Origin of the sequence: Mesorhizobium sp. M0615, assembly GCF_040320805.1 — a bacterium.
Lineage (GTDB): Bacteria > Pseudomonadota > Alphaproteobacteria > Rhizobiales > Rhizobiaceae > Mesorhizobium.
This window is the reverse complement of the sequence record NZ_JAMYQI010000004.1, coordinates 56,393-168,256: the sequence shown is the minus strand read 5'-3', so window position 1 is coordinate 168,256 and position 111,864 is coordinate 56,393. Positions and strand designations below refer to the sequence as shown.

General features: G+C 62.7%; 111 protein-coding genes, 1 tRNA gene and 1 riboswitch (1 of these 113 running past the window's edge). Of the genes, 56 read left to right on the top strand and 56 right to left on the bottom strand.

Annotated features, from left to right (window positions below):
* Nucleotides 1–215: 215 nt before the first annotated feature.
* On the top strand, nt 216–1,376 hold the full coding sequence (locus tag NKI46_RS08180; protein WP_352459062.1) for a helix-turn-helix transcriptional regulator: 1,161 nt from the start codon (nt 216–218) through the stop codon (nt 1,374–1,376).
* 182 nt (nt 1,377–1,558) lie between these two features.
* Nucleotides 1,559–2,962 (top strand): ArnT family glycosyltransferase, encoded by a 1,404-nt coding sequence (locus NKI46_RS08175; RefSeq protein ID WP_352459063.1) that lies wholly within the window; start codon nt 1,559–1,561, stop codon nt 2,960–2,962.
* Between the two features lie 16 nt (nt 2,963–2,978).
* Here NKI46_RS08175 and NKI46_RS08170 read toward each other — a convergent pair whose 3' ends face one another.
* From NKI46_RS08170 to NKI46_RS08155, 4 genes are all read right to left on the bottom strand, one after another.
* Nucleotides 2,979–3,467: a GNAT family N-acetyltransferase gene (locus NKI46_RS08170; RefSeq protein WP_023729808.1), complete on the bottom strand. Its 489-nt coding sequence runs from the start codon at nt 3,465–3,467 to the stop codon at nt 2,979–2,981.
* A gap of 4 nt (nt 3,468–3,471) precedes the next feature.
* A complete protein-coding gene (gene gatB, locus NKI46_RS08165; RefSeq protein WP_352459065.1) occupies nt 3,472–4,971 on the bottom strand; it encodes an Asp-tRNA(Asn)/Glu-tRNA(Gln) amidotransferase subunit GatB in 1,500 nt (499 codons plus the stop codon).
* A 201-nt stretch (nt 4,972–5,172) separates the two neighbouring features.
* On the bottom strand, nt 5,173–5,604 hold the full coding sequence (locus NKI46_RS08160) for a CBS domain-containing protein (protein ID WP_352459066.1): 432 nt from the start codon (nt 5,602–5,604) through the stop codon (nt 5,173–5,175).
* A 138-nt stretch (nt 5,605–5,742) separates the two neighbouring features.
* Nucleotides 5,743–6,510, bottom strand: coding sequence for a rhomboid family intramembrane serine protease (locus tag NKI46_RS08155; protein WP_352459067.1), 768 nt, complete (start codon nt 6,508–6,510; stop codon nt 5,743–5,745).
* A gap of 400 nt (nt 6,511–6,910) precedes the next feature.
* Here NKI46_RS08155 and NKI46_RS08150 point away from each other — a divergent pair, with 400 nt between their 5' ends.
* The 3 genes from NKI46_RS08150 (at nt 6,911) to NKI46_RS08140 (ending at nt 9,185) form a co-directional block, all read left to right on the top strand.
* Nucleotides 6,911–7,546, top strand: a complete 636-nt coding sequence (locus NKI46_RS08150; protein ID WP_023734413.1) for a PAS domain-containing protein — start codon at nt 6,911–6,913, stop codon at nt 7,544–7,546.
* 124 nt (nt 7,547–7,670) lie between these two features.
* A complete protein-coding gene (locus NKI46_RS08145) occupies nt 7,671–8,288 on the top strand; it encodes a PilZ domain-containing protein (RefSeq protein ID WP_023667501.1) in 618 nt (205 codons plus the stop codon).
* A gap of 288 nt (nt 8,289–8,576) precedes the next feature.
* On the top strand, nt 8,577–9,185 hold the full coding sequence (locus NKI46_RS08140) for a transglutaminase-like cysteine peptidase (protein WP_023691212.1): 609 nt from the start codon (nt 8,577–8,579) through the stop codon (nt 9,183–9,185).
* 245 nt (nt 9,186–9,430) lie between these two features.
* On the opposite strand, the gene NKI46_RS08135 is transcribed toward NKI46_RS08140, so the two are convergent.
* Complete coding sequence (locus NKI46_RS08135) at nt 9,431–9,958, bottom strand: gamma carbonic anhydrase family protein (RefSeq protein ID WP_023667503.1); 528 nt, start codon at nt 9,956–9,958, stop codon at nt 9,431–9,433.
* Between the two features lie 85 nt (nt 9,959–10,043).
* Nucleotides 10,044–10,412: a DUF6949 family protein gene (locus NKI46_RS08130; RefSeq protein ID WP_352745695.1), complete on the bottom strand. Its 369-nt coding sequence runs from the start codon at nt 10,410–10,412 to the stop codon at nt 10,044–10,046.
* A gap of 110 nt (nt 10,413–10,522) precedes the next feature.
* On the opposite strand from NKI46_RS08130, the gene NKI46_RS08125 reads away from it, so the two are divergent.
* The gene (locus NKI46_RS08125; protein ID WP_023710585.1) at nt 10,523–11,248 is read left to right on the top strand and encodes a hypothetical protein; all 726 of its coding nucleotides are present in this window, start codon (nt 10,523–10,525) and stop codon (nt 11,246–11,248) included.
* Nucleotides 11,249–11,503: 255 nt separating this feature from the next.
* Here NKI46_RS08125 and NKI46_RS08120 read toward each other — a convergent pair whose 3' ends face one another.
* On the bottom strand, nt 11,504–11,707 hold the full coding sequence (locus tag NKI46_RS08120) for a DUF3126 family protein (protein WP_006200852.1): 204 nt from the start codon (nt 11,705–11,707) through the stop codon (nt 11,504–11,506).
* 253 nt (nt 11,708–11,960) lie between these two features.
* The gene (cysE, locus tag NKI46_RS08115; RefSeq protein ID WP_023691209.1) at nt 11,961–12,809 is read right to left on the bottom strand and encodes a serine O-acetyltransferase; all 849 of its coding nucleotides are present in this window, start codon (nt 12,807–12,809) and stop codon (nt 11,961–11,963) included.
* Nucleotides 12,810–12,942: 133 nt separating this feature from the next.
* Here cysE and NKI46_RS08110 point away from each other — a divergent pair, with 133 nt between their 5' ends.
* Complete coding sequence (locus tag NKI46_RS08110; RefSeq protein WP_027050421.1) at nt 12,943–13,557, top strand: HD domain-containing protein; 615 nt, start codon at nt 12,943–12,945, stop codon at nt 13,555–13,557.
* On the opposite strand, the gene NKI46_RS08105 is transcribed toward NKI46_RS08110, so the two are convergent.
* From NKI46_RS08105 to NKI46_RS08080, 6 genes are all read right to left on the bottom strand, one after another.
* Nucleotides 13,547–14,053 carry a GNAT family N-acetyltransferase gene (locus NKI46_RS08105; RefSeq protein WP_352745692.1) on the bottom strand — a complete coding sequence of 169 codons (507 nt, stop codon included), beginning with the start codon at nt 14,051–14,053 and terminating at the stop codon, nt 13,547–13,549. The two genes, NKI46_RS08110 and NKI46_RS08105, sit on opposite strands and share 11 nt — an antisense overlap.
* 39 nt (nt 14,054–14,092) lie before the next feature.
* Nucleotides 14,093–14,407: a hypothetical protein gene (locus tag NKI46_RS08100; RefSeq protein WP_023667509.1), complete on the bottom strand. Its 315-nt coding sequence runs from the start codon at nt 14,405–14,407 to the stop codon at nt 14,093–14,095.
* 70 nt (nt 14,408–14,477) lie between these two features.
* Nucleotides 14,478–14,804 carry a hypothetical protein gene (locus NKI46_RS08095; RefSeq protein ID WP_156933922.1) on the bottom strand — a complete coding sequence of 109 codons (327 nt, stop codon included), beginning with the start codon at nt 14,802–14,804 and terminating at the stop codon, nt 14,478–14,480.
* 100 nt (nt 14,805–14,904) lie between these two features.
* Nucleotides 14,905–15,672 (bottom strand): alpha/beta fold hydrolase, encoded by a 768-nt coding sequence (locus tag NKI46_RS08090; protein ID WP_352745688.1) that lies wholly within the window; start codon nt 15,670–15,672, stop codon nt 14,905–14,907.
* Nucleotides 15,673–15,682: 10 nt separating this feature from the next.
* Nucleotides 15,683–16,255: a DUF192 domain-containing protein gene (locus NKI46_RS08085; protein WP_023681518.1), complete on the bottom strand. Its 573-nt coding sequence runs from the start codon at nt 16,253–16,255 to the stop codon at nt 15,683–15,685.
* A 113-nt stretch (nt 16,256–16,368) separates the two neighbouring features.
* Nucleotides 16,369–16,965 carry a cold-shock protein gene (locus NKI46_RS08080; RefSeq protein WP_027050415.1) on the bottom strand — a complete coding sequence of 199 codons (597 nt, stop codon included), beginning with the start codon at nt 16,963–16,965 and terminating at the stop codon, nt 16,369–16,371.
* Nucleotides 16,966–17,324: 359 nt separating this feature from the next.
* On the opposite strand from NKI46_RS08080, the gene NKI46_RS08075 reads away from it, so the two are divergent.
* Entirely contained in the window at nt 17,325–17,765 is a 441-nt protein-coding gene (locus tag NKI46_RS08075; RefSeq protein WP_023667513.1) for a VOC family protein, read from the top strand.
* 133 nt (nt 17,766–17,898) lie between these two features.
* Nucleotides 17,899–18,192 carry a DUF2218 domain-containing protein gene (locus NKI46_RS08070; protein WP_023681521.1) on the top strand — a complete coding sequence of 98 codons (294 nt, stop codon included), beginning with the start codon at nt 17,899–17,901 and terminating at the stop codon, nt 18,190–18,192.
* Nucleotides 18,193–18,297: 105 nt separating this feature from the next.
* On the opposite strand, the gene NKI46_RS08065 is transcribed toward NKI46_RS08070, so the two are convergent.
* The 3 genes from NKI46_RS08065 to ilvA form a co-directional block, all read right to left on the bottom strand.
* Entirely contained in the window at nt 18,298–19,002 is a 705-nt protein-coding gene (locus NKI46_RS08065; protein WP_023734420.1) for an outer membrane protein, read from the bottom strand.
* Between the two features lie 145 nt (nt 19,003–19,147).
* Complete coding sequence (locus NKI46_RS08060; protein WP_352459069.1) at nt 19,148–19,726, bottom strand: DUF1697 domain-containing protein; 579 nt, start codon at nt 19,724–19,726, stop codon at nt 19,148–19,150.
* Nucleotides 19,723–20,979: a threonine ammonia-lyase IlvA gene (gene ilvA / locus NKI46_RS08055; protein ID WP_023734422.1), complete on the bottom strand. Its 1,257-nt coding sequence runs from the start codon at nt 20,977–20,979 to the stop codon at nt 19,723–19,725. The genes NKI46_RS08060 and ilvA overlap by 4 nt, the downstream gene beginning before the upstream one ends.
* Before the next feature lie 124 nt (nt 20,980–21,103).
* On the opposite strand from ilvA, the gene NKI46_RS08050 reads away from it, so the two are divergent.
* The 3 genes from NKI46_RS08050 (at nt 21,104) to NKI46_RS08040 (ending at nt 25,024) form a co-directional block, all read left to right on the top strand.
* Nucleotides 21,104–22,507 (top strand): aminopeptidase P family N-terminal domain-containing protein, encoded by a 1,404-nt coding sequence (locus tag NKI46_RS08050; RefSeq protein ID WP_352459070.1) that lies wholly within the window; start codon nt 21,104–21,106, stop codon nt 22,505–22,507.
* Nucleotides 22,508–22,653: 146 nt separating this feature from the next.
* Nucleotides 22,654–23,727 (top strand): alpha/beta hydrolase, encoded by a 1,074-nt coding sequence (locus tag NKI46_RS08045; protein ID WP_352459071.1) that lies wholly within the window; start codon nt 22,654–22,656, stop codon nt 23,725–23,727.
* A gap of 133 nt (nt 23,728–23,860) precedes the next feature.
* Nucleotides 23,861–25,024, top strand: coding sequence for an alpha/beta hydrolase (locus tag NKI46_RS08040; protein ID WP_352459072.1), 1,164 nt, complete (start codon nt 23,861–23,863; stop codon nt 25,022–25,024).
* A 21-nt stretch (nt 25,025–25,045) separates the two neighbouring features.
* On the opposite strand, the gene ade is transcribed toward NKI46_RS08040, so the two are convergent.
* A complete protein-coding gene (gene ade / locus NKI46_RS08035) occupies nt 25,046–26,857 on the bottom strand; it encodes an adenine deaminase (protein WP_352745682.1) in 1,812 nt (603 codons plus the stop codon).
* Between the two features lie 261 nt (nt 26,858–27,118).
* On the opposite strand from ade, the gene NKI46_RS08030 reads away from it, so the two are divergent.
* The 5 genes from NKI46_RS08030 to NKI46_RS08010 all read left to right on the top strand — a co-directional run bounded on the left by NKI46_RS08030 (nt 27,119) and on the right by NKI46_RS08010 (nt 31,664).
* A complete protein-coding gene (locus NKI46_RS08030; protein ID WP_352459074.1) occupies nt 27,119–27,970 on the top strand; it encodes an alpha/beta fold hydrolase in 852 nt (283 codons plus the stop codon).
* A 129-nt stretch (nt 27,971–28,099) separates the two neighbouring features.
* Complete coding sequence (locus NKI46_RS08025; protein ID WP_027050407.1) at nt 28,100–28,762, top strand: outer membrane protein; 663 nt, start codon at nt 28,100–28,102, stop codon at nt 28,760–28,762.
* 128 nt (nt 28,763–28,890) lie between these two features.
* Nucleotides 28,891–28,976, top strand: a tRNA-Leu gene (locus NKI46_RS08020).
* A gap of 1,303 nt (nt 28,977–30,279) precedes the next feature.
* A complete protein-coding gene (locus tag NKI46_RS08015; RefSeq protein ID WP_023667524.1) occupies nt 30,280–30,471 on the top strand; it encodes a hypothetical protein in 192 nt (63 codons plus the stop codon).
* A gap of 944 nt (nt 30,472–31,415) precedes the next feature.
* Complete coding sequence (locus tag NKI46_RS08010; protein ID WP_023695401.1) at nt 31,416–31,664, top strand: hypothetical protein; 249 nt, start codon at nt 31,416–31,418, stop codon at nt 31,662–31,664.
* Here the strand turns inward: NKI46_RS08010 and NKI46_RS08005 are convergent.
* The gene (locus NKI46_RS08005) at nt 31,661–32,524 is read right to left on the bottom strand and encodes an ATP-dependent DNA ligase (protein ID WP_023738947.1); all 864 of its coding nucleotides are present in this window, start codon (nt 32,522–32,524) and stop codon (nt 31,661–31,663) included. The genes NKI46_RS08010 and NKI46_RS08005 overlap by 4 nt on opposite strands.
* Before the next feature lie 86 nt (nt 32,525–32,610).
* Between NKI46_RS08005 and NKI46_RS08000 the strand changes: the two genes are divergently transcribed.
* Nucleotides 32,611–32,832, top strand: coding sequence for a hypothetical protein (locus NKI46_RS08000; RefSeq protein ID WP_023681532.1), 222 nt, complete (start codon nt 32,611–32,613; stop codon nt 32,830–32,832).
* 1,285 nt (nt 32,833–34,117) lie between these two features.
* On the opposite strand, the gene NKI46_RS07995 is transcribed toward NKI46_RS08000, so the two are convergent.
* Both NKI46_RS07995 and NKI46_RS07990 read right to left on the bottom strand, forming a co-directional pair.
* Nucleotides 34,118–35,089: an ATP-grasp fold amidoligase family protein gene (locus NKI46_RS07995; RefSeq protein WP_023738949.1), complete on the bottom strand. Its 972-nt coding sequence runs from the start codon at nt 35,087–35,089 to the stop codon at nt 34,118–34,120.
* 89 nt (nt 35,090–35,178) lie between these two features.
* Nucleotides 35,179–35,757: an NUDIX domain-containing protein gene (locus NKI46_RS07990; RefSeq protein WP_023667531.1), complete on the bottom strand. Its 579-nt coding sequence runs from the start codon at nt 35,755–35,757 to the stop codon at nt 35,179–35,181.
* 143 nt (nt 35,758–35,900) lie between these two features.
* Here NKI46_RS07990 and NKI46_RS07985 point away from each other — a divergent pair, with 143 nt between their 5' ends.
* From NKI46_RS07985 to NKI46_RS07970, 4 genes are all read left to right on the top strand, one after another.
* A complete protein-coding gene (locus tag NKI46_RS07985; RefSeq protein ID WP_023738950.1) occupies nt 35,901–36,998 on the top strand; it encodes an NADH:flavin oxidoreductase/NADH oxidase in 1,098 nt (365 codons plus the stop codon).
* A gap of 16 nt (nt 36,999–37,014) precedes the next feature.
* Nucleotides 37,015–37,290: an SH3 domain-containing protein gene (locus NKI46_RS07980; protein ID WP_023688344.1), complete on the top strand. Its 276-nt coding sequence runs from the start codon at nt 37,015–37,017 to the stop codon at nt 37,288–37,290.
* 176 nt (nt 37,291–37,466) lie between these two features.
* Complete coding sequence (locus tag NKI46_RS07975) at nt 37,467–37,745, top strand: DUF982 domain-containing protein (RefSeq protein ID WP_032891817.1); 279 nt, start codon at nt 37,467–37,469, stop codon at nt 37,743–37,745.
* 59 nt (nt 37,746–37,804) lie between these two features.
* Nucleotides 37,805–38,044 carry a DUF2188 domain-containing protein gene (locus tag NKI46_RS07970; RefSeq protein ID WP_023667535.1) on the top strand — a complete coding sequence of 80 codons (240 nt, stop codon included), beginning with the start codon at nt 37,805–37,807 and terminating at the stop codon, nt 38,042–38,044.
* A gap of 115 nt (nt 38,045–38,159) precedes the next feature.
* Here NKI46_RS07970 and NKI46_RS07965 read toward each other — a convergent pair whose 3' ends face one another.
* Together NKI46_RS07965 and NKI46_RS07960 are read right to left on the bottom strand one after the other, a co-directional pair.
* Complete coding sequence (locus NKI46_RS07965; RefSeq protein ID WP_023667536.1) at nt 38,160–38,432, bottom strand: hypothetical protein; 273 nt, start codon at nt 38,430–38,432, stop codon at nt 38,160–38,162.
* Nucleotides 38,433–38,496: 64 nt separating this feature from the next.
* On the bottom strand, nt 38,497–39,498 hold the full coding sequence (locus NKI46_RS07960) for an alpha/beta fold hydrolase (protein ID WP_352745676.1): 1,002 nt from the start codon (nt 39,496–39,498) through the stop codon (nt 38,497–38,499).
* Between the two features lie 174 nt (nt 39,499–39,672).
* On the opposite strand from NKI46_RS07960, the gene NKI46_RS07955 reads away from it, so the two are divergent.
* The 7 genes from NKI46_RS07955 (at nt 39,673) to NKI46_RS07925 (ending at nt 44,046) form a co-directional block, all read left to right on the top strand.
* Entirely contained in the window at nt 39,673–40,413 is a 741-nt protein-coding gene (locus NKI46_RS07955) for a competence/damage-inducible protein A (protein ID WP_352745673.1), read from the top strand.
* Between the two features lie 98 nt (nt 40,414–40,511).
* Entirely contained in the window at nt 40,512–41,345 is an 834-nt protein-coding gene (locus NKI46_RS07950) for a universal stress protein (RefSeq protein ID WP_023735339.1), read from the top strand.
* 87 nt (nt 41,346–41,432) lie between these two features.
* Nucleotides 41,433–41,933, top strand: coding sequence for a xanthine phosphoribosyltransferase (gene gpt, locus NKI46_RS07945; protein WP_023667540.1), 501 nt, complete (start codon nt 41,433–41,435; stop codon nt 41,931–41,933).
* Between the two features lie 208 nt (nt 41,934–42,141).
* Nucleotides 42,142–42,639 (top strand): NUDIX hydrolase, encoded by a 498-nt coding sequence (locus tag NKI46_RS07940; RefSeq protein ID WP_023667541.1) that lies wholly within the window; start codon nt 42,142–42,144, stop codon nt 42,637–42,639.
* A 185-nt stretch (nt 42,640–42,824) separates the two neighbouring features.
* Nucleotides 42,825–43,145 carry an ArsR/SmtB family transcription factor gene (locus NKI46_RS07935; RefSeq protein ID WP_023681541.1) on the top strand — a complete coding sequence of 107 codons (321 nt, stop codon included), beginning with the start codon at nt 42,825–42,827 and terminating at the stop codon, nt 43,143–43,145.
* Complete coding sequence (locus NKI46_RS07930; RefSeq protein WP_023681542.1) at nt 43,142–43,606, top strand: SRPBCC family protein; 465 nt, start codon at nt 43,142–43,144, stop codon at nt 43,604–43,606. The genes NKI46_RS07935 and NKI46_RS07930 overlap by 4 nt, the downstream gene beginning before the upstream one ends.
* A 26-nt stretch (nt 43,607–43,632) precedes the next feature.
* Nucleotides 43,633–44,046 (top strand): GFA family protein, encoded by a 414-nt coding sequence (locus NKI46_RS07925; RefSeq protein WP_023681543.1) that lies wholly within the window; start codon nt 43,633–43,635, stop codon nt 44,044–44,046.
* A gap of 43 nt (nt 44,047–44,089) precedes the next feature.
* On the opposite strand, the gene NKI46_RS07920 is transcribed toward NKI46_RS07925, so the two are convergent.
* From NKI46_RS07920 to NKI46_RS07895, 6 genes are all read right to left on the bottom strand, one after another.
* A complete protein-coding gene (locus NKI46_RS07920) occupies nt 44,090–45,895 on the bottom strand; it encodes an ABC transporter ATP-binding protein (protein ID WP_352745669.1) in 1,806 nt (601 codons plus the stop codon).
* A gap of 389 nt (nt 45,896–46,284) precedes the next feature.
* Nucleotides 46,285–46,695, bottom strand: a complete 411-nt coding sequence (locus tag NKI46_RS07915) for a GNAT family N-acetyltransferase (RefSeq protein WP_023825636.1) — start codon at nt 46,693–46,695, stop codon at nt 46,285–46,287.
* Nucleotides 46,696–46,809: 114 nt separating this feature from the next.
* Entirely contained in the window at nt 46,810–47,715 is a 906-nt protein-coding gene (locus NKI46_RS07910; protein WP_352745666.1) for an NAD(+)/NADH kinase, read from the bottom strand.
* Nucleotides 47,716–47,728: 13 nt separating this feature from the next.
* Entirely contained in the window at nt 47,729–48,613 is an 885-nt protein-coding gene (locus NKI46_RS07905) for an SPFH domain-containing protein (RefSeq protein WP_023695413.1), read from the bottom strand.
* Nucleotides 48,614–48,647: 34 nt separating this feature from the next.
* Nucleotides 48,648–50,363 (bottom strand): NAD+ synthase, encoded by a 1,716-nt coding sequence (locus tag NKI46_RS07900; protein ID WP_023681548.1) that lies wholly within the window; start codon nt 50,361–50,363, stop codon nt 48,648–48,650.
* A gap of 62 nt (nt 50,364–50,425) precedes the next feature.
* A complete protein-coding gene (locus NKI46_RS07895) occupies nt 50,426–51,142 on the bottom strand; it encodes a DNA-3-methyladenine glycosylase I (RefSeq protein WP_023681549.1) in 717 nt (238 codons plus the stop codon).
* 91 nt (nt 51,143–51,233) lie between these two features.
* On the opposite strand from NKI46_RS07895, the gene NKI46_RS07890 reads away from it, so the two are divergent.
* Both NKI46_RS07890 and NKI46_RS07885 read left to right on the top strand, forming a co-directional pair.
* Nucleotides 51,234–51,797, top strand: coding sequence for a DUF1003 domain-containing protein (locus tag NKI46_RS07890; RefSeq protein ID WP_023681550.1), 564 nt, complete (start codon nt 51,234–51,236; stop codon nt 51,795–51,797).
* Nucleotides 51,794–52,402, top strand: coding sequence for a DedA family protein (locus NKI46_RS07885; RefSeq protein WP_023710611.1), 609 nt, complete (start codon nt 51,794–51,796; stop codon nt 52,400–52,402). Before NKI46_RS07890 ends, NKI46_RS07885 begins: the two co-directional genes overlap by 4 nt.
* Nucleotides 52,403–52,405: 3 nt before the next feature.
* Here NKI46_RS07885 and NKI46_RS07880 read toward each other — a convergent pair whose 3' ends face one another.
* The 4 genes from NKI46_RS07880 to NKI46_RS07865 form a co-directional block, all read right to left on the bottom strand.
* Entirely contained in the window at nt 52,406–52,813 is a 408-nt protein-coding gene (locus NKI46_RS07880; RefSeq protein ID WP_352745662.1) for a hemerythrin domain-containing protein, read from the bottom strand.
* The gene (locus tag NKI46_RS07875; RefSeq protein WP_352745660.1) at nt 52,803–52,991 is read right to left on the bottom strand and encodes a hypothetical protein; all 189 of its coding nucleotides are present in this window, start codon (nt 52,989–52,991) and stop codon (nt 52,803–52,805) included. The genes NKI46_RS07880 and NKI46_RS07875 overlap by 11 nt, the downstream gene beginning before the upstream one ends.
* Nucleotides 52,992–53,034: 43 nt before the next feature.
* Complete coding sequence (locus NKI46_RS07870) at nt 53,035–53,394, bottom strand: diacylglycerol kinase (RefSeq protein WP_023681553.1); 360 nt, start codon at nt 53,392–53,394, stop codon at nt 53,035–53,037.
* A gap of 75 nt (nt 53,395–53,469) precedes the next feature.
* Complete coding sequence (locus tag NKI46_RS07865; RefSeq protein WP_023681554.1) at nt 53,470–53,889, bottom strand: GFA family protein; 420 nt, start codon at nt 53,887–53,889, stop codon at nt 53,470–53,472.
* 338 nt (nt 53,890–54,227) lie between these two features.
* Between NKI46_RS07865 and NKI46_RS07860 the strand changes: the two genes are divergently transcribed.
* The 3 genes from NKI46_RS07860 to NKI46_RS07850 all read left to right on the top strand — a co-directional run bounded on the left by NKI46_RS07860 (nt 54,228) and on the right by NKI46_RS07850 (nt 56,532).
* Complete coding sequence (locus NKI46_RS07860; RefSeq protein ID WP_023681555.1) at nt 54,228–55,298, top strand: GGDEF domain-containing protein; 1,071 nt, start codon at nt 54,228–54,230, stop codon at nt 55,296–55,298.
* A gap of 105 nt (nt 55,299–55,403) precedes the next feature.
* Nucleotides 55,404–55,802 (top strand): MbcA/ParS/Xre antitoxin family protein, encoded by a 399-nt coding sequence (locus tag NKI46_RS07855; protein WP_023681556.1) that lies wholly within the window; start codon nt 55,404–55,406, stop codon nt 55,800–55,802.
* Entirely contained in the window at nt 55,762–56,532 is a 771-nt protein-coding gene (locus NKI46_RS07850; protein WP_352459084.1) for an RES family NAD+ phosphorylase, read from the top strand. Before NKI46_RS07855 ends, NKI46_RS07850 begins: the two co-directional genes overlap by 41 nt.
* 58 nt (nt 56,533–56,590) lie before the next feature.
* On the opposite strand, the gene NKI46_RS07845 is transcribed toward NKI46_RS07850, so the two are convergent.
* From NKI46_RS07845 to NKI46_RS07835, 3 genes are all read right to left on the bottom strand, one after another.
* Complete coding sequence (locus NKI46_RS07845; RefSeq protein WP_352745657.1) at nt 56,591–57,964, bottom strand: class II 3-deoxy-7-phosphoheptulonate synthase; 1,374 nt, start codon at nt 57,962–57,964, stop codon at nt 56,591–56,593.
* 135 nt (nt 57,965–58,099) lie between these two features.
* The gene (gene mfd, locus NKI46_RS07840) at nt 58,100–61,597 is read right to left on the bottom strand and encodes a transcription-repair coupling factor (protein ID WP_352745654.1); all 3,498 of its coding nucleotides are present in this window, start codon (nt 61,595–61,597) and stop codon (nt 58,100–58,102) included.
* Between the two features lie 10 nt (nt 61,598–61,607).
* On the bottom strand, nt 61,608–61,895 hold the full coding sequence (locus tag NKI46_RS07835) for an FAD assembly factor SdhE (protein ID WP_352745652.1): 288 nt from the start codon (nt 61,893–61,895) through the stop codon (nt 61,608–61,610).
* Between the two features lie 314 nt (nt 61,896–62,209).
* On the opposite strand from NKI46_RS07835, the gene recG reads away from it, so the two are divergent.
* Entirely contained in the window at nt 62,210–64,318 is a 2,109-nt protein-coding gene (gene recG, locus NKI46_RS07830) for an ATP-dependent DNA helicase RecG (protein WP_352745649.1), read from the top strand.
* Here recG and NKI46_RS07825 read toward each other — a convergent pair.
* The 4 genes from NKI46_RS07825 to NKI46_RS07810 form a co-directional block, all read right to left on the bottom strand.
* Complete coding sequence (locus NKI46_RS07825) at nt 64,270–65,028, bottom strand: DUF502 domain-containing protein (RefSeq protein ID WP_027050381.1); 759 nt, start codon at nt 65,026–65,028, stop codon at nt 64,270–64,272. The two genes, recG and NKI46_RS07825, sit on opposite strands and share 49 nt — an antisense overlap.
* Nucleotides 65,029–65,120: 92 nt before the next feature.
* Complete coding sequence (glmS, locus tag NKI46_RS07820) at nt 65,121–66,944, bottom strand: glutamine--fructose-6-phosphate transaminase (isomerizing) (protein WP_352745646.1); 1,824 nt, start codon at nt 66,942–66,944, stop codon at nt 65,121–65,123.
* Between the two features lie 194 nt (nt 66,945–67,138).
* Nucleotides 67,139–68,512, bottom strand: a complete 1,374-nt coding sequence (gene glmU / locus NKI46_RS07815; protein WP_023667564.1) for a bifunctional UDP-N-acetylglucosamine diphosphorylase/glucosamine-1-phosphate N-acetyltransferase GlmU — start codon at nt 68,510–68,512, stop codon at nt 67,139–67,141.
* Between the two features lie 122 nt (nt 68,513–68,634).
* Entirely contained in the window at nt 68,635–69,384 is a 750-nt protein-coding gene (locus NKI46_RS07810) for a cytochrome c biogenesis CcdA family protein (protein WP_023710621.1), read from the bottom strand.
* A 217-nt stretch (nt 69,385–69,601) separates the two neighbouring features.
* Between NKI46_RS07810 and NKI46_RS07805 the strand changes: the two genes are divergently transcribed.
* From NKI46_RS07805 to rpmG, 8 genes are all read left to right on the top strand, one after another.
* Nucleotides 69,602–69,979, top strand: a complete 378-nt coding sequence (locus tag NKI46_RS07805; RefSeq protein ID WP_023725729.1) for a COG4315 family predicted lipoprotein — start codon at nt 69,602–69,604, stop codon at nt 69,977–69,979.
* Between the two features lie 316 nt (nt 69,980–70,295).
* Nucleotides 70,296–72,959 carry a type I DNA topoisomerase gene (gene topA, locus NKI46_RS07800; RefSeq protein WP_352745641.1) on the top strand — a complete coding sequence of 888 codons (2,664 nt, stop codon included), beginning with the start codon at nt 70,296–70,298 and terminating at the stop codon, nt 72,957–72,959.
* Nucleotides 72,960–72,963: 4 nt separating this feature from the next.
* A complete protein-coding gene (rnr, locus tag NKI46_RS07795) occupies nt 72,964–75,270 on the top strand; it encodes a ribonuclease R (protein WP_352745638.1) in 2,307 nt (768 codons plus the stop codon).
* Entirely contained in the window at nt 75,270–75,722 is a 453-nt protein-coding gene (locus NKI46_RS07790; RefSeq protein WP_027050375.1) for a DUF983 domain-containing protein, read from the top strand. Before rnr ends, NKI46_RS07790 begins: the two co-directional genes overlap by 1 nt.
* Before the next feature lie 87 nt (nt 75,723–75,809).
* Entirely contained in the window at nt 75,810–76,550 is a 741-nt protein-coding gene (locus NKI46_RS07785) for an NUDIX hydrolase (protein ID WP_023714243.1), read from the top strand.
* A 79-nt stretch (nt 76,551–76,629) separates the two neighbouring features.
* Nucleotides 76,630–77,805, top strand: coding sequence for an MFS transporter (locus NKI46_RS07780; RefSeq protein WP_352745636.1), 1,176 nt, complete (start codon nt 76,630–76,632; stop codon nt 77,803–77,805).
* A 115-nt stretch (nt 77,806–77,920) separates the two neighbouring features.
* Nucleotides 77,921–78,376, top strand: a complete 456-nt coding sequence (locus tag NKI46_RS07775) for a YqfO family protein (RefSeq protein WP_023667572.1) — start codon at nt 77,921–77,923, stop codon at nt 78,374–78,376.
* Nucleotides 78,377–78,795: 419 nt separating this feature from the next.
* Nucleotides 78,796–78,963 carry a 50S ribosomal protein L33 gene (rpmG, locus tag NKI46_RS07770; RefSeq protein ID WP_006201775.1) on the top strand — a complete coding sequence of 56 codons (168 nt, stop codon included), beginning with the start codon at nt 78,796–78,798 and terminating at the stop codon, nt 78,961–78,963.
* Between the two features lie 408 nt (nt 78,964–79,371).
* Here rpmG and NKI46_RS07765 read toward each other — a convergent pair whose 3' ends face one another.
* Both NKI46_RS07765 and NKI46_RS07760 read right to left on the bottom strand, forming a co-directional pair.
* Nucleotides 79,372–80,745, bottom strand: a complete 1,374-nt coding sequence (locus tag NKI46_RS07765; RefSeq protein ID WP_352745633.1) for a PleD family two-component system response regulator — start codon at nt 80,743–80,745, stop codon at nt 79,372–79,374.
* Between the two features lie 24 nt (nt 80,746–80,769).
* Nucleotides 80,770–81,141 (bottom strand): response regulator, encoded by a 372-nt coding sequence (locus NKI46_RS07760; protein ID WP_023667574.1) that lies wholly within the window; start codon nt 81,139–81,141, stop codon nt 80,770–80,772.
* 239 nt (nt 81,142–81,380) lie between these two features.
* Here NKI46_RS07760 and NKI46_RS07755 point away from each other — a divergent pair, with 239 nt between their 5' ends.
* Together NKI46_RS07755 and NKI46_RS07750 are read left to right on the top strand one after the other, a co-directional pair.
* Entirely contained in the window at nt 81,381–81,680 is a 300-nt protein-coding gene (locus tag NKI46_RS07755) for a DUF3572 domain-containing protein (RefSeq protein WP_352745630.1), read from the top strand.
* The gene (locus tag NKI46_RS07750) at nt 81,677–82,330 is read left to right on the top strand and encodes a hypothetical protein (RefSeq protein WP_023681574.1); all 654 of its coding nucleotides are present in this window, start codon (nt 81,677–81,679) and stop codon (nt 82,328–82,330) included. Before NKI46_RS07755 ends, NKI46_RS07750 begins: the two co-directional genes overlap by 4 nt.
* A 24-nt stretch (nt 82,331–82,354) precedes the next feature.
* Here the strand turns inward: NKI46_RS07750 and NKI46_RS07745 are convergent, their stop codons facing one another.
* Nucleotides 82,355–83,860 carry a hypothetical protein gene (locus tag NKI46_RS07745; RefSeq protein WP_352745628.1) on the bottom strand — a complete coding sequence of 502 codons (1,506 nt, stop codon included), beginning with the start codon at nt 83,858–83,860 and terminating at the stop codon, nt 82,355–82,357.
* Between the two features lie 98 nt (nt 83,861–83,958).
* Nucleotides 83,959–84,534, bottom strand: coding sequence for a GNAT family N-acetyltransferase (locus tag NKI46_RS07740; protein WP_023710630.1), 576 nt, complete (start codon nt 84,532–84,534; stop codon nt 83,959–83,961).
* Nucleotides 84,535–84,601: 67 nt separating this feature from the next.
* Between NKI46_RS07740 and NKI46_RS07735 the strand changes: the two genes are divergently transcribed.
* Nucleotides 84,602–85,930 carry a DNA polymerase IV gene (locus tag NKI46_RS07735; RefSeq protein WP_352745625.1) on the top strand — a complete coding sequence of 443 codons (1,329 nt, stop codon included), beginning with the start codon at nt 84,602–84,604 and terminating at the stop codon, nt 85,928–85,930.
* A gap of 6 nt (nt 85,931–85,936) precedes the next feature.
* Here NKI46_RS07735 and NKI46_RS07730 read toward each other — a convergent pair whose 3' ends face one another.
* Complete coding sequence (locus NKI46_RS07730; RefSeq protein ID WP_352745622.1) at nt 85,937–86,443, bottom strand: hypothetical protein; 507 nt, start codon at nt 86,441–86,443, stop codon at nt 85,937–85,939.
* Between the two features lie 183 nt (nt 86,444–86,626).
* Here NKI46_RS07730 and NKI46_RS07725 point away from each other — a divergent pair, with 183 nt between their 5' ends.
* Nucleotides 86,627–87,508 carry a DMT family transporter gene (locus tag NKI46_RS07725; protein ID WP_023729857.1) on the top strand — a complete coding sequence of 294 codons (882 nt, stop codon included), beginning with the start codon at nt 86,627–86,629 and terminating at the stop codon, nt 87,506–87,508.
* A gap of 7 nt (nt 87,509–87,515) precedes the next feature.
* Here the strand turns inward: NKI46_RS07725 and NKI46_RS07720 are convergent, their stop codons facing one another.
* The 4 genes from NKI46_RS07720 to NKI46_RS07705 all read right to left on the bottom strand — a co-directional run bounded on the left by NKI46_RS07720 (nt 87,516) and on the right by NKI46_RS07705 (nt 94,841).
* Nucleotides 87,516–88,319 (bottom strand): potassium channel family protein, encoded by an 804-nt coding sequence (locus tag NKI46_RS07720; RefSeq protein WP_023688306.1) that lies wholly within the window; start codon nt 88,317–88,319, stop codon nt 87,516–87,518.
* 153 nt (nt 88,320–88,472) lie between these two features.
* On the bottom strand, nt 88,473–88,871 hold the full coding sequence (locus NKI46_RS07715) for a nuclear transport factor 2 family protein (RefSeq protein WP_023667583.1): 399 nt from the start codon (nt 88,869–88,871) through the stop codon (nt 88,473–88,475).
* A gap of 169 nt (nt 88,872–89,040) precedes the next feature.
* Nucleotides 89,041–92,568, bottom strand: coding sequence for a DNA polymerase III subunit alpha (gene dnaE, locus NKI46_RS07710; protein ID WP_352745620.1), 3,528 nt, complete (start codon nt 92,566–92,568; stop codon nt 89,041–89,043).
* Between the two features lie 260 nt (nt 92,569–92,828).
* On the bottom strand, nt 92,829–94,841 hold the full coding sequence (locus NKI46_RS07705) for an acetyl-CoA carboxylase biotin carboxylase subunit (RefSeq protein ID WP_352745617.1): 2,013 nt from the start codon (nt 94,839–94,841) through the stop codon (nt 92,829–92,831).
* 237 nt (nt 94,842–95,078) lie between these two features.
* Here NKI46_RS07705 and NKI46_RS07700 point away from each other — a divergent pair, with 237 nt between their 5' ends.
* The 6 genes from NKI46_RS07700 to NKI46_RS07675 all read left to right on the top strand — a co-directional run bounded on the left by NKI46_RS07700 (nt 95,079) and on the right by NKI46_RS07675 (nt 99,955).
* The gene (locus NKI46_RS07700) at nt 95,079–96,206 is read left to right on the top strand and encodes an S-(hydroxymethyl)glutathione dehydrogenase/class III alcohol dehydrogenase (protein ID WP_023681583.1); all 1,128 of its coding nucleotides are present in this window, start codon (nt 95,079–95,081) and stop codon (nt 96,204–96,206) included.
* Between the two features lie 122 nt (nt 96,207–96,328).
* Complete coding sequence (gene gfa, locus NKI46_RS07695) at nt 96,329–96,898, top strand: S-(hydroxymethyl)glutathione synthase (protein ID WP_023710637.1); 570 nt, start codon at nt 96,329–96,331, stop codon at nt 96,896–96,898.
* 64 nt (nt 96,899–96,962) lie between these two features.
* On the top strand, nt 96,963–97,436 hold the full coding sequence (locus tag NKI46_RS07690; protein WP_023695438.1) for a YaiI/YqxD family protein: 474 nt from the start codon (nt 96,963–96,965) through the stop codon (nt 97,434–97,436).
* 21 nt (nt 97,437–97,457) lie between these two features.
* Entirely contained in the window at nt 97,458–98,150 is a 693-nt protein-coding gene (locus tag NKI46_RS07685; protein ID WP_023688301.1) for a DUF1345 domain-containing protein, read from the top strand.
* 136 nt (nt 98,151–98,286) lie between these two features.
* The gene (locus tag NKI46_RS07680) at nt 98,287–99,162 is read left to right on the top strand and encodes a cytochrome b/b6 domain-containing protein (protein WP_352745614.1); all 876 of its coding nucleotides are present in this window, start codon (nt 98,287–98,289) and stop codon (nt 99,160–99,162) included.
* Nucleotide 99,163: 1 nt separating this feature from the next.
* A complete protein-coding gene (locus tag NKI46_RS07675) occupies nt 99,164–99,955 on the top strand; it encodes a molybdopterin-binding protein (RefSeq protein WP_023681588.1) in 792 nt (263 codons plus the stop codon).
* Nucleotides 99,956–100,106: 151 nt separating this feature from the next.
* Here the strand turns inward: NKI46_RS07675 and NKI46_RS07670 are convergent, their stop codons facing one another.
* Nucleotides 100,107–101,108, bottom strand: coding sequence for a hypothetical protein (locus NKI46_RS07670; protein ID WP_352745611.1), 1,002 nt, complete (start codon nt 101,106–101,108; stop codon nt 100,107–100,109).
* Between the two features lie 199 nt (nt 101,109–101,307).
* A riboswitch (glycine riboswitch) is annotated at nt 101,308–101,394 on the top strand.
* Between the two features lie 149 nt (nt 101,395–101,543).
* Between NKI46_RS07670 and gcvT the strand changes: the two genes are divergently transcribed.
* The 3 genes from gcvT to gcvP are packed head-to-tail and all read left to right on the top strand — an operon-like array spanning nt 101,544 to nt 105,846.
* Nucleotides 101,544–102,644, top strand: coding sequence for a glycine cleavage system aminomethyltransferase GcvT (gene gcvT / locus NKI46_RS07665; protein ID WP_352650287.1), 1,101 nt, complete (start codon nt 101,544–101,546; stop codon nt 102,642–102,644).
* Nucleotides 102,645–102,649: 5 nt separating this feature from the next.
* Complete coding sequence (gene gcvH / locus NKI46_RS07660; protein WP_023681591.1) at nt 102,650–103,018, top strand: glycine cleavage system protein GcvH; 369 nt, start codon at nt 102,650–102,652, stop codon at nt 103,016–103,018.
* 17 nt (nt 103,019–103,035) lie between these two features.
* Nucleotides 103,036–105,846 (top strand): aminomethyl-transferring glycine dehydrogenase, encoded by a 2,811-nt coding sequence (gene gcvP / locus NKI46_RS07655; RefSeq protein ID WP_352745608.1) that lies wholly within the window; start codon nt 103,036–103,038, stop codon nt 105,844–105,846.
* 12 nt (nt 105,847–105,858) lie between these two features.
* On the opposite strand, the gene NKI46_RS07650 is transcribed toward gcvP, so the two are convergent.
* The 6 genes from NKI46_RS07650 to NKI46_RS07625 form a co-directional block, all read right to left on the bottom strand.
* Nucleotides 105,859–107,028, bottom strand: coding sequence for a GGDEF domain-containing protein (locus NKI46_RS07650; RefSeq protein WP_352745605.1), 1,170 nt, complete (start codon nt 107,026–107,028; stop codon nt 105,859–105,861).
* A gap of 142 nt (nt 107,029–107,170) precedes the next feature.
* The gene (locus NKI46_RS07645; RefSeq protein WP_023681594.1) at nt 107,171–107,641 is read right to left on the bottom strand and encodes a hypothetical protein; all 471 of its coding nucleotides are present in this window, start codon (nt 107,639–107,641) and stop codon (nt 107,171–107,173) included.
* A 132-nt stretch (nt 107,642–107,773) separates the two neighbouring features.
* Nucleotides 107,774–108,604: a PA3715 family protein gene (locus NKI46_RS07640; protein WP_031193122.1), complete on the bottom strand. Its 831-nt coding sequence runs from the start codon at nt 108,602–108,604 to the stop codon at nt 107,774–107,776.
* A gap of 131 nt (nt 108,605–108,735) precedes the next feature.
* Nucleotides 108,736–109,701, bottom strand: a complete 966-nt coding sequence (locus NKI46_RS07635; protein ID WP_023681595.1) for a type II secretion system F family protein — start codon at nt 109,699–109,701, stop codon at nt 108,736–108,738.
* Nucleotide 109,702: 1 nt separating this feature from the next.
* Nucleotides 109,703–110,668: a type II secretion system F family protein gene (locus NKI46_RS07630; protein ID WP_352745602.1), complete on the bottom strand. Its 966-nt coding sequence runs from the start codon at nt 110,666–110,668 to the stop codon at nt 109,703–109,705.
* A gap of 4 nt (nt 110,669–110,672) precedes the next feature.
* Nucleotides 110,673–111,864, bottom strand: the 3' portion of a protein-coding gene (locus tag NKI46_RS07625; protein ID WP_023667600.1) for a TadA family conjugal transfer-associated ATPase. It continues 230 nt past the right edge of the window; 1,192 of the gene's 1,422 nt are visible here — the last part of the coding sequence; the start codon falls outside the window, past its right edge — the gene reads right to left on this strand; the stop codon is at nt 110,673–110,675.

Sequence of the window (111,864 nt, the reverse complement as noted above, 5' to 3'; positions counted from 1 at the left end):
ATTCCGTTCACTTTGATTTGTATCGCAGAGCGGCCCGAGTGCTCTTAGACGACGGCTCATCAGGTACGTTCTGGCCAGCCCGTAAGCGCTCACGATACACCGAACGCCGCTGTGAGACGTTTCACAGACGTAACCAAGCCGGCTATGTTGTGTGCGACCCCAGGCAGAGACAGTGTGTGACCTGCCACTACGCTGCAATCCTTACGAGGCTCTACGTGTCTGTCCAGGCCAACATATTCGGTCGCGCCCTGCCGCAGATCGTCGAGGCAATCTACGATTCGATTGTCGATGTCGGCCGTTGGCCATCGACGCTTGAATCAATCTGCAAATTGGCGCTCGGCCGGCTTGCCATGCTGGCGGTCGTCGATACGGCGAGAAACTCGGCCCGGTTTTCGACTTCCTGCGGCGATCCGGTTCTGCTTGAGCCGCTGCAGCGCGACTACGCCTGCGAGGTGCCCTTCTTCAAGGCGGTGCCGAAGATGGAAATCGACATGCCGTTCACCGTCGATAGCGTCTACGCCCTGCAAGGCCCTGACGCTCGCCAGAACTGGCTCGAAAGCCGCATCGTGCGCGAGTGGGTGGAACCCAACCGTCTCGACGATTTTTTCTGGGTGGCGCTGATGAAGCAGCCGGCGCGCACCGGCACGCTGATGGTGGTTACCGACAAGGACAGGCCCCAGATTTCAGCCAGGGATATCGACCTGATGTCCAGGCTGGCCCCCCATGTCCGGCGTGCGGTGACCATCGGCGACCTGTTCGAGGCCGAGCGGCGCAAGGCCGACGTCTTTCGCTCGATCCTTGAGAGCCTCGACCATCCAGTGCTGATCGTCGCCGACGATATGCAGATCATTTTCGCCAATCCGGCAGCCGAAGCCCTGCTCACCGAAACCGCCTCAGTGTCCTCGGTGCGCGGCCAGCTGTCCTTCGCTTATGCCAACGCCAACACCGCCATCGGTCGCGCCGTCCAGCTCGGCACGCGCGACGAATTCGCGCTCGGACCGTCCGGCATCAACATTCCGCTGGTGAAGGCCATGTCTCCGGCGGTGGCGCATGTCATGCCTCTGGCGCGACGCGACATTTCGGCCCGCATATCGCCGCGCGCCGCCGCGGCCATCTTCATTGCCGCCGCCGGCGCCGCATCAGTGCCGGCGCTGGAAGCGATCGCTGCGCTGTTCGGACTGACCGCAGCGGAAAAGCGTGTCGCCGGCCATGTCGCCGCCGGGCTGACACGGCGTGAAATCGCGGCTGCCAGCGGCGTCTCGGACGGCACCGTCAAATCACAGCTGGCAACCATCTTCGACAAGACCGCCACCGGCGACCAGCGAGAGCTGGAACTCCTGATGCGCGAATTGACGCCGCCGCTGCGCTCGGCCTGAAGCCATACTCTGAGCCAATCGTCAAATCTTTCAACTATTTGCCGGTACGCAGGCGTAATCCACAATACCAAGCCGGCATCGTTGCAATTCGGCCAAAATCATGGTGCGGTTCTGCTCCGGTCCGGAGACGGTGCATCGTGCACGACCGGACGTGGAAACCATTTCCTGGGCGGTCCCCGAACTTGATACCGACACGAATTGAACGGCTGCTGCCTTACCTCTTCCTGCTGGCCCTGCTTTGCATCGCGCTCGCTTTTCGTCCGCTACTGCCGGTCGATGAGACGCGCTATCTCAGCGTCGCCTGGGAGATGTATCTCGGTGGACATGTCTTCGTACCGACGATGAACTTTGCGCCCTATCTGCAGAAGCCGCCGCTGTTGTTCTGGCTCATCGATCTCTCTTGGAACATCTTCGGTGTGAGCCGCGCGGCGGCGATGCTCGTCATCTTCGCCGCCTCGTCGCTGGTCATCTGGCTGACGACGCTTCTGGCCAAAACCCTGTTTCCCGAGCGCCAGGACATCGCCAGCCGCATCCCCTGGCTGGTGGCCGGCAGCACCGTCTTTGTCATCTATTCGACCCTGATCCTGTTCGACATGCTTTTGACGGCCTGCGTGGTCGCCGCACTGCTGGCGTTGCTGGGCTTCGCCAGGACCGGCAACCGCCGGCAGGCGGTGCTGGCGGGTCTCTTCATCGGGCTCGGCGTGCTGGCCAAAGGCCCGGTCGTGCTCATTCACATCGGCGCGCCCGTCCTGCTCTATCCCCTCTGGCGTGACCGGCGAGCCGGCCTTGTTGCCCCTTTGCAGTTCTTTGCCGGAGCCGGCCTGGCAATTCTCGCCGCCCTTGTCCCGGTCGCCATATGGCTGGCGCCCGCGACCATCCTGACCAAGGGCAGTTTCGTCTACGACCTCGTCTGGAACCAGTCGGCGGGTCGGGTTACCGGAAGCCTGCACAATTCGCATGGCCGGCCGTTTTACTTTTACCTGATGCTGTTGCCGCTCATGTTCGTGCCCTGGGCCTTTATCCCCCCGGTGTGGCGGCTGAGGCCGGTTGCCCGGATACGCAGCCTGATCGACACCAAATCCCCGGATCTGCGTGCCCTGCGCCTGCTGTCGTTCTCGTTCATTGCGGTGCTGCTGGTCTTCAGCGCCATATCCGGCAAGCAGCCGCACTATGTCGTGCCGGCACTACCATTCGCGACCATTCTGCTGGGCTACTTCATGGCCGAGATTTCAGTCGCCAGGCTGAGGGCGACGGCCTTTGTCATGCTTGCCCTTTTCGCCATCGGCCACGCCGCCGCCTCGGCGACCGTGTTCAAACGCTACGATCTCACGCCGCTGGCGAGCTTCATCGACGAACGAAAGGACGCGGACTGGGCCGTCGCTTACGACTATCAGGGCGAGGTCGGTTTCCTTGGGCGAATAGAGAAGCCATTCGAGAACGCCGACAAGCCCGAGGAATGGCTCAAGTCTCACCCCGGCGGCTACGTCATCGAAAAGCAATCGAAAGATCCGGGCACATCCGAACAGATCGCCTTCCGGCAGCCGGTGGAACGCGGCTATCTGGTCGTGCTGAAAGGACAGCACTGAGCGTTTCGTCGGACGCCTATCCCAGCGGCTTCTCGAAGATCAGCGCCGGCAACCCCGAACCGCCGCCGCAATCGGCGGTGCTGCCGACCGGCAAAAATCCCTTCGAACGGTAGAAGGCGATGGCCGGCACGTTGGCCTCTTCCACCTCGACGCGCAACCTGTTCGCCTCGGGAAAGCTGGCTTCGACCTCGTCCAGCAAGGCCTGGCCGATGCCTTGCCGCTGGCAGGCCGGCAGTACATAGAGCTGGTTCAGCAACACGATCTTCGCATCCGCCGTTGCGGCGGCAAAAGCCATGCCGCCGATACGCTTGCCGTCATCGGCGACCAGGAATTCCGAGTTCGGCCTTGTCAGCCGCGCCTTGAGCGAGGCGATCGAATGCCAGTCGTCGGTAATTTCGATCACCCGCTGGGCGCCATAGATCGCGTCGTAGGTTGCGTGCCAGGTTTCGACCAGCAGCGCGCGGACAGCGGCAAGGTCACGTTCGCTGGCGGTGCGGACGAACATTGTTCTATTCGATACCGAGCTTGGCCTTGACCAGATCGTTGACCGCCTGCGGGTTGGCCTTGCCGCCGGTGGCTTTCATCACCTGGCCGACGAACCAGCCGGCCATGGTCGGCTTGGCGCGAGCCTGCTCGACCTTGTCGGGGTTGGCGGCGATCACTTCGTCGACCGCCTTCTCGATGGCGCCGGTGTCCGTGACCTGCTTCATGCCGCGGCTTTCGACCAGCTGGCGCGGATCGCCGCCCTCGTTCCAAACGATCTCGAACAGATCCTTGGCGATCTTGCCGGAGATGGTGCCTTCCTTGATCAGGTCGATCACGGCACCGAGCTGCTCCGGTGTTACAGGAGCATTTTCAATGTCCTTGCCGGCCTTGTTAAGCTGGCCGAGCAGGTCATTGATGACCCAGTTGGCGGCAAGCTTGCCGTCGCGGCCCGAGGCCACCTGCTCGAAATAGTCGGCGATCGGCTTTTCCGACACCAGGATCGAGGCGTCGTAGGTCGACAGGCCAAGTGAAGAGATCAGCCGCGCCTTCTTGTCGTCGGGCAGTTCCGGCAACTCCTTGGCCAGCGCGTCGACATAGGCCTGATCGAATTCCAGCGGCAAAAGGTCGGGATCGGGGAAGTAGCGGTAGTCATGCGCCTCTTCCTTGCTGCGCATCGAGCGCGTCTCGCCTTTGACGGCGTCGAACAGCCTGGTTTCCTGGTCGATCTTGCCGCCATCCTCGAGGATGGCGATCTGGCGGCGCGCCTCGAACTCGATGGCCTGGCCGATGAAGCGGATCGAGTTGACGTTCTTGATCTCACAGCGCGTACCGAATTCGCCGCCGGGCTTGCGAACGGAGACGTTGACGTCGGCGCGCATCGAGCCTTCGTCCATGTTGCCGTCGCAAGTGCCGAGATAGCGCACGATGGTGCGCAGCTTGGTGACATACGCCTTGGCCTCGTCGGCGGAGCGCATGTCCGGCTTGGAGACAATCTCCATCAGCGCCACGCCGGAGCGGTTGAGATCGACATAGGACATGGTCGGATGCTGGTCGTGCATCGACTTGCCGGCGTCCTGCTCCAGGTGCAGGCGCTCGATGCCGATCTCGATGTCCTCGAACTCGCCCTGCCGGTCGGGACCGACCGAAATGACGATCGTGCCTTCGCCAACGATCGGCTGCTTGAACTGCGATATCTGGTAGCCCTGCGGCAGGTCGGGATAGAAATAGTTTTTCCGGTCGAACACCGACTTGTGGTTGATCTGCGCCTTCAATCCGAGGCCGGTGCGGATCGCCTGCTTGACGCATTCCTCATTGATGACCGGCAGCATGCCGGGCATGGCCGCGTCGACGAGGCTGACATTGGCGTTGGGCGCCGCGCCGAAAGTCGTCGACGCCCCGGAAAACAGCTTTGCTTCCGAGGTCACCTGCGCATGAACCTCGAGGCCGATGATGATCTCCCAATCGCCGGTAGCGCCGGGAATCAAACGTTTGGCATCGGGCGTGCGGGTATCGATAAGGGTCATGGTGGCCTGCGCTTTTGGCTCGCGAAAACTGCGATTTTCGCGAATTTGGGTATCGGTCTTCGCTAGTGCAAACCGCTTCGCGAGACAAGCGCCCAAAGCAGCGCAGAGCAGCGGGCTGGCCTTTTCAGCCCTTTTCGGCCGCTCGGCAACCGATGAATGAACGCCGCCGGCCGGTATTCGGTCGGCGGTCTCTTCGTCAGGTCAGGCCGTTGCGATATAGGCCCTGATCTCGTCGGCCTCGCGCTCGACATCCTCGATGCGGCGCTTGACCACGTCGCCGATCGACACGATACCGTCGAGCAGCCCGTCCTTTTCCACCGGCAGATGGCGGAAACGGCCTTTGGTCATGATCTCCATCACCTCGTTGACCGTGTGGTTCTCGTTGCAGATCTTCACTTTCGGAGTCATCGCCGAGCGTACCGCTATATCAAGTGCGGCAGCGCCTTCCCTGGCAACGACCCGCACGATGTCACGCTCGGAAAGGATGCCGACGATCTTGCGATCGCCATTGGTGATGACCAGTGCACCGATCTTGTGGTCGGCCAGGATTCGAATGGCTTCGCTGAGCTTTACATTCGGCCCGAGCGTGAACACGTCATGGCCTTTTCTCTCGAGAATTGCCTTAACCGTCATGGCGTCCTCCTCCTCCTGCTTGGCTAGCCAGCTCCCGCCCTGACCGGCTTCACATAAGAGTGAACATCGTGCGCCGTGATCGGTTGCTTTTCAAGTGTGCCAGTGGGGTGTGCCAGTGGGGTGCGCCAATAGAGTGCGCTAGTCGGGGGTGCGCTGGTCGTCGGGGATCTCCCATTCAGGCGCCCGCCAGCGCCGGTCGAACCAGCGCAACCCGAAGAAGCCTGCGACGAGGCCGCCAATGTGCGCTTCCCAGGCGATCTGGCCGGGCTCTCCGAGCCCGAGACCGTAAAGGCCGGTGGCGAGATTGATGACCATCCAGGCGCCGAGAAAATTGACGACGCCGCGCATGCGCAAAACGATTGCGATCGGCAGCACGGGACCGGCAAAGGCCGCCCTGCCGGAGGAGCGGTCGGTACGGAACCCGAAGCGAGCCGCCGCACCCATCATGCCCGATATCGCCCCGGAAGCGCCGACCAGCGGTGCTTCGCCGTATGGATGGACCGCCCAGAACAGCACCACCGCGGCCAGCCCGGTGGCGGCGAAAAACAAGGCGAACAAGAACCAGCCGAGACGGTTGGCCAGCGGCGACCCGAAGGCGGCCAGCGCAACCATGTTGATGGCAATGTGGGCAACGCCGCCATGCATGAAGGCATAGGTGAAAGGACGGGTGAAGAGGAACCAGTCGAAACCGTATTGGCCGGTGTAGAGGACCGGAATGAAGGCGCCATCGGTGAGCAATGTTATCTGCTGCTCTTCGGTCAGCACATATTGCTGCAGCAGGAAGACGGCGACGCAGATGCCGATCACCGCCAGCACCACCGGTGGCAGGTTGAACACCGGCTCGCGGCGCGGCGGCGGCGCCTCCGCGGTCTGTTCGGTCTCCAGGGGGCCGGCCGGTTCGCTCATATGCTCTGATCCAGGGATTTGCGTGTCGCGAGCATCTAGGCCATGCCCGGACAAATCACAAACTACGAATCACAAAGCGCGAATCACAAACCGCGAATCAAAAAGAAGCCGTCCAAGGTTTCCCTTGAACGGCTGGTCGAGCCCCCTGCTCCCCTAAAACTATTGACCGAAGTGCTGTTGGTCGTCGCGAAACGACCGCTTCTGGCGTGGTTTTGGTGTGCCATGGCGAGCCTGTGCGCGCAACGTAAACCATTTGTTAACCTTAACGTCCCCGACCCGTGAACAAGTCTTAACGACGCTGGCACGCATCCTGCTCCGGAACGCATGTAGGTCATCGGAGGGCGCCCTTTCTGTTCACCGATGGGACCATCAGACGGCAGAATGCGCGGAGTTTCATAGCATGAACCAGAACGGATCAATCGCGCTGTTCCATTATTGGAATCGCCTGCGTGGTGGACGTCCTGCCCCAAAGCGTTCGGAAGTCGAACCGGCCGATATCAAGGCGCTTTTGGCCGACACCTTCATCCTGGAAAGGGATACGCGCGGCGAAGCGGTGTTCCGGCTTGCCGGCACCAGGCTTTGCGCCGGCTACGGCCGCGAGCTCAAGGGGTTTTCGTTCCCCTCGCTATGGCGCGAGAAGGACCAGCGGCTGGTGTCGCGCCTCATTCACGGCGTTTTCGAGCAGAAATCCGTGGTGCTGATCACTTATGAGGGGTTCAGCCGCAGCGGCCGGTCCAACCACTTCGAGTTGCTTGCGCTGCCGCTCGACGGCGGCGTCGAGAACCCGCGCTGCCTCGGCGTCATCAGCGCCGTGGAAAAGCCGTTCTGGCTGGGCGCCGACCCGATCACCGACGCGCTGATCGACGCCATCCGCGTCATCGATCCCGACAAGGAACCGATGTTCCTGAAAAACCGGCCGGAAATATCCGTTCCGTCGTTGGCTCCCGAACTCGAAGCGCCGGAGACCATCTCGGCGCTCGGTCGGTCGCGCCGTATCCGCCACCTCGTCGTGTTCGACGGCGGGCGCGAGCAATAGTCTCCAAGCCGGCGCTAATCTTAACTATCGGGGGCCTACTTTTCCCCTTTGTTAACCTGCTTGGCTGTAGTTTTTGCCGAGATTCCACGCACGACGCGGGAATGCCAACGGGGTGTAGGCAGTCATGAGGTCAGCGGCGGTCGAATACGCACCGTCCCGCGCCGAAAGGCGTAATTTTCAGCGCGTCCGGGTCAAGATCTACGGGCGCTTCATGCTGGAGGACCGCACCGAGCACCCTTGCCAGGTCGTCGATATGTCGCCGGGCAATGTCGCGTTGCGCACCGAGCGCGTCGGCATGCCGGGCGAAAAAATCATTGCCTATATCGATCATATCGGCCGCATCGAGGGCGTGGTGACGCGCACCTCGCAGGACGGCTTCGCCATGACCGTCATTGCTTCGGATCGCAAGAAGGACAAGCTTGCCGCGCAGTTGACCTGGCTCGCCAACAAGCATGAACTCGACCTGCCGGAAGACCGCCGCCACGAACGCGTGGCGCCGCGCAATCCGACAAGCGTGCTGCAGCTCACCGACGGGCGCCAGTATCAGTGCCGCATCATCGACCTGTCGCTGTCGGGCGCGGCGGTCGAGATCGACGTCAAGCCGGCGCTCGGCATCCAGGTGATGCTGGGCACCATGCGTGGCCAGGTGGTGCGTCATTTCGAGGATGGCGTCGCCATCGAATTCGCCGTCATCCAGCGCCCGGAAACGCTCGATTCCGAGTTCAACGCCCCGCGCGCCTGAACGATCGGCAACAGGCAGCAAAAACGAACCGGCCCTGCGCGGCCGGTTTTTTGTTGCCGGCGTTCCGCCTGCCTCTCCAGCTTGTAGCGGCACGCAGCAAATCCACGGCTCCACCCGGAAATCCGCGCCCCGACACCGCGGTTTTACGCCGAGACCTGAACGATTTTATATTAAAATAGGTCAAATTTTACGCGTATTCTATTGAGGTTTTACTCAATGTCTACTTCGGGTTTTTGCGTCAAATAAATCCAACGCTGTCATTGTCTCCTCAAACGGGGAGACTGACGAATGGCAAAGACGTGGGGCAAGCTGTTGCTCTTGGCAATGGCGATGCAGCTTTCCGCTTGGGGAACGGCGCAAGCAGCAGGACCGGCCTACATGCACACTGGCGGCCGCACGACACAGCCGGTCGGTCACTACGAATTCTGCCAGAAGCTGCCGCAGGAGTGCGCTCAGCGCACGCCGAAGCAGGCACCGGTCGAACTGACCCGCAAGCTGTGGGCGGCGATCGTCGACGTCAACAATTCGGTCAACACCCGGATCGTGCCGCGCACCGACATGGAAATGTGGGGTAAGGAAGAGGTCTGGTCCTATCCCGACAGCGGCTTCGGCGACTGCGAGGACTATGCGCTGGAGAAGCGCCGCGAATTGATGGCGATCGGCGTTCCCGCCGGCAATCTCTTGATGACCGTGGCGCGCCAACAAAATGGCGACGGCCACGCGGTGCTGACCGTGCGCACCAGCCTCGGCGAGTTCATCCTCGACAATCTGGAGTCCAAGGTGCTGTCCTGGACCGACACCGACTATACATACCTGAAGCGCCAGTCCGACCAGAATTCCGGCGTGTGGGTGACGATCAATGACGGTCGCGCCGACGCGGTTGCCAGCGTCCGCTAGGACGCCATCACAGAGGTCAAGCACATCGAATAATGCGACGTGCCTAACGAGAAAGCCCGGTCGAGTCCCCACCCTCCCCGTCCCCAACGACCGGGTTTTAAGGAGCCGGCCCCGTCCCCGGGCCGGCTCCACCATTTCAGACCATGATCCCGAGCCGAAGGACCGCGGCAGCGAAAAGTGAGAACCGGTTTTTTGCTGCGCTGACCTGCCGTTCGGAAAAGATCATCGTCAAACAGGAATAGAGTTCAGGCCTTCTTCAGCCCCGCCTTGAAGCGCTTGCCGTTTGCGACATAGTGCGCGGCCGAGGCGCGCAGCCTGGCGACCGCGGCGTCGTCCAGCGTCCTGATCACCCGCGCGGGCGAGCCGACGATCAGGCAATTGTCGGGGAACTCCTTGCCTTCGGTGACCAGCGCGCCGGCGCCGACCAGGCAATTCTTGCCGATCCTGGCGCCGTTGAGGACTATGACGCCCATGCCGATCAGGCTGTTGTCGCCGATCGTGCAGCCATGCAGCAAGGCGCGGTGGCCGATCGTGCAGCCCTGCCCGATCGTCAGGGAAAAACCGGGATCGGTGTGCATCACCGTGTGTTCCTGGACATTGCTGTCGGCGCCGATGACGATCGCCTCGTTGTCGCCGCGGATGACCACGCCAAACCAGAAGCCGGCATTGCGGCCGACGCTGATGTCGCCGATCAACGTAGCGTCCGGCGCGATCCAGTTGCTGTCGGCATCCTCGAAACGGGGCGCTTTTCCGTCGATTGCGTAGGTCGGCATTTGCAGTCTCCGATTCGTCGCAGGCCGGGACAAACCCTAGAACAATCCGAGGAAAACCGCGTGCCGGTTTTCTCCCGCAATTGCCTCAAGGCAAATACCGCGCCAGCGATTCCACCAAAAGCTGAAGCGCACCAGGAGAGCTGATGCCCCAGGAGGCAATGGCGATCAGCACGATGCCCAGCACCAGCGCCCAGGCGATCACCGTGCAGCCGCAGGACATCAGCATGAGCGTGGAAATGCGGCCTTCGCGCCGCGCATCGAGCGCATCGTTGGCGAGCATGAACGGCCCGGCGCAAGCGGTCGTGGCCAGCGAGCGCAGGATGTACTCCGGCGACACATAAGGCTCGGCAAAGGCAAGCCGGCGGCCCGCCGCCAGTTCCATCACGGACCCGGTAAGCCCGCAGGCGGTGAGCCCGACGGCAAAAGCGAAGAGAACGGGCAGCAGCAGGCTCATCTTTACCTTCCGTTTACCATGAGATCGCACAGTCGCGTCCAGCGCAGCAAGAGCCGTGCCACGGCATGTGTGCCGCCCAGGGACAGACGGCGGCGACTATGGGGATTGCGATGAAGCAGGCAGCGACCGCCGAAGAGTTCAACGTCGTCGATTCCGTGCTGATGAAGCGGGTGTTCTATGCCTTTGCCGCACTGGCGCTGCTGTCGCTGGCGATCAGCCTTGGCGGAAAATGGTTCGGCCGCTCGATCGCCATGGCCGGCTACACCGACGACTCCACGGTCCACCGGGTGGTGATCGGCAACAATGTCATTGCCGTGCCGGCCAACGCCATCCGCTTCCTACAGGCGCGGCGCGACGGCATCGCTTCGCGCCTCGACCTCTATCTGCGCTATCCCCAGATGGACGGTTACAGCGAAGCCGCACGCGACGATTTCAACCACACGGGCACGGCCAAAAACATCATCTTCCTGTCGTTCGAACCGCAGATGATGTCGCGCGACATGAGCGGCCGTTTCGCGCCGATCTACAGCGCGCTCATCAGCCAGCCCGGCGCGCCCGGCCCCGGCGGCACGACGATTTACGGTTTTACGGAAAAATCAGGCTATCTCAACGAGGTGCTCGCGGTCGCCGGCCGGCCCGGCAAGGACCCGTTCGTCGCCCGCTGCCTGAGCGGACCGAGCGCCGAGGAATCGCTGGCGCCCTGCGAGCGGGACATCCAGGTCGGCGACAGCCTCAGCCTGACCTACCGCTTTCCCCGGGAGTTGCTGGGCAACTGGCCGGCGCTTGACGCCGCTATCGTTGCCGAGGCCACGCGCGTCTTAAAGACCGCACGGTAGCGGCCCTCTGCTTTTGTCATACACGGGCGCGAAGCCGCGCGGACCCGAGGATCCGTTCCATGCCCTTAAGGCAGCGAAGCGGTGCAGAATTACTGTTGGGAAGCAGCAGAGGCAGTTCTGGACCGCCACATTCCTGAGCCGAGGCCCGGAATGTATCCCAGGGTCTCAGCGACGCCGCTCTGCGGCTGCTTCTCCCCGGGATGACGATGGCGCAGCTGGCTGCCGCCAATCGCCGAAGTCCGTAGCCGTCTGGGCTCAGGCCAGATCGATGTCGAGGATCGCCATCGAGAAATTATAGTCGCCGTCGTCCTCGTCCTTGAAGACGATGCCGAGGAACTCGTCGCCGACATAGACCTCGGCCGAATCTTCCTTGCGCGGCCGCGCCTTCACCTCGAGTTTGGGATTCTGGAAGACGCGCTTGAAATAGGCGTCCAGCTTTCTGATTTCGTCCGGCTTCAAAAGTCTTCTCCGATCGTCGGGCTTGCTCGTTGGAACGCGCTTCTGGCACGTCGACAATGGCGATGTAAAGGCAAGCCGGCTGGATAGAACGCGAACCCTGGGGCCGGATGATTTCAGGTCGAATCCAAATCCGCCTCTAAATCAAGGAGGTAGAGCATGATGTCGTCCGAAAACCGCCTCACACGTTTCGGCATCATGCTCCAGCTGCAACGGCGCCGGCAACCGGACTCAGTCCGGCACGCCGGGTTGCAAATCAGATGTCGAAGCTGACGACCTGATCCATCGACTGCGACGGCAAAAGCTGGTCCATCTGCCGCGAAGGCTGGTCGCAACCGGTCTCGCCGACGACGCGGGCCGGTACGCCGGCAACCGTCTTGTTGTGCGGCACCGGCGACAGCACGACCGAGCCTGCCGCGATCTTCGAGCAATGGCCGATCTCGATATTGCCGAGAATCTTGGCGCCGGCGCCGATCAGCACGCCGTAACGGATCTTGGGGTGACGGTCGCCGCCGGCTTTGCCGGTGCCGCCCAGCGTCACGCCATGCAGGATCGACACATCGTCCTCGATCACCGCCGTCTCGCCCACGACGAGGCCGGTGGCGTGGTCGATGAAGATGCCCTTGCCGATGCGGGCGGCCGGGTTGATGTCGGTCTGGAACACCGAGGACGAGCGGCTCTGCAGATAGAGCGCGAAATCCTTGCGGCCCTGATTCCACAGCCAATGTGCCAGCCTGTGCGTCTGGATGGCATGGAAACCCTTGAAATAGAGCACCGGCATGATGAAGCGGTCGCAGGCCGGATCGCGGTCGTAATAGGCCTGGATGTCGACACGCACGATCGACGACCATTCCTTGTCGTCGGCCAGCATCGACTTGAACGTCTGGCGGATGAGGTCGGAGCCGATGTCCTGATGCGCGAGCCGCTCGGCGAGCCGATGGATGACAGCTTCCTCCAGGCTCTCCTGGTTGAGGATGGTCGAATAGAGGAACGCCGCCAGAAGCGGGTCGCGGTTGACCGCTTCCATCGCCTCGTCGCGGACCGAACGCCAGATCGGATCGATCGGCTGGACCATTGTGGGGCGGGAAATGCTGATGCTGTTCATCGACGTCTTGTCCTGCGTCCTGGCCGCTTGCCTATTCTCCGGCGGCACATATAAGCCAGATCATAGCACGATTGAACTCAATTTTCCTTAGTGCTCGGTGAAATGGATTTGGTTCACGGAAATTCAAGCCGCCATGGAAAACGAACCCTTGATCGACGCTCCGCTGAAACGCGCGCTCTCCGCGCTCTATCAAGCTCCGGATCGCCACTATCACAACCTCGCCCATATAGAGGCGTTGCTGGCGCTGGCGGACGAATATCGAGCATCGCTGCATGATTCCGGCGCCGTCGAAGCCGCAATCTGGTTCCATGACGCCATCTATGACAGCCGCGCCAAGGACAACGAGGCCAGGAGTGCGGCACTTGCGCAGGACAAACTTGCCGCCCGCACCGATCCGGAGCGCCTCGGCCGCATAGCGGCGATGATCGTCGCCACCGCCACGCATGAACTGCCCAGCCTTCAACCACGGTGCCTTGCCGATGAGAACGCCCTCCGCGACGCAGCGCTTTTCCTCGACATGGACCTGGCGATCCTGGGTGCGTCAGCCGACGCTTTCGACGCCTATGAACAAGCGGTCCGCCGCGAATATGGCTGGGTCGAGGAGCCGATGTGGCGCGCCGGTCGCGGCGCGATTCTCAAGACTTTCCTCGCGCGCCAGCATATTTTTCACACGCAGGAATTCCGCCACAGGTTCGAGCCCCAGGCCAGGCAAAACCTGGCGCGGTCTCTAGAAACGCTCAAATCCTAATCCGGAAATGTCTCCATGCGCTGCGCATAGGCTTTGAAACCGGCGCGCCTGTAGACCGATTGCGCGGCCGGAGGTCGTATGTGTCGGTATGAAGCCAGACCCTTTGCGGCGCCCGCGACCAGATGGCGCGAAGCGCCTGGTCGAGCAGGAATGGCCCAAGCCTGCGGCGGTGGAAGACGGGGATCAGCCCGAAATGAACCAGTTCGACCTCAGGCTGGCCGACGCCGTTGAATTCGCACAGGCCAGCGGCCACGCCCTCGACGCGCAGCACGTGGATATGTGTCGAGGGCAGCGCCAGCAGGCGCTCGAGGTCTTCCGCCGGCATGCGCAGCCGCTGGTCCCATTGCACGGGCTCGCCGACCGCGTGGTAGAGGCTGATATAGTCGGCCACATCAAGTGTTTCACGCGCCACCGTGGCGCCCGATAGCGGGCAGTCGAAAGCCGGCGCCGAATTCGGTTCGCGCATGTCCATATAGGTGACGAGAAGGTCAACCAAAGCGGCACCGCCTCCGGCTGCAAGCCAGACGAAGATCGATCACCTGAAGGCGCCAACGGACTTGGTGGCCGCCCAAACAAAGAACAGGCCGATCACCAACGACAGCCCGTTGAGGATGATACCGACGATGCCGAGGACACGATTGTCGTTTGAACGTCCCAGTGCCATCAAGCCAAAAACCACGCCGGTGATGTGCGCCAGCGGCGCCGCAACGAGAAACACCAGCAGAAAAACCCCGCCGAGGACGTTTTGAGCGGCCAGCGACGCCTCGCCTGGCATCAACGCCAGCGTGACCACCGCCGCAAAATCCATTGCGAACGCCAGCAGGGCCAGGATCACCGAGCGTTTGCCCAAGCTGCTCCGCCCCGCCACGCCGGGCATTGCTATCGTGCTTCTTCCCCATCCGGCCATTACTCGTCCCCGATCAGGTGAAAGCGCCGATCGTCGATGCCATTGCCACAAGCAGCAGGAAGCCAACCGCCAGGGAGCCGCCGTTGAGCAGGATGCCGACGACCCCAAGCACGCGGCTATCGTTCGAACGCACCAGCGCCATCAGCCCGAAAATCAATCCGGCAATATGCGCCAACGGCCCTGCCAGCAGGAAAACCGCCATGAAGAAACCCGTGGCGATGTTCTGGGCACGCTCGGATGCGTGGGTCGGAAGCGCCACCATTGTGGTCAGCGCCATCACACCGGCACCGAAGGCGAGCAGCGCCAGGATGACGGAACGCTTGCCGAACTTGCTTGTCACGACGGCGCCCGGCAGAGCTCGGCGCTTCTTCCCCATTGTGCCATTGTTTGCCACCCCTCGCCGGCCGCCCAATCCATATCGCCCGAAAATCGCTTACCGGTTAAAGCGGATTTTCGGCATAAAACTCCAAAACCCGCTGCTTGAAGGTCTTGTCGCCCACAGCCAGCATATGGTCGCGGCCGTCTATGTGAAACACCTTGGCGTTCGGCATCAGCGCGGCGAGCTCGTCGGGCGAGCCGCCGATATCGTCTGTCGTCCCGACCGCAATCAGCGTTGGTTGGGCGATGCGCGTCATGTCGTCTTCGCTGAGCAGTTCGCGCGACGTGGCGATGCAGGCGGCCAGCGCGCGGCGGTCGCTGCGCGTCTGATCGGCAAAGGCGCGAAACGAGCGACCGCGCGGATGGCTGGTGGCGGCCGGATCGTTGGCCAGCAGCGCCTCGGCGATCCGATCCCAGTCGCCGACGCCGTCGACCATGCCGATCCCGAGCCCGCCGAAGACAAGCGTCGCCACCTTGTCGGGATCCGACAGTGCCAGGAACGCCGCGATGCGCGCGCCCATCGAATAGCCCATGACATGCGCGCGGCCGATGCCAAGATGGTCGAGCAGGGCCGCCGCGTCCGAGCCCATCTTGGCCGGGGTGTAGTCGGCCTCGTCATAGCTTTTCGACGACGAGCCGTGGCCGCGATTGTCGAAGGCGATGGCGCGATAGCCGGCATCGTTCAGCGTCTTGAACCAGCCGGGCGATACCCAGTTGACATAGTGGCTGGAGGCAAAGCCGTGGATCATCAGCACCGGATCGCCCGCCCCCGACGCCGGCTGGCGGTCGAGGAAGGCGAAGTCGAACCCGTCATGGGAGAAGAATTGCATCGGGAGCGGCTCAGCCGGCGCCGGGCGTGGGCGCGTTGCCCTTGTCCGATGGCGGCATGCCGGGGCCGGACACCGTGCCGACGGCCGGATGGCGCAGCAGATCGCCATAGTCGATGCCGTTTTTGGCGGCGGTGCCGGCCTTGAGCTCCAGCACGAAGCGCACTGGCACACCCGGCGAGATGACTGCATCGGACAATGGAGTGCCGTGCTTGACGGCCCGGACCTTGCCGTCCTGTCCAACAAAGATCAGGTCGAGCGGCATCGGCGTGTTGTGCATCCAGAAGCCGACCTGCTTCTGCATCTCGAAGACGAACAGCATGCCATGATTGTCGGCCATATCCTGGCGATACATCAGGCCGGCCTCGCGTTCCGAGTCGGTGTCGGCGACTTCGATCGAAAAGGATTTATCGCCCCCTTTCGTCGCCACGACCAAGGGTGTCGGATCGACGGGAAGGATCATCGCCTGACCGCCGGCGATCGTCTGCTGGGATGCGGTCGGCTGCCCGGAATAGAAGTAAGCGCCTGCGGCTACCGCAACGATGACGCAGAGCGCGCCCGCTGTCAGCCAGTTCCTGTACGCCATTGGAAATCCTCGACCAAAGACCATGATCCCTAAAAGTGGTCTCAGGTATTCGGATAAGATCGTGGTGAAACCAAGAAAAACGCCGTCCTGACTTCCTCAGGAAGGCTCGCGTCCTAATGCGCGACCGGCAAGGTGCCCATATCAGGGTGAATCTCGGCAGCCATGAGGCCCTTGTCACCGCGTCCGAAACGCACCAGCACGACCTGTCCGGGCCTGAGCTCGGTGATGCCATAGCGGCGCAGCGTCTCCATATGGACGAAGATATCCTCGGTGCCCTCGCCGCGCGTCAGAAAGCCGAAGCCCTTGGTGCGGTTGAACCACTTAACCAGCGCCCGCTCGAGCCCGCTTTCCGGCGTCACCGCCACATGGGTGCGCTGTTCCTGCATCTCGGCCGGATGGACCGCGGTCGCGGTGTCCATGGACAGCACCCGGAAAGCCTGCAAACCACGGTCGCCATGCTTGACAAGGCACACGACACGCGCGCCCTCCAATGCCGTCTGAAAACCGTCCTTTCGAAGGCAGGTGACATGGAGGAGGATGTCGCCCGAGGAACCGTCATCGGGTAGTATGAAACCGTAGCCCTTGGCCACGTCGAACCATTTGATGGCGCCGGCGATTTCGACAAGGTCGGCGCTATCGCCGCCACTGTCGCGCTTCAGGGCGTCGTCAAGGTTCTCATCCCGCCTCGTGAAAGAGGCCTTATCCCCCATAAGAACGCCCCCTTTTTTTCAAGAAAACCGCAAGTGATTCTTGACATTAGATTAACACCGCCGCTTCCGGGGTGTGCAAGACCTGCCGTGCCTTTTTTCACGGTTGAATACAGGAATAGCTGACTTGTTGTTTGCCGGCGTCGCTGCCGGCTGCAATGGCGATCCGTCAAGGCCGTCAACCGGTCGGCAATTTGCATCGGATTTTGCCGAAATCGGCAACCACTTGTGGTCGGACGCTTTTGTCAGAGCAACCTGATTTTCCAAAAACCGGTGATCACTTTTCCAGTCCGATGCTCGTTGCCCTCCGGCGGGGTGGACCTTATGTTGCCTCGCAACCCAAACATCCCCGAGGAAATCCCATGCGCTACCTCCACACAATGGTCCGTGTCGCCGACGTCGATGTCTCGCTCGATTTCTACTGCAACAAGCTCGGCCTGAAGGAAGTGCGCCGCTACGAAAACGAGCAGGGCCGCTTCACGCTGATCTTCCTCGCCGCCTCCGAGGATGTAGAAAGCGGCATCACTGAGAAGGCGCCGCTGATCGAACTGACCTACAATTGGGATCCGGAGGAGTACAAGGGCGGCCGCAATTTCGGCCATCTCGCCTATGAGGTCGACGACATCTACGCCACATGTCAGCATCTGATGGACAATGGCGTCATCATCAACCGGCCGCCGCGCGACGGCAACATGGCCTTCGTCAAGTCGCCGGACGGCATCTCCTTCGAACTGCTGCAGAAGGGCCCGGCCAAGCCCAAGGCCGAGCCGTGGGCATCGATGCCGAACACCGGCACCTGGTAGCGATCACGCCATCTTGAGCGAGGCGGCCGCGCCGACAAGCCGGCCGCCTTTGCCATTTCGAGCAACGGCACCTATTTACCTGCCTGTCGCGCCAGCCAAACAGAGCCAGTGCCTCATCCAGGAGAATTCATTTATGCCGACCAGCCGTGCCGATGTCACCACCGCATATGCCAGCCGCTATTTGCAGCAGCTGTGCAAGCACTGGGCGCACAAATTTCCCGTCGAGTTCGATCCAAACCACGGCACCATCGATCTGTCGCTCGGCCGCACGGTTCTCGATGCCGATGCGGCAGCGCTGCATATCACGGTGTCGACGGATGAAAGTGGATCGCTGGAGCGCATGGAGAGCGTCGTTGCCGATCACATCAAGCGCTTCGCCTTCCGCGAGGAGCTGACTTTCGAGTGGAAGCAGGCTCCGGCGACCTGATCTGCTGTCAGCCGCAACGCCGAACGCCGGAAGCTGCCAGCCCCGGACAACGTTATGGCGTCACTTGGTTGCGACGCCATCTGAATTGTCGGAACGACGGATCGATCAGAACTTGTGGTTCAGGCCGATCTTGATCGTATGGGCGTCGATCTTCACCCTTGCGTCGTTGCCCTCGATATCTGTCAAACGGACCTTGCCGAAGTCGAAGTACTGGTATTCCAGCTTCGTGGTCCATTTGTCGGCGAAGGCCCATTCGACACCGCCACCGATCGTATAGCCGAAGCGGCCTCCGCTCCTCGATGCGCTGCTGTCCGGGTCGGGCACCCCGTCAAAATCGAAAGTATCGCCATAACTCAATTTGTAGTGAGTCGCCGCCGCGCCGCCCTTGGCGTAGATCAGCAGCCTGTCGGTGGCGTAGCCCAGACGTGCCGTCAGATCGCCATAGACGCCCAGTTTCGCCGATCCGAAATTGTCCGGCTCTTCGACGATAGTCCTGTCGCCCTCGATGCCGAGATAGCCCAGATCGGCTTCGACGCCATAGACGAATGCTCCGGACTGCCAGTTGTAACCGGCCTGAACGCCGCCGAGGAAGCCGTCGGTATCGACGTCATGGGTCTGACCAAGCTCCTCGTCGAAGAAGGAATCCGTCTGGTCGACCGCGTCACCGCGTCCCCAGCCATAGCCGGCGTTGATGCCGACATAGCCACCCGACCAGACAAACCCTGCCGGTACGGTCTCAATCACGTCGGCGGCGAACGCCGCGCCGCAAGCCGAAATCAGGAAAGTAGATGCGAGAAGCAGACGTTTCATGAAACTCCCCAATGCGTCGGAAAGAGCATAGCACAGACATGCAGTATTCATTAAGCTGCCTAGGCCGGATAATCGAAAATTGTTGCAGAAAAACAACTGTTTAGCCGAGGCTTAATTAGCATCGTGACCGCAACGTAGAAGCGGTTCAAAGCGAACGCGCTATCTGCAGCAGCGCCAGCACCGACCGCCAGTTGCGCGCGGTGCCCGGCACTTTCAGCATGCGCGGGATCAGCCCGGCGAACACCGATTTGCCGAGCCCGTCCGGCGCCTTGAGGTAAAGCACGTCGCCCTGGACCTCAAAGCTTTCCGGGCCGGTGCATTTTTCGGCAAGCCTGGCGATCTCGTCCGCCGTCGGCTGGCGCTCCAGCGTGTAGACGTGAAGCTTGGTCGGATCGCCGGCGACTTCCGGATACGGATTCTCCTTCACCAACCGTTCGAACCAGGAGAGATCGCGCACCTTGATGCGCGAATGAAAGCCCCATTTCTTCTTGAAAGCGGCTTCGATCTGTTTCGTCAGCGTGGCGGCGTCGCCCTTCCTGGCCCGGAACACGACATTGCCGCTCTGTACATAGCTGGCGACGTCCGAGAAACCGAACTCTTCGAAAAACGCTCGCAACTCCGCCATCTTGACGATGCGGTTGCCGCCGACGTTGATGCCGGAAAACAGCGCGACGAAGACCACCCTTCGCTCTTCGAGCTTCGGGTGGCAGGCTGTACCGCTCATATGATGAACCCGGCCAGGGTCTCGTTGTCGGTGATGTCCTGATAGTGCACGCCCTCGGCCTCGAAATTTGCCCTCAGCAGATCGAAGTTACGCCGGTCTTTGGTTTCGATGCCGATAAGCACAGAGCCGAAATTGCGTGCCGATTTCTTCAGATATTCGAAGCGGGCGATATCATCGTCGGGACCGAGCAGTTCGAGGAAGTCGCGCAGCGCGCCCGGCCGCTGCGGAAAGCGGATGATGAAGTATTTCTTCAGCCCCTCGAAGCGCAGCGCCCGCTCCTTCACGTCGGGCAGCCGCTCGAAATCGAAATTGCCGCCCGACACCACCGCGACGATGGTCTTGCCGCGGATTTCCTTGCGCGAAAAATCCTTCAACGCGTCGATCGCCAAGGCACCGGCCGGCTCCAGCACCACACCTTCGATGTTGAGCATCTCGATCATGGTGGCGCAGAGCCGGTTCTCAGGGATCAGCCGCACCGCCTGAGCGGCGAACTCCTTGAGGTGGCGCAACGGCTCGCGGCCGATCTCGGCCACCGCCGCGCCGTCGACGAAATTGTCGACATTGGCGAGCCGGACGCGCTTGCCGCTGGCGAGGCTCTGATGCAGGCTCGGCGCACCGGCCGGTTCGCAAAAGACGTAGCGCGCGTCACGTTGCTGATCGGCGAAATAGTGCGTCACCCCCGCGGCCAGGCCACCGCCGCCGACCGGCAGCATGATGATGTCGGGCATGCGCGCGCCCGGCATCTGGCCGGCGATCTCATAGGCGACCGTCGCCTGCCCCTCGATAATGTCCTTGTGGTCGAAGGGCGGCACCATATGCGCGCCGGAACTTTCGGTGAATTCGAAGGCGGCGCGGTAGCAGTCGTCGAAGAAGTCGCCGACCAGCCTGATCTCGACGAAATCGCCGCCGAACAGCCGCGTCTTGTCGATCTTTTGCTGCGGCGTCGTCACCGGCATGAAGACCACGCCCTTCTTGCCGAAATGGCGGCAGACGAAGGCAAAGCCCTGCGCATGGTTGCCGGCCGAGGCGCAGACGAACAGCTCGGCCTCGTTGCCGGCGGCAAGCGCCTTGCGGAAAAAGTTGAAGGCGCCGCGGATCTTGTAGGAGCGCACCGGTGAAAGGTCCTCGCGCTTCAACAGCACCCGAGCCCCCGTCTTCTTCGACAAATAGTCGTTTTCCTGCAGCGGCGTTTCGGGAAAGATCTCGCGGATCGCGGCTGCGGCGGTGGCGACACGGAAGGAGAAACTGTTCATGGCGCCGTCACCTCTGGATCGAATGGTTCGAAGGCGAAGCCTATTGCACAATTCGCCGTTTGCAGCCACCGATGCGGCGCGGCCGCTTTGGCGCGCCAGCAGGAAATCCACTGGAGCCATCCTCATGCCTGTTTCGGCTGTCGCCCTGAAGACCGTAGACCTTCCTGAATTCGGCGAGCCAACAGTGATGCCGCTAGTTCAGCGGCGGACCTACGAAGCGCGCATCGAGGCTCTGCTGGCGCGCGGCGCCGAGGCCGGGCTCGACGCCTTCGCCGTCTATGGCGACCGCGAGCACGCGGCCAATGTCGCCTATCTCAGTGGTTACGATCCGCGTTTCGAGGAGACGCTGCTGGTCATCGTTCCCGGCAGCCAGCCAAAGCTTCTCGTCGGCAATGAGGGTTGGGGCTATGCCGAAATCTGCGACGGGCCTTACGAGCGCGTCCTTTACCAGACCTTCTCGCTGCCGGCGCAGCCACGCGACCGCTCCGCCTCACTTGCCGACACTCTTGCCGCCTGCGGCCTGAAAGCCGGCCAGAAGATCGGCGCCATCGGCTGGAAGCCGTTCGGGCCCGGCGATGGCGGCCTTGGCGAGACGACGCTCGACCTGCCGTCCTTCATCGCCGATACGCTGCGCACACTGGCCGGCGACAGAGGCGCGGTGGTCAACGCCGCCAACCTGTTGATGAACCCATCCGACGGCCTACGCGCCATCAACGAGGCAGACCAATTGGCGTCCTTCGAATTCGCCGCGACCTTTTCCTCGCAGGGCCTGCGCAACGTGCTTGGGAATATTGAGCCCGGCATGAGCGAATTGCAGGCCGCGCGGCTGATGGGGATCAACGGCCTGCCCCTGTGCTGCCACCCGATGCTGTCCGCCGGCAGGCGTGCGCCCTACGGCTTGCCTAGCCCGCGCCTCGACATCATCAAGCGCGGCGATCCCGTCACCATGGCCTATGGCATCCAGGGCTCGCTCAACGCCCGCGCCGGCTTCCTGGTCGAGAGCGCCGCGGAACTGCCACGCGAGATCGACGACTATATCGACAAGCTGGTAGCGCCCTATTTCGCCGCCGTCGTCGACTGGTACGAGACCATCGGCATAGGCGTTGCCGGCGGAGCGCTTTGGAAAGCCGTGCATGACCGCATAGGCGACCCGTTCTTCGGCGTCTCGCTCAATCCCGGCCATCTCGTCCATATGGACGAATGGATGCATTCGCCGGTGTTTTCCGGCTCGGACATCAAGCTGCAATCGGGCATGGCGCTGCAGGTCGACATCATTCCGGCGACCGGAACCAGCTATTTCACCACCAACATCGAAGACGGTATCGCGCTTGCCGATGAGTCCCTGCGCGAGGAGATCGCGGCCCGCTATCCCGAGGCATGGCGCCGCATCGAGGCGCGCCGCGCCTTCATGCGCGACGTGCTGGGCATCAGGCTCAAACCCGAGGTATTGCCCTTCTCCAACATTCCGGCGTTCCTGCCGCCATTCTGGCTTTCGCGCAACAGTGCGATGGCTGTGACCCGACGCTGACCACATTTCGGCTGGACACGACTTACTTCTGCCGCACTCTCACTGTCCGGGAGGTGTCGCGGAGGGTAGACGGGCCGAGGGTAGACAGGCCTTTGGGCCTCAAAGTGAATTCTATGTGAATTCATCTTTCGATTGGAATTTTTGACGTGCGTTTGAAGACGATTTGCATTCTTGCACTTGCCCTGTTGATCGCCGGCTGCGGCGGCCGCAAAACCGAGGAACTGCTCGGCAGCGCCGTCATGTCCACGCCGGTGACCGAAATCTCGGGCAATCACTCGATCTTCATTGCCACCACACGTAAGAAATCCGACGATCCCAACAAAGTTTTCGACGGCGAACGCTCGGCGACGCTGAACTACGCCCGCGTCACCGTCACCGTTCCCGGCACCCACCAGGCCGGCCAGATCGAGCGCCGCTCGCGCGGCAAGTCGAACGACCCGGCGAAATACTTCATGGCTTCCGAGGTCGTCGGCTACGATGCGCAGCCTCAATTCTCAAGCGCGCTCAATGCCGACATTGCCGCGCGCGGCGGCCGCGTCATGGTCTTCGTGCATGGCTACAACACCGGCTTCGACGACGCGGTCTACCGCCTGACCCAGATCGTCCACGATTCCGGCTATCCCGGCACGCCGGTGCTGTTTTCCTGGGCATCCGGCGCCAGAACCACCGACTATGTCTATGACAAGGAAAGCGCCAGCGCCGCCCGCGATCAGCTGGAGGTGACATTGCGCATGCTGCAGCAGTCCGGCGCGCGGCGCATCGACATCGTCGCCCACTCGCTCGGAACCTGGGTGACCATGGAAACGCTGCGCCAGATGGCCATCACCGGCGACCGCGATCTCGGCGGCAAGCTCGGCGATGTCGTGCTGGCCTCTCCCGACATCGACGTCGACGTCTTCAAGAGCCAGATGCGCCGCTACGGCAAGCCGGACAAGCCGTTCATCCTGCTGCTCTCCGACGACGACCGTGCGCTGCGGCTCTCAGGCCTGATTGCCGGCTCGCGGCCACGCGTCGGCGACTACAAGGATGCCGCCGACCTCGCCGCTTATGGCGTCACCGTGGTCGACCTCTCCAAGGTCAAGGGAGGCGACAGCTTCAACCACACCAAGTTCGCCGACAATCCCGAACTGGTGAAGATGATCGGCCAGCGGCTGCGCGAGGATGACGGCTTTGCCAGCGACCAGACGGTGACCGACCGCATCAGCGCGCTCGGACAATAAGGCTGTTGCCTTGCGGCGACCGTCGCCGCGTGAGGTCGCGAATGCCGCTCGGCCCGATCACTTTCAACTGGACCGGGCCGGTCTCTGCCTCTACGACATTGAAATCGGCGCCAATGCGCCAGCGGGAGCCCGCGTGAACGAGCGTTGGAAGACTGTCCTGGTCCTTGCGTTCGCGCTCGGTGCCGCCGGCTGCGCCGGCCCGAACACCCATGACCTGTTGAACGAGACGACGGTTTCGGTGCCTGCCTCCGACATCGCGGCCACCCACGAAATCTTCGTCGCCACCACCCGCAAGCAGGCGACCAAGGACCCACGCCAGGTGTTCGATGGCGATCGCTCGCTGACCACCAGCTACGCCCGCGTCGACGTCACCGTGCCGAAGGTCCACCAGGTCGGCGCCATCGAGCGCGCCAAGGGCTCGGCCAATTCGAACCCGGCCAAGCAATTCACCGCCACCGACGTCGTCCACTATGGCGACGCCTCGCAATTCGCCAAGGCCGTCGGCGCCAACATCACCATGAATGGCGACCGCGCGCTGGTCTTCGTCCACGGCTTCAACAACGGCTTCGACGATGGGGTCTACCGGCTGACGCAGATCGCCCACGACACCGAATATCCCGGTACGCCGATCTTGTTTTCGTGGGCTTCGAGCGGCAAGACCACGGGCTATATCTACGACAAGGACAGCGCCAACGCCGCGCGCGACGACCTCGAGGCGACGCTCAGGATGCTCGCCAAGACAAACGTCAAGAGCATCGACATCATCGCGCATTCGATGGGAACCTGGGTGACGATGGAAGCGCTGCGCCAGCTCGCCATCACCGGCGACCGCGATCTCGACGGCAAGCTCGGCCGTGTCGTTCTGGCATCGCCCGATATCGATGTCGACGTCTTCAAGAAGCAGATGATCCGCTACGGCAAGCCCGACAGGCCGTTCGTCATCCTGCTTTCCGCCGACGACCGTGCTCTGCGATTGTCCAGCCTGCTATCCGGCGACAAGCCGCGCGTCGGCGACTACGGCAACGCCGCCGACATTGCCAGTTACGGCGTCGTTGTGGCCGACCTCAGCCAGATCAAGGGCGGCGACCGCCTGAACCACGCCAAATTCGCCGACAACCCGTTCCTGGTGCAATTGCTCGGCGACCGTCTGCGCGCTCCAGCCGGCCTGGCATCGGACGAACCCACGCAGGGCCAGATCGACAATCTCGGCCAAGGCATCGGCAAGGCCGTCGGCTCCGTCGCCGAGATCATCATCACCACGCCATTCAAGGTGCTGACCATCGCCACCGGCGGATGAGAGCCAAGCACCGGGCTAATCTCAGATAAAAAGATCGACCTTCTGGAACGTCGTCACGTCGATCAGGCCGACATCGGAAATCCTGAGCTCCGGAATGACGACCAGCGCCAGCAGCGAGTGCTGCATGTAGGCGTTGTTGAGCGAGCAGCCCATCCTGCGCATCGCCTCGGTCAGTTTCTCCGCCTTGGCCGCCACGATTTCCGCCCGCTCGTCCGACATCAGCCCGGCGATCGGCATTTCGACCAGCGCAAGCTCCTTGGCCTTCGAAAACAGCACCACGCCCCCGCCGATCTCGCCCAGCCGGTTGACGGCCAGCGCCATGTCTTCCTTGTTGGTGCCGACGCAGATGATGTGGTGGGCATCATGTGCGACGCTCGACGCCATGGCGCAGTCGCCCATATAGCCGAAGCCTGAGACGAAGGCATTGGTGACGCCGCCGGTGCCGCGGTGGCGCTCGACCAGCGCGATCTGGCAGATGTCGTTGCGGCGGTCCATGGCGACCAGCCCGTCCTCGACCGGCAGGTCGGCCTCCAGCGCCCGCGTCGGCGCCTGGTTTTCGATCACGCCGATGACCCGCACCCGCACCTCGTTGGCGCCCTTGGGCGCCGCAATGTCGAAGTCGCCTGGCTTCAGCTTCTTGCCGAGCTTGACGGTGTTCTTCGCCGATTTGGGGTAATCATAGGCCGGAATGTCGATCTCGAGCTTGCCGCCCTTGGCCAGCCTGATACCGCGGCCATAGACCTCGTCGATGGTCATGGCGGCAAGATCGGAGACGATCAGCAGATCGGCCAGCCGTCCCGGCGCGATCGAGCCCAGTTCGCGCTCCAGCTTGAAATGCTGGGCGGTATTCAGCGTCGCCATCTGGATCGCCGTCACCGGCTTCAATCCCTGTTGGATGGCGTGGCGCACCACCCGGTCCATATGGCCTTCATGCACCAGCGTGCCGGAATGGCTGTCGTCGGTGCACAGGATGAAGTTGCGCGGGTCGAGACCGCTCTCGGTCACCGCCTTGATCTGCGAGGCAACATCGTACCAGGCCGAGCCCAGCCGCAGCATTGCCTTCATACCCTGGCGCACACGGGCGATTGCGTCCTCGGCGCGTGTGCCTTCATGGTCGTCCTCCGGCCCGCCGGCGACATAGCCATGGAACGGCAGGCCGAGATCGCGCGACGCATAGTGGCCGCCGACCGTCTTGCCCGCTCGCACCGTGGCGGCGATCTCGCCCGACATCACCGGATCGTTGGCCACGACACCGGGAAAATTCATCACTTCGCCGAGCCCGATGATGTTTTCCCAGGTCATCGCTTCCGCGACATCGGCGACCGTCAGTTCTGCCCCGGAATGCTCCAGCCCCGGCGCGGACGGCACGCAGGACGGCATCTGGACATGGATGTTGATCGGCATGGCGACGGCCTCGTTATGCATCAGCCGCACGCCGGGCAGACCCAGCACATTGGCGATCTCGTGCGGATCGATGAACATGGAGGTGGTGCCGTGCGGGATGACGGCGCGGCAGAACTCGGTCACCGTCACCATGCCGCTCTCGACATGCATATGCGCGTCGCACAGGCCGGGCACCAGATAGCGACCGCCGGCGTCGACCACCTTGGTGCCCTGGCCGATGGCATGGCTGGCATTCGGCCCGCAATAGGCGAAGCGGCCGCCTGATATGGCGATGTCGGTGCCGGCTATGATCTCACCCGAATGCACGTTCACCCAGCGGCCGTTGCGGATGACGAGATCGGCGGGCTTGCGCCCCGTCGCGACATCGACCAGATGCGTCGCCATCTCGGTCCAGGGCTTGGGTTTCGTCGCCGACGGCTGCTTGGCCATGAAAGACTCCTGTTTGCCAGACTGTGCCAAGCCGGCAAGGTTTTGGCCAGCGATCACGGACGAAATCCGCTCGATGAGATTCGCCCGGGCGGATGCGCCGCACCTGCTCACCCCGATGGCAGGCATCAACGGTGCGGTCATTCAGTTTGGCTTGTGCCGGCACTTATGTTACCATTCTGGCCATGGTGCTGATTTGCGCCGACGACCCGCCGCGAGGCGGGTTTTTGTTATGATGAGGCCGAGACCTCCTGAGGTGAAGTCATGATCCGGTTCCTGAATGCATTCGCCTTCGTCACCCTGTTCCTGATCTCGTCCGGCTTTGCATCCGCCGAGGAGCGTTGGCAGACCTTGCCGGAGCCGGCGGCGATGCCCAAACCGGATCAGAGCGGGTATGCGCCGGTCAACGGCATTCAGATGTACTATGCCGTTTTCGGCGCCGGTGATCCGATTCTCCTGATTCATGGCGGCCTTGGCCACGGCGACATCTGGGCAAGCCAGGTGGCGACGATGTCCAAGACGCACAAGGTTATCATCGCCGACAGCCGCGGCCATGGCCGCTCTACCCGCACCGAGCAGGCTTACGGCTATGACCTCATGGCGTCGGACTATCTTGCGCTGCTCGACTATCTCAAGATCGACAAGACCGCTCTTGTCGGCTGGAGCGACGGCGGCATTATCGGCATCGACATCGCGCTGCATCATCCGGAGCGGCTGACACGGCTCTTTGCGCAGGCCGCCAACGTCACCACCGATGGCGTCGATCCGGGTGTGCTGACCAACAAGACCTTTGCCGCCTATATCGACCGCTCGGGCCGCGACTACAAGAAACTGTCGAAGACTCCCGACCAGTACGATGCCTTCGTGGCGCAGATCAGCCACATGTGGGAGTCGGAGCCGGCCTGGACCAAGGAGCAGCTCGGCAAGATAACCACGCCGACCGCGATCGTTGCCGGCGACCATGACGAGGCGATCAAGCGCGAACACACCGAATACATGGCCTCCGTCATTCCGGGCGCCAAGCTCATCATCCTGCCCAACGCCAGTCATTTCGCCATGCTGCAGGCGCCGAACGAATATAGCCAGGCGGCGCTGGACTTCATCGACGCCAAATAGCGCCCCCAAAATAGAGCACCCCAGCACAGCAACGGGTGCTTCCGATTGTTGAACAATGGGTTCCGTTTTGCGGCGAATAGGATTACCTTCCGGCAAGGCGCCTTCTTAACCGCCTTTTCGGAGAACTCGATGCGCTGTCTGACCATTGCCAGTGCCGGATTTCTGATTGCTCTGGCCGGGCCGGCATTCGCCGCCGACCCGATGGCGGTGCCGATGACCCAACCAGGCTTCGACTGGACCGGCTACTATGCCGGCCTGCAGGCCGGCTACGGCTGGGGCCAGTCCGACATATCAGTGACGGAAGGCGCGCCGTTTTCCATCTCGCCCGATATTGACGGCGGTTTCGTCGGGGGCCATGTCGCCGGGCTGTGGCAGTTCGACCAGGCAGTGCTCGGCGCCGAGGCGGAGCTCAATTATTCCGCCGTCGACGGTACGGCGGTATCAGGCCTTGGAAGCACATTCCGCACGGACATCAAGTGGTTCGGATCTGTAAACGCCAAAGCGGGCTTCGCCATGGACCGCGTGCTGGTCTACGGCGTCGGCGGCGTCGCCTTTGCCGGCATCGAAACTTCGCAAGTCGCGGGCGCGTCGTTCGCCGGCACACGCACGAATGTCGGCTGGACCTTGGGCGCCGGCGTCGACTATGCGCTGACCGACAAATTCATCGTCGGCGCGCAATATCGCTATTATGATTTCGGCTCCGAGCACTATGACGTAGCGGAACCCTTCAACGATCGCGATCAGGATGTGAAGCTGAACGCGGTTAGTATTAATCTCAGCTACAAATTCTGAGCCTTCTCGGCGACTGAGATTTTCGCCACAACCAATTGTTTTGAAATCGCGAACCACCTTTCATGAGTCCGACACTCGGCAAAAGATGGCTTGACGGGTTTTCGCTGGCGTCTGAAAAGGGCTGGCCTGCGGACGTGGCGGAATTGGTAGACGCAAGGGACTTAAAATCCCTCGATCTCTGATCGTACGGGTTCGATTCCCGTCGTCCGCACCAATTGAAATGCTTAGTTTTAGGATTCGTTCTGTACGAACTCACTGGCTACCATAGAAAAGGCTGACGCAGGTAGCCGCAGGGGCAGCCGGGATACAAGCCGGGAACTGCCATGCTGGATTTTCAAGACTTGGTCGCTCATAGGGAAGCTCTGCTAAATGAGCAGTTGAGGAAAGCCTAGCTAGACTTCAAGACACCTGCGGTTGGAAAACAGGGGCCCGCTTTCACACCTCACGAACAACCAACTAAGGATGGTCGGGCGGCGTTGGCAAAAGCACTGTCAGCCTTCATCAATTCGGCCGGTGGTGTTTTGGTGTTCGGTATTGGCTGCCGTAAGAACAGTGACGGGCCGACTGCGCAACTGCGCTTGAGCCAATCCCGAACTGGAAAGTAGCCCCTTCGGTCGTAAGCTCGGCAGTTGGGGATTTACTGCATCCGAAAAACGACGATATCCGCGTCGCTGGATTTGCATCGAATGCCGACCAAAACGCCGAGCTCATGGTCATCGACGTGCCACGGTCGGAAACGTCGACCACACCGCAGCGTCAAAAGCTATATTACAAGCGTGCTGGTAGCTCTTCATACGCTATGGAGCATGTCGACATCGAGGGTGCCTTTCGAAGGATCTCCGTACCGGAACTTACAATGAAGGCCGACATGAGAAATACGCGTCGTCCGGCCTTGACGGTCATTATGAGATCAGGATGTGGCCGCAGAACGGGAGCCGGCTGGGGCCGCAGCGGCCTCAACCCGGTGGGCATGCTCCGTCGCGATTTTAAGAAGAGTTGCAGCCGTTTCCTGTGGCGTCCAACCTTGCGCTTCTGACGCAGTCACCAAGGCCGCAAACGCGGCTTCTAATGCGACTTCACAGTTCACCTCACGGTCTGGGCTATCCTCTGGCAATATCGGGGGTTCGACGGATTGGGACATCGTGACTTCTTTCAAAGGGGAAAAACCCGCCGCCCCAGCCTTTTGCCACTCAAACATTTCAGCAAAGGATCATTCCAGCTATCAGCAGCGTGATTAGAACTGACAACGGCACGGCCAGAAGACCGACCAACTCAACATTTCTTGTGTTTTGTCGCTTGTCCATCTTCGTCGCCCGCATGTCGTTGGCTTTGGCATCTTGCCGTCAACGTGCAGCTGTTGGAACCAACCACAAGTGCCGCTGATCGGAGATTCAGTCGGTGCTGCATATTAGCAACACATTGTGGAACGATCGGGCGGCATCAGCCAATTGCTTTTGAATGCGCTTGCACTTGCTTCGTACGATTCCGTACAGTTTCCCCCATAGGGGAGGCGGCCGATGGACCATGACGAGGAAGGCTACAGCATTGACGCCTTCGATTTCGATGTGGTGTGCGAGACCTTCAGGAGATCCGTTCGGGAGTTGAACCTGGCTGAAGAGCATTGGGTAGACCACGCGAAGGCGCTGCTACGGGAATTCACCGACAGCGCACCTGATGACGACATGATTAGCCGGATCGTCGGGCGCTAGTGGCCTATACAGCGGTAGTTGGTTAGAATCGTACCCCGGTCCTGCCACGGAAACCTTTTCCAAGGTTTGCCGCGTCATAGAGGCATCACAGAAGCTCCTGGAACAGATTGCCCAGCGCGGAGGGCCCTATAACGAAAAAGCTCGCCACCGTGAGGCAGCGGGCAGTTTTGGGAGAAACAGAAATGGGAACAATGGACCCCCGAATTGCCAACGGGCCAACGCCAATGCCGTCAGAGAGCCCTGCCTGGACGTGTGGCGTCCTGTCCGGCCCTCGCCATTGATTTCGTCGGCAAGCTTGTCTTTGGCCTCGTGATAGGTCTTGAAGTTGGCATCGGGATGGCAATCGCCGGCTGCCAAGGAGGCCGGCCGCTGGCCGACCCATCAGTTAGGCGTCCGTAGCCAGAGCGTTATAAAGCAGCAAACACGCCAGGATAGGAACGGCGCTGCCTAGCAGCTGGTCTGCCGTGAGGCCGGAAAAATAGACAAGATGAAACGTCACCATCGCTCTACCAATCACGGTTCGGAACACTGCCGAATTAACCGTTAGCCGACGCTAATGTTCCGCTCTGGACTCACTACCGCTTTGGAAGAATCCTGCATCAGCGCCCCGCCGACCTTGATCTCAACGTCCGTGCCACAAGGCTTTCCTTCGTTCGCATGGTTCGCAGAGATTAGCACGATCGCATACTCTCATCTCATCCGGCGTCGTCTCCCTCACAAAGCAGCGCCGGTAAGGCTCGGCGACCTTCTTGTTTGTCCGTGTGCCAAAGGAGGTCGCCGGGCCTGCCGTTGCTCATCTTTGCTGGTGGTTGCTCCTGATGGCTGCGCTTGGCGCCGTCGCCCTACTGCTACCTGCGGGGTAAGGCCGGCGAGCCCTCTTGTCAGGCAGTCCGGCATGTAGGATTATAGTCCTCGTTGCGGCGACCCCTCAATGGAGAGCGCCAATGGCCAGAACCAAACCTTCGGAACAACTTTCCCGGGCTGAAATCGAGCGCTTCCTGGCGGCAGCCGAAGCGCTGCACAAGAGCATCGTCGGGCCGCTCCTGGCGTACCACGGCGAGCACTACCAAGCTCTACGTAAGGTCCATGGACCCCTGTTGAAGTCGATCGAGACCATCACCGGCCAGAGGGCGAAGTTCATCCAGTGGAACGGGACAGGACCGGCACAGCCCCGGGACAAGCCTCCGGGCTAAGTCTCCTCCCGGAAATCCAGCAGCTTGGCATGGCGAAGCTTCTCCTCGCCCTTCAGGAACCGCACGCGGCCGACCAGGCCCGGCTTTAGCCATTCGGCCTTGTCACTCTTGAGCCCTTTCGGCGCCGGCCCGCCAATCTTGCCTTGCACGCGGTCCCATAGGCGCTGGCGCTTGTCCGCCTTGAAGGTGACGAAGGCGCCGCCGGCATAGTGGCCTTTGTCGGCCATCAGCACCATGGCAGGCTTGCCGGCCTCGCGCTGCACGCCGATGATGTCCATCTCCTTTTCGGCATAGCACTTGATCTTGCGCCAGTTCGTCGTCGGACCCGACCGATACTTGCTGCCCTTCCGCTTTGAAACGATACCTTCAAGCCCAGCCTGGTCGACCAGGTGAAAGACGGCGTCGCCAGTGCCCGGCATCGCTTCGCTGAACTGAATTCGGCCGCCTTCCGGGATCAACGCCCGGAGTATCTCGCGACGGTCTTCCACCGGCGTGTTCCGCAAGTCATGCCCGTTCAGGTGCAAGAGGTCGAATGCTAGCAGATACAGATCGCGCGAAGGCTTGCGGCTGGTCGCGGCTGATTGATGCGCATGGAAGTCGGATAGGCCAGCCTCATTGATCGTAATGGTCTCGCCGTCGATGATGAAGTCTTTCGCCTCGATCGCTTCCGCCTCACCGGCAAGTTGGATGTAGCGGCCCGTCCAATCATAACCGTTCTTGGTGATCAGCCGAATCCCGTCATCATCCTTGATGACCTGGGTGCGGTAGCCATCGAATTTGATCTCATGAATCCAATCATCGCCCATCGGCGGCGTGTCGACCAGTTCGGGTTCCATAGGCTTGATGAATTTCAGACGCATGCACTGACTCTCAGAACTGCGACTTCAATTAGCAATTGCTAAATTAGTTCCGGAACATTTTAGACGAATTGGATGTTTGAAGGGCTATGAAGATCGAAGCCGACCAATGCCGGGCAGCGCTGACGCTCATCCGGCGCACAATGGAAGAGCACTGTCCTCCTGGCGTGCTGCCGAGCGAAGAGATGGTCAATGGGCTCTATGGTCCGGAACTGATCCATGAGGCGGAAGCCATTGCCGCCGGCATCGTCGCAACCATTGACCAGCTGCAATTGCCCGTGATGAAACCGCCGTCCCCTAGTATCAAATAGAGAGCGACACAGGGAAGGTCGCTTGGCCGCGCGATCGTGGGCTCGCAACGACCGGCGAGGCGATGCCGGCCTCACCAAGGGTTACAGCCCCTCGACCAGCAGCGAAGGCGGCTCGCGGCAGTGCAACGCCCGAAGTGTTTCGAGACGACGATGTCCACCGAGCGTAGCCAGCGCGCGTTGTGCTGCACAAGGACCGAGGCAGCGGCACGGCCGCCCGGGCTACTCCAAAGGCGGCTCTTCGCTCTGTGGAGCCAAAACGGTGATATCCATCCTGGCGATTGTCGATGCGGCGCGCCCCTGGGCGCCAGAATCCGTGTCGCCACTTTCTGCCGCCATTGCCTTGGCGCGATGTCCTACGCTGTCTGCGCTTTTGCCTGGCGCAAATCCTTCGCCCGGTTCTGTCTTTGCGGGTTTCGGTCGAGTTTCAGCTGCCTGCCGATGTTGGTTTCCAATCGCCGAGACCATTGATACCTCCCCTTGATGAGGCCGCGACTGTACCTGTCAAGGCTGTAGCGAGGCTGATCACTTAAGTGGTCGGGTTGCGCCCGCTCGTAGTGGCCCTCCGATCACTGGGCTGTCGATGCCTTGGCGCTCGCGGACGTCTGGTCGGGTGGGAAGTTCAAACTCAGCCGCCCTTTGCGGCACCGGCTTCGCCCGACAATTAGGAACGATTTCGCCCGCCATGTGTTACGCAATCATGAATCTCGCGGATCCCGGATCAACAATGGCAACCGATCTTTTCACGATGCAACTCGCTGATGCTCAGCAGCGCATCAAACAGACCGAGTTCGCGCTGGTACTCAGCGAGAAAATGGTGGCTGAGAACCTCGCTTTATCCAGCAGGATACGATCGGCGAGGCGCCGAGTCCTGAAGACCGGAGGGCCTCTGGCGACAGTCGACTCAACAAGCTGAAAGAGTTCTTCAAATGATCTCGACCCAGTCCGGACGTGGGAGAGCTTGCCGGTAACCTTAGCGGTAATCGGCCGGGTCGCAGCAGGAAGCGCGCTGAAAACTTGCTCCATGAAGACTGCGGCGTCGCTATGAATCTCGCCTTGTGTTGCCGAATCCGATCTGCGCAAAGGCGCGTGGTCGAGACCAGGCAGCGGCTCACGAAGATTGATCCCAGCAGGGCAAATTGACCGCTACGGCTCAGTTGAGGCAGCACTTCGAAATCACGGCTATTGACCTGCTGAGCTATCAGTTTCCCTCGATCTCTAATCGTATGGGTTCTCCGCACCACCCTTCGCTCTTCGAGCTTCGGGGTGGCAGGCCACCGAGTAGCCGTCAAACGTCGAGATAGCCGGCGGCGACCAGCGTTGCCTTATATCGCCGGGCAAATCGGCTGGGCAAACGACTGAGGTAAGCTGACGCGCCAATATCCCAATGCGCGCCCAGTTCGCGGTCGAAGGCAGCCGGGTCGAATTGCAGCAAGCCGCTGCGTGGGTAGACCGTGAATTCTCCGAAGATCGGCTCCCCCTCCTCCTCGTAGAAATCGACACGCACCATGTCGAACTCGCTGCCAAGCGCCTCGGCTGCCTCGATCATCCGCGCCAGGCTCTTGGGACGGGGAATTTCCAGGCTCGAGTCGATCGCGCCCTGGGCAATGTTCAGCGGGCGCCAATCGCGATCCAGGTGGGCGGTATTCTTGACCGTGGAACGGAAGGCGACGACGACAATGTAGGCGACGCGGCCAGCCAGCACACAGAATTTGTAGTCGACCGGGTCATAATCCTGGTCCTTGCCGACAAGCGCTTCGACGAAAACGCGCCGCTCTATGTGCGCATAGCTGCGCTCCAGCTTGCGGGCGCCATAGGTTTGGCCAAGGTATTCCGTCATCTCGGCAATGATCGCCTTCCGGTCGGCGTTGGCCGGATCGCGAACGATGACATTCATGGCGCAACCGTGGTTGCATTTGACGGCGTAGGGGATTTTCAGGTCATCGAAGGGGATCTGGCGCGGATCGTCGCCCTGCCACAGCACCTCAGGGATGGCGAGCCCGGGAAGCCGCTCCCTGACGATTTCCTTGGACTTGAGCTTGTCGAGAAGACCGGCAAAGCGAGGATCGTCATCGAAAATCTTGCGCCAGTGGATCTTTTCCGTGAACGTCACCGGGGCTGCAAAATTCGGCAGATGCCGCATCCGCTCCAGGAAACGCTGGGTCAACCGGCGGTAGCGGACAAGCAGCGCGGCGTTCAGCAACAGGAGAGATGCCCGCGCGCTGTTTCGCTTCAGCCATGCCTTTGCGCCACGCGCCATTCCGGTGTCCTTGCAACCTGCGCAACTTCATCCGCGAAGTGGACGTGCCACCCTGCCCGCAGCAGTGAGGCACGTCGAGCTTCGCCGAGCTAGCCCTTCATCGGGTACAGTTTCAAATGCTGGATCAGGATGATCGTCTTGGCGTCGATGATGCGGCCGTCTGAAATGCCGGCCAGCGCTTCATCAAGAGGCATTTCCAGAACCTCGATGTCCTCGCCCTCGTCGGCCGCGCCGCCGCCGGCCGAGATGCGGTCGGCGGGTGAATAGCGCGCCACGAAGAACCACAGCCGTTCGGTGACGCTGCCCGGGCTCATATAGGGGGAAAACAGCCGCTCGATGTTCTGTAGGCGATAGCCGAGCTCTTCCTCGGCCTCCTTGAGGATGGCGGTTTCGGGATCGTTTTTGTCGAGCAGGCCGGCGCAGGCCTCGATCAGCGGTTCGCGGTGGCCGGTGACGTAGGCGGGGTAGCGGAACTGCCGCACCAGAAGCACCGTCTGACGCTCGGGATCGAAAGGCAGGATCACCGCGCCGTCGCCACGATCGTAGGTCTGGCGAATCTGCGTCTCCCACTGCCCGTCACGCCGGCGATAATCGAGGACGGTCTTCTTCAGGACCGCCCAGTCGTCGGACAGGACTTCCTCCGAGCGGATGCGGATACGATCTTCCATGATGAGCTCCAAGCTGTCGGCGCCATGGCGTAACCGCGAACGGTTTTGCGCGCAACCGAAACGGCGAAGCTTTCACCGCCTCGTGTCTGGTGCCGGCAACTGCCATCGCCTAAATAGCTGCAGTCCCTCTCCGGAGTTTTTTGATGACCGCAGCGCTTTTCCAGCCGATCGCCCTCGACGGCCTGACCTTTCCGAACCGTATCGCGGTGGCGCCGATGTGCCAGTATTCCGCCGAAGACGGCTCGGCCAGCGACTGGCATCTCTATCACTGGATGAACCTGGCGATGTCGGGCGCCGGCATGGTCACCGTCGAGATGACCGACGTCGAACGGCGCGGCCGCATCACCCATGGCTGCCTCGGCCTCTATTCCGACGACAACGAGGCGGCCGCCCGGCGCACGCTGGATGCAGCGAGGCGCGTCGCCGCGCCGGAAACGAAATTCGGTATTCAGCTTGCCCATGCCGGCCGCAAGGCATCCAACCGAAAGCCCTGGGAAGGCGGCGGCCCATTGCAGCCGGGCGAGGATCCCTGGCAGACCGTCTCGGCCTCGGCCATCGCCTATGACACCGGCTGGAATGTGCCGCATGCGCTGGAGGAAGATGAAATCCTGCAGCTTGTCGAGCGCTTCACTCAAGCCGCGAGGCGGGCCGCGCGCGCCGGCTTCGACTTCCTCGAGCTGCACGCCGCGCACGGCTATCTGATCTTCCAGTTCCTGTCGCCGCTTTCCAACCAGCGCACCGACCGCTGGGGCGGCTCGCTGGAAAACCGCATGCGTTTCCTCATCGAGATCGCCAAATCGGTGAGGAAGGCAGTTCCAAACCTGATGCTTGGCGCCCGCCTGTCGGTGAAGGACTGGGTCGATGGCGGCTTCGAGGTCGACGAGGCGATCGAGGTGGCCAAAGCCTTGAAGGCGCTTGATGTTGCCTATATCTGCTGTTCGAGCGGCGGCAATTCGCCGTTGCAGAAGCTGCCGACCGGCGCCGGCTATCAGGTGCATCTGGCCGAAGCGGTGCGCAAGGGCGCCGGCATCCCGACACGGGCTGTCGGCCTGATCGACGATCCCTCGCAGGCAGAGGCGATCGTCGCCGACGGCCGCGCCGACATGGTCGCGCTGGCCCGCGCCTTCCTCGCCGATCCGCGCTGGGGCTGGCGCGCCGCCGCCACCTTCAGCGAGAAAATCCATCCCGCGCCACAGCTCGCCCGCTCGGTGACCACGATGCAGCACTGGACGAAGGGCTGAACAGGCTGCGCCGACGGTGGTCGCGCTGTCGTTCGCCGCGTCGTCTCCGGTCGGCGCGCAATATTGCGAAGGCACGGTGCACGGCCTGTCCAGGCACTACGATCTCGATACCGGCAGCGGGTTTCTCGCCGTGCGCGCACGGCCGAACTCGTCGTCGCGCATGATCGGGCAATTGTTCAACGGCGACCACACGGAGATTTTCGACCGCCGGGGCAACTGGTACCAGGTCGAAATCGGCGGACGGACCGGCTGGGCCAACGCCCACTGGCTGCGCAACGACTGCGGTTACTGAGACGAACGATTGCGGTTGCTGAGACGCCAATGCATGTCGCCCAAAAGTGGGACCCGGTTTTGGGACAACGACATGCATTAAACAGAAATCAAAAGCGCGTCGCAAACGCGACGCGACGTTTGGGCGCAGGCTGACGGCCATTTTTGCAACCATATTGGCTGCTTTGCGTTGCGGCCATCATGGATAACAAACCTTTTGAAACCCCGGTCGTGGTCGAACTCGGCCATGTCGGCAAATATCGCCAGATCCGCAGCACCCAGGAAGCGGCGGAGTGTCTGATGACGGTGTGGCCGCTCAACCGCGGCCCGCGCCATCGTGATGCTCTCGACACTTGCCTCAAAGTGCTGGAAGGTTATCGTTCGACGGCCGATGCACGCAGGGCTTTGATCGAAGCGGCCAAGGAATCGGAAGTGCTGGTTCCCGAAGACCGGCTGCCAGACGCCAAGTTGCATTGAAGCCCAAATTGCAATGAAAAACGGGCCGCATTGAGCGGACGGACGAACCGGAGAATTTCATGGCGAAGCTGACTTACAAGATCGTCGAGCATGACGGGGGCTGGGCCTACAAGGTCGGTTCGACATTCTCGGAGACATTCCCGACCCATCAGGATGCGCTGCGCGCCGCCGAGATCGCCTCGGCCGAACAGCAGATCGCCGGCGCCACGGACGGCATCCAGTATGAGGATGCCGAAGGCAAGTGGCACGACGAACTGGCCGACGGCCGCGACCGGCCGCAGACCGAAGTTTCCGACTGATCCTTGCCCCTCAGCTTTCGCTGCCGGCCGTGGATGCTCGCCTAAGCAATTCCCTTGGGAATTGCGTCAAAACAAACAGGCGGGACATCCTGCCGGTCAGTCGCCCGCGGCTTGATCACTTGCCGCAATATTGATCGTTCACGTTGGGCCTCACATTTCCATAGGGTCCTGACGGGTCGGAGGCGCACGGCCCCGTAGCGCCGCCATAGCCTTGGCTGCCGTCGGCATTGATGCTGCCGGTGGTGCTCTGGTCGACGGTCGATGACTGCTCGTTCCCGAAGGGCCACCAGCTGTGATGGTTGGAATACGTGCCGTCCGATGACTGCGCCATCGCCGATGTGGCAAGACCGATCGTCAGCACGGATGCTGCAAAAACTTTCCTGTACATTGAATTACTCCGTATCCGCCGCCTTGGGTGCGACACGGGGTAAACCGGATATCAGCCGAATGGTTCAGTGAAATTGTTGTGAGGCTGTGGTGAGGTCTTGGCCGGCGAATGCCCGCTCGGCAATGCGCTTGATGAAGGCGATGACGCGGTCCGGCTCGACGAGTTGCGGCATGTGGCCGAGGCCTTCGACCGTCTCGAAATCGAGCCCTTCGATCCTGTCCTTCATCGGCTCCCCATGTATGCGCATGGCGATGACGCGATCGGCTGTCCCGAAGAAAATGCCGGCCGGCATGGCGATCTCTCCATAGCGCTCTTCGATGCGGCCAAGATCCTCTTCGACCGCCACGAAATCGGTGGAGGTCGCATGGAAATGGCTTGGCCTCAGCCCGAGCCATCCGCCGCCATCGATCATGTAGTCGGCGGGAACGGCCTGCGGCGCGAAGATGAACTCCAGTGTCTGCCGCGCATATCCGAGGCTTGTCGGTATCGCGACGGTGTAGGACATGATCCAGCGCCAAAGCCGCGAACGGATATAGAGCAGGCTCGCTTTCTCGCGGGCGCCGGCTTCCAGATGCGTCAGCGGCGCCAGCAAAGCGATGCCGGAAATCGCGCCGGGATGCTCCACGGCCAGGGTCAGCGCGACGGCGCCGCCCAGGGAGTGCCCGACCACAAGCGGCCTTTCCAGCGCGAGCGTTTCGATGAAGCGCCTTATGATCTCGGCCTGCTCAGGCAAGCGGCCGGTGGCTCCTTTGGCCCGCACCGAATAGCCCGATCCCGGCCGGTCGAGCGCGATCAGCCGGCAACCGGGGCCAAAGCGCTCAAACAGCGTGTGGCGAAACTGGTGGAGCTGCGCGCCAAGTCCGTGCACGAACAGGATCGGCCGTCCCTCGCCCGTTTCGACATAATGGATGCGGCTGCCGTCGATCTCGACGAAGTTTCCGCTGGCCGGCACCAGCCTTTCGGCCTTGGCGGCAATCCAGAGCGTAGCGGCCACCAGGCAGGCCACGATGACGAGAGCCAGCACGGACAGGCCGGCGACAAGCCAAAGCAGAATCGATACCAGCATGTTTCACCCGGGAAGCGGACCGGCGCGCACCATCACCCACTGACGAACGCTCGGCAAGGCAGATGGCGGCTTGTGTCGGCATTGCCGCCAGTTCGATGGCGCGCTATCTCAGGCGACCTTCTTTCTGCCTCAGGCGACCTTGTCTGCCAATGGGCCTGTTTGCCGGAGCCTTCCATGCCTGAAATCGTCACTGCCGCCATGCTTGTCATCGGCGACGAGATTCTGTCCGGCCGCACCAAGGATAAAAATATCGGCCACCTCGCCGACATCATGACGGCCATCGGCATCGACCTGAAGGAAGTGCGGATCGTTCCCGACGAGGAGGACGAGATTGTCGCTGCGGTGAATGCCGTGCGCGCCCGCTACACCTATGTCTTCACCACCGGCGGCATTGGCCCAACGCATGACGATATCACCGCCGATTCGATTTCCAAGGCTTTTGGGGTGCCGTGCGAATACGACGCCAAGGCCTATGCCATGCTGGGCGAGAGCTATGCCGCGCGCGGCATCGAATACACCGAGGCCCGCAAGCGCATGTCGCGCATGCCGCGCGGCGCCGACCATATCGACAATCCGGTCTCCGTCGCGCCCGGCTTTCGCATCGGCAACGTCCATGTCATGGCCGGCGTACCGGCGATTTTCCAGGCCATGCTCGACAATGTCGTGCCGACGCTGAAGGCCGGCACCAAGATGCTGTCGGCCACCGTCCATTGCCCGTTCGGCGAAGGCCTGATCGGTGGTCCCCTGGGCGATATCCAGAAGGCGCATCCCGACACCATCATCGGCTCGTATCCGAAATATGGCGACGGCAAGTTCTGGACGGAGCTGGTCGTCCGCGCCCGCAGCCAGGAGGCGCTGGATTCGGCACGCAAGGACGTCAAGGCGATGGTGGCCGGCTTCACCGCCGCCAATTGACCCTGGGTTCGCGGCCCATCGCCGGGCCGGAACCAAGCACCGCACTCCCACGTTTTCCCTCGGGCGCAGCACGCGCCGGCAGATTTGAGGGATTTCGCATGCGCTTCAAGACCATCGTCGCCATATTGCAGAACGAACAGGACGCCGAACGCGTGCTCGACTGCGCCATCCCGCTTGCCGACCGGTTCGAGAGCCATCTCATCGGCATCCATGCCGAAGCGCTGCCCGTTCCCTACACCTCGGCAACCGGCTTCCCCGACACCGAGTTCCTGCAGGTCTCCGCCGACATGAACCGCGAGCGCGCCGAGAAATTGCAGGCGCTTTTCGTTCGGCAGATCGAGAATTCCGGCCTTTCCTTCGAATGGCGCAGCCTCGAGAGCTTTTCCGGCGACAGCGCGCTGACGGGTATTTCCAGCGTGCGCGCCGCCGATCTGATTATTGCCGCGCAGCGCGAGACCGGAGGCGACCAGAGCGCCGATGTCGACACGCTGGTTTACGATGCCGGCCGGCCGGTGCTGGTGGTGCCGCATGAGGGGCCGTTGGTCACCACATTCAAACATGTGCTGCTGGCCTGGAACGGCAGCAAGGAGGCGGCGCGTGCCGCCTTCGACGCGCTGCCCTTCATCATCGAGGCCGAGAAAACCGACATTCTGGTCATCGATCCGCCGGATACGCTGGATGACAACCCGGAAGCCGCCGGCGCCGAGATCGCCGCGGCACTCTCCAGGCATGGCGCAACGGTCAGCGTGTCGGTGCAAAAATCGGGTAATGCTTCGGTCGATGACGTCATCCAGACCCGGATCGCCGAGACCGGAGCCGACCTTCTGGTGCTCGGCGCCTACAGCCATTCCTGGCTGCGTCAGCTTTTGTTCGGCGGCGTCACGCGCACCGTGTTGCGCAGCGTGCCGGTTGCGGCCTTTTTGTCGCGGTAACTCCACAGACTGGCCCCGCCCTTGCCAATGCCCTGACTTTCCAGTTAATTCCGCGCGCATTCCACAATGGTGCGCGCGGAGTGCAGAATGTCCCTTCCCGAAAAAGCCTTTCCGGTCTCCTGGGACCAGTTCCACCGCGATGCCCGGGCGCTCGCCTGGCGGCTTGCCGGCGCCAACAAGGGACAGTGGAAGGCCATCGTCTGCATCACCCGTGGCGGCCTGGTTCCCGCCGCCATCATCTCGCGCGAACTCGGAATACGCGTCATCGAGACGGTCTGCGTCGCCTCTTATCACGACTACACCAGCCAGGGGCAGTTGCAGGTGCTGAAGGAGATCACCCCGGCGCTGCTCGCCGATGATGGCGCGGGCGTGCTGATCATCGACGACCTCACCGACACCGGCAAGACGGCAGGCATCGTGCGCGCCATGATGCCCAAGGCGCATTTCGCCACCGTCTACGCCAAGCCGAAAGGCAGGCCGCTGGTCGACACCTTTATCACCGAAGTCAGTCAGGACACCTGGATCTACTTTCCCTGGGACATGGGTTTTACCTACCAGAAGCCGATCGCCGACGATCACGCAGGCTGATTCGCGCCAGCCCCATTTCTGCCCAGACGGCCAAACCCGCCCCGTTTGCTATGAAAACAGGCACTGGAAGGGACAATATTCTGTCGAATCGACAGCTGTTGGCGGAGTTTGACGGGTCGGTGTGAGGTTTTTTACTTTTAAGACTTACACTTGTCGGTAAGATTCATACGGCGGCTAACGATTCTGAGGGCTGGGGTAGCTTTCACTGATGCTGACGACACCGGCGACACACGACCATCTGGCTGAAAGGGTCCGCAAGCTCTTCGGCACTTCGCCTTGTCGCCTGCAGGTTGCCGCTTTGCCATGGCGCAATAACGAAGACGGCGTCGAGATCATGCTGATCACCAGCCGAGACACCGGGCGTTGGGTGCTGCCGAAGGGCTGGCCCGAGGCCAGGGAGCCGCTCTGCGAGGCAGCGGCGCGCGAGGCGGGCGAGGAAGCCGGATTGCGTGGCAAGATTTCGCTTTTCGAGGCCGGTCGTTACTTCTACGCCAAGGCCCTCGCGTCCGGCGAGGAAGTCCCTTGCGAAGTGCTGGTGTTTCCGCTGCAGGTCGAGCACGTTGCCGACCGCTGGAAGGAAAAGCGCGCGCGCACCCGCAAATGGGTCAATGGGGCCGAGGCCGTACGCATGGTCAACGAGCCGGACCTCTGCCAGATCATCGCCCATTTCTGCGCCGATCCCGACAAGTTCGTCGTTAGAGCCTAGCTCACAGCCACCGCTGCATAGTCCTGCGCGCCCGCACCGGTTCTTGCCCCGATTCCGGGCTCGGTGCTTCGCTCCGCGCGCCAGCAATCCGACACTATAAATCCCTCCCCTTCAGGCCAAGCTTAGCCACAGCTTGACATGCAGGCATTTACCTGCATATTGTGTCTTCAAGATGAGTGAGACCGATGGACGCCGACAAGGTTTTCAAAGCGCTGGGCGACCCGACCCGCAGAATGCTGCTCGATCTTCTGTGTGAGAAGAACGGCCAGACGCTCGGCGAGCTTTGCGAAAATCTCGACATGGCGAGGCAATCCGCCACGCAGCACATCGATCTGCTGGAAGCGGCCAATCTGATCAGCACGGTCAAGCGTGGCCGCGAGAAGCTGCATTTCATCAACCCCGTGCCGCTGCACGAAGTCTACGAGCGGTGGGTGCGAAAATTCGAACGGCAGCGGCTGAGCCTGCTGCACGACCTGAAACAAGAACTCGAAGGAGACGACCAATGACCCGGGAAACCACCAGTTTTGTCTACGTGACCTACATCAGATCGACGCCACAAAAGGTGTTCGAAGCCATCACCAGGCCCGATATCGCCAAGCGCTACTGGGGCCACGAAAACGTCTCCGACTGGAAGCCCGGCTCGAAATGGGAACACATCCGCGCCAATGACGAACGGACCGTCGAACTCGTTGGCAAGGTCGTCGAAATCTCGCCGCCGACCCGCCTGGTCATGAGCTGGGCCAACGCCTCGCAGGCCGACGATCCCACCAAGCACAGCCGGGTGACGTTCGCCATCGAGGAATACGACACCATGGTCAAGCTGACCGTCAGCCATGACGAGCTCGAAGCCGGCAGCGGCATGGCCAAGGGCATCAGCCAGGGCTGGCCGGCCGTGCTGTCCAGCATGAAATCCTTCCTCGAAACCGGCACAGGCATCGACCTGTTCGCCAAGCCGAAATCGGCCTGAAGCAATCTGACAGCGGGAGAACGACAATGACCAGGCACTATACCGGCGGCTGCGCCTGCGGCGCGATCCGCTATGAGGCCAGCGGCGAGCCGATCTTTCAGAACCACTGCCAATGCCTCGATTGCCAGAAGCGCAGCGGTACTGGCCATTGTTCCTATGTGACCTTCGGCCGGCGCGCTGACGTAAAGATCACCGGCGAGCCGAGCACATGGCGGATGATCGCCGACAGCGGCAATGAAAAAGCCCAGGCCTTTTGCCCGACCTGCGGCACGCCGGTCTACGTAACGTTCGTCGCCATGCCGGAGGTGACGGCGATCCAGGCCACGAGCCTCGACGATCCCGGCCAGTTCGACCCGCAGGCGGTCACCTACACCGTGCGCGGCCACGTCTGGGACACGATCGACCCAGCGCTTCAGCCATTCGAGCGAATGCCTGGATGAACCAAGCAGAGCCCTATCCCTCGGATAGGGCTCTGCGTTCAGCTCAGATCACCAGGCCCTTGGTCAGTTCCAGCGCCTGCCGCTCGAACAGGCGGCGGTAGATGCCGCCCTTCAGCCGGATCAGCTCGTCATGCGAGCCTTCCTCGACGATCTTGCCACGGTCGAACACGAGCAGCCTGTCCAGCGCCCGCACCGTCGACAGACGGTGCGCGATGACCAGCGTCGTGCGGCCAACCATCAGCCGCTCCATCGCCTGCTGGATCAGCACTTCCGATTCCGAATCGAGGCTCGATGTCGCCTCGTCCAGGATCAGGATGCGCGCATCCGCCAGGAAGGCGCGCGCGATCGCCACCCGCTGGCGCTCGCCGCCCGACAGTTTCACGCCCCGTTCACCGACCAGCGTGCCGTAGCCCTTCGGCAGGCCGGTGATGAAGTCGTGCGCGCTGGCGAGCTTGGCGGCATGCTCGATCTCGGCCTGCGTGGCGTCCGGTCGGGCATAGGCGATGTTTTCCGCCAGCGAGCGGTGGAACAGGATGGGCTCCTGCTGGACGATGGCAATCTGCGCGCGCAGCGACGCCTGTGCAACCTGCGAGATGTCTTGGCCATCGATAAGGATCCTGCCGCCGCTGACATCATAGAGACGCTGGATCAGCTTCACGAAGGTCGTCTTGCCCGAGCCGGAATGACCGACCAGTCCGACCCGCTCGCCCGCCGCTATCTCCACCGAAAAGTCGCGGTAGAGCGGCAGGCGATGGCTGCCATAGTGGAAGGTGACGTTATCGAAGGCGATGTGGCCATGCGTGATCCGGATCGGCTTGGCGCCGGGCCGGTCCTCGATGCCGAGCGGTTGCGACTGGAAATCGACCAGTTCCTCCATGTCGTTGACCGAACGCTGCAAATTGCGGATATGCGTGCCGATGTCCCTGAGGTAGCCCTGCAGCACGAAGAACGAGGTCAGCACGAAGGCGACATCGCCCGCACTTGCCTGGCCCCAGGCCCACAGCATCAGCGACAGGCCGATTACTGCCGTCCGCAGCACCAGCAACATGGCGCCTTGCGTCGTGCCGTTGATGGTGCCGCGCACCCAGGTGCGGCTGGTCCGCGCGCGCCATTTGGCGACGACCTTGGCAAGACGCGTCTCCTCGCGCGTCTCGGCACCGAAACCCTTGACCACGGCATTGCAGCTCACCGCATCGGCAAGCGAGCCGCCAAGCCGCGTATCCCAGCTGTTGGCGAGCCGTGCCGCGGGCGCGACATAGCCGAGCGACAGCAGCGCCGTCACCGTGATGAACAGCAGCGAGCCGACTGCCACGACCAGCCCCATCAGTGGCCAGAACCAGCCGAGCAGCAACGTCGAGCCGACCAGCATGGCGACCGACGGCAACAACGCAATCAGGATGGTGTCATTGAGCAGGTCGAGAGCCCACATGCCGCGCGTGACCTTGCGCACCGTCGATCCGGCAAAGCTGTTGGCGTGCCAGTCGGTTGAGAAGCGCTGCACGCGATAGAACGCGTCGGCGGCGATGTCGGCCATCATCTTCAGCGTCAGCTCGACAATGCCCATGAAAGCCAGGTTGCGCAGCACCACGCCGGTCAGCGCCAAAGCGATGAGCGCGAAGAACGCCGCCATTGCCGCGTTCCACGCGACATTGTCAGCCAACGCACTGCTGGCGACGGCGTCGACCAGCCGGCCGGAATAGAGCGGCGTCAAGACGTCGGCCAGGGTCGACAGCAGGAAGCTGCCCACGATCAGCGAAAGCCGCCACGGCTGGCGCCGCCAGTGGCTGAGCGTGAAGCCAAGAACGCTGCGAAAGGCGCTTGCACGCAGATCGATTCGAAAACGAGCCATGATGTCATCCGGGCGCAAATCTGCCCGGTCCCGGTAAGGTCTGAAATTGAAAACCGCGCTGGGCAATTCGCCCGGGGCTGCGGAGGTTCGGCATAGGTGGCGGCGCGCCCGATTTGCCGGGTGGCGACCGGCATCGGCAGAAGCCTGTGCTCGACCCGGCATCGGTGCGAAGGACAAACCTTCGCCGGACGCCAGGTGAGACCTAGGCTTCGCGGCCTCGCATTACCATGTGAAATACTGCCATTCAGACCTCCCGCAAGACACTTGCGGAGAGGTCCTTATAGAGACGCCATGAAGGATCGCCAAGGCCGGGCACGTGGCAAAGCGTAACTGGTCCAACCAGTGAGGTTATTTTGCAACAACAGCCGGTCAACCCCCCTCGCTATGCGTCATTCCGGGTTACGATCGAGGCGCATGTAGCGGCCGTCGGTTGATGCCTTGAAGCCCAGCTTCTCATAAAGGCCATGCGCGTCACTGGTCGACAGGCTCCAGTGCGAGACCGTGCTGAGTTCAGGGTGGTCGATGAGCGCCTGCACCAGTTGCAAGCCAATGCCTTGGCCGCGATGCTGCGGCCAGATGATGATGTCGGCGAGATAGGCAAACACCGTACGGTCGGTGATGGCCCGGCCAAAACCGACTTGGTTCCCGTCGATATAGGCCGCGGTGCAGAACGAGTTGGCAAAGGCGCGGCGATGAAACTCATCGCTGCGGCCGGCGCCCCAATAACTTGCCATCAACAGGTCGGAGGTCGCCCGGAAATTGATCCGTGACATGTCGAAGCTGATCTCACAGTCGGGCATGGTGCCTCGCAAAGAATGGAGGGCGGCCGAATTCAGTCCGGCCGGTGATTTGGCTGCCCACGTGGCGCGCTTATGGCACCACGAGATAGGCCTTCTGGTCGGCGATCGCGATGGTCACGTCGGTGCCGGAATTGAACTCGACGAAATCGAGCTCCATCCCGTCGCTGAAGATGACGCCGCCCCTGCTCTGCCGCGAAGAAACCACCAGCGGCCGGTCGCGGGTGATGACGCCATGCACAAGCGACACGCCGGTCGTGTTGCTCGGAAACGGTTCGCGCACCGAAAGAACAGCTGTTCGCCTTCGCGGTCATAGCCTTGCGGCGGCACGGTCGGCACGGAGTTGTCACCATAGGCCGCGGCCAGTCCCGCGGCGCCCGCCATAACCGAGCGCAGCCAGCCGGTAGAGCCGGCGCCCGTGGAGATGATAATGCCGCTCGACGACTGGCGCTCGGTCCTGCCGCCATAGGTCAACTCGTAACGCGCCGAGACATGCGTCGAGGCGCCAACGAACAGATCGTTGAAGGCGATCAGCCGGCGTCCGTCATTGGAGCGCGCTTCGGCCATCACCACCGCCTGGCGCTTCGCCTTGCCGGCGATCGTCAGGCCGAGGACCTTTTCGGTATCGTCGGCATTCCACGGCAGCAACACGCCGTCGAAAAGCGCCGGGTTCGGGTTGATGCCGATCAGCGGCTGGTACGGGAGGTACTTCGCGGTGTTGGACACCAGCCCGTCCTGACCGAGCGCGATCACCGCGTCGGAGCCGAATTCGAACTGCGGGACCAGTTCGCGGTCGAGCCGCAACTGTTTGAGGCCTTGGGGAAGCGAACCCATCACCCGGTCGAGCGCCTGGTGATAGACGTCATGCGCCGCCTTGACCGGGTCGAAATTCATGCCGGCCTGCCGGAGATAAAAGCGCGCCTGTCCCTGCGTGTTGAAGCGCGTCGTCAGCTCCTCCAGCTCGGTCTTGCGGGTGACGACGATCACCCGGTCGATCGGCCTGCCGCTCTGGTCGCTTGCCACCCGAGCTTGCCTTTCAGGACCCGGCTTTCGGAGTGGAAAGCTGGCTGAGCGCGCTGGTGAGCATATCAGGCGTGATCGACAGATTGCCGACCGAACCGCCCTTTTCCGCCCAGGCCTTGAAGGCCATCGCCGTGAGCACGTGCGCCGGCGCCGACGAATAGACGGTGAGTTCGAGCTGTTGGGCCTTGGCTTCCGCCTCGGCAAGCGTCAGCTTGTTGCGCGCCTCGGTATCGACCAGCAGCTTGTTGCGTTCGGCAAGCTCGATTTCGGTCGCCAGCTCGCTCTGCTTGATCTCGCGCTCCTTCTCCACGCCCCAGGCACGGCGCCCATAGATCGCGGCATCGGCCTGGCGCTGCAGCGCCTCGCGATATTCGGTCTGGAGCGCCTTGCGGATCTCCGGCGTCGGCTGGACCGAGGTGATGTGAACCTCCTCGATCGACAGGCCGGCGGTCGCGGCAATCGGATCGTTGCGCAGGAGTTCGGCGAGATTGCCACCGAGCTTGGTCACCTCGGCCAGCGCCTGTTCCAGCGTCATGCTCGAAACCACCGCGCGGGCGCGGCTCTGTATCGCAAGCACCAGGCGCTCGGCGATCTTCTCCCGGCCGTCGCCGACGACGTCGGCACGGCTGAGCTTGGCGCTGAAATCAAAACCTTCGGCTGCCTTGAGTGGATCGATGATGCGGTAGCTGACCGACCCCTGGATTGCCAGATCCTGGAAATTCGCCGTCGTCTCGGTGAAGATGAAGGGGTTATCGAGCGACGTCACCGGCACCATCGCTATCGTGGTGCCGAACGTGCCGTACCAGAAGGAGATGCCGCGCCCCTGCTCCCTGATCTTGCCGTTCTTGAAGCGCAGGATGTGATACTCAGGTGTTCCCTTGAAATAGCTGATAAACATGCGTCCCCCAAGGTTCATCAATTTAATCAGATGTTTAGCCGCGATCCCTGAAACGGTTGGTGATGGGATAGCGGCGGTCGCGGCCAAAATTCTTCCGGGTGATCTTCACACCCGGCGCCGCTTGCCGGCGTTTGTACTCGGCAATGTAGAGCAAATGTTCGACGCGCGTCACCGTCGCCCGGTCGTGGCCGCGCGCCACGATGTCGTCGACGCCCATTTCGTTCTCGACCAGGCATTCCAGAATGTCGTCCAGCACCGGATAGGGCGGCAGCGAATCCTGGTCGGTCTGGTTCTCGCGCAATTCCGCCGACGGCGCCTTGTCGATGATATTCCTGGGGATCACCTCGCCTGAGGGACCGAGCGCGCCCGGCGGCACATGGCTGTTGCGCCAGCGCGACAGCGCATAGACCTGCATCTTGTAGAGGTCTTTTATCGGGTTGAAGCCGCCATTCATGTCGCCATAAAGCGTGGCGTAGCCCACCGACATCTCGCTCTTGTTGCCCGTGGTGACGACCATCGAGCCGAACTTGTTGGAAATCGCCATCAGGATCGTGCCGCGCGCGCGGCTCTGTAGATTCTCTTCGGTGATGCCTTCCTTGGTGCCTTCAAAAAGCTGCGCCAGCGTGTGTAGGAAACCCTCGACCGGTTCGAAGATCGGCACGATGTCATAGCGGCAGCCAAGCGCACGGGCGCAATCCTCGGCATCCTTCAGCGAATCCTCCGAGGTATAGCGGTAGGGCATCATCACCGCCCGCAGCCGCTCCTCGCCGAGCGCATCGACGGCCAATGCGGCGCAGATCGCCGAATCGATGCCGCCGGAGAGACCCAGCACGACGTTCTTGAAGCCGTTTTTATTGACGTAGTCGCGCAGGCCGAGCATGCAGGCGCGGTAGTCCGCCTCCTCGCGCTCGGGGATTTTCGACATCGGCCCTTCCGAGCAGACCCAGCCGTCGAACTCTTCTGCGTTTTGCGCGCCTGCGGCGACGCGGTTGCGCTTCCAGGTGGTGACGTCGACAGTTTCCTCGAACTGGCTCATCTGGAAGGCGAGCGTCTTGTCGGCGCCGATGGCAAAAGAGGCGCCGTCGAAGATCAGCTCGTCCTGGCCGCCGATCTGATTGGCATAGATCATCGGCAAACCGGTCTCGATGACCTGGCGGATAACGACCTGATGGCGCACGTCCATCTTGGCGCGGTAGTAGGGCGAGCCGTTCGGCACCAGCAGGATTTCCGCGCCGCTCTCGGCCAAGGTTTCACAGATGCCGACGTCGCCCCAGATGTCCTCGCAGATCGGAATTCCGATGCGCACACCACGGAAGTTGACGGGTCCCTGAGCCTCGGGCCCGGCCTGGAAGACGCGCTTCTCGTCGAACTCGCCATAGTTTGGCAAATCGAGCTTGTAGCGCTCGGCGAGGATCTTGCCGCCATCGGCGACGATGATCGAATTGTGGGTGCCGCTCTTGCGCTTCAGCGGCGTGCCGATGATGACGCCCGGCCCGCCATCGGAGGTATCCGCGGCGAAATCCTGAGCGGCCTTCTCGCAAACCTTGAGGAAGGCCGGCTTCAGCACCAGATCCTCCGGCGGATAACCGGCAAGGAAAAGCTCGGTGTAGAGCACGATGTCGGCGCCCTGGCGGGCGGCATCCGCCCTCGCCTCGCGCGCCTTGGCAAGGTTGCCGGCGACATCGCCGACCGTCGGGTTGAGCTGGGCAACGGCGATGCGCAGAATATCGGGTGCGGTCTTCTGGGTCATCTGTGCGGTTTAGCGCGGCAAATTTGCCCGAGCAATGGCGTTCGTTTGGACCAATTCGGTGATCAGTCGTCGCCCATATATTCGCGCAGCGATTGCGGCGAATGGTTCTCTCCGATCGACATCGCCAGAATGCGCGAAATGTGCCGGCGCGGCAGGCCGGTTTCCTGCGCCCATTTGTTGATCTGCGCCTGAATCCTGTCGAGATCCCTCTTCGACGTCGGGCTTTCCGCAATGTCGAGGCCGGCGTCACGCAAAGCCGCAACCATATCGGCCGAGATGACGAAGGCGTCCCATTGCAGCCAGCGCAGGAAATACTGGCCGGTGTTGCCGCCAAGCCGGCTGCCATGCTTGCCGAGATACGCCATCAGCCCGACCTGGTCGTCGTCAGGCCACTCCGCGAGGAATTTGCCGAAACCGCCATGTTCCTTCGACACACGCTCAACGAAGGCGGCGTTGTCGCGGACGGATTTGATCTTCTGCGGGTTGCGCACAATGCGTTGATCAGCCGTCAGGTCGTACCAGAAGTCATCAGGTTGAAACAACAGCCGTTTCGGCTCGAAATGGAGAAAGGCTTCCTCGAAGCCCGGCCATTTCTGTTCGATGACGCGCCAGACGAAGCCGGCGGCAAACACCCGCTCGGCCATCGTCGACAGGATGCGATCGTCCGTAATGTCGGCAACGGCAGCATTGTCAGGCGCCGGCCCGAGCAGCGAGGTCAGCACCGCGTCGCCGCCTTTGCGTTTTGCAGCACGGGCGCGAATCTTCGCGAAATCGGGCATCCTGCATCCTCGCGCCGCGCTTTTGACGAAACGCCATCTTCCTATATGCAAACGAGGCTGCCAAGCCGACGCTTTTCCTATGGAGACATCCATGCACAAAACCGTGCCAGAACTGGCCAACCGCTGGCTGAAGCGAACGCCGGAGGGCCTCAGCGAGCTCGAGCGGCGGGTGTTGCAGAGCACTGTCGACCGCAAGCCCATCTCGCAGGATATCAACGACAGCCTCACCGGCCTTCAGGGCGCCGGCGACCGGATCGCCGATGCCATTGCCCGCATCGGCGGCTCGTGGACGTTCATCCTGTCCTTCATTGCTTTCCTGGTGCTGTGGATCGGCGCCAATTGGTGGCTGCTCGGGCGAGACTCGTTCGACCCCTACCCCTTCATCTTCCTCAACCTGGTGCTGTCGATGATCGCCGCCTTGCAGGCGCCGGTGATCATGATGTCGCAGAACCGACAGGCCGCGCGCGACCGCATCGACGCCGCGCATGACTATGAGGTCAACCTCAAGGCCGAGATCGAGATCATGGCTCTGCATGAAAAGCTGGACGAACTGCGCCACAGCCAGATCATCTGCGTGCGCGAGGACATCGCGCGCCTGGCCGAACAGGTGAACCGCATAGACGAAAAACTGTCGGGCCGGCAAACCTCTCAATGACCGGGATCGTCCATCACCTCATCGAGCAATATGGGTTGATCGCGGTTTTCCTGGGCTGTGTCGCCGAAGGCGAAAGTGCGGCCATCCTCGGCGGCTTCTTCGCCCATCAGCATGTCTTCATCCTCTGGAAGGCTTTCCTCGCGGCCGCCATTGGCGCCTTCGTCGGCGACACGTTTTTCTTCATTCTCGGCCGCAGCTTTGCCGACCATCCCAGGGTGCTGAAACTGAAGGCGAGGCCCGGCTTCAACCACGCCTACCGTCTCGTCTCGTCCCATCCCAACATCTTCGTCCTGTCCAACCGCTACATCTATGGCCTGCGCCTGGTCGGCGGCATCGCGGCCGGTTTCGCCAGCATTTCGGTAGCGCGCTTCGTTATCCTCAACGCGGTGTCGTCGCTGGTCTGGGCGGCTTTGTTCTGCGGCGTCGGCTACGTCTTCGGCCTCGGGGCCGAGCAGATGATCGGCAAGGCACTGCTCCATCACGAACGGCTGCTGATCGCGCTTGCCATAGGTCTGGCTTTCGCCATCCTTGCCTGGCTCATCGCCCGCACCGTCGCCGGCAAGGAGCGCGCCAAGGACGCCCGCGACAGCGAAACCACATCGTAAGGTTCAGTCGTCGTCCTCGACCAGAGCCCGGTCGCCGCGATCGAGGATCAGCGGGATGATGAGATCTTCCTCGTCGGCCAGATGCCGCTTCAGCGTGGCGATCAGCCGGCTGTTCTCGTCCGCATAGGCGTCGGCGGCGAAGCGCTGCCTGTCCTCGCTCTCCTCGAGCGTGCGGATGAAGGCGTTCGCCGTCTCGGCGTTGCGCTCCAGCCCCTCATGAATGGTGTGATGGTCGGCATCGAGGATTTCGAAGCCGCGCTTCAGGCGCGGCTCCGCCTTGGCGAAAGCCGGGAAATATTGGTAGTCCTCGACATTGTGGTGGCCGTCGAGATTGCCGAGAAAGTGGTTCAGCCGCGGCGCGAACCAGCGCGCGAAATCCGGCGCCGTCAGCCTGCCTTCGCTAGTCGCCAATGCCGGTGGTGAGCATGCCGCCCAGCTCTCGGAACATGTCGTGCCGCTGCAGCCACATGTTTGCCATGCCGTGGATGTTGGCGTGGCCCTGCCATGTCTCGCGCGGATATTTTTCCGCCAGCCAGCGCAGGTCTTCCGGCAGGCCGGCTCTTTCAAGCAGCAGAAAATTGGCTTCCACGACGTCAGTCTCCTTTGGTGACTAACATATGGGAGCGTTCAGATCAGATCGGTAGTCCCGTGATGCGCTCGATGAGGGCGATTCCCCAGACGCCGGCGACGATAATAACCGAAATCAGCACCGCCAGCGAGCCGCAGTCCTTGGCGAGCTGGATGTCGACGTTGAACTCGCGACTGAAGGCATCGCAGGCTGCCTCGATGCCGGTGTTCAGCACTTCGACCATGATGAGCAGCAGCACCGCGCCGATCAACAGCGCGTAGCCGCGCCACGAGACCGAGACGAACCAGCCGAGCGGCAGCGCCAGCACCAGCAGCATCAGTTCCTGCTGAAATGCCCTTTCGCTGGCGGCGAGCTTGCGAAAGGCTCGCACAGAATTGAAGTAAGCACCGATCAGCCGCTGCATGCCGCATCCCCTTCGAATCACCGGCAGGGGATATCGCAATGGCTGGATCAAGGGAATAAGGCAGCCGCCGCAAAATCACTCCTCCGCAACCTTGATCGGCGGCGTCGACTTCTCGAACTGCGGCAGTCCATCGTCGATCGTATAGTAATCGCCCTTGTCGCCGACAAAGATGTGGCATTGGCCTTCGAGCCCGGTCGGGTTGTCGAACGATCCGGCCAGAACTGAGACATAGGCATCCTGACCCGGCTTCCAGAACAGCACCGAGCCGCAGATCTTGCAAAAGCCGCGCTTGGCAAAGGAAGACGATTCGTACCAGCTGATGTTGTCGGCGCCGGTTATCGTGATGTCGCCGTCGGCGACGTTGGTCGCGGCGTAAAAATGCCCGCTCTGCTTGCGGCACTGCGAACAGTGGCAATAAATGACGCCGCGCAACGGCCCTCGCGTCTGGAAACGCACGGCTCCACACAGGCAAGATCCGCTGTGGTTGTTGCTCATCCCTACCTCCACCAGCCATCGTCCACGGCTTCGCCGCTGGCCGAGAGGATTTCAGTTTTGCCGCAGCCGGGCACCGGCAAATGCGACATGGGGTGGGCGTGTTCGGACCTGACCTCAGGATCTTTGCAAACCATTTCTGCAGCCTGCGGTAGAACGGACGCGTTACCTGGCGGCAAATTAAGGAAACTTTAGCGCCGGCGCATCTATGGTCGTTGCCAAGCGAATGTCGCGATTGGGGACGTGTCTTTCGCAGGATGATCCGAAATACGGCTGGCACTCTCCGGTCGGCGGCATCTCGCACGGTCTGCGATGGTTCCCAGAGGCAGAGTGAACAGAACATGCAGCCGGCAGCCGTCCAGACCGACCGAAACAGCGACATTGCAACAGCCGTTGTGGCGACCATGCGTCAGCTCGGCGTGCTTGGCCTGCCGCGCAATTACGAAATCTTCTACGAAGCACTGAAAGGCACCAATCGCGAACTCGGCCTGGCCGTCGTCGCGCTGGGCAACCAGCCGACGCAGGACGATCTCGACCGCATCGGCCGCGCTTTCTTTGCCCAGCATCACGGTCCCGGCATTGTCGAGCAGGCGCGCGACGTGCTGGCCAGGGAACTCGAGGACATCGCCTTGCTGCTGCGCAGCGAACGTAGCCATATCGAGAAATACGGCAAGATCCTCGATGAGACATCGAGTGGCCTCGCCAACCGCAGCCTGCTTTCGCAGGATCTGCTGCAGAAGGTCGCCAGCGCCATGGCGGCGGCCACCAACTCGACCCTCGACCACGGCAAGCAGGTTGCAACCACGCTGAGCGACAAGACGGCGGAACTGGAGAGCGTCAAGTCGAAGCTTGAGGAGTACAAGCGGCTCGCCGACACCGACCCCCTGACCCATATCTGGAACCGCCGCGCCTTCGACAAGCAAATCACGGCGATTTACACCTCCAACAAGGGGATCCTGTTCAACGCCCTGATCCTTGCCGACATCGACCATTTCAAGGGTGTCAACGATCGCTACGGCCACCCGGTCGGCGACAAGATCATCCAGATCGTCGCTGAAATCTTCCAGACCAGCATCCGTGAAGACATGTTCGTAGCCCGCACCGGCGGCGAGGAATTCGCGCTGATCGTCGAGGGCGCCAGCGAGGATACCACTTACGAGATCGCCGAACGCATCCGCGTGCTGATCGAACAGACGCCGTTCACCAGCAGCCAGACCGGCGCCAATTACGGCACGGTGACCGTTTCCATGGGCATCTGCATGGCTTCCGAAGCGGAAAGCCCGGAGGATCTCTACACCAAGGCGGACCGGGCGCTCTACCGCTCCAAGGTTGGCGGGCGCAACCGCGTCACCCGGCACTCGACAATGGCCGGCCGCACCGGCAAGAACTGGCTGCTATACAAGAAAGACTGACGCTTCGGCGTGCAGCCAATTCCCGGGCACGGGCAAATTTATCGGATCCCGCCTCTTTCCATATGAATTTTCGTGGACTATATTTTCCATGGAAAGAGAGAGGCCATGTCTGTTACACAACCCAATGCTGCCGCCCCTGATCTGACCGCGAAGGCGGCCGAAAATGCGGTTCTGACCAAGGCCACGCTGCGCGCCGCCGAACTCCTGGATATAACCGCCAGGGTGCTTGCGTCGATCATCGGCGTCTCGGAAGCCACGGTTTCACGCATGCGCAGGCAGGAATTCCTGCTGGAGCGCGGCACCAAGCCGTTCGAACTCGCGGTGCTGTTCGTGCGGCTGTTCCGTTCGCTCGACGCCATTGTCGGCGGTGACGAGACGATAGCCCGGGCATGGCTGAAGAACGCCAATACCGCGTTCGATGGCAGCCCGCTTGAAAAGATCCTCACCATTACCGGGCTTGTCGATGTCATTGCCTATCTGGACTCCCGACGCGCTCTCGTCTGAAGCCGTCCGGCTCGACGGCAAATACTGGCGCATGGTCGAGGCGCAGCACCGCGTCTCGACCCTGAAGATCGTTGACACGCTGGACGAACAGGCGCTGCTCGAGGATCTGATCGAGGAGACCAAGCCGCAGATCCCCATGGAATGCAGGCATCTCCACTATCTGCTGGCGACGCCCTTCCGCTACGGCTCGATCTATCCCTACGGCTCGCGCTTCCGCCGCGCCGGCCGCACTCTGGGGGTCTACTACGCGGCGAAGACGATCATGACGGCGGTCGCCGAAATGGCCTTCTACCGCCTGCTGTTCTTCGCCGATTCGCCCGACACGCCATGGCCGCACGACGCCGCCGAATACACCGCCTTCGCCGCCGCGATCCGTACCGACAAGGCCATCGACCTGACGCGGCCGCCGCTCGACCGCGACCGGGCCCATTGGAGGCATCCGACCGACTATGCCGCCAGCCAGGCGATTGCCGATGTCGCTCGCGAGGTCGGGCTGGCGGCGATCCGCTACCGCTCGGCGCGCGATCCGAAGGGCACCAATGTAGCGCTGCTGACATGCCGCGGTTTTGCCAAGGCCAAGCCGCTGGAGCCGCATACCTGGCGCATCCGGCTCGGCTCGTTCGGCGTCCAGGCCATCTCAGAATTTCCGGAGAAGCGGATCGAGTTTTCCAGAACTGCCTTTGCCAACGATCCCCGGCTCAACGGATTGCGCTGGGAACGCGGGCGTTGATCAAAACGAAAAAGCGCCGGATCTCTCCGGCGCTTTCCACTTCAATCTGAAAACGGGTTCAGCCGTTGGCCGCCTGCTTGTGCTGCACGGGATGGCTCTTCTTCAACAGGTCGGAGACGAGGAAAGCCAATTCGATCGCCTGGTCGGCGTTGAGGCGCGGGTCGCAATGGGTGTGGTAGCGGTCCTGCAATTCCTCGGCGGTGATGGCGCGGGCGCCGCCGGTGCATTCGGTAACATTCTTGCCGGTCATTTCGACATGGATGCCGCCGGGATGCGTGCCTTCGGCGCGATGCACCTCGAAGAAGGTCTGCACTTCCTTGAGGATGCGGTCGAACGGCCGCGTCTTGTAGCCGGCTGCCTCGATGGTGTTGCCGTGCATCGGATCGGACGACCACACCACGCTGCGGCCTTCCTTCTGCACCGCGCGCACCAGCTTCGGCAGATGGTCGGCGACCTTGTCGGAGCCGAAGCGGGCGATCAGCGTCAGCCGGCCGGGCTCGTTTTCCGGATTGAGCAGGTCGATCAACTCCAGCAGGCCGTCAGTCGTCAGCGACGGACCGCATTTGAGGCCGAGCGGGTTCTTGATGCCGCGGCAATATTCGACATGCGCATGGTCGGGCTGGCGGGTACGGTCGCCGATCCAGATCATGTGGCCCGACGTTGCGTACCAGTCGCCCGAGGTCGAATCGACGCGGGTCAGTGCTTCTTCATAGCCAAGCAGCAGCGCTTCGTGGCTGGTGTAGAAGTCGGTCTCGCGCAGCGCGTAATTGGTCTCGGAGGTGATGCCGACGGCCTTCATGAAGTCCATCGTCTCGGTGATGCGGTTGGCGAGCATGCCATACTTCTCGCCCTGCGGGCTGTCAGAGACGAAACCGAGCATCCAGCGGTGCACGTTCTCCAGGCTGGCATAGCCGCCCTGGGCGAAAGCGCGCAAAAGGTTGAGCGTCGCCGCCGATTGCCGGTAGGCCATCTCCTGGCGGGCCGGGTCGGGAATACGCGACTTCGGGTCGAACTCGATGCCGTTGATGATGTCGCCGCGATAGCTCGGCAGCGTCACCTCGCCCTTGGTCTCGTTGTCGGAGGAGCGCGGCTTGGCGAACTGGCCGGCGACACGGCCGACCTTCACCACCGGCTGCGCGCCGGCGAAGGTCAGCACCACCGACATCTGCAGGAAGACGCGGAAGAAGTCGCGGATGTTGTCCGCGCCATGTTCGGCGAAACTCTCGGCGCAATCGCCGCCCTGGAGAAGGAATGCATCACCGGCAGCGACAGCCGCAAGCTGCTTCTTCAGCTTGCGCGCCTCACCGGCAAAAACCAGCGGCGGAAAGGTGGCGAGCTGGGCTTCCGTGCTCTTCAGCGCGGCAAGGTCCGGATAGGCAGGAACCTGCTTGATCGGCTTCGCTCTCCAAGAATTCGGCGACCATTTCGTCATCGCTGCACCCAAACGCCTTTTCCAGCAGGCTTTTGCCCGCCATTCCTGCCCCACATGGGGATCGCGGCTCCATACACGAAGCCGATTTCCTATTCTAGACCGGAATTCAAGCGCTGGCGAATGGTAGCCGGCGGGCTATGCGGCCTTCTCCACCAGCCGCGCCAACTGCGTCATGACGACAGCCGAGCCCGCCAGGCGCTTTTCCGCCGTCGGCCAGTCGCGGATGAAGACCACGCTGTGGTCGGCCCTGATCTTGGCCAGCGAGCCCTGTTCGCCGATGTATTTGACCAGCCCGACCGGGTTGGAAAACTCGCGCTTGCGGAAATGGATGACGACGCCCTTGGGGCCGGCATCGAGCTTTTCGACATTGGCCCTGCGGCAGAGCGCCTTGAGGAAGACGATCTTGAGAAGATGTTTCACTTCCTCCGGCAGCGGACCGAAACGATCGATCAGCTCGGCGCCAAAGGCGTCGATTTCCTCCGTGTTTTCGAGATCGCCAAGGCGGCGGTAAAGCGCCAGCCTGAGCTGCAGGTCCGGCACGTAGCTTTCCGGGATCATGACCGCCGTACCGACGGCGATCTGCGGCGACCAGCCGCCATCCTGCACCTCGCCGGAATCCTTCACCTCGGCCACCGCCTCCTCCAGCATCTGCTGGTAGAGCTCGAATCCGACCTCCTTGATATGACCGGATTGCTCTTCGCCCAGAAGGTTGCCGGCGCCACGGATGTCGAGGTCGTGGCTGGCGAGCTGGAAGCCCGCGCCAAGCGTGTCCAGCGACTGCAGCACCTTCAGCCGGCGCTCGGCCGTGTCGGTGAGCTTGCGGTTGGCCGGCAGCGTGAACAACGCATATGCCCGCGCCTTGGAACGGCCGACGCGGCCGCGCAGCTGGTAGAGCTGCGACAGGCCGAACATATCGGCGCGATGGATGATCAGCGTGTTGGCGGTCGGAATGTCGAGCCCGGATTCGACGATGGTGGTCGACAACAGCACGTCGTACTGGCCGTCATAGAAGGCGTTCATGATGTCGTCGAGTTCGCCCGGCGGCATCTGGCCATGGGCCACCGCCACCTTCAGCTCGGGGACGGATTCGCGCAGGAAATCATGGATGTCGGCGAGATCGCTGATGCGCGGAACGACATAGAAGGAATGGCCGCCGCGGTAGCGTTCGCGCAGCAGCGTCTCGCGGATGACCAGCGGGTCGAAAGGCGAGATGAAGGTGCGCACCGCCATGCGGTCGACCGGCGGCGTGGCGATCAGCGACAGTTCGCGCACGCCGGTCAAGGCAAGCTGCAGCGTGCGCGGGATCGGCGTCGCCGACAGCGTCAGCACGTGGACATCGGTCTTGAGGTCCTTCAGCCGCTCCTTGTGCTTGACGCCAAAATGCTGCTCCTCGTCGATGATCAGCAGGCCGAGATTCTTGAACGAGATCGCCGACCCGAGCAGTGCATGGGTGCCGATGACGATGTCGACCTGCCCCTCGGCGATGGCTTTCTTGGTTTCCGCCAGTTCCTTGGCGCCGACCAGCCGCGAGGCCTGGCCGACGCGGATCGGCAGGCCGGAGAAGCGCTGCGAAAAGGTCTTGAAATGCTGGCGCGACAACAGCGTCGTCGGCACCACGACCGCGACCTGGAACCCTTCCATCGCCGCGATGAAGGCGGCGCGCAACGCCACTTCGGTCTTGCCGAAGCCGACATCGCCGCAGATCAGCCGGTCCATCGGCTTGCCGGCGCCGAGATCGTCCACGACGGCATCGATCGCGCCCTGCTGGTCGTCGGTCTCCTCATAGGGAAAGCGGGCCGAGAATTCGCCGTAAAGCCCTTCCGCCGGCACCATGGGCGGCGCGGTACGCATCTGGCGCTCGGCGGCAATGCGGATCAGCTGTCCGGCCATGTCGAGCAGGCGCTTCTTCAGCCGCGCCTTGCGCGACTGCCAGGCGCCGCCGCCGAGCTTGTCCAGCGTCGCCTCGGCTGTGTCAGAGCCGTAGCGCGACAGAAGCTCGATGTTTTCCACCGGCAGGAACAGCCGGTCGTCGCCGGCATAGTGGATTTCCAGGCAGTCATGCGGCGCGCCGACCGCCTCGATGGTGCGCAGGCCGATGAAGCGGCCAATGCCGTGATCGGCGTGGACGACGATGTCGCCGGCCGACAGCGACGACGCCTCGGCGATGAAATCCGACGCGCGCTTCTTGCGCTTCGAGCGGCGGATCAACCGGTCGCCCAGAATGTCCTGCTCGGCGACGACAACCAGCTGTTCGGTCTCGAAGCCGGATTCCAGCGGCAGCACGGCGAGTGCCGCCTGCCCCGGCTCGAGCTTTTCCGCCTCGGCCAGCGTCGCCACAGGCACGAGATTGCCGAGATGGTGCTCGGCCAGGATCTGGCCAAGCCGGTCGAGCGAGCCATCGGTCCAGCCGGCGACGATGACCCGGCGGCGCGCCGCGCGCTCGTCGGCGATGTGTTTTACGACGACATCGAAGACGTTGATGTTTGGGTCAGCCCGTTCCTCGGCAAAGCTGCGGCCATGGCGCGAGCCGCCATGGAAGACCTCCTTGGCCCCGACATCGGGCGCGTCGAAGGCGGTGAAGCCGATGGCTTCGCGCGGTCCGAGCGACGCCACGAGGTTTTCCGGTGAGAGATAGAGCAGGTCCGGCGCCACCGGCTTGTAGGGCACGGCGTCCTTCAAGGCGGCGTCGGCCTGTTTGCGGCGCGCTTCGTAGTGGTCGAGGATCAGCGTGTGACGCTCAGCCAGCGCTTCGTGCGCCAGATGGTCGAAGATGACAGGCGCATCCGGCAGATAATCAAACACTGTCTCCAGCCGCTCGTAGAACAGCGGCAGCCAGTGCTCCATGCCGGCAAAGCGCCGCCCTTCGCTCACCGCCGCATAAAGCCCGTCGTCGCGCTGCGGCGCGCCGAAGGCTTCGATATAGGAGCGGCGGAAGCGGCTGATGGTTTCCGGGGTCAGCGCCACTTCACTCATTGCCTGCAGCGCCATCGACTTGCGCTGGCCGGTGGTGCGCTGCGTGGCGGCGTCGAAGACGCGGATCGATTCCAGCGTGTCGCCGAAGAAATCGAGCCGCAGTGCTTCCGTCCAGCCGGGTGCGTAGAGGTCGAGGATGCCGCCGCGCACGGCGAATTCGCCGATACCGCGCACCGTCGGCACCCGCTCGAAGCCGGAAATCTCCAGCCGCGACACCAGCGCGTTCATGTCGATCTGATTGCCTGGCTTTGCGTGGAAAGTCTGCGCTTCGACCAGATCGGCCGGCGGAATACGCTGCAGCAGCGCATTGGCAGTGGTCAGGATGACGGCGCGATGCGGCTTTTTCGCCAGCGCGATCATCGCCGTCAGCGCATCGAGCCGCTTGGCGGCGGCATCGGAGCCTGGCGAAACGCGGTCATAGGGCAGGCAATCCCAGGCCGGCAACTCCAGCACCGGCAGGCCGGGGGCGGCAAAGGTCAGCGCTTCGATAATCGACGGCAGGCGCTGGCCGTCGCGCGCCACAAACAGCACGGGTTTGTCAGGCGCAATCTCATGGATCGCCTGCACCAGCGCAAAGGCTTCGTAGCCATCGGCAACGCCGTCGACGATGAACTGGCCGGCGCGGCCTTTCGGCAGGCCGATTTTGGGAATGAGGCTCATGGTTGCACGTTTAAAATGTCATGGTCCGGCGCGATGCCAGGATCTTTTGCAGGACGGCACAGTCGATATTCCCGGGAACCGGGCGTTCGCCGGTGACCATGGGCAGGAATTCGGTGTCGGGAATGTCGAGGAGCTTTTCATATTGTTCGATCTCATCGCCGGTCAAGGCGCCGATCTCGTTGTCGGCAAAGGTACCGAGGATAAGGTCCATCTCGCGCATCCCGCGATGCCAGGAGCGGAACAACAGCTTGCGGCGCCTGATATCCAGCCCCTCGCTTGATCGTTTCGTCCCGGTCATCGTGCCGCATCCTTGCTTGGTGCGGCGCATATAGCGTGGATAGAGGGCGGTGTCAGCCTTGCAACGCACGGGTGGGCGGCTAAACATCCCGGGTGTGAAGAACACTCCTGACAACGCTGGTGCCGGACACCGCCCGCACTTCACCCTCCCCCTTGTGGGGAGGGTCGGCGAGCACGCTTCGCAAAGCGAAGCGAGTGAGACGGGGTGGGGGTGCGGCGCTGACCTACCGACTTCCTGGAAAGTTAGACGCGCACCTACCCCCACCCCGCCCCGCTTCGCGGATCGACCCTCCCCACAGGGGGGAGGGTAAAGGCATGCGCCCCTCCCTCCTCGACCCTCTCTTCGTCCCCATCACTTCGCTTGCCGGCGTCGGCCCCAAGGTTGGCGCTCTGATCGAGAAGGTGGTGGCGGCCGATCTCGGCGAACGGCCGGCGCGCCCGGGCGACCTGTTGTTCGTGCTGCCGCACACCGTCATCGACCGTCGCAATCGTCCCGGCATCGCGCTTGCGCCTGCAGGCGCCATCGTCACGCTCGACGTGCGCATCGACCGCCACCAGCCGCCGCCGCGCGGCAACCGGTCGGTGCCTTACCGCGTCTATGCCCATGACGACACCGGCGAGATCGGCCTGATCTTCTTCCACGCCCATGCCGCCTATCTCGAAAAGGCGATGCCGGTGGGCGAGCATGTCGTCGTCTCCGGCCGCATGGAGTGGTTCAACGGCCGCCCGACCATGGTCCATCCCGACCATATCGCCCTGGTGAGCGAGGCGGAAACACTGCCGCTGGTCGAACCGGTCTATCCGCTGACCGCCGGCCTGTCGGGCAAGGTGCTGCGCCGCGCCATCGGCCAGGCGCTCGGCCGGCTGCCGGAATTGCCGGAATGGCAGGACGGCGCCTTCATGCGCAAGCAGACTTTCCCCGCCTTCGCCGACGCGCTCGCCCGCATCCACTATCCCGCGGACCCGATCGATGTCGCCATCGAGGGGGTGGCATGGCGCCGCCTTGCCTATGACGAGCTTCTCGCCGGCCAGGTCTCGCTGGCATTGGTGCGGGCAAAAGTGCGCCGCCTGTCGGGCCGGCCGCTCATCGGCGACGGTCGCATCGTCGAGAAACTGCGCGCAGCCCTGCCCTATTCATTGACCGGCAGCCAGGAATTCGCGCTTGCCGAAATCAATGCCGATCTGGCCGACCCCGAGCGCATGCTGCGCCTACTGCAAGGCGATGTCGGCTCCGGCAAGACGGTGGTGGCGCTGCTGGCCATGGGGCGCGCAGTCGAGGCCGGCGGCCAGGCGGCCTTGATGGCGCCGACCGAAATCCTGGCGCGCCAGCATCTGGCGACAATCACGCCGCTGGCCGAACAGGCCGGCCTGCGCGTCGCTATCCTGACCGGCCGCGAAAAGGGCCGCGAACGCACTGAAACGCTATCAGGTCTCGCCAGCGGCGAGATCGACATCGTCGTCGGCACCCATGCGCTGTTCCAGGAAACGGTGACCTATCACGACCTCGTCTTTGCCGTGGTCGACGAGCAACACCGCTTCGGCGTCCACCAGCGGCTTGCCATCACCGCCAAGGGCGACGCCCCCGACATGCTGGTGATGACGGCGACGCCGATCCCGCGCACTCTGGTGCTGACCGCCTTCGGCGACATGGACGTCTCCAAGCTGACGGAAAAACCGATCGGCCGCCAGCCGATCCGCACCGTCACGCTGCCGCTGGAACGGCTTGACGAGCTGGTCGGTCGCATGCTGGACGCGGTTGCCGACGGTCAGAAGATCTACTGGATCTGCCCGCTGGTCGAGGAATCCGAAGAGATCAAGCTTATGTCGGCCGAGGACCGTTTTGCCTCGCTGCAGCCCTTGTTCGGCGATCGCATCGGCCTCGTGCACGGCCGCATGAAGGGCGCCGAAAAGGACGAGGCGATGCGCGCCTTCAAGGCCGGCGAAACCCGCATCCTTATCGCCACCACCGTTATTGAGGTCGGCGTCGACGTGCCGGACGCCACGATCATGGTCATCGAACACGCCGAGCGTTTTGGCCTGGCGCAACTGCACCAGCTGCGCGGCCGCGTCGGGCGCGGCGACAAGCCTTCTTCCTGCGTGCTGCTCTACAAGGACCCGCTCGGCGAGACGGCAAAGCGCCGGCTGTCGGTGATGCGCGAGACCGAGGACGGGTTCCTGATCGCCGAAGAGGATCTGAAGCTGCGCGGCGAAGGCGAATTGCTCGGCACCCGCCAGTCCGGCACGCCGGGCTTCCAGGTGGCGCGCATCGAGGTGCACGCCGACTTGCTCGAAGCAGCCCGCGACGATGCAAGGCTGATCCTGTCGCGTGATCCGGAACTACAGTCTGAGCGCGGCGAGGCGCTGCGGCTGCTGCTCTATTTGTTCGGCCGCGACGAGGCCGTGCGGCTCTTGCGTGCCGGCTGAGCCAAAGCACCAAGCGGCGGGTTGGCGAGATCTCCGTCGATCGGCTGGCCGTTCATCGTCACCATCTTCGGCTTGACTTCGGGCGCCACCAGCCCGGCCGAGACGATCAGCCTGGCGCCGTCCTCAATCGTCATGTCGAGCAGCACGATGTCGGATTTCGGCACGTACATCAGGAAACCGGTGGTAGGGTTCGGCGTGCACGGCATGAACACGGCGATCATCGGGTCGCCTGCATGGTCGAGCTTCTGGTTGATCTCGGTTTCCTTCTCGCTGGCGACGAAGACCAGCGACCAGACGCCTTTTCGCGGATATTCGACCAGCCCGACCTGGCGGAACATATCGCCCTTGTTCGACAGCACCGTCTGGAATATCTGCTTCAGCGAACCGTAGATGCCGCGCACCAGCGGCATACGGCCAAGCAGCCGTTCGCCGAAATTGACGATCGCGCGGCCGACGATGTTGGCGGTCATGAAGCCGATCAGCGTGATCAGCACGAGCGCCACGATCAGGCCGAAGCCGGGCACCGGAAACGGCAAATAGGTGTCGGGGCTGTAGCGCGCCGGAATGTACGGCTTCACCCAGGAATCGACCCAGCCGACGAACGACCAGGCGATATAGGCGGTGATCGCCAGCGGCGCGCAGACGATAAAGCCTGTGAGGAAATAGTTCCTCAGCCGGGTCATGCCGGAAGTTCTGGGAGCATCAGACATGGTTCACCGGGGACGCGGGTTGCAGGGCCACACTAGTGAAGCGAACGGCGCTTTGGAACCGCGAAGTTTTTAAGACCGCCGATGAGCGCCGACTACTCCACGGTCACCGATTTCGCTAGATTGCGCGGCTGGTCGACGTCTGTCCCCATAAAGACGGCGGCGTAGTAGGCCAGCATCTGGATCGGCAGCGCGTAGATGATCGGCGAGATGATTTCCGGCACGTCGGGCAGGATGATCGCCTCCATCGTCTTGACGCTGACCTGCGCCGCGCCCTTGGCGTCGGTGATCAGGATGATCTTGCCGCCGCGCGCCGCCACTTCCTGCATGTTCGACACGGTCTTTTCGAAGATACGGTCATGCGGCGCGATGACGATGACCGGCATGTTCTCGTCGATCAGCGCGATAGGCCCATGCTTCAGCTCGCCCGCGGCGTAGCCCTCGGCGTGGATGTAGGAGATTTCCTTGAGTTTCAGTGCGCCTTCCATGGCCAGCGGGAAATTGGTGTCGCGGCCGAGATAGAGCACATCCTTGTAGCGCGAGATTTCGCGCGCGATGCGCTCGATCTGCTCCTCGAGCTTGAGCACCTGGTTGGCGTAGCGAGGCGCCTCCGAAAGAGCGCGTACCAGCGTCTTTTCCTCGTCCTTCGAGATCGTGCCGCGGGCCACGCCGGCGCGCACCGCCAGCGAGGCCAGCACCGAAAGCTGGCAGGTGAAAGCCTTGGTCGAGGCTACACCGATCTCCGGGCCGGCCAAGGTCGGCAGCACGACATCGGATTCGCGCGCCATGGTCGATTCGCGCACATTGACGATGGCGCCGATCTTCATGCCGGCCTTGCGGCAATAGCGCAGCGAGGCCAGCGTGTCGGCGGTTTCGCCGGACTGCGAAATGAAGAAGGCCGCGTCATCAGCCGATAGCGGCATTTCGCGGTAGCGGAACTCCGAGGCGACATCGATGTCGACCGGCAGCCGCGCATAGCGCTCGAACCAGTATTTGCTGATCAACCCCGCGAGATAGGCGGTGCCGCAGGCCGAGATCGCCAGCCGGCCGATCTTGGCGAAGTCGAACGGCAGCTCCAGCGGCTTCGACACGCCGGAGACGAAATCGACATAATGCGCCAGCGTGTGCGAGATCACTTCCGGCTGTTCATGGATTTCCTTTTCCATGAAATGGCGGCGGTTGCCCTTGTCGACCATGAAGCTGGTCGACAGTGATTGCTGGCGCTTGCGGGCAACCTCTTTGCCGTCGATGTCGAAGATGGTGACGCCATCGCGGCGCACCACCGCCCAGTCGCCGTCTTCGAGGTAGGTGATGGAATTGGTGAACGGCGCCAGCGCGATGGCGTCGGAGCCCAGAAACATCTCGCCATCGCCATGGCCGACGGCCAGAGGCGGACCATTGCGGGCGCCGACGATGAGGTCCTCGTCGCCGGTGAACATGATGGCCAGCGCAAAGGCGCCTTCCAGCCGCTTCAGCGCCTGGTGCGCTGCCTCGATCGGCTTCAGTCCTTTGGCGAGTTCCCGCGCCACCAGATGTGCGACAACTTCGGTGTCGGTCTGCGACGAGAAGACATAGCCGTCGCGGATCAGCTCGTCGCGCAATTCGGCGAAATTCTCGATGATGCCGTTGTGGACGATGGCGACGCCGTCGGAGAAATGCGGATGCGCATTGGTCTCGTTGGGCACGCCATGGGTGGCCCAGCGCGTATGGCCGATGCCGATCGTGCCATCGAGCGGCTCGTTTTTCAGCAGGCGTTCGAGGTTGATCAGCTTGCCTTCGGCGCGGCGGCGGCCGAGCGCGCCCTTCTCGACTGTAGCGACGCCGGCCGAGTCATAGCCACGATATTCAAGCCGCTTCAAAGCATCGACAATGAGCGGCGCGACTTGGCTCTGGCCGACAATTCCGACGATACCGCACATGCGCCTGCCCCCGATTCACCTGGAAAACCAGTCCCGATGGAAAACCAGCGCTATCTAGGGATTGCCGGCCCGCCGCGAAAGTCACTTTGCGTTTCGTCTGCTGTAACGGAACGCTTCTCAACCCGATGCACCATGACACACCGCTCTTGCAATCCGGTTACCGCAATTCCTCGGTTGTTCAATTGCTTCGGCGGTTAATGGCCGGTGCCGGCCTTTTTCTTCGCCGCTGCGGCAGACGCGAAGCGCTCGCGCAATTCCTTGCCCTTGCCGGGAATGGTCTTCTGGCGGGCGCGGCCGAAGGCCAGCGCATCGTCCGGCACGCTTTCGGTTATGACGCTGCCCGAGGCGATGTAGCCGCCCTTGCCGATCGTAACCGGCGCCACCAGCGACGAGTTCGAACCGATGAAGGCGCCCTCGCCGATGTCGGTGAAAAACTTCGAGTAGCCGTCATAGTTGCAGGTAATGGTGCCGGCGCCGATATTGGCCCCCGCGCCCACACGGGCATCGCCGATATAAGTCAGATGATTGACCTTGGCGCCCTCCTCGATGACCGCCTGCTTGACCTCGCAGAAATTGCCGACCTTGGCTTTCTCGCGGAGATCGGCGCCTGGCCTGAGCCGTGCGAACGGACCGACGTCGCAATTGGCAGCGACGGTCGCGCCTTCGATGTGGCTGAAGGCGTGGATCTTGGCGCCGCCGGCGATTTTCACGCCCGGGCCGAACCAGACATTGGGCTCGACGATCGTGTCGGCGCCGATTTCGGTATCGTGCGAGAAATACACGGTGTCCGGCGCAATCAGCGTTACGCCCGACAGCATCGCCTCGTCCCGACGACGCTGTTGCCAGATGCCTTCCGCCTGCGCCAGCTCGGCCCTGTTGTTGATGCCGAGCGCGCTCTCGAAGCTCGTTTCGGTGGCGACGACATCGAGCCCTTTCGCACTGGCGATCTCGACGATGTCGGTGAGATAGTACTCGCCCTTGGCGTTCTTGTTGCCGACCTTGTCGAGCAGTTCGAGCGCATGAGCGCCGGCCACCGCCATCATGCCGGCATTGCAGAAGCCGATCTTCTTTTCCTCGGCGGAGCAGTCCTTCTCTTCGCGGATGGCGGTGAGCTTGCCACCTTTTTCGATCAGCCGGCCATAGCCGGCCGGGCTGGGCGGACGGAAACCGATCACCACGACGGCCGCGCCATCGGCAAGCTTTTGCCGCGCGGTCACCAGGGCTTCAGCATCGATCAGCGGCGTGTCGCCGAACATCACGAGAATGTCGTCATAACCCGTTGATATTGCACCGCGTGCGGCCAGCACCGCATGCGCGGTGCCGAGCCGCTTCTCCTGCACGAACGTCTCGGCCTTGGGCGCGAACTTCGCCGCTGCCTTGCGCATATCCTCGGCGCCATGGCCGATCACCAGCGCCTGGCTGCGGGCGCCGGCGGCCTCTGCCGCCCTCACCACATGGGCGACCATCGGCAGTCCGGCGATCTGATGCAGCACCTTCGGCGTCGCGCTCTTCATGCGCGTGCCTTCGCCGGCGGCGAGAATGACGGACAAGCAGGATCTCTGGCTCATGGAAGGACAACCGTATGAATGGGATCAGGAATCGCAGAGTGGTAGCATCTGGCACCATGCTGCACCAATGGGGTTAAATTCCGGTGAGGTGATGAGGCAGTTCACTCTCGATCAGCGGATCTCTACCCCAGCCGGCCCAGCACCGGAAAATTCTCCAGCAGCCAGTAGGACACCGTCTGCACGCCGCCGGTGAGGAAGAACACGCCGGCGACGACCAGCAGCGCGCCGATGGCTTTTTCGACGCGGCCGAGATGGACGCGGAACCTGCCGAGGAAGCGCATGAAGGCGCCGGAGAACAGGGCAGCGATCAGGAACGGAATGCCGAGGCCAAGCGAATAGGCGGCGAGCAGCAGCGCCCCCTCGCCCACCGTCTCGCGGCCGCCGGCCAAGGTCAGGATCGGCCCCAGCACCGGGCCGATGCACGGCGTCCAGCCAAAGGCGAAGGCCAGCCCCATGACATAGGCGGCGACCATGCTGGCAGGCTTGCCCTGCGACTGAAAGCGCGCCTCGCGCGACAGAAGTGGTATGCGCAGGATGCCGAGGAAATTCAGCCCCATCAGGATGATCAGCACCCCGGCCGCCATCGCCAGCGGCTCCTGCCAGACGCGCAGCCAGTGGCCGATGGTCGAGGCGCCGGCGCCAAGCGCCACGAACACGGTGGAGAAACCGAGTACGAAGGCGAGCGAGGAATAGATGAGCGCGCCGCGGGCGCCGGCCTTGGCCGTGACGCCAGCATCGTCACCGCGAAAATCGTCGACCGACACGCCGGCCATGTAGCAGAGATAGGGAGGCACCAGCGGCAGCACGCAAGGCGACAGGAACGAGATCGCCCCCGCTCCGACCGCGCTGACATAGCCGATGTCCAATGGCATTCCAGAACTCCAGATTCCCTGGCGCCGATATAGCGGTGCAAACCCGTGTTCGCCAATCACCATCGTGTGGCATTTGGCTACAGATACGCTCCGGCGGACGAATTGTTGGCGGCCAATCCCAAGTTGACCAAGCCGGGGAAGAAATGTCCCTCGCCGAACGTTCACAGAGCGAAGCCGCGATTTCTGCGCGCTTCGTCGGATCACCAGGGAGATTTCCATGAAAACGATCACCGTCGGCCTGGCCGCCCTTCTGCTCAGCACCGCCGCATCCTTCGCCGCCGAAGCGTGGAAGGAAGCGGAAGTCGGTGGCACCAAGATCTACACCGATGCCAATGGCATGACGCTCTATACCTATGACAAGGACGAGAAGGGCAAGACCAACTGCTACGACAAATGCGCCACCAACTGGCCGCCGCTGAAGGCCGAGGACGGCGCCAAGGCGGACGACGAATGGACCATCGTCGACCGCACCGACGGCACGAAGATGTGGGCCTATGACGGCAAGCCGGTCTACACCTTCATCAAGGACAAGAAGGCCGGTGACATCACCGGCGACGGCGTCGGCGAAGTCTGGCACATCGTCAAGGCCGACTGATCGTCCGAACCTCTATCCCGCCCGCCATCGGCGGGACTCGGCTGGCCGCCGGCTCCAAGCGACCCGGCGGCCAGTTCGGCATTTACGGGCAGCACGAACCGGTCGCGGCGCCTTTCCCGGTGGCTCGAAACACGAACCGTCCCAGACAAAAATTTTGTGATCTTCTCCATACACTTTAAGAGTGTATTGCGGCACACGCCTCCGCATTTTGGCCGCTTGCCCTTGACCGATCGCAAAAGCGCGGCCATGTGAGCGACCAATTGAATGCGTCACGCAGCGGAATTCTTCTGCCGCCCCACAGCTGATATGAGACCTCATGGACGTCGTCGTCGTCGAATCGCCGGCCAAGGCAAAGACAATCAACAAGTATCTCGGCAAGAACTTCAAGGTTCTGGCCTCGTTCGGCCATGTCCGCGATCTGCCGGCCAAGGATGGTTCGGTGCGTCCCGACGAGGATTTCGCCATGTCCTGGGCGGTCGACACCGCGTCCGGAAAGCGTCTCACCGACATCGCCAACGCGGTCAAGGATGCCGATGGCCTGATCCTCGCCACCGATCCGGATCGCGAGGGCGAAGCCATTTCCTGGCACGTGCTGGAGGTCCTCAAGCAGAAGCGCGTGTTGAAGGACAAGCCGGTCAGCCGCGTCGTCTTCAATGCCATAACCAAGTCGTCGGTGCTGGAAGCGATGGCCAATCCGCGCCAGATCGATGCACCATTGGTCGATGCCTATCTGGCTCGCCGCGCACTCGATTATCTCGTCGGCTTCACGCTGTCGCCGGTGCTGTGGCGCAAATTGCCGGGCGCCCGTTCGGCCGGCCGCGTCCAGTCGGTGGCGCTGCGCCTGGTCTGCGACCGCGAATCCGAGATCGAGCGCTTCATCCGCGAGGAATACTGGCAGATCGCTGCCCTCCTCGGCACGCCACGTAACGACAGCTTCGAGGCGCGGCTGACCGCGTTCGAGCGCAAGAAGCTGCAGAAGCTCGACATCGCCAGCAAGGCGCAGGCCGACGATATCAAGGGCATGCTCGAAGGCGCGACCTTCAAGGCTCTGTCGGTGGAAGCCAAACCGACAAGGCGCAATCCTGGCCCGCCCTTCACCACTTCGACGCTGCAGCAGGCGGCATCGTCCGGCCTCGGCTTTTCGGCGACGCGCACCATGCAGGTGGCGCAGCGCCTCTATGAAGGTATGGAGATCGGCGGCGAGACTACCGGCCTGATCACCTATATGCGAACCGACGGCGTGCAGATGGCGCCGGAGGCGATCGACGCCGCCCGCGACACCATCGCCAAGGAATTCGGCCCAAGATACCTCCCGGAAAAGCCGCGCCAGTACACAGCCAAGGCCAAGAATGCCCAGGAAGCGCACGAGGCGGTCCGCCCGACCGATTTCATGCGCACGCCGGCTTCGGTCAGGCAGTATCTCGATTCCGACCAGCTGCGGCTTTACGAATTGATCTGGAAGCGCGCCATCGCCAGCCAGATGCAGTCGGCCGAGATCGAGCGTACCACGGTCGAAATCGAGGCGGTCAATGGCGCTCGCACCGCGGAGCTTCGCGCCGTCGGTTCCGTCGTTCGCTTCGACGGCTTCATCGCCGCCTACACCGACCAGAAGGACGACGACGCCGAAGACGAGGAAAACCGTCGTCTGCCCGAGATCCGTGCCGGCGAGCAGCTGGCCCGTCAGGCGATCAATGCCACCCAGCACACCACCGAGCCGCCGCCGCGCTACTCCGAGGCGTCGCTGATCAAGAAGCTGGAAGAGCTCGGCATCGGCCGTCCGTCGACCTACACCGCGATCCTGAAGACGTTGGAAGACCGCGACTACGTCACCATCGACAAGCGCCGGCTGGTGCCGCAGGCCAAGGGCCGGCTGCTGTCGGCTTTCCTCGAAAGCTTCTTCGAGCGCTATGTCGAATATGACTTCACGGCCTCACTCGAGGAAAAGCTTGACGAGATTTCCGACGGCAAGCTCGCCTGGAAGGACGTGCTGCGTGACTTCTGGAAAGATTTTTCCGGCGCCGTCGCCGACATCAAGGAACTGCGCGTCACCGACGTGCTCGACGCGCTGAACGAGGAACTGGCGCCGCTGGTGTTCCCCGCGCGGGAGGATGGCTCGAATCCCCGCATCTGCCCAAAATGCGGCTCCGGCAATCTGTCGCTGAAACTCGGCAAGTTCGGCGCCTTCGTCGGCTGCTCCAACTATCCGGAATGTTCCTTTACCCGCCAGCTCGGCGATGCCGCCAACCCGAATGGCGAGAATGGCGGCGGCGAGGACGGCACCAAGGTGCTCGGCAACGATCCCTACACGGCAGAGGAAATCACGCTGCGCTCAGGCCGCTTCGGTCCTTATATCCAGCGCGGCGACGGCAAGGAAGCCAAGCGCTCCAGCCTGCCCAAGGGCTGGACGCCCGACTCGATCGACCATGAAAAGGCCTTGGCGCTGCTGTCGCTGCCGCGCGATATCGGCAAGCATCCTGAATCCGGCAAGATGATCTCCGCCGGGCTTGGCCGCTATGGTCCATTCGTTTTGCATGATGGCACCTATGCCAATGTCGACAGCATAGAGGATGTGTTCTCGATCGGCCTCAACCGCGCTGTCACCGTGATCGCCGAGAAGCAGCTGAAGGGCAAGGGCGGCCGCAATGGCGGCACCGCGGCGGCGCTGAAGGAACTCGGCGACCATCCCGATGGCGGCGGCAAGATCGTCGTGCGCGATGGCAAATACGGGCCCTATGTCAACTACGGCAAGGTCAACGCGACACTGCCCAAGGGCAAGGATCCGCAGTCGGTGACCGTCGAGGACGCGGTGGCGCTGATTGCCGAGAAGGAAGCCAAAGGCGGCGGCAAGAAGCCGTTCCGCAAGGCGGCAGCCGCCAAGGCCCCCGCAGCCAAGACAACCACTGGCAAGACAACCACTGGCAAGAAAACCACAGCCAAGGAATCGGCGACCAAGAAGCCGGCGGCGAAGAAAAAGGGATAGCAGCGTGGCGCGCAGGATCACCGGTAGAAGCCACGGCGATCCGCGCACCGCCGATACCCGCGCCAAGGTCAAGGACGACTATCGCCCGTCGCGTGACGAAATCCTGCGCTACATCGCCGAGAACCCCGACCGCGCGGGAAAACGCGACATCGCCAAGGCCTTTGCCTTGCGCGGCGACGACCGCATTTGGCTGAAGGACATCCTGCGCGACCTGCAGGACGAAGGCATCCTGACCAAGGAGCGCAAACGGCTGGCCCGTGTCGGCGCCTTGTCGCATGTCGCCGTACTCGACATTTTTGGCCGCGATGGCGACGGCATCCTGCTGGCGCATCCTGCCGAGCCCGTAGGCACCGGCGAACCGCCTGTCGTCTCGATCCGCGTCTCCCGCGGCGGCAATGGCCCGCAGCCGGGCATTGGCGACCGTGTGCTGGCCAAGACCTTCCCGACCGACGAGGCGACCGGGCCTGCCTATACGGGCCGCGTAATGAAGATTTTCGAGAAGCGGACAGATGCCGTGCTGGGCGTCTTCCGTATCCTGAGGGACGGCACCTTCCGAATCGAGCCGGTCGAACGTCGCCAGCCCGAACTGATCGTCGACAAGGAATTCCAGAACGGCGCCAGGAACGGCGACCTTGTCGAGGTCGAGCCGGCGCGGGCCTCCCGGTATGGTTTGCCGCGCGCAAAAGTGCTGGCTGTGCTGGGCTCGCTGACCAGCGAAAAGGCGGTCTCGATGATCGCCATCCACGCGCACGACATTCCGCATATCTTCCCGGCCGACGTCATCGCCGAATCCGAGGCGGTAAAACCGGCGACGCTTGCTCACCGCGAGGACTGGCGCGACCTGCCGCTGGTGACCATCGACCCGGCCGACGCCAAGGACCATGACGACGCCGTCTTCGCCACGCCCGACCTCGACGAGAAGAACCCCGGCGGCGTGATCGCCACGGTGGCGATCGCCGATGTTGCAGCCTATGTCCGCTATGGCACCGCACTCGATCGCGAGGCGCTGAAACGCGGCAATTCTGTCTATTTCCCCGACCGCGTCGTGCCGATGCTGCCAGAGCGCATCTCCAACGACCTGTGCTCGCTGCGAGAAGGCCAGGACCGTCCCGCGCTTGCCGTGCGCATGATTTTTGCCGCCGATGGCCGCAAGCTGCGTCACACCTTCCACCGCGTCATGATGAAATCGGCGGCAAAGCTCGCCTATCCGCAGGCCCAGGCCGCGATAGACGGCCTTCCTGACGACAAGACCGGCCCGATCCTCGATACGGTGCTGAAGCCGCTGTGGGACGCCTACGCCATCCTCAAGCGCGGCCGCGATGGCCGCCAGCCGCTCGAGCTTGATCTGCCCGAGCGCAAGATCCTGCTCAAGCCGGACGGCACCGTCGACCGCGTCGTCGTCCCGGAGCGGCTCGACGCCCACAAGCTGATCGAAGAATTCATGATCCAGGCCAATGTCGCCGCCGCCGAAACGCTGGAAGCGAAGAAGCAGGCGCTGGTCTACCGCGTCCACGATGCGCCGTCGCTGGCCAAGCAGGAATCGCTGCGCGAGTTCCTGCAGACGCTCGGCCTGTCGCTGGCGCGTGGCGCGCAGATGCGGCCCGCCCAGTTCAACGGCATTCTCGAGCGCGTGCGTGGCGCCGACAATGAGGGGCTGGTCAACGAAGTGGTGCTGCGCTCGCAGAGTCAGGCCGAATATTCGCCCAAGAACATCGGCCATTTCGGCCTCAACCTGAAGCGCTACGCGCATTTCACCTCGCCGATTCGCCGCTATGCCGATCTGATCGTGCATCGCGGGCTGATTGCCGCACTTGGGCTCGGCCCTGGCGGGCTGACGCAGGACGAAGCGACGCAGCTGGAAGACTTCGCGGTGCTGATCTCCGGCACCGAGCGCCGCGCCATGGCGGCCGAGCGCGACACCGTCGACCGGCTGATCGCTGCCTACCTCGCCGAGCGCATCGACGACCGCTTCGACGCCCGCATTTCGGGCGTCACCAAATCGGGACTATTTGTCCAATTGCCGCAGTTTGGCGCAGATGGCTTCATCCCGGTGTCAAGTCTGGATGGCGATTACTATATATATGACGAAACCGCGCGATCGCTGTTCGGAGAACGCACCGGCAAGGGTTATCAGCTTGCCGACCGCGTCGAGGTTCGCCTGATCGAGGTGGCGCCTATGGCCGGCGCGATGCGTTTCGAGATGCTGACCGACCCGAAGCCCCTGCCCGGCTCCAAACGGTCGTTTCACAAGGCAAAAGGCCGCGCCCGCGCGTCGCAATCGCGCCCGGGGTCGCGCGGCAGGAGACGATAATGGCAAGCGAAATGGGAATCCAGAAGCAGGTTTTCGGCGGCGAACATCATTCGGGCCGAGTCGCCCGCCCGCTGTGGACGGCGATGAAGCGCGGCGCCCTTGGCCGCTGCCCGCATTGCGGCGAAGGCAGGTTGTTCGCCGGCTTCACCAAAAGCGTCGACAAATGCGCCGCGTGCGGTGAGGAGTTCCACCACCACCGCGCCGACGACCTGCCCGCTTATCTCGTCATCGTCATCGTCGGCCACATCGTTCTCGGCGCCTTCATGGGCGTCGAGGCGACGTCGACGCTCTCCATGTGGCAGCACATCGCCATTTGGGTGCCGTTGACCATCGTGCTGTCGGTCGCTCTGCTGCAACCGGTCAAGGGCGCCGTCATCGGACTGCAATGGGCGCTCTATATGCACGGCTTCGGCGGCGAAAAAGACGGCACCGAGCCGCATCCCGGAACCTAGTTTGCGTCAGGGCAATGTCGCCTGGCGCAACATGCCGACCGTGAAAGGCCACTTTCGTTTGCCAGAAGTTTCCGCTAGGTCCTGCGCATGGAAGGTATGACCAAGGCGGAAGTCAGCAGGATGGACCGTGGCGCAGCCGCCCACAGCGGCCTGCCCATACGCCCGCGCGATGCCGCCACCCTGATCCTGCTCGACCGCGAGGGCGACGAGATTCTGGTGCTGATGGGCCGGCGCCATGCAGGCCACGCCTTCATGCCCGGCAAGTTCGTCTTTCCCGGCGGCCGCACCGATTCGGCCGACAGCCGCATTGCCGTTGCCACCCCATTGCTTCCGGAGGAAGAAGCCAGGCTGACCGCCGGCGTCGGCCGCATCAGCCCGTCGCGGGCCCGTGCCATCGCGCTCTCGGCCATCCGCGAGACCTATGAGGAAGCCGGCCTGCTCATCGGCCGCAAAGGCTCTTTCGCGACCGACAAGCGCGACTGGCAGGGCTTTGTCGAGCACGGCGTCCAGCCTTCGCTGGCGCCGCTGCGCTTCATTGCCCGCGCCATCACCCCGCCCAATCGCGTGCGTCGTTTCGACACCCGCTTCTTCAGCGCCTGGCGCAGCGATGTCGCCGTGGAACTGCCGGGTGGCGGCCCGACCAATGAGCTGGAAGAACTGGTCTGGCTGCCGCTCGCCAAGGCCAGAGAGGCCGATATCCCCGACATCACCCGAACGATCTTGCAGGAGCTGGAGACGCGGCTTGCCGGCGATCCGCGCCTGCGACCCGGTGGGTCCGTGCCGTTCTACCGGCTTGTCCGCAACCGCTTCGTTCGCGAAATTCTTTAGAGCAATTCCAGGAAAAGTGTGACGCGGTTTTCCGTCCGGAATTACGCAATATCAAACAGACAGAGTATTCAGGCATCACATGACGGTCGATACCCAGCAAGAGGGCGACGAGCGCGTACATTGGCTACCGATGATCGCCGCGATCTCGTCGATCAGCGTCGTCGGCATCGCCATAGGCCTCGGCATGCCGCTGCTCAGCGTTATTCTCGAGAGCCGCGGCCACTCGGCATCGATGATCGGCCTCAACACCGCGGTCGCCGGCCTCGCCTCGATCGCCGGCGCCCCGCTGGCCACGCCGCTGGCGATGCGCTTCGGCGTCGCCTGGACGATGATCGCCATGATCGCCGCCGGCGCGCTCGCCTTTGTCGGCTTCCACTTCGCGCCGGACTTCTGGATGTGGTTCCCACTACGCATCGTGCTGCACATCGCGCTGACGGTGCTGTTCATCCTGTCGGAATTCTGGATCAGCACCTCGGCCCCGCCGCGCCGGCGCGGCCTGGTGCTCGGCATCTACGCCACCGTGCTGTCGCTCGGCTTCGCCGCCGGACCATGGATCTTCGCCCATATCGGCAGCACCGGCTTCTTGCCGTTTGGCGTCATCATCGTCCTGGTCGCGCTGGCCGCAATCCCGGTGCTGGCCGCACGGAATGAAAGTCCCACAATCGTGGTTGACGGCGAAACCAGCAACTTCCTGCGCTATATCTGGCTGGTGCCGACAGCGACCGCCGCCGTGCTGGTGTTCGGCGCCGTCGAGACCGGCGGCTTTGCGCTGTTCCCCGTCTATGGCAACCGCATCGGCTATTCCGAGGCGGATGCAGCCCTCCTGCTCACCATGATCGGCCTCGGCAACGTGCTGATGCAGATCCCTATCGGCATGATCAGCGACCGCGTCTCAGACCGCCGCTATCTGCTGTTGGCCTGTGCCACCGTCGGACTTGCCGGCACCATCTTCATGCCGTTCTTCGCCGGCAATTGGCACCTGATGGCGGCGCTTCTGTTCGTCTGGGGCGGCGTGGTGGCCGCCATGTACACGATCGGCCTTGCCCATCTGGGCTCGCAGCTCTCCGGCCATGAACTGGCCTCGGCCAACGCCGCCTTCGTGCTCTGCTACGGCGTCGGCATGGTGCTTGGCCCGCAGGCGATCGGCATCGGCATGGATGCCTTCGGGCCCTCCGGCTTCGGCTGGTCGCTCGGCCTGTTCTTTGCCGCCTATATCGCCTTGGTCAGCGCCAGGCTGATCCGCAAGATCTGGTAGCCTGTCCGCCGCAGCCTGCGCAATCCTGACCGGATGTCGCCCCTGCTGACAGAACCGTGTCAGGAGACCTCAGCTAAAAGGGTGTCCCAAAAAACCCGAGTTTGAGGATACGGCGATGATCGACAGCGGCTTTGAAACCACATCTCTGCGCATGACGCTTCTGCTGCTTGTCAGCTTCCAGGCCCCGGCAGCCGATGTCGACCGCATCATGGACGCCGTGGTCGCGATCGCGCCGCTGGCAATGGGCAAATACGACCGCAACGCCTATCAAACGGCGCACGGCATCGAACGCTACCGACCGCTGGAAGGTGCAGCCGCCGGGGTCGAAACCGAACTGCGCCGCCGCCCCGGCACCGTCGAGGTCTCGTTCGAGTTGCCCGACGACCAGGTGCTCGCCGCCCGCATCGTCGAGGCGATTTTCCAGGCGCATTCCTACCAGGAGCCGGTGATCCGCATCCAGCCAATCCTCGCCAGCCGCTCCAAGGGCCTGGACGACCGCGCCAATCCGAATCGCTGGTGGAACACCACCGGGGACTGGAAGAAAGCGCTTCCAGTTAAGGAAGAAGCCTAGAAATCCGGCCCGCTGAAGGGAAGCAGCGACCTTACCTTCTCCCGTTGTGAGGTGAGAAGCGGTCCGTAGCGGACGAAAAGCCAATTGCTTGCTTTTTCGAGATTCGAACGCCCTGAGCCTGCGAAGAATTGGGCGGGGGTGACAATCCACCCTGCCCAACCCGCCGCTTCGCTGCGTCCCGGCATTCGCCGGCCCATAGCCATGCTGTCCGTCTCGTCCTCAGCCTCCATCGCGCCGATGATAAAACCGGACAACTCACGTGCTACCTAATCCGGACAACTCATGTGCTTACGACAGAGGCAAGGCGTCGGGCTTGACTTTCCGGGCACGTTCTTTATGTGTCGCGCCAAGTTTCCCGCGTCCGGGTGTTTTCCCCCGCTCCAGCGGCCAGAACCCCACGAACATAACGGACTGATACAATGGCCAAAGCCGCAAACATCAAGATCAAGCTTCTGTCGACCGCCGACACCGGTTTCTTCTACGTGACCAGCAAGAACAGCCGTACCAAGACCGACAAGCTGTCGTTCCGCAAATACGACCCGGTCGCCAAGAAGCATGTCGAGTTCAAGGAAACCAAGATCAAGTAATCTGGTTTTCATACGCTCTGTCAAAAGCGCCGCCCCTTCGGGCGGCGTTTTTGATTCAAGGCCCCGAAAGCCAGAACCCTCCGCTGTTTGGCGCGAAGTGCTCATCTCATTTTTGGGCAAAAAAGGGGGCCGGTCGGCGTACGGCAGCGGTACGAGGAGGCCACTATCTGCCAGCGCCGGCCGGCCGACCCCACGGACCCAGGAGATGCGGCGGACCTGAGCATCATGGGGTATTCGGCGAAGCGATGCGGCTGTCTACCCTCGTGCCCGCATCGCCCTTGTTCTTGCACCGCACATTTGCGCAACAATGTTTGAAAATCAATAGTTTCTTAACCAAGCCTGCCGAATCGCTTGGATTAAGGTAAATTCCTAACCCTGTCGGGTTGACTGGATAATCCGGCGTCGGACCTACGCGGCCTTGGCGACGACGCGGTTGCGGCCACCGCTCTTGGCTTCGTAAAGCGCGACGTCGGCGCGCTTCATCAGCGTCGCGACAGTGTCCGTGCCTTTCAGCACCGACGACACGCCGACGCTGACCGTGACTTCGATCGCCTTGCCTTCAGGGCCGATGGCAAACGGCAGCTGGGCGATTTCGGCGCGAATGCGCTCGGCAACCTTCTCCGCCACCGCGCCGTCCGTGTCCGGCATCACAACGACGAATTCCTCGCCGCCGAAGCGGCAGGCAAGGTCGATGCCCCTGACGTTCTTGCGCAGCCGCCTTGCGAACTCGCGCAGCACATCGTCGCCGCCATCATGGCCATGCGAGTCATTTACGGTCTTGAAGCGGTCGAGATCGGTGATCATCACCGACAGAGGCCGCCGCCGCGCCACGGCGCGGTCGAACAGCGTCTGCAGATGACTGTCGAGGTAGCGGCGGTTGTGCAGCCCGGTCAATGCGTCGGTCACCGCCATCTCGATGGTCTGGGCGACGCTGGCGCGCAGCTGATCGTTATAGCGCTTGCGCCGCACCTGGGTACGCAGCCGCGCCGTCAGCTCCTGCTGGTCGATCGGCCGCATCAGATAGTCGTTGATGCCGAGTTCGAGGCCTCTGATGATGCGGCCCTCCTCGCCTTCGTCGGCAATCAGGATGATCGGCAGGAAGCGGGTGCGGTCGAGCGAACGCAATTGCGAACACAACCGCAGCGGATCGAAATCGGTAAAACCGGTCGAGATCAGCACGCACTCATAGGGCGCCTCGGCGGCCTGGAAGAAGCCGGCATGCGGATCGGTGGCAATGTCGAGCTCGGCGCTGCCGCGCAGCATGTTCTGGATGCGCTCAACCGACGATTTGCGCTCGTCGATCAACAGCACCTTCGGCGTGGCATCCTCCGACGCGAAGCTGCGGCTCAACAGCGCCTCGATGCCGATGTTGCGGGTGGTCGATGCGCGCAGCCGCAGCTCGTCGGTCAGCGACTTCAGCCTGACCAGGCTCTTCACCCGCGTCATCAGTTGCAGATCGTTGACCGGCTTGGTGAGAAAGTCGTCGGCGCCTGCCTCGAGGCCGCGCACCCGGTCGGCAACATGGCTCAGCGCGGTCACCATGACCACCGGTATATGCGTGGTCGCCGGATCGCTTTTCAGCCGCCTGCAGACCTCGAACCCGTCCATGCCGGGCATCATCACGTCGAGCAGCACGACATCGACCTTGCCGTTTTCGCAGGTCTCGATCGCGTCCGGCCCGTTGGAGGCCGTCAACACCTCGAAATATTCGGCCAGCAGCCGAACCTCGAGAAGTTTGACATTGGCAGGGATGTCGTCGACGACGAGGATCCGCGCGGTCATGTCACAAGGCTCCGGCTGAAGGCATCAGGCATCACCGAGATAGGATTTGATGGTCTCGATGAAACGCGGCACCGAGATCGGCTTGGAGATGTAGGCCTCGCAACCGCCCTGGCGAATGCGTTCCTCGTCGCCCTTCATGGCGAAGGCGGTGACGGCGATGACCGGAATGGAATGGAGGTCGTCGTCCTCCTTCAGCCATTTCGTCACTTCCAGCCCCGACACTTCGGGCAGCTGGATGTCCATCAGGATCAGGTCGGGCCTGTGCTGGCGCGCCAGATCGAGCGCCTCGAGCCCGTTGCGCGTGCGCACCGTTTCATAACCGCTGGCTTCGATGAGGTCGCGAAAGAGCTTCATATTGAGCTCGTTGTCCTCGACGATCATGACCTTCTTAGGCATCGATTTCCCGTCCCGGCCAGGCTTCTGCCCGAAGCCCTGCCGCTATGCGCCCTTGTCGAAGCACACCAAACCCTCGCTCACTCTTAAGGCAATATGATTGACGAAATGGAAACCCGAAGCGGCAAAAGCCATTCGGATTCCACCTCGAAAACCACATTGGATCGGGGCTGTGGCTTGCCGCAGGCGACGCTTGCGATTACTGCGGAAAAGAGACTCATTTCCGCAACGAGAAAGTAGTGATGGCAAACGCAGCGTCAATGCGCGAGGAAGCGGAAACCATTGCCGTGAAGGCACTGGGCTTCGTCGCCGCCGACCCCGAACTCCTGCCGCGCTTCCTGGCCATCACCGGCATCGAGGCGTCCGCCATCCGCCGCGCCGCGGCCGAACCGGGATTCCTTGCCGGCGTGCTGCAGTTCATGCTTGCCCACGAGCCGACCTTGCTGCGCTTTGCCGAGGAAACCGACACGCCCCCGGCCGCCATCGGCAAGGCGTTGCTGGCGCTGCCTCTTGGCGGCGACGACCATGAGCATTCGATATGAGCGACGATCCCGAGACGGCACGCCAGATCGCCGAACTTGCAGCCGACGACCGGCCTCTGCTGATCCTCGATGTCGACGATGTCGTGCTCGAATTCATCCGGCCGTTTCCGCATTTCCTGAAATCGCGCGGCTTCGGCCTGACCCTGGCCTCCTTCCGTCTCACCGGCAACATTGCCGAAACGGCGAGCGGCCGGCTGATCGAACAGCCGGAGGTGACGGCACTTCTCGGAGATTTCTTCGATACGCAGGCCGACTGGCAGAGCGTTACCGACGGTGCCGAACAAGCGCTTGCCAGCCTCAGCGACCGCGTCGAGATCGTCCTTTTGACCGCCATGCCGCACCGGCATCGCGCCGCCCGCCGCGCCCATCTCGATGCGCTCGGTCTGCCCTATCCGCTGTTGACCACCGAAATGGCCAAGGGACCCGCGGTGGCCAAATTGCGTGGTAGCAGAGGCCGGCCGGTAGCCTTTGTCGACGACCAGCCCGCCAACCTCATCTCGGCACGCAACTCGGTTGCCGACGCCCATCTCTTCCACCTGATGGCCGACAATTCGCTGCGCGCCTTCCTGCCGCCGGTGCCGGACGACATCATCTCCGTCGAGGACTGGCACGAGGCCGCGCCAAAGATTGCTAGCGCGCTGGGACTCTGAGTTAGCCGCCCCCGAGGTCAGTGCTCAAGGCTTCGTTGCTGTCCCAGGGATCGCATCCGGATCGGCGTTGTCTTCCACGACCGGATCAGGCCCCTTCAGCATGGCGCCGTTGACCGTCACCGACCCATCGTGCCTGGCGTTGATCACCCATTCGATACGGCCGTCCGGCAGCGTCTTGGCAAATCCCTTGATGGCCAAGGCGCCGGTAAAAGCCTGTGAGGCCTGCGGGTCGGTCTTCGCCGCCTCCTGCAGGCTTGCCACGATCTTGTCGTAGCCGGTCACGTCGATTGTCACGTTGGCATCGGGCTTCTCGCCATCGGGAAACGTCATATCGCCCTCCAGCCCGATTTCGGCACCGCCGCCCTGGACCGTGCTGTGGCCGATGAGGATCTTGGGGCCGTTCGCCAGAAAATCTTTCTTCAGGCCGTCGCCGAAATCCGCCGAAAGCGGCGGGTTGTTGTTGAGATCGAAGGCCTCGATAGCCTTCTTGGCCATTGTGTCGAGATCGATGTTGGCCCCACCGAAATTGAGGTCGATGTCGGTGGGCAACAGCGCGACGCTCCAGGCTGGAACAAGATTTTGCGGTATCGAGAGCCCAGACGCTTTGATCCCGTAGCTGATCGTTCCGTTGCGCGAGACACCGTCCATGCCGAAGGCGATGCCGAGTGTTGCTGCGCCGAAACTGCCGATCGGGCTGCCGACGCTGAAATCCTTGAGACTATAAGCCCCATCAATCCGCTCCCATATCGGCAGCGCGGTCAGAAGATGCGATTTGAGCTCCGCCTGATTGGCTTTCAGTTTCGCCTCGTCCTCATTGGCCACGGCGAAAGCCAACAGGTCCAGAATAGGCTTCGTGCGCAGCCCCTTGCCTTTCGCGTCGACCGAAAATTCGGGCGACTTGACCGTCAGCGGGATTTTCTGCCCGCTGTTGGGGTTGTCGATCGTGATGACCTCTGCAAAATCGGCAATCGTCTGAACCATGCTAAAATCGACACCGCCATTTGCGCCCTTGGTAGCGCTCATTGTGGCGGTTCCAGCACCAGAACTCATCTCCGTGCGCTGCCTGGCGTCCTGCGACGTCATATTCATGCCTTCAAGTGACGACGTGGCGCTGCTGAAAGCCGCCAACTCGGGATCGTAGACACCAACGAACTTCCCGCCCTTGATAGACATCTTCATGCTTTGCGGCCCCTGAGGGCCGTTGAACTCCATCGACCCTTCCGGCGCCAGATTGCCTGAGACATCCCACGCGCCATCGCTGCGTGGTTTGGTCAACAGCGTATAAGGGGTGAGATCGAGCTTCAGGCCATCCTGTTTTGCCAAGAGTTCCACGACGGGCTTGAAATCGAATGCGAGCTTGTAGGCGTCGCCTTCGACCGAGACCTTCAGAAATCCGATCTCGAACGGCTTCTTGCTGAAATAGCGCGCCAGATTGTCGGTAAGCTGCTTGGCGCCCTCGCTGTCGACCGTCTGCCCAAGCGCCGGCGCACTGCAGGCTAGAAGCAAAGCGAATGGCAAAACGCGCTTCATATCGATCCTCCACTTTATTGCAGTCGTCAAAACCGCTTCTACCACTGGTAGGAAAATACCATCACAGCCGCAAGACAAGACCTATGGATTGCTGCCGCCTACAGCACAAGCCGCATCAGCGGCCGGCCGGCCTTGCGTTCGAGGAGCCGCTCGAAGCCGGCCTTTTCGAACACACGCGACGAGCCGACGAACAGCCCGATCGAACGCGAATCGCGCGACACGTCGATCGGACACGCCTCGACCAGCCGCGCCTTGTTCTGGCGGGCAAAAGCGATGCCGCCCTCGACCAGGCGGTGGCTGACGCCCCGGCCGCGCGCGCTGGCGCGGATGAAGAAGCAGGAGATGGCCCAGACGCCGGGATCTACGGCGTCGGTTGGATCGACCGGCGCCGAGCCCCGGCCCCGATTGTTCCATTCGGGCACGTCGGCGCGTGGACCGATCTGCATCCAGCCGACCGCCTGGCCGTCCTCGAAGGCCAAAAGCCCCGGCGGCGGCCCGGCCTCGATACGCGCCTTGATATGATCCTTGTTGCGTTGCTTGTCGCTGGCCCGTCGGACCGCCGGCGCCATCCGGAAATGCGTGCACCAGCAGCCGTAACAGGCGCCCTGCTTGCCGAAAAGATCCTCGAAATCCGCCCATAGGTCAGGCGCCAGCGGCGCTATGGTGGTGCTCATGAGTTCTCTCCCGGCTAACCGCTTGTGGCGGCTTCCGTCCTGACGTACCATTGCATCTGTTCTCTTTATGTTCGCAGCGATGGCGGCCCCTGTCAACAATCCCGAGCACGGTTTTTGCCGCGACTGCCTGACCCTTCAGCGCAGCGATACCAGGCGCTGTGAGCGTTGCGGCAGCCCTCGACTCACCCGCCATCCCGAGCTCTACCAGCTGCATCTGGCGCATATCGATTGCGACGCCTTCTATGCGGCGATCGAAAAGCGCGACAATCCGGCGCTGAAGGACAAGCCGCTGATCATCGGCGGCGGCAAGCGCGGCGTCGTCTCCACCGCCTGCTACATCGCCCGCATCAAGGGGGTGCGCTCGGCAATGCCGATGTTCAAGGCGCTCGAAGCCTGTCCGGAAGCGATCGTCATCCCGCCCAATATGGAGAAATACGTCCGCGTCGGCCGCGAGGTCCGCGCGCTGATGCAGGCGCTGACGCCGCTGGTCGAGCCACTCTCCATCGACGAGGCGCTTCTCGACCTCGCCGGCACCGAGCGCCTGCACGGCATGCCGCCGGCAGTGGTGCTGGCACGCTTTGCGCAGACCGTCGAAAAGGAAATCGGCATCACCGTTTCGGCCGGCCTTTCCTACTGCAAGTTCCTGGCCAAGGTTGCCTCCGATTTCCGCAAGCCGCGCGGCTTTTCGGTGATCGGCGAAGCCGAGGCGCTGGGTTTCCTGGCCGAACAGCCGGTGACGTTGATCTGGGGCGTCGGCAAGGCTTTTGCCGCAACGCTCGAACGCGACGGCATCCGCAGCATCGCCCAGTTGCAGCGCATGGAGCGCGCCGATCTTATGCGCCGCTATGGCGTGATGGGCACCCGGCTCTACCATCTCTCGCGCGGCCAGGACGACCGCCGTGTCGATCCTGACCAGGATGCGAAAAGTGTGTCGGCCGAAACCACTTTCGACACCGACATAGCTGAAATGGGCGAACTGGTTCCAGTGCTGAGGGGATTGTCGGAAAAGGTCTCGGCGCGGCTGAAGAAGTCAGGCATTGCCGGGCGCACCGTGGTGCTGAAGCTGAAGACGCAGGATTTCAAGCTGCGCACCCGCAACCGCCAGCTCGGCGACCCGACAAGGCTGGCCGACCGTATTTTCCAGACCGGGCTCGACCTGTTGCGCAAGGAGGCGGACGGGACAAAGTACCGGCTGCTCGGCATCGGTGTCAGCGATCTCTCGGATGACGAGAAGGCCGATCCGCCCGATCTCGTCGACGTCGGCTCGCGCAAGCGCGCCATGGCCGAAAGCGCCATCGATACGCTGCGCGACAAGTTCGGCAAGAAGGCGGTGGAAACCGGCTACACCTTCGGTAAAGGCCGCAACGCCAACCCGCCGGAGCCGATCGAGGAGTGAGACGGCTTAGATACGCTTGAGATCGATGCGGCTCGTCACCACGTTGTTGCCGGTTTTCGGATCGACGTCGGTAACGGTCAACCGCATTCCGTCGCCGCTGGTTTTCTCGACCGTCAACCGCACCTTGCGATCGCCATTGACCTCCGCCGCCCAGCGAATGCCGAGACTGAGCGCGTTCCCGGAACGGCTGCCGGCGAGCTGTGCCGGCCCGGTGCGCGACCCGACATAGACGCCAGTATACTTCGCCCCGCGGGCCTTCAGATTGGCGCTGATGGCGCGCGTCACCACGACAAGACCACGGCAATTGCCGTCAAGCGACAATGAACTCGAGGTCGCGTCGGAATTGAAGGTGCAGGACACATTCACCGTCGGTGCGTCGGTGGTGACCTTGACTGTCCCCTTGCCGGAGAAATTCCCTTGCAAGGAGCTGAGAAAATTCGCCTCGTCGGCATCGGCCGTGGCGCTTGCAGTTAGCAGGCAGCCGGCTAGCAGAAACCGCGCGAATGATTTCATCGGAATCTCTCCCCCGTTGATGTTTAAGAAACGATGCGTCCAGCAATTGGCCAATACCGGGAACCAACGCCTGCCGTTGCGTCAGGTTCCACTTCCAGCATGGCTGTTTTGCAACGGGTCTGGCCCAGTCGAATGCGTCGCCTAACGGTTGCGATAGAAGTCCCGGCTTGCGACATAGCGCCTATGGCACCTTCCCCATCGATCCCCAAAGCCGCGTTCTGGATGGCGCTGTCGATCGCCTCGTTCCTGGCGATGTCGGTCGCCGGCCGCGCCACGACCGCGGAGCTCAACGTGTTCCAGGTGCTGGAACTGCGCTCGGTGATCGGCTTTTTCATCCTGCTGCCGCTGGTGATTGTGAGCGGCGGCTTTGCGGCGATGCGCACGCAGCGCCCCGTCGCCCATCTCGCCCGCAATGTCATCCACTATACCGGCCAGGCGGCATGGCTTTACGCATTGACACTGATCCCGCTGGCCGTGCTGATTTCGATCGAATTCACGACGCCGATCTGGACGGCCCTGCTGGCGGTGGCCTTCCTCGGCGAAAGGCTCTCCCGACCCAAGCTGGCGGCGATCGCGCTGGGGCTGATCGGCGTGGTGATCATCGTGCGGCCCGGCGTTGGCGCCGTCGATCCGGGGCACCTGATCGTGCTCGGCGCCGCTGTCTGCTTCGGCATTTCGGTGGTCATGGTCAAGTCGCTGACACGCACCGACAGCGTCGTGCGCATCATCTTCTGGATGCTGATCATCCAGTCGGTGGTCGGCCTGATCCCGGCGCTTTATGAATGGCGCAACCCACCGCTCGAACTCTGGCCATGGATCCTGCTGATTGCCTTCACCGGCATGTCGTCGCATTTCTGCATGGCGCGTGCCCTCACCTATGCCGACGCTACGGTGGTTTCACCGATGGATTTCCTGCGCGTGCCACTGTCGGCGCTGATCGGCTGGCTGCTCTACAGCGAACAGATCGACATCTTTACAGCCGGCGGCGCCCTGCTGATCCTGATGGGCAACCTGCTCAACCTGCAGCGCAAGGCGCCAAAGCCGGCCGAGGTCGCGGCCTCGTAGCGGTCGGTCAATTCCCCTCATCCGGTATGTTGAGGAGATGCCCGCAGGCCTTGCAGTGCACGGCGTCCGGCTCATGCCGTTGCAGTCCGCACTGCGGACAGGGAAAGAACACCTTGGCGGGTCGAAAAATCGCGGTCGCCAGTCTGACGAACAGCGAGATGCCGATGATCATGGTGGCGATCGCGGTCAGCTTGCCGGCGATCCCCGGCAGCACGATGTCGCCGAAACCGGTCGTCGTCACCGTGGCGACGGTGAAATAAAGCGCATCAATGTAGTTTTCGAGGCCGGCGCCGGTGCGGAAGAAGAAGGTGTAGACGAAGCCGGTGATGACGAACAGGAACGTCAACAGGTTGATGACCGCGTGGCTCGCCTCGCGCCAAGGCCTTAAGCCACGCATCTCGAAATGCCGCCACAGCGACCCGCTGCGCGACAGCGACCACAGCCGCAGGATGCGCAGGAACGCCAGATTTGCCAGCGCCGTCGGCATCAGCAGCGTCAAAAGGATGAAGACATCGACCCAGGATGTCGGCTGTTTCATCAGCCGCAACATGTCGTTGGAGGCTAACAGTCGGGCAATCAGGTCGGCGGCGACCAGCGCCGCGACGGTATAGTCGAGCCACAGGAATGACGGCTTGTCCTGGAGCACCGGCGTGGCAACGAAGAAGGCGATGATGGCGAGGTCGATGATGACCGCCACCAGTTGAAACCGGAACGCCGCCGGCGTGCGTCCGTGATAGAGCTTGCGCAGCCTGTCACGCAGCCGCGCGATGGCAGAGCTTTGCTGCGATCCGTCCTTCTCGGCTGCTTTCATCACCAAGTGCGTAACGGTCCCAGGCGGGGCCGTCTAGAGCATGATCCCAAAAAGTGGGTGCCGGTTTTTGGAAAAGATCCCGTTCCAACAAAGGGTTAGATCATGATGAGATTTCAACCGAATCTCATCATGATCTAGTGGGCCCGGTGATCGTCAGCCCTCCACCACCTTGCCGTCCGGCCCGACGAGGCGCCAGGCCGAGGCGGTGTCGTAGACGAACCGCTCCTCCGCAATCCGGTCACCACGCCAGCGCTGCAGGGCCACCTCTTCCAGCCGGCGCACGGTGCCGGCCTTGTCGACACGGTCGAAGGTCCAGCGGATGGCGACATTGTCGCCATCGACCAGGAATGTCTGGACAGGATGGGTGTGCATCTTCTCGATCCGGTCGAGTGCTGCCTGCTCATGCGCCATCAGTGTTTCCTTGCCGCGCCGCGGGACGCCGAGATTTTCCTGCATGGTGGCATCGTCATGGTAGAAGTCGGCGATCGCTTTGACGTGGCTGCCTTCGACCACCTCCTTGAGGAAGGCTTCGACGCGTTCGCGGCTGGGCATGATTGTGCGTTCCTGTGAAGTTTCTGCTCAACGCATGTGGTTCAAAGGAAGGTCAGGTCAACCACGCCCCGCACGCTGGCCCTATCGGCTGCAATGTCAGGCCCAGAGCATCTTTAGGCCGTGATGCACTGGCCGACGTCGATGCGATTGCCGTGTATATCAGCGCAGCCTAGACGAGCTCGACTTCGACCACACCCGGCACCGCGCGCATGGCCGACGCGATCTGCGGCGAGATGCGGTAGCGATTGGGCAATTCGATCTCGATCTCACCTTGCCCGGCTTCCTTGATCAGCACGAAGCTGACCTGGCCCTCGCCCTTTACCGCCAGTTGGCCGGCCAGCATGCCGATCGGAGCCGCATCGCGCACGAAGATGCGCAGCGCCTTCTGGATACGGCTGGCCTCATCCTCCAGCGACTGCACCGTCTGGATGCGCAGATTGACCCCTTCGGGCCTATCCTCGGCCGAAACGGTGATCACCACCGAACGTCCGGGCTCGAGCAGATCGCGATACTGCGCCAACCCTTCCGAAAACAGCACGGCTTCATATTGGCCAGATGTGTCGGAAAAGGCGATGACGCCCATCTTGTTGCCGGTTCGGGTCTTGCGCTCCTGCTTGGTGGTGACGGTGCCGGCGAGCCGGCCCGCGGCGGCACCGCGTTTGACCGCAGCCGAGAACTCGCCCCAGTTCTGCACGCGCATCTTCTGCAGGGCCGCCTTGTACTCGTCGAGCGGATGCGCCGAAAGATAGAAGCCGACGACCTGGAATTCACGGTGCAGCCGGTCGGCGGCAAGCCACGGATCGGTCTGCGGTAAATTGAGCGCCTGCTGCTGCGCGCCGAGCGACGCGCCGAAAATGTCGTGCTGGCCCGAAATGGCATTCTGCTGCGCCAGCGAAGCCAGCCCCATCATCCGTTCGACGCCGGCCATCATCTGGGCGCGGTCGTGGCCGAAGCAGTCGAGCGCGCCGGCCATGATCAGGCTTTCGAAGACGCGCTTGCCGACGATCTTGGGATCGACCCTTTCACAGAAATCGGCGAGATTCTTGAACGGCTTTTCGCCGCGCATGGCGACGATGTGCTCGACCGCAGCGTCGCCGACGCCCTTGAGGGCCGCCAGCGAATAGTAAATGCGGTTCTCGCCGACCTCGAAATTGCGGAAGCTGGTCATCACCGACGGCGCCACCACCTCGATGCCGAGACGCAGCGCATCCTGGCGGAAATCGGCGAGTTTGTCGGTATTGCCCATGTCGAGCGTCATCGACGCCGCCAGGAACTCGACGGGGTAATGCGCCTTGAGATAGGCGGTCTGGTAGGACACGACGGCGTAGGCGGCCGCGTGCGATTTGTTGAAGCCGTAGTCGGCGAACTTGGCCAGAAGGTCGAAGATGAAGTCGGCCTGCGGCTTGCCGACGCCGCGTTCGACCGCACCGGTGACGAAGCGCTCGCGCTGCTTGTCCATTTCGGCGCGGATCTTCTTGCCCATCGCGCGACGCAGCAGATCGGCTTCGCCGAGCGAATAGCCCGACAGTTCCTGCGCGATCTGCATCACCTGTTCCTGGTAGACGATGACGCCTTGCGTCTCCTTCACCAGATGGTCGATCTTGGGATGGATCGATGCCATCTCCTCTTCGCCATGCTTTCTGGCGTTGTAGGTCGGGATGTTCTCCATCGGGCCGGGACGGTAGAGCGCCACCAGCGCGATGATGTCCTCGATGCAGTCGGGCCGCATGCCGATCAGCGCCTTGCGCATGCCGGCACTTTCCACCTGGAACACACCGACCACTTCGCCGCGCGACAGCATGGCGTAGGTTTCAGGATCGTCGAGCGGGATCGTCGCCAGGTCGATCTCGATGCCGCGCCGGCGGATCAGCTTCACCGCCGTCTCCAGCACCGTCAGCGTCTTCAGGCCGAGGAAGTCGAATTTTACCAGCCCGGCCTGCTCGACATATTTCATGTTGAACTGGGTGACCGGCATGTCGGAGCGCGGATCGCGGTACATCGGCACCAGTTCCGACAAGGGCCGGTCGCCGATCACGATGCCGGCGGCGTGCGTCGAAGCGTGGCGGTAGAGCCCTTCCAGCTTTTGAGCCATATCGAGCAGCGTCTGCACGATCGGCTCCTTCTCGGCCTCCTCGGCAAAGCGCGGCTCGTTGGCGATGGCATCCGCCAGCTTGACCGGATTGGCCGGGTTCTGCGGCACCATCTTGGAGAGCTTGTCGACTTGGCCGTAAGGCATTTGCAGCACGCGGCCGACGTCGCGCAGCACCGCGCGCGCCTGCAGCGTACCGAAGGTGATGATTTGTCCCACCTGGTCGCGGCCATATTTCTGCTGGACGTAGCGGATGACCTCTTCGCGCCGATCCTGGCAGAAGTCGATGTCGAAGTCGGGCATCGACACGCGGTCCGGATTGAGGAAGCGCTCGAACAGCAGCGAGAAGCGCAGCGGATCGATATCGGTGATGGTGGTGGAATAAGCGACCAGCGATCCGGCGCCCGAACCACGGCCCGGCCCGACCGGAATGCCTTGCGCCTTCGCCCATTTGATGAAGTCGGCCACGATCAGGAAGTAACCGGGAAATTTCATCTTCTCGATGATGGAGAGCTCGAAATCGAGCCGCTCGCGGTATTGTTCGACCGTGTAGCCGGCGGTGGGTCCATGCGCCGCCAGCCGGGCCTCCAGCCCCTCATGCGCCTGCCGGCGTAGCTCATCGGCCTCCGCTTTCAGCGCCACCTCATTGTCGGCGACATCGCCGCCGGTAAAGCGTGGCAGGATCGGATTGCGGGTCTTGGGATAATAGGAACAGCGCAGCGCGATCTCGACGGTGTTGTCGATCGCTTCCGGCAGGTCGGCGAACAGCCGCGCCATATCCGCCTGGCTGCGCAGGAAATTGTCCGAAGTCAGCCGGCGACGGTTGTCGGCGGCAACCACCGAACCCTCGGCAATGGCGATCAGAGCATCATGCGCGTCATAGTCGTCGCGGGCGGCGAAGAACGCCTCATTCGTGGCGACCAGCGGCAGATCATGGATATAGGCAAGGTCGACCGATGATTTCTCGATAGCGCGGTCATAACCGGAAACACGGTCCAGCTCGACATAGAGCCGGTCGCCGAACAGCGCCTTGAGTGCCAGCAGCCGCGTCTCGGCAAGATCTCGGCGATCCTCCTTCAGCGCCCGGCCGATCGGGCCGCGCGGCCCGCCGCTGAGGCAGATCAGGCCATCGCTATGGCCTTCCAGCATTGCTGACGTCAGATGCACGGGCTCGCCCGGCGGCGTCTCCAGATAGACCTGGCTGACCAGCCTGACGAGGTTGCTGTAGCCGGCCTCGGTGGCGGCGAGCAGCACCACGGCGTGCATCTCCGGACCATGGCGGCGGCGGTCGCGCTGCGCGTCGCTGGTCTCGCCGGAAAAGGCGAGATCGATCTGGCAACCGATAATCGGCTGGATGCCTTCCTTCACCGCCTTCTGGGCAAATTCCAGCGCGCCGAACAGATTGTTTGTGTCGGTGACTGCGATTGCCGGGCACTCGTCCTTGACTGCATGACCGACAACGGCGGCGACCTGCAAGGCGCCCTCGAGCAGCGAATACGCCGAATGCACGCGCAGATGGATGAACGGCCGCGCCGGCGCCTCCGGGCGCGCAGCAGCGAGCGCTGCTTCGCGCCTCAGGGGATCGCGTGGAAGTTTGTCATCCGCCATGATGTTTCAAATTGCTCGAAGGGCTTTGAGTCGATGGAGATGTATTGTCCCGGACCGGGCGATGCCAGTCCAGCACAAATGACCACCGACCACAGGCTTCCGTACCCAGCCGCACGGCTCAGAGATTGTTCGAAATTCGCTCTGGCGAGTCATATGATGGTGGTTTCGAGAACCGGAGCGCAGCGGCCATTGGTCCGTGAGCACGGGAAGCGCAGAAACCACCTTCAGATGGCCGCCGGAGTAGAATTTCCAAACAATCTCTAGGCGAACTCCATGATCACCGCATCGACAGCCAGGCTGTCACCCGGCTTGGCGTTGAGCTTCGACACGACAAGATCGCGGTCGGCGCGCAGCACGTTTTCCATCTTCATCGCCTCGACCACGGCCAGCGTCTCGCCGGCCTTGACCTCCTGCCCCTCGGCAACCGCGATCGACACGACCAGGCCCGGCATTGGGCAAAGCAGCATCTTGGACGTGTCCGGCGCCACCTTCTCCGGCATCAGCCTTTCCAGCTCCGCCGTGCGCGGCAGCATGGCGCGCGCCGTCACCGACATGCCTTTCCAGGCAATGCGCAGGCCGTTCGGCTCCGGCCTGATCTGCGCCGTGACCTTGCGGGCACCGACAGTGCCGCGCCAGATGAGGTCGCCCGGCCGCCAGTCGGACGCCACCGTCAGCGCTTTGCCGCCATCGACCGACAGATCGATTTCCATCGGAATGGAGATCATGCCCTCGATGATCGAAGCCTGGAGATAGTCGTCGCCGAGCTTCACCACCCAATCGCGCTTGAGTGCGCCCGAATGCGGCGCCAGCCGCCCGCCCAGCCGGTCGAGCCGGTCGCGGCGCAGAAGCTCGACCGCGGTGGCGATCGCCGCCAGCACTGCCTTTTCATCGCCATTGGGCACGATCGGCGCGAAGCCGTCAGGATATTCCTCGGCGATGAAGCCCGTCGATATCCGCCCCTCGCGCCAGCGCGGATGCTGCATCAGCGCCGCCAGGAACGGGATGTTGTGCTCGATGCCGTCGACGATGAAACTGTCCAGCGCTTCCGACATGGCATCGATGGCCTCGATACGCGTGGGCGCCCAGGTGCAGAGCTTTGCCACCATCGGGTCATAGAACATCGAAATCCCGGAGCCTTCGGTGACGCCGGTGTCGTTGCGGATGACGACATCGCCGAACGTGCCCTCCTCCGGCGGCCGGTAGCGCGTCAACCGGCCGATCGAGGGCAGGAAATTGCGATAGGGATCCTCGGCATAGAGCCGGCTTTCCACCGCCCAGCCGTTCAGCTTGACGTCGCTCTGCTCGATCGCCAGCTTCTCGCCGGCGGCGACACGGATCATCTGCTCGACCAGGTCGATGCCGGTAACAAGCTCCGTCACCGGATGCTCGACCTGCAATCGTGTATTCATTTCAAGGAAATAGAAGTTCTTTTCAGCATCGACGATGAACTCGACGGTGCCGGCGCTCTGGTAGTCGACCGCCTTGGCCAGCGCCACGGCCTGCTCGCCCATGGCCTTGCGCGTCCTGGCATCGAGGAATGGCGACGGCGCCTCTTCCGCAACCTTCTGGTTCCGGCGCTGGATCGAGCATTCGCGCTCGCCGAGATAGAGGGCGGTGCCATGCGCGTCGGCCAGCACCTGGATTTCGATATGACGCGGATCGACGACGAACTTTTCGATGAAGACGCGGTCGTCGCCGAACGAGCTTTTCGCCTCCGAGCGCGCCCGGTCGAAGCCGTCGCGCACTTCCGACTGGCTCCAGGCAATGCGCATGCCTTTTCCGCCACCGCCGGCTGAGGCCTTGATCATCACGGGATAGCCGATCTCGCCGGCGATCTTTTCGGCATGGTCGGCATTTTCGATGACACCAAGCCAGCCGGGAACCGTCGACACCTCAGCGGCCTTGGCGAACTTCTTCGATTCGATCTTGTCGCCCATCGCCTTGATAGCCTTGGGTTTCGGACCGATGAAGACAATGCCCTCAGCCTCAAGCGCTTCGCAGAAGGCGGCCCGCTCCGACAGAAAACCGTAGCCGGGATGCACGGCCTGCGCGCCCGTCTCCTTGCAGGCAGCGATGATCTTTTCAGGCAGAAGATAGCTTTGCGCGGCAGGCGATGGCCCGATATGCACGGCTTCGTCGGCCATTTCGACGTGCACGGCGTCGCGATCGGCGTCGGAATAGACCGCTACGGTGGCAATCCCCATCCTGCGCGCCGTCTTGATGACGCGGCAAGCAATCTCGCCGCGATTGGCGATCAGGATTTTCGTGAACATCGAAGGCGTTTCCTCGGTCTTTCGTCCTTCTTATGGGCTTCGGCAGCCGGGCTCAAGCACCGCCGGCAGCGCACCCATCAAGACACTCCCTGCCCGCCAGGCCCCTGCCGAGGGGCGAAGGTTGGGCTCGCCGACGACTGGGCCAAGATTTGCGCCATATTTGGTCGCCAAATCGGGTTGAAACAGTATAAAAACCCTGAAAGCCTGAAGACCAATCGCCTTGGGAGGAATTGCCTAATGAAAACCCGCGCCGCTGTCGCTGTCGCCGCCGGAAAGCCGTTGGAAATCATGGAGGTCGACCTCGACGGACCGCGCGAAGGCGAGGTGCTGGTCGAGATCAAGGCGACCGGCATCTGCCACACCGACGAGTTCACCCTGTCGGGCGCCGATCCCGAAGGCCTGTTTCCGGCAATCCTCGGCCATGAAGGCGCTGGCGTTGTCGTCGATGTCGGCAAGGGCGTCACCTCGGTCAAGAAGGGCGACCACGTCATCCCGCTCTACACGCCGGAATGCCGGCAGTGCCCATCCTGCCTGTCGCGCAAGACCAATTTGTGCACCGCCATCCGCGCCACGCAGGGCCAAGGCTTGATGCCCGATGGCTCCTCGCGCTTCTCGATCGGCAAGGACAAGATCTTCCACTATATGGGCTGCTCGACCTTCTCCAATTTCACCGTTTTGCCCGAGATCGCCGTCGCCAAGGTCAACCCGGACGCGCCCTTCGACAAAATCTGCTACATTGGTTGCGGCGTCACCACCGGCATCGGCGCGGTCATCAACACCGCGAAGGTCGAGCAAGGCGCGACTGCTGTCGTCTTTGGTCTCGGTGGCATCGGCCTCAACGTCATCCAGGGCCTGAAGCTCGCCGGCGCTGACATGATCATCGGTGTCGACCTCAACAACGACAAGAAGGCATGGGGCGAGCGCTTCGGCATGACGCATTTCGTCAATCCGAAGGAGATCGACGGCGACATCGTTCCTCACCTCGTCAACTTGACCAAGCGCGGCGCCGACCAGATCGGCGGCGCCGACTACACATTCGACTGCACCGGCAACACCAAGGTGATGCGCCAGGCGCTGGAAGCCTCGCATCGCGGCTGGGGCAAGTCGGTCGTCATCGGCGTGGCCGGCGCCGGCCAGGAGATTTCGACCCGGCCGTTCCAGCTGGTCACCGGCCGCACCTGGATGGGCACCGCCTTCGGCGGCGCACGCGGCCGCACCGACGTGCCGAAAATCGTCGACTGGTACATGGACGGCAAGATCCAGATCGACCCGATGATCACCCATTTGCTGAAGCTTGAGGACATCAACAAGGGTTTTGATCTCATGCATGAGGGCAAGTCGATCAGGAGCGTCGTCGTTTACTAAGTGCGATCAGCAAAAGTGGCGCCCGGTTTTGCGTCCGATCGCACACCAAACGGAGGAAGAACAAGCCGCCGACCGAAGGGCCAGCGACTGAAGTTGCACAGGTTCAACAAGGGAGGAAGACAATGCCTGAGAAACTGCATCCCAAAATCGACAATGGCCTGCCGAAGGAAAGCGCAAGCTTTGCCGGCGGCACGCTGGTCTGCGCCTGCACCAGCAAGCCGGTGAAGGTGACGGTCAAGGGCCAGATCGCCCACAACCATGCCTGCGGCTGCACCAAATGCTGGAAGCCTGACGGCGCGGTGTTCTCGGTCGTGGCCGTAGCCGGCACCGGCGATGTCACAGTCACCGAAAACGGCGACAAGCTGAAAGTGGTCGACCCCTCGGCACTTATCCAGCGTCACGCCTGCACCGGCTGCGGTGTCCATATGCACGGACCGGTCGAGCGCGACCATCCGTTCAAGGGTCTGTCCTTCATCCATCCCGAGCGCTTCCAGGAAGACGGCTGGTCACCGCCGGGCTTCACCGCTTTCGTTTCGTCGATCATCGAATCCGGTGTCGACCCCAAGCGCATGGACGGCATCCGCGGCCAGTTGAAGTCGATGGGCCTCGAGCCCTATGACTGTCTCAACCCCGGCCTGATGGATTACATTGCCACCTGGACGGCGAAGAAGTCGGGCGCGCGGCCGGCCTGACAGTACGAGATTTCTGGCATGGGGCCGGGTAACATGCCGGCCCCATGTCCGTTTTGGAGAGATAATGCCGGCACCCGCCATCTACGTCGACGCCGACGCCTGCCCGGTGAAAGCCGAGGTCGAGAAGGTCGCCGAGCGCCATGGCGTGGTCGTCACCTACGTCTCCAATGGCGGGCTGCGTCCGTCGCGCGATCCGATGATTCGCAACGTCGTCGTCTCTAAAAGCGCCGATGCCGCTGACGACTGGATCGTCGAGAACGCAAAACCCAACGACATCGTGATCACCGCCGACATCCCGCTTGCCGCCCGCACCGTGGCGCTCGGCGCGCATGTGCTTGGGCCAACCGGCCGGCCGTTCACGCCGGAGACCATCGGCATGGCGGTTGCAATGCGCGATTTGAAGCAGCATCTGCGCGAAACCGGCGAGAGCAAGGGCTACAATGCCAGCTTTGCGCCACAGGATCGCTCGCGTTTCCTGGGTGAGCTCGACCGTATCTTGCGGCGGGCTCTGAAATCCGTCACACCCGACCAGACGTGAAGCATCATCCGAGGTCGGGCTATGGCCGACACATCGCCGAATAACCCCTTGCAGCGGCACAAGCAGTTCTTTGTGTCGCTAGCCGTCGGTCTGGTCGTATTTGCCGCGGTATTGCCTTTGATTGGATCGCTCCCCGTCTCCACGCGGCTTGCCTATTCGATCTCGATTGCCGCCGATTCCTTCTTCGTCGTCTTCATCGCGCTCGTCATCGCCAAGATGCCGCTGCTGTCCGGCCGCTATCTCAGCAAGAACGCGCGCGAACTGGACCTCCCAGTGCTGGGCATCTTTGCCATCACGCTCGGCATCGTCGCCATGGCCATTGTCCTGCTGTTCCTTTTGATCAATCACAAGGATCGCGACCCCATCGAACTCGGCTTCGCCATGCTGTCGATCCCGCTTGGCTGGTTCACCATCCATGCCATGGCCGCCCTCCACTATGCGCATGTCTACTGGATGGACGGCGACGCGATCGATGCCGAAACCAAGAAGAAGATACCGGTCGGCGGCCTCGATTTTCCCGGCAGCAAACGGCCGGACGGTTGGGACTTTCTCTATTTCGCGACGGTGATCGGCATGACCGCGCAGACCGCCGACACCGCGATCACGACCTCGCATATGCGCCGCGTGGTGCTTGTCCATTCGATCCTGTCGTTCTTCTTCAACGCCGTCATCGTCGCCGCCGTCGTCAATCTCGCGGTGAGCCTCGGCAATTGAGTATCCGTGCCCGCGATAAACCCGTGCCCGTAATAAAAACGTGACCGCATGAAACATCGCTTTCGATAGCGACGTATTGGGAGGACAAGGACGAGCGCGGCCATCCCAGGATCGCGCAGCCGGAGGCGAGGAAAAGATGGAAACCATTACCATGAGTCAGCCCGGCGCAGGCGTCGATGCCGCCTCAACGAAGGATGCGACGCTGATCTACCGGCAATCGCGCTGGACCCGCCTGACGCACTGGCTGTGGGCGATCTCGCTGTTCTTCTTGCTTTTGTCCGGCCTGCAGATCTTCAATGCCCGGCCGCAGCTCTACATCGGCAAGCAATCCGGCTTCGAGTACAACAACACCGTCTTTGCCATCGGCGCCGAAAACACCGCCACCGGCCCGCGCGGCTATACCGAAATCTTCGGCCATCGCTTCGACACCACAGGCGTGCTCGGCTGGTCGGGCCCGGCCGGTCAGCAAACGTCGCGTGCCTTCCCGTCCTGGGCGACAATCCCGTCCTATTACGATCTCGGCACCGCCCGCGTTGTGCATTTCTTCTTCGCCTGGATACTGACAACCACCTTGGTCGTCTGGCTGGTCGCCAGCCTGGTCAACGGCCATCTGCGCCGCGATCTGGCGCCGCGCCTTGACGATCTCAAGCGGCTGCCGCAGGACATCATCGAGCACGCCAAGCTCAGGTTCCACCACACACGCGAATACAACACGCTGCAGAAAATGGCCTATGGCGGCGTACTGTTCGTGCTGTTGCCACTCATGATCATCACCGGCCTTGCCATGTCGCCGAGCATGAACTCGGTGCTGCCCTGGCTCAACGAACTGCTCGGCGGAAGGCAGACGGCGCGCACCATCCATTTCACGGTGATGGTGCTGCTGGTCGGCTTTTTCATCGTCCATATGATGATGATCCTCGCCGCCGGCCCGATCAACGAACTGCGCTCGATCATCACCGGCTGGTACCGCACCGATCCGCCAAGGCATGGCGACACCGAGAGGAGTGCGTGAGATGGCCAAATTCCAGATCAGCCGCCGAAAGTTCCTGACGGGCGCCGGCCTCGGCGTTTCCGGCATCATGTTGTCGGGCTGCGATGCCTTCGACAGCCAGCTCGGCATGGGCGACGGCCTGCGCAGTTTCCTCGAAAACGCCAATGGCCTGACCTACCGCGCGCAACGCTGGCTTGCCGGCCGCGATGCTCTGGCGCCGGAATTCACCGAGGCCGACATCCGCCAGCCGCAGCGGCCGAACGGCGTCACCGCGCCCGACGATGACACCTACAAGGGCCTGCTCGCCAACAATTTCGCCGACTGGCGGCTGGAGGTAACGGGCCTGGTCGAAAAGCCGCTGTCGCTCAGCCGCGAGCAGTTGGAGAACATGCCGAGCCGCACGCAGATCACCCGCCACGACTGTGTCGAAGGCTGGAGCTGCATCGCCAAATGGACCGGCACCCCGCTGTCGCTGGTGCTCGACCAGGCTGTGGTCAAGCCGCAGGCCCGCTATGTCATGTTCCACTGCCTCGATACGATCGATCGCAGCCTCTCCGGGGAAATCAAATATTACGGCACCATCGACCTGATCGATGCCCGCCACCCGCAGACGATCCTCGCCTACGGCCTCAACGGCAAGCCGCTGCCGGTCGAAAACGGCGCGCCGCTGCGCGTGCGCGTCGAACGACAGCTCGGCTACAAGATGCCGAAGTATCTCTACAAGATCGAGCTCGTCGACAGTTTTGCCAATATCGGCGGCGGCCGCGGCGGCTATTGGGAAGACAATGGCTATGACTGGTATGGCGGGATTTGATGGCCTCGCATTCTGACCGAGCACGATCTGACTCCGACCGAACCGAGCTTGCCTGAGGAAGCCGGTTTCGAGCGCGTGGCCGAACTTGGCGATTGGCCTGAAGACACTCCAATATCGTCCTCTGCAAAACGGTCGCAGAAAACGGCGCGGCTTAAGCAACCTTGTCGAGCAGTGGCTTGAGCGCCGGATGTATCTCCGGCGAGGCGAGTTTGATCAGCGTCAGCAGCGCGCGTTCATTGTCACGCAGCGGGCGGTCGGTGCCGATGCGATCGGCCAGCCATTTCGCCTCGCTGGCGTCGATCGTCTCGGCGCGGCGCGCGAGTGCCTCGGCGGCACGGTTCTTCGACTCCCATTCGGCCTCGATATCGCCGGGCGAACGATAGGCTTCCATGATGCCGGCCAGTCCGCCCGACACCATGCGGCTGATGAAGCCACCAATTTCGGGCTCGGCCTGGTCCAAGAAACTGTCACGACGCAGCGCCACATCGCGCGTCGGCGCTTCGTAGCCGGCCGAACACATGACGAAATTGGCGAGCGCCTTGACGAACAGGTCGTTCCAGGACGGGTCGTTGTGGGCCGCTGCGGTCTGCTCGTTGATCTGGAACAGCACCTCGGCCTCAACCCGTGTGATGGCGATGTTGCCGTCGCCGCCATAGGCATGGAGAATGCGGCGCAACAGATCGACCTCTGCCTTGGCGACCAGCCCGGGAACCAGCGCGCCGCCGAGCATCAGTGGTCCCTTGCCGTCGACCACCGCGTTGGCGACCTGCTCGAGCGCATAGGCGGAGAGCCGGCCGGGCGATGATTTCGCCCTTTCCAGCACATGCACCAGCAGCTCCAGTTCGGTCACACGGTCGACCATTCCGTCGCGCGAGATGGTCTGGATCAGCCAACCGGCATTGTCTTCAGAGATATAGCCTGCCGGCTTTTCCTGGTGGACGATGTAGTCGGTAACGGCCTCGACGAAGAATTCAGGCCATTGCGGGCATTTGTCCGTCGCTGTCGCATCGAGCGCGAACAGTGCTTCAGCCTCGCCGCGCGTCACCACGCCGTCAGCGAACACTTCGCGACGCAGCATGACGACATCTTCCGCCGTGATGCGGTCCTTCGAGGCCAGCCCCGCCACCGGCGCGCTCCCGATCCGTTCGCCCATCTGTCAATCCCCATCCGCCGTGCCCAACGCAATTGCCGGCCAAACCGTCAGCCCAGAATATCGCCATTGTCTTGAAAAACCGGCAAACGGCGTGGTTAGCGAAGACTGTAAAGACGACGCGCTTTACGTGTCGCTGGCAGGTGACAAGGTGTCGCCGACAAGCTATGGATGGCGCGTCGAGGGCTTAAGTTTTGAGTCCTACCTGTTTGCGGGAGAGAGCAGCGCGAGCTGCCGCCGAAGGGGAAATCGCCCGAAATCTCTCAGGCAAAAGAACCGTAGACGGGAAAGACACTCTGGAAAGTCGGGGCTTGCCCCCGCGCCGAAGGTGTAAGCGTCGCCGACAGAGTTCCGGTTGCGCGAGTCTCTCAGGCTTCAGACAGAGGGGCACGGACTGGTCGCCAGCAGCGGCCGATTGCGTGCGACTCTGGAGATGACATGACGGGCGACGACACCAAACACCTTCCTCTCGAAGATCTGCACACCGCCGCCGGCGCACGCTTTGGCGCCTTTGCGGGCTGGTCTATGCCGCTGATCTATCCGGCCGGCGTGATGAAAGAGCACCTTCACACCCGCGAACATGCCGGCCTGTTCGACATTTCGCATATGAAGCTGTTCGCTGTCAGCGGACCGGGCGCTGCGGCACTGCTCAACCGCGCCAGTCCGCTCGATGCCGGCGCGCTTGAGATTTCACAGTCCAAATATACTTTCTTCCTCAACGAGGCCACCGGGATCATCGACGATCTGATCGTCACCCGGCTCGGCGCCGAGCGCTTCATGGTGGTCGCCAACGCCGGGAATGCGGTCGAGGACGAGAAGCATCTGCGTGCGCTGGCCGCGGACTTCGACGTCAAAGTCGATGCGCTCGACCGCGTCTTCCTGGCGATCCAGGGGCCGGAAGCCTGGGCTGCCTTGTCCCGCGCCGGCATCGAGACCGGCTCACTCTTGTTCATGCATGGCATCGAGCCTAAGCAAAACTGGTTCATGAGCCGCTCCGGCTACACCGGCGAGGACGGCTTCGAGATCGGCCTGCCGGAGGCGGATGCGCGCGCTCTGGTCACGAAACTGCTCGAGGACGAGCGTGTGTTGTGGATCGGCCTTGCTGCCCGCGACTCGCTGCGGTTGGAGGCCGGCCTGTGCCTGCACGGCCAGGACATCACGCCGGAGATCGATCCGGCGAGTGCCGGCCTGATGTGGGCGATCCCCAAAGATCTCCGCGCCGGCGGGTCCTTCATCGGCGCCGATGCGCTGCGGTCCATCCTGGAGCGCGGGCCGTCTCAAAAGCGCGTCGGCCTGAAGCCGGACGGCCGCCAGCCGGTGCGCGCCGGCGCTGCTTTGTTCGATGCCGACGGCGATCCGGCCGGCTACGTGACATCAGGCGGCTTCGGCCCGTCGGCCGGCCATCCCGTCGCCATGGGCTATGTGTCAACGGCCTTGGCCAAGCCGGGCACGAAACTGTTCGCCGACGTTCGCGGGACGAAAATCCCGGTCGATATCAGTTCCTTGCCCTTCACTCCTCATCGCTACCGCAAAGGATAATTCCGATGGCAAAAACCTATTTCACACAAGATCACGAATGGCTGAGCGTCGAGGGAGGCATCGCCACCGTCGGGATAACCGACTATGCGCAGGAACAGCTTGGCGATCTCGTCTTCGTCGAACTGCCTCAAATCGGCACCAAACTCAGTAAGGGCGACACCGCCGTGGTCGTCGAATCCGTCAAGGCGGCATCCGATGTTTATGCGCCGGTTGATGGCGAGATCACCGACGCCAACGGCGCGCTGTCCTCGGACCCGTCGCTGGTCAACTCCGCTGCGACCGGCGACGGCTGGCTGTGGAAGATGAAGCTCGCCGACGAAGGCCAACTCGCAGGCCTCATGAATGAGGCCGCCTACAAAGCCCATATCGGTTGACATCAGGACCTATTGCCATGAGCGCAGCACTTACCCCCTTCTCGGCCCGCCACATCGGTCCTGATGTAAACGACGTCAGAGCCATGCTTGCCGTGATCGGCGTTCCCTCCGTCGAGACGCTGATCAGCCAGGCCGTGCCGCAGTCGATCCGCCTCGATCTGCCGCTAGCCCTTCCCGCGCCGGCGAGCGAAGCCGAAGCGCTGGCCGAATTGGCTGCGACCATGGCAAAAAACAGGGTGCTGAAGAGCTTCATCGGCGCCGGCTATCACGGCGTCCATGTGCCGCCGGTCATCCAGCGCAACCTGTTCGAGAACCCGGCCTGGTACACCGCCTATACACCCTACCAGGCCGAGATCAGCCAGGGCCGCCTGGAAATGCTGTTCAACTTCCAGACCTTGGTCACCGAATTGACCGGCCTGCCGGTGGCTTCGGCCTCCCTGCTCGACGAAGCGACGGCGGTGGCCGAAGCGGTCGGCATCGCGCTGCGCCATCACCGCGACAAGCGCACCAAGGTGGCGCTGGCCGGCACGCCGCATCCGCAGACGCTGGACGTCGTGCGCACCCGCGCCGAGCCGCTCGGCATCGAGATCGATGGCGAGACCATCGACGACAACACCGCCGCCCTGCTGGTGTCCTGGCCGGACACGTTTGGCGTCTATGGCGACCACAAGGCGGCGATCGAGAAAGCTCGCGCCACCGGCGCCGTGGTCGTCTTCATCGCCGATCCGCTTGCGCTCACGCTGACCGAAGCGCCGGCCAGGCTTGGCGCCGACATCGCCGTCGGCCCGATGCAGCGCTTTGGCGTGCCGATGGGCTTTGGCGGCCCGCACGCCGCCTATTGCGCCGTCTCCGACAAGCTGACCCGGCTGATGCCCGGCCGCCTCGTCGGCCAGTCGATCGACAGCAAGGGCCGTCCCGGCTATCGCCTCGCCCTGCAGACGCGCGAACAGCATATCCGCCGCGACAAGGCGACCTCCAACATCTGCACCGCGCAGGCGCTGCTTGCCAACATGGCGACCGCATACGCGATCTGGCACGGGCCTACTGGTTTGCAGGCGATCGCAGCCCGAATTCATGAGCTCGCCAACGGCCTCGCAGCAGGCCTGAAAACCGCTGGTGTTTCCGTGCTCGGCTCAAGCCGTTTCGACACGGTGACGGCCGAAGTGAAGGGCAAGGCAGCTTCGATCGCCGCTGCCGCTGAAAAAGGTGGCCGGCTGCTGCGCGTCATCGATGCCGACCGCATCAGCATCGCCTTCGACGAAACCTCGACCGAGGCGGATCTCGAGGCTATCGCCGCGCTGTTCGGCGCCAAGTCCGGCGCTACTGAGGCCGGTGCGATGCCCGGCAAGCCGCGCGGCAAGGAGTTTCTGACCCAGCCGGTTTTCCGTGAAAACCACTCCGAGACCGACATGATGCGCCTGCTGCGCAGGCTAGCCGACAAGGATTTGGCGCTCGACCGCACCATGATCCCGCTGGGCTCCTGCACCATGAAGCTCAACGCGGCGGCCGAAATGATGCCGGTCAGCTGGCCTGTTGTCGCCAACCTCCATCCCTTCGCGCCGGCCAGCCATTCGGCCGGCTATCGCGCCATGGTCGGCGAGCTGGAAGGCTGGCTGGCGGAGATCACCGGCTTCGACGCCGTCAGCCTGCAGCCCAATGCCGGCAGCCAAGGCGAATATGCCGGCCTGCTCGCCATCCGCGCCTATCACCGTTCGCGCGGTGAAGGCCATCGCACCATCTGCCTGATCCCCCAGTCCGCGCATGGCACCAATCCGGCGAGTGCGGCGATGGCCGGCATGAGCGTCGTCGTCGTGCGTTGCCTGGAGGACGGCAATATCGACATGGACGATATGCGGGCCAAGGCCAACGAGCATTCGACGAATCTCGCAGCTCTGATGTTCACCTATCCCTCGACGCACGGCGTCTACGAGGAAGGCGCGCGCCACCTGTGCGCTCTCATCCACGAACATGGCGGCCAGGTCTATTTCGACGGCGCCAACCTTAACGCGCTGGTCGCGCTGGCGCGGCCCGCCGACATCGGCGCCGATGTCTGCCACATGAACCTGCACAAGACCTTCTGCATCCCGCATGGCGGCGGCGGTCCGGGCGTCGGTCCGATCGGCGTCAGGGCGCATCTGAAACCCTATCTGCCGGGTCATGTCACGGAGGGCTCGGCGCATGCCGTGTCCGCTGCCCCGTTCGGCAGCGCTTCCATCCTGCCGATCACCTGGATGTACATCCGCATGATGGGGGCCGCCGGCCTGAAGCAGGCGACGGAGACGGCGATCATCTCGGCCAATTATGTGGCGACGCGGCTCGCGCCGCACTTCCCGCTTCTCTACAAGGGCAGGCACGATCGCATCGCGCATGAATGCATCCTCGACACGCGCGTGCTCAAGGAGCGCGCCGGCATCAGCGTCGACGATATCGCCAAGCGGCTGATCGATTACGGTTTTCACGCGCCGACCATGTCGTTCCCAGTCGCCGGCACGCTGATGGTCGAGCCGACCGAATCCGAGCCCAAGCGCGAACTCGACCGGTTCTGCGAGGCGATGATCGCCATTGCCGGCGAGGCAGCGAAAGTGGCGAAGGGTGAATGGCCGCTCGAGGACAACCCGCTGGTCAATGCCCCGCACACGGCGGCCGAAACCCTTGCCGGCCAGTGGACCCACCCCTATTCGCGGCTGGAAGCGGCCTACCCCGCCGGCGATGTCGACAAAGCGGCCAAATACTGGCCGCCGGTCTCGCGCATCGACAATGTCGCCGGCGACCGCAACCTCGTCTGCTCCTGCCCGCCGCTGTCGGAATATCTCGGCGCCGCCGAATGACACTCTGGCCTGTCAGGCTGAACGCAAGGCCGGCCCATCGGCCTTGCTTACCTGGTTCAGCACAAGCACGCGGTTCCGCCCCGCGTGCTTGGCCGCGTAAAGCGCTTTGTCGGCCTCGGCCAGGACGTCCTCGAGGCTGCTGCCGTCTTCCTTGCCAAAGCCGATGCCGCCGCTGACGCTGCTGCGCAACGGCCCGCGCGGCGTCGGCACCACTTCCGTGCCGAAAGCGACGCCGATCTTGCTGGCGAGGTCATGGGCCTTGTCTTGCGGCATCCGCGACATGACCAGCGCGAACTCCTCGCCGCCCAGCCGAAAGGCGTCGACGCCAACCCGATCATATTTCTTGATGATTGCCGCGAAGCGGCACAGGACCCGGTCGCCGACCGGATGGCCGTAGACATCGTTGGTCCGTTTGAAATGATCGAGGTCGAACATGGCGATCGACATGAACGGACCGAAGACGCGCTCGCCATAGAGCGAGTTCAAGGCACGCCGGTTCATCAGCCCGGTCAACGGGTCGGTCAGAGTCTCGGCCTTCAGTTCGATCTGTGCCTGAAGATGATGCAGCGACAGCGTCAGCGCGCCGAGCGCCGTCATGCAGGCGACTGCCACGACCGAATTCAGCCGCTCGGCCCAATTGTCGGGTGCAACGCCGAGCACCCACTGGCCCTTGACCAGAAGCACAGCGCCGCAGAGCCCGAAGGATACGCCGCAGACGCCGCTTAGCGCCGAAACGACCAGCAGAATGCCGCGATCCTGACCGCCCTTGATCCAGAACATCACCCCGATCGAGGCGAGCAGCACTGTTACCGTCGTGTAGGTGAGGATGAAGCCGACACCATCGAAACCGAGATAGGTAACGCCGGCGCACACAGCCATCGCAAGCATGGCCGGCAGGACAGCGCGGCTGTAATTGCGCATACCAAGATATTGCATGGCCGAAAGTGAAAGCGCCAGGAAACCTAGGCTGAGCAGCGCCAGCGCCGCCTGGCAAAGCAAGGGACTGGGCTCCCTCGTGTAGCGCCAGAAGACGATGACGTGGGCGACAAGGACGAGAATGCCGCACGCCACCGTCAGCACGAAGCGTGCACGCGGCGCCGTGAACCAGATCACAAACATGGTGACGCTCAGGCATGTGCCCGACAGCGCAGCCGCCAGCAATAGCGAACTGAAATCCAGCATGGATGAGCGGCAACCTTTGGGATCCTCGATTTGTGGCGCATCATAGGCATGCAACCGGCCGGAGATACCGTTTTCGGCCGGTTTTCAAAGCAACCTGCCGACAGGGTTTACAAAGCGTCGACTGCCGTCCCCGCGAAGAGTCTCAGCCCTTGTTGAGCAGCGCCAGATTGGCGTTGATCACGCTCGGGTCGGCCATTCCGGCCCTTGCTTCCATGAGCAGCGCCCTCGCCTTCTTCTTGTTGCCGCGCAGCAGCTGCGAATAGCCCATATTGTTGACAATCTGCGGCTTGCGCCCGGCAACCTTCAAAAGCTGGTCGTAGGCGCGGTCGGCGAAGTCGAAGCGGCCGAGTTCGTCATAGGAGGCGGCAAGCCCCATCCATCCCTCGGCACTGTCGGCCTTCAGTTCCACGGCCTTGCGGAAATGCTGTTCGGCAAGGCCGTAATTGGCCTCGCGGAACTGCGCCTTGCCTTGCGCAAGGTCGGAGGTGCTGACGTCTTTTGCCACCGGTTGGATCGACGTGGTCTTGGTCTTATCGACGTTCTCAGTCGTACAGCCGCTGACCATCAAGACGGCCGCTAGCGCGGCCATTGCCGTGAAAATTCTGTGACGCATGCCCCTGGCCCCAATCGCCCGATTTACCGGGTCGTTCTTCAGGAGGCAGACTACAACAGGGCAATTAAACTTCAGTGCTGAAACGCCCCTAAAATTTGGTTTCGGGCACACCAGCCATTAACCAGCCGAGGGCTAGTCCGGCTCCATCGACTTGAGCCCCGCCGGAAACTGATAGCGGCTGCCGTCATAGCGCAGCCGGTAGGTTCGTTTCATGGACCTTCCGGGATGGGACTGGCACTCGCCATTCTTGTCGACAGACGGATTGTCGGTGTCCAACCGCTCGAACACTGTGATGTCGTGATAGCCGTGATGTCTCGCCGGGCTCATCGCCAGGCTGACCCGGCTGGATTGAAAGGATCCTGCGCAATTGGTGTCGCCTTCGCCGCCAAAGCCGGCCACGATGATGCCGTCGAGCACCAGGCGCAGATCACCGCCGTCAAGGGCATAGAGTCGCAGGTCGGTTTCGCTGAAGGGATTGGGCCGCGAATGGCTCGCCATTTGGATGCGCAGGCCAAAGCCGGTGACACCGGGCGCCAGGCCATAGCGGCCGGTATCGAATTCGACCTTGTTGATGGCGATGGCATCATCGGTCATCAGCCCGGGCTGGAGCAGGCGCTGGCGCACCTGCCGGGTCTTCCTGTCGACGACCAGAAGGTCGACATCGCCGACATGCCCGTCGTCGCTGGATTGGCTGCTGTCGATGAGCGGCACCGCGACCAGCAACAGATCGTCATGGGCAGGCCATATCTTGCAGACGAGGCCAAACGGCGTATCCGGGAGCGTCACGGCGATGCTGGTATGGGGTTCGAGCGTGAACGAGGCGCCGTCTGCGCTCTTTTGGGCCCTGGGATAGGCCTGTTGCACCAGGGCGGCAGCATCGCCGCAATCGTCGGCCGCGGCCGAGGCCGGCGACAGACTGGTGGCGGCCAGGCCGAGGAAAGCGGTGCACAAGACTATTCGCATGGACGGCTCACTCATTTTGCTTTGCGGATTTTGCCGAAGGAGAGCGACCGAACCGGCCGGGTTTCGACATCCAGATGAAGCGTAGTTGGAGTGAGTAACCGCAAGAAGCCGCCGGGCAATCCCCTAGGTATCTACTGAACCGCCGTCATTTTGACGATGATCGGGATGACGGCGATCATCAGCACCACCGGCAGGATGCACACCACCACCGGCACCGACATCTTGGCCGGCAAGGCATGTGCCTTCTCCTCGGCCAGCGACATGCGCTTGTGGCGCATTTCGTCGGAGAACACGCGCAGCGCCCCGGCAAGGCTGGTGCCGAGTTCCTTCGACTGCTGCAAAAGCGTGGCGAAGGAGCGCACCTCGTCCAAGCTGAGGCGGTCGGCGAGCGCCTTCAAGGCATCGTCGAGGCTGCGGCCGGCCCTGAGTTCCAGCGACACCAGCTGCAGGTTTTGGCTCAGCGACGGATAGGTCTTGGCCAGTTCCTTCGAGACCCGCTCGATGCCTGCCTCCATGCTCATGCCCGCATCGGAGCAGACGATCATCAAATCCATGAAGTCGGGAAAGCCGTTGCGGTATTCGCGCATCTTTTCCCGCACCTTCTGGCTGAGCACCAGGCCGGGCACGAAATAGCCGGCGGCTCCCGACAGGATGATGAAGGTCCAGCGGCTAGTCGCGGTGGAATCGGCGCTGCCCATCCAATGGTTGACCAGGAACGCGCCGATCGTTGCGCCCACCAGGCAGGCGAAGCGGATCAGGAAGAATGTGCCGATCGCGCGCGGCTCCATATAGCCCGCCTGGATCAGCTTCATACGCAACCGGGCGACATTTTCCGGATCGCTCTTGGCGTAGAATTCCTGCGCCCGCTTCACCGCCTTCTCGCGCACGACGCTCTGGTTCTTCTTCGGCGCCGCCTCGGCCTGTTGGGGAGTCTTGCTGTCGTCGATCTTGAGCCGGCGCTTGAGATCGTTGCGGTCGCCTTTGGCTACCACGAGCGGCCATGCCACCGCGCTGCCACCCAACACCAGCAGCAGCGCGGCTACCGGCATCAGCGACGTCGGCGCCAGCGATGCAAGAAACTGGATCATCTGCTCCATCTCAGAACCGGAAGTTCGACATCTTGAACATGATGATGTTGCCCAGCATCAGCCATGTCACGGAACCGCCCAGCAGATACCACGTCTTCGGTACATCCCAGACGCTCTGATAGAATTGCGGCATCATCACCATGATGGTGGCGAACAGCAGTGCCGGCACCGCCGTCAGGATATAGGCCGACATACGACCCTCAGTCGAAATGGCGCGCACCTTGCGGCGCAGCTTGCCGCGTTCGCGGATCGTCGTCGACAGCCCGTCGAGGATCTCGCGCAGATTGCCGCCCGAACTCGTCTGGATGGAAACCGCGGTGACGAACAGCGGCAGATCCTCCTGGCCGACGCGGTCGAACAGTGCATTCAGCGCAGAAACCAGGTCGGAACCATAAGTCACCTCGTCGGAGATAACGCCGAATTCGGTGCCGATCGGATCGGACATCTCGCGCGACACCATCGAGATCGCCACCGGAACCGGATGCCCGGCCTTCAAGCCGCGCGTGATCAATTCCAGCGCCTCCGGCAACTGCACGCCGAAACGCTTCACCCGCCGGGCACGCTTGGAACGCAGCACAATTACCGGCAGCAGCGCTGTCAGCACCACAAACAGCAAAATGGCGAGCAACAGCGGCAGCCCGTACCAGAGCGCGACGAGCATCATCGCCAGCGCCACGCCCGTCGTCATCGTCAGGAATTTCGGCAACGGCATCACCATGCCAGACTGCGTGCGCAGCGCGCGAAAACGGTCGGGCGAGAAGAATGACGTGCCGGAATCGAGGCCGCGTTCCTTGCGCAGCTGAATCAGCACCTGTTCCTGGCTGATCTTGTTTTCCTGCAGCCTCATGCGCCGGTTGATGGCCAGGCGCTTGTCGCTGCGGCCGGCATAGAGCAGATAGCAGCCTTCGGCGATCATGATGCCGGTCAGCGCTGCCGCGGCATAAACGACATAGATCGGGCTGAAATTCTCGAACACCCGGCTACTCCTGCGGCCGGCCGGGTTCGAAATATTTGCCGGGGAATTCAATGCCCATATTGCGCAGGTCCTCGAGGAAACGCGGGCGAATGCCGGTCGCCTCGTAGTGACCGAGGATCTTGCCGTCGGCCTCCATGCCAGTGCGCACGAAGCGGAATATCTCCTGCATCTGGATGACGTCCCCTTCCATGCCGGTCACCTCGGCGACGCTGGTCACCTTGCGCTTGCCGTCCGACAGTCGCGTCAGCTGGACGATAAGGTCGAGCGCGCTGGCGATCTGACTGCGGATCGACTGCACCGTCATCGGCATGCCGGTCATGCCCAGCATCTGCTCGAGGCGTGAAATGGCGTCGCGCGGCGTGTTGGCGTGGATGGTCGCCATCGAGCCTTCATGTCCGGTGTTCATCGCCTGCAGCATGTCGAAGGCCTCCTCGCCGCGGCACTCGCCGAGGATGACGCGGTCGGGGCGCATGCGCAGCGCGTTCTTGACCAGGTCGCGCTGCTTCAGCTCGCCATGACCTTCGATGTTGGCGGGGCGCGTTTCCATGCGCGCGACATGCGGCTGCTGCAGCTGCAGTTCGGCCGCGTCCTCGATGGTGATCAGCCGTTCGTCTTCCGGAATGAAGGCCGACAATGCGTTGAGCATCGTCGTCTTGCCGGTGCCGGTGCCGCCCGAGATGATGGTCGTCTTGCGGGCGTGGACTGCAGCCGCCAGCACCTCGGCCATGTTCTGGGTGATGGCGCCGAACTCGACCAGCTTGTGCAGGCCGAGCTTGTTCTTTGAAAACTTGCGGATCGACACCAGCGGCCCGTCGACGGCGACCGGGCGAATGGCGGCGTTGAAGCGCGAGCCGTCGAGCATGCGGGCATCGACCATCGGCTGCGATTCGTCGACCCGGCGGCCGACGGCGGCGACGATCTTGTTGACGATGCGCAACAGGTGCGCCTCGTCCTTGAACGGGATATGGACCTGCTGCAGCTTGCCCCGTTTTTCAACGAAGCAGTTCTGGTGGCCGTTGATCAGGATGTCGTTGATGTCGGGGTCCTTGAGCAGCGGTTCCAGCGGGCCGAGGCCGACCATCTCATCGACGATGTCATCGACCAGCGCTTCAAGTTCGACGGTGTTGATCGCCATACGCTCCTGGCGGGTCTTTTCCGACACGAACTCCTGCACCTGCCGGCGCATCTCATCCTTG

What these genes read in the sequence shown, in the direction of transcription:
- NKI46_RS08170 (WP_023729808.1), bottom strand. Translation starts at nt 3,467, where the DNA reads ATGTTCGTCCGCACCGCCAGCGAACGTGACCTTGCCGCTGTCCGCGCG.
- gatB (WP_352459065.1), bottom strand. Translation starts at nt 4,971, where the DNA reads ATGACCCTTATCGATACCCGCACGCCCGATGCCAAACGTTTGATTCCC.
- NKI46_RS08160 (WP_352459066.1), bottom strand. Translation starts at nt 5,604, where the DNA reads ATGACGGTTAAGGCAATTCTCGAGAGAAAAGGCCATGACGTGTTCACG.
- NKI46_RS08155 (WP_352459067.1), bottom strand. Translation starts at nt 6,510, where the DNA reads ATGAGCGAACCGGCCGGCCCCCTGGAGACCGAACAGACCGCGGAGGCG.
- NKI46_RS08150 (WP_023734413.1), top strand. Translation starts at nt 6,911, where the DNA reads ATGAACCAGAACGGATCAATCGCGCTGTTCCATTATTGGAATCGCCTG.
- NKI46_RS08145 (WP_023667501.1), top strand. Translation starts at nt 7,671, where the DNA reads ATGAGGTCAGCGGCGGTCGAATACGCACCGTCCCGCGCCGAAAGGCGT.
- NKI46_RS08140 (WP_023691212.1), top strand. Translation starts at nt 8,577, where the DNA reads ATGGCAAAGACGTGGGGCAAGCTGTTGCTCTTGGCAATGGCGATGCAG.
- NKI46_RS08135 (WP_023667503.1), bottom strand. Translation starts at nt 9,958, where the DNA reads ATGCCGACCTACGCAATCGACGGAAAAGCGCCCCGTTTCGAGGATGCC.
- NKI46_RS08130 (WP_352745695.1), bottom strand. Translation starts at nt 10,412, where the DNA reads ATGAGCCTGCTGCTGCCCGTTCTCTTCGCTTTTGCCGTCGGGCTCACC.
- NKI46_RS08125 (WP_023710585.1), top strand. Translation starts at nt 10,523, where the DNA reads ATGAAGCAGGCAGCGACCGCCGAAGAGTTCAACGTCGTCGATTCCGTG.
- cysE (WP_023691209.1), bottom strand. Translation starts at nt 12,809, where the DNA reads ATGAACAGCATCAGCATTTCCCGCCCCACAATGGTCCAGCCGATCGAT.
- NKI46_RS08110 (WP_027050421.1), top strand. Translation starts at nt 12,943, where the DNA reads ATGGAAAACGAACCCTTGATCGACGCTCCGCTGAAACGCGCGCTCTCC.
- NKI46_RS08090 (WP_352745688.1), bottom strand. Translation starts at nt 15,672, where the DNA reads ATGCAATTCTTCTCCCATGACGGGTTCGACTTCGCCTTCCTCGACCGC.
- NKI46_RS08085 (WP_023681518.1), bottom strand. Translation starts at nt 16,255, where the DNA reads ATGGCGTACAGGAACTGGCTGACAGCGGGCGCGCTCTGCGTCATCGTT.
- NKI46_RS08080 (WP_027050415.1), bottom strand. Translation starts at nt 16,965, where the DNA reads ATGGGGGATAAGGCCTCTTTCACGAGGCGGGATGAGAACCTTGACGAC.
- NKI46_RS08075 (WP_023667513.1), top strand. Translation starts at nt 17,325, where the DNA reads ATGCGCTACCTCCACACAATGGTCCGTGTCGCCGACGTCGATGTCTCG.
- NKI46_RS08070 (WP_023681521.1), top strand. Translation starts at nt 17,899, where the DNA reads ATGCCGACCAGCCGTGCCGATGTCACCACCGCATATGCCAGCCGCTAT.
- NKI46_RS08065 (WP_023734420.1), bottom strand. Translation starts at nt 19,002, where the DNA reads ATGAAACGTCTGCTTCTCGCATCTACTTTCCTGATTTCGGCTTGCGGC.
- NKI46_RS08060 (WP_352459069.1), bottom strand. Translation starts at nt 19,726, where the DNA reads ATGAGCGGTACAGCCTGCCACCCGAAGCTCGAAGAGCGAAGGGTGGTC.
- ilvA (WP_023734422.1), bottom strand. Translation starts at nt 20,979, where the DNA reads ATGAACAGTTTCTCCTTCCGTGTCGCCACCGCCGCAGCCGCGATCCGC.
- NKI46_RS08050 (WP_352459070.1), top strand. Translation starts at nt 21,104, where the DNA reads ATGCCTGTTTCGGCTGTCGCCCTGAAGACCGTAGACCTTCCTGAATTC.
- ade (WP_352745682.1), bottom strand. Translation starts at nt 26,857, where the DNA reads ATGGCCAAGCAGCCGTCGGCGACGAAACCCAAGCCCTGGACCGAGATG.
- NKI46_RS08030 (WP_352459074.1), top strand. Translation starts at nt 27,119, where the DNA reads ATGATCCGGTTCCTGAATGCATTCGCCTTCGTCACCCTGTTCCTGATC.
- NKI46_RS08025 (WP_027050407.1), top strand. Translation starts at nt 28,100, where the DNA reads ATGCGCTGTCTGACCATTGCCAGTGCCGGATTTCTGATTGCTCTGGCC.
- NKI46_RS08015 (WP_023667524.1), top strand. Translation starts at nt 30,280, where the DNA reads ATGGACCATGACGAGGAAGGCTACAGCATTGACGCCTTCGATTTCGAT.
- NKI46_RS08010 (WP_023695401.1), top strand. Translation starts at nt 31,416, where the DNA reads ATGGCCAGAACCAAACCTTCGGAACAACTTTCCCGGGCTGAAATCGAG.
- NKI46_RS08005 (WP_023738947.1), bottom strand. Translation starts at nt 32,524, where the DNA reads ATGCGTCTGAAATTCATCAAGCCTATGGAACCCGAACTGGTCGACACG.
- NKI46_RS08000 (WP_023681532.1), top strand. Translation starts at nt 32,611, where the DNA reads ATGAAGATCGAAGCCGACCAATGCCGGGCAGCGCTGACGCTCATCCGG.
- NKI46_RS07995 (WP_023738949.1), bottom strand. Translation starts at nt 35,089, where the DNA reads ATGGCGCGTGGCGCAAAGGCATGGCTGAAGCGAAACAGCGCGCGGGCA.
- NKI46_RS07990 (WP_023667531.1), bottom strand. Translation starts at nt 35,757, where the DNA reads ATGGAAGATCGTATCCGCATCCGCTCGGAGGAAGTCCTGTCCGACGAC.
- NKI46_RS07985 (WP_023738950.1), top strand. Translation starts at nt 35,901, where the DNA reads ATGACCGCAGCGCTTTTCCAGCCGATCGCCCTCGACGGCCTGACCTTT.
- NKI46_RS07970 (WP_023667535.1), top strand. Translation starts at nt 37,805, where the DNA reads ATGGCGAAGCTGACTTACAAGATCGTCGAGCATGACGGGGGCTGGGCC.
- NKI46_RS07965 (WP_023667536.1), bottom strand. Translation starts at nt 38,432, where the DNA reads ATGTACAGGAAAGTTTTTGCAGCATCCGTGCTGACGATCGGTCTTGCC.
- NKI46_RS07960 (WP_352745676.1), bottom strand. Translation starts at nt 39,498, where the DNA reads ATGCTGGTATCGATTCTGCTTTGGCTTGTCGCCGGCCTGTCCGTGCTG.
- NKI46_RS07955 (WP_352745673.1), top strand. Translation starts at nt 39,673, where the DNA reads ATGCCTGAAATCGTCACTGCCGCCATGCTTGTCATCGGCGACGAGATT.
- NKI46_RS07950 (WP_023735339.1), top strand. Translation starts at nt 40,512, where the DNA reads ATGCGCTTCAAGACCATCGTCGCCATATTGCAGAACGAACAGGACGCC.
- gpt (WP_023667540.1), top strand. Translation starts at nt 41,433, where the DNA reads ATGTCCCTTCCCGAAAAAGCCTTTCCGGTCTCCTGGGACCAGTTCCAC.
- NKI46_RS07940 (WP_023667541.1), top strand. Translation starts at nt 42,142, where the DNA reads ATGCTGACGACACCGGCGACACACGACCATCTGGCTGAAAGGGTCCGC.
- NKI46_RS07935 (WP_023681541.1), top strand. Translation starts at nt 42,825, where the DNA reads ATGGACGCCGACAAGGTTTTCAAAGCGCTGGGCGACCCGACCCGCAGA.
- NKI46_RS07930 (WP_023681542.1), top strand. Translation starts at nt 43,142, where the DNA reads ATGACCCGGGAAACCACCAGTTTTGTCTACGTGACCTACATCAGATCG.
- NKI46_RS07925 (WP_023681543.1), top strand. Translation starts at nt 43,633, where the DNA reads ATGACCAGGCACTATACCGGCGGCTGCGCCTGCGGCGCGATCCGCTAT.
- NKI46_RS07920 (WP_352745669.1), bottom strand. Translation starts at nt 45,895, where the DNA reads ATGGCTCGTTTTCGAATCGATCTGCGTGCAAGCGCCTTTCGCAGCGTT.
- NKI46_RS07915 (WP_023825636.1), bottom strand. Translation starts at nt 46,695, where the DNA reads ATGCCCGACTGTGAGATCAGCTTCGACATGTCACGGATCAATTTCCGG.
- NKI46_RS07905 (WP_023695413.1), bottom strand. Translation starts at nt 48,613, where the DNA reads ATGTTTATCAGCTATTTCAAGGGAACACCTGAGTATCACATCCTGCGC.
- NKI46_RS07900 (WP_023681548.1), bottom strand. Translation starts at nt 50,363, where the DNA reads ATGACCCAGAAGACCGCACCCGATATTCTGCGCATCGCCGTTGCCCAG.
- NKI46_RS07895 (WP_023681549.1), bottom strand. Translation starts at nt 51,142, where the DNA reads ATGCCCGATTTCGCGAAGATTCGCGCCCGTGCTGCAAAACGCAAAGGC.
- NKI46_RS07890 (WP_023681550.1), top strand. Translation starts at nt 51,234, where the DNA reads ATGCACAAAACCGTGCCAGAACTGGCCAACCGCTGGCTGAAGCGAACG.
- NKI46_RS07885 (WP_023710611.1), top strand. Translation starts at nt 51,794, where the DNA reads ATGACCGGGATCGTCCATCACCTCATCGAGCAATATGGGTTGATCGCG.
- NKI46_RS07870 (WP_023681553.1), bottom strand. Translation starts at nt 53,394, where the DNA reads ATGCAGCGGCTGATCGGTGCTTACTTCAATTCTGTGCGAGCCTTTCGC.
- NKI46_RS07865 (WP_023681554.1), bottom strand. Translation starts at nt 53,889, where the DNA reads ATGAGCAACAACCACAGCGGATCTTGCCTGTGTGGAGCCGTGCGTTTC.
- NKI46_RS07860 (WP_023681555.1), top strand. Translation starts at nt 54,228, where the DNA reads ATGCAGCCGGCAGCCGTCCAGACCGACCGAAACAGCGACATTGCAACA.
- NKI46_RS07855 (WP_023681556.1), top strand. Translation starts at nt 55,404, where the DNA reads ATGTCTGTTACACAACCCAATGCTGCCGCCCCTGATCTGACCGCGAAG.
- NKI46_RS07850 (WP_352459084.1), top strand. Translation starts at nt 55,762, where the DNA reads ATGTCATTGCCTATCTGGACTCCCGACGCGCTCTCGTCTGAAGCCGTC.
- NKI46_RS07845 (WP_352745657.1), bottom strand. Translation starts at nt 57,964, where the DNA reads ATGACGAAATGGTCGCCGAATTCTTGGAGAGCGAAGCCGATCAAGCAG.
- mfd (WP_352745654.1), bottom strand. Translation starts at nt 61,597, where the DNA reads ATGAGCCTCATTCCCAAAATCGGCCTGCCGAAAGGCCGCGCCGGCCAG.
- NKI46_RS07835 (WP_352745652.1), bottom strand. Translation starts at nt 61,895, where the DNA reads ATGACCGGGACGAAACGATCAAGCGAGGGGCTGGATATCAGGCGCCGC.
- recG (WP_352745649.1), top strand. Translation starts at nt 62,210, where the DNA reads ATGCGCCCCTCCCTCCTCGACCCTCTCTTCGTCCCCATCACTTCGCTT.
- NKI46_RS07825 (WP_027050381.1), bottom strand. Translation starts at nt 65,028, where the DNA reads ATGTCTGATGCTCCCAGAACTTCCGGCATGACCCGGCTGAGGAACTAT.
- glmS (WP_352745646.1), bottom strand. Translation starts at nt 66,944, where the DNA reads ATGTGCGGTATCGTCGGAATTGTCGGCCAGAGCCAAGTCGCGCCGCTC.
- glmU (WP_023667564.1), bottom strand. Translation starts at nt 68,512, where the DNA reads ATGAGCCAGAGATCCTGCTTGTCCGTCATTCTCGCCGCCGGCGAAGGC.
- NKI46_RS07810 (WP_023710621.1), bottom strand. Translation starts at nt 69,384, where the DNA reads ATGCCATTGGACATCGGCTATGTCAGCGCGGTCGGAGCGGGGGCGATC.
- NKI46_RS07805 (WP_023725729.1), top strand. Translation starts at nt 69,602, where the DNA reads ATGAAAACGATCACCGTCGGCCTGGCCGCCCTTCTGCTCAGCACCGCC.
- topA (WP_352745641.1), top strand. Translation starts at nt 70,296, where the DNA reads ATGGACGTCGTCGTCGTCGAATCGCCGGCCAAGGCAAAGACAATCAAC.
- NKI46_RS07790 (WP_027050375.1), top strand. Translation starts at nt 75,270, where the DNA reads ATGGCAAGCGAAATGGGAATCCAGAAGCAGGTTTTCGGCGGCGAACAT.
- NKI46_RS07785 (WP_023714243.1), top strand. Translation starts at nt 75,810, where the DNA reads ATGGAAGGTATGACCAAGGCGGAAGTCAGCAGGATGGACCGTGGCGCA.
- NKI46_RS07780 (WP_352745636.1), top strand. Translation starts at nt 76,630, where the DNA reads ATGACGGTCGATACCCAGCAAGAGGGCGACGAGCGCGTACATTGGCTA.
- NKI46_RS07775 (WP_023667572.1), top strand. Translation starts at nt 77,921, where the DNA reads ATGATCGACAGCGGCTTTGAAACCACATCTCTGCGCATGACGCTTCTG.
- rpmG (WP_006201775.1), top strand. Translation starts at nt 78,796, where the DNA reads ATGGCCAAAGCCGCAAACATCAAGATCAAGCTTCTGTCGACCGCCGAC.
- NKI46_RS07765 (WP_352745633.1), bottom strand. Translation starts at nt 80,745, where the DNA reads ATGACCGCGCGGATCCTCGTCGTCGACGACATCCCTGCCAATGTCAAA.
- NKI46_RS07760 (WP_023667574.1), bottom strand. Translation starts at nt 81,141, where the DNA reads ATGCCTAAGAAGGTCATGATCGTCGAGGACAACGAGCTCAATATGAAG.
- NKI46_RS07755 (WP_352745630.1), top strand. Translation starts at nt 81,381, where the DNA reads ATGGCAAACGCAGCGTCAATGCGCGAGGAAGCGGAAACCATTGCCGTG.
- NKI46_RS07750 (WP_023681574.1), top strand. Translation starts at nt 81,677, where the DNA reads ATGAGCGACGATCCCGAGACGGCACGCCAGATCGCCGAACTTGCAGCC.
- NKI46_RS07745 (WP_352745628.1), bottom strand. Translation starts at nt 83,860, where the DNA reads ATGAAGCGCGTTTTGCCATTCGCTTTGCTTCTAGCCTGCAGTGCGCCG.
- NKI46_RS07740 (WP_023710630.1), bottom strand. Translation starts at nt 84,534, where the DNA reads ATGAGCACCACCATAGCGCCGCTGGCGCCTGACCTATGGGCGGATTTC.
- NKI46_RS07735 (WP_352745625.1), top strand. Translation starts at nt 84,602, where the DNA reads ATGTTCGCAGCGATGGCGGCCCCTGTCAACAATCCCGAGCACGGTTTT.
- NKI46_RS07730 (WP_352745622.1), bottom strand. Translation starts at nt 86,443, where the DNA reads ATGAAATCATTCGCGCGGTTTCTGCTAGCCGGCTGCCTGCTAACTGCA.
- NKI46_RS07725 (WP_023729857.1), top strand. Translation starts at nt 86,627, where the DNA reads ATGGCACCTTCCCCATCGATCCCCAAAGCCGCGTTCTGGATGGCGCTG.
- NKI46_RS07720 (WP_023688306.1), bottom strand. Translation starts at nt 88,319, where the DNA reads ATGAAAGCAGCCGAGAAGGACGGATCGCAGCAAAGCTCTGCCATCGCG.
- NKI46_RS07715 (WP_023667583.1), bottom strand. Translation starts at nt 88,871, where the DNA reads ATGCCCAGCCGCGAACGCGTCGAAGCCTTCCTCAAGGAGGTGGTCGAA.
- dnaE (WP_352745620.1), bottom strand. Translation starts at nt 92,568, where the DNA reads ATGGCGGATGACAAACTTCCACGCGATCCCCTGAGGCGCGAAGCAGCG.
- NKI46_RS07705 (WP_352745617.1), bottom strand. Translation starts at nt 94,841, where the DNA reads ATGTTCACGAAAATCCTGATCGCCAATCGCGGCGAGATTGCTTGCCGC.
- NKI46_RS07700 (WP_023681583.1), top strand. Translation starts at nt 95,079, where the DNA reads ATGAAAACCCGCGCCGCTGTCGCTGTCGCCGCCGGAAAGCCGTTGGAA.
- gfa (WP_023710637.1), top strand. Translation starts at nt 96,329, where the DNA reads ATGCCTGAGAAACTGCATCCCAAAATCGACAATGGCCTGCCGAAGGAA.
- NKI46_RS07690 (WP_023695438.1), top strand. Translation starts at nt 96,963, where the DNA reads ATGCCGGCACCCGCCATCTACGTCGACGCCGACGCCTGCCCGGTGAAA.
- NKI46_RS07685 (WP_023688301.1), top strand. Translation starts at nt 97,458, where the DNA reads ATGGCCGACACATCGCCGAATAACCCCTTGCAGCGGCACAAGCAGTTC.
- NKI46_RS07680 (WP_352745614.1), top strand. Translation starts at nt 98,287, where the DNA reads ATGGAAACCATTACCATGAGTCAGCCCGGCGCAGGCGTCGATGCCGCC.
- NKI46_RS07675 (WP_023681588.1), top strand. Translation starts at nt 99,164, where the DNA reads ATGGCCAAATTCCAGATCAGCCGCCGAAAGTTCCTGACGGGCGCCGGC.
- NKI46_RS07670 (WP_352745611.1), bottom strand. Translation starts at nt 101,108, where the DNA reads ATGGGCGAACGGATCGGGAGCGCGCCGGTGGCGGGGCTGGCCTCGAAG.
- gcvT (WP_352650287.1), top strand. Translation starts at nt 101,544, where the DNA reads ATGACGGGCGACGACACCAAACACCTTCCTCTCGAAGATCTGCACACC.
- gcvH (WP_023681591.1), top strand. Translation starts at nt 102,650, where the DNA reads ATGGCAAAAACCTATTTCACACAAGATCACGAATGGCTGAGCGTCGAG.
- gcvP (WP_352745608.1), top strand. Translation starts at nt 103,036, where the DNA reads ATGAGCGCAGCACTTACCCCCTTCTCGGCCCGCCACATCGGTCCTGAT.
- NKI46_RS07650 (WP_352745605.1), bottom strand. Translation starts at nt 107,028, where the DNA reads ATGCTGGATTTCAGTTCGCTATTGCTGGCGGCTGCGCTGTCGGGCACA.
- NKI46_RS07645 (WP_023681594.1), bottom strand. Translation starts at nt 107,641, where the DNA reads ATGCGTCACAGAATTTTCACGGCAATGGCCGCGCTAGCGGCCGTCTTG.
- NKI46_RS07640 (WP_031193122.1), bottom strand. Translation starts at nt 108,604, where the DNA reads ATGCGAATAGTCTTGTGCACCGCTTTCCTCGGCCTGGCCGCCACCAGT.
- NKI46_RS07635 (WP_023681595.1), bottom strand. Translation starts at nt 109,701, where the DNA reads ATGGAGCAGATGATCCAGTTTCTTGCATCGCTGGCGCCGACGTCGCTG.